This window comes from Kitasatospora sp. NPDC088861, from assembly GCF_044750105.1.
In the GTDB taxonomy this organism is placed as follows: Bacteria; Actinomycetota; Actinomycetes; order Streptomycetales; family Streptomycetaceae; genus Kitasatospora.
Window position 1 is genome coordinate 1 of sequence record NZ_JBIVJF010000008.1, and the last position, 115,343, is coordinate 115,343.

83 protein-coding genes, 3 pseudogenes and 1 riboswitch are annotated in these 115,343 nt (G+C 72.3%); of the genes and pseudogenes, 31 read left to right on the forward strand and 55 right to left on the reverse strand.

Going from position 1 to position 115,343, the window contains the following annotated elements:
- Positions 1–143: 143 nt before the first annotated feature.
- From cimA to ACIP37_RS16420, 3 genes are all read right to left on the reverse strand, one after another.
- Positions 144–1,748 (reverse strand): citramalate synthase, encoded by a 1,605-nt coding sequence (gene cimA, locus ACIP37_RS16410; RefSeq protein ID WP_363633581.1) that lies wholly within the window; start codon positions 1,746–1,748, stop codon positions 144–146.
- Positions 1,749–2,126: 378 nt separating this feature from the next.
- Positions 2,127–3,239 (reverse strand): branched-chain amino acid aminotransferase, encoded by a 1,113-nt coding sequence (locus ACIP37_RS16415; RefSeq protein ID WP_400844019.1) that lies wholly within the window; start codon positions 3,237–3,239, stop codon positions 2,127–2,129.
- Positions 3,240–3,485: 246 nt separating this feature from the next.
- Complete coding sequence (locus ACIP37_RS16420) at positions 3,486–4,550, reverse strand: 3-isopropylmalate dehydrogenase (protein ID WP_363589462.1); 1,065 nt, start codon at positions 4,548–4,550, stop codon at positions 3,486–3,488.
- A 360-nt stretch (positions 4,551–4,910) separates the two neighbouring features.
- On the opposite strand from ACIP37_RS16420, the gene ACIP37_RS16425 reads away from it, so the two are divergent.
- Positions 4,911–7,403: a YfhO family protein gene (locus ACIP37_RS16425; RefSeq protein WP_400844022.1), complete on the forward strand. Its 2,493-nt coding sequence runs from the start codon at positions 4,911–4,913 to the stop codon at positions 7,401–7,403.
- 144 nt (positions 7,404–7,547) lie between these two features.
- Here ACIP37_RS16425 and ACIP37_RS16430 read toward each other — a convergent pair whose 3' ends face one another.
- From ACIP37_RS16430 to ACIP37_RS16535, 22 genes and pseudogenes are all read right to left on the reverse strand, one after another.
- The gene (locus ACIP37_RS16430) at positions 7,548–10,883 is read right to left on the reverse strand and encodes a S8 family serine peptidase (protein ID WP_400844025.1); all 3,336 of its coding nucleotides are present in this window, start codon (positions 10,881–10,883) and stop codon (positions 7,548–7,550) included.
- A gap of 295 nt (positions 10,884–11,178) precedes the next feature.
- Positions 11,179–11,340 carry a hypothetical protein gene (locus tag ACIP37_RS16435; protein WP_350887612.1) on the reverse strand — a complete coding sequence of 54 codons (162 nt, stop codon included), beginning with the start codon at positions 11,338–11,340 and terminating at the stop codon, positions 11,179–11,181.
- A gap of 282 nt (positions 11,341–11,622) precedes the next feature.
- Positions 11,623–13,212, reverse strand: a complete 1,590-nt coding sequence (gene serA / locus ACIP37_RS16440; protein WP_363378782.1) for a phosphoglycerate dehydrogenase — start codon at positions 13,210–13,212, stop codon at positions 11,623–11,625.
- Positions 13,213–13,449: 237 nt separating this feature from the next.
- A complete protein-coding gene (gene ilvC / locus ACIP37_RS16445; RefSeq protein WP_063347727.1) occupies positions 13,450–14,448 on the reverse strand; it encodes a ketol-acid reductoisomerase in 999 nt (332 codons plus the stop codon).
- Between the two features lie 115 nt (positions 14,449–14,563).
- Complete coding sequence (gene ilvN, locus ACIP37_RS16450; protein ID WP_030302941.1) at positions 14,564–15,088, reverse strand: acetolactate synthase small subunit; 525 nt, start codon at positions 15,086–15,088, stop codon at positions 14,564–14,566.
- A 36-nt stretch (positions 15,089–15,124) separates the two neighbouring features.
- The gene (locus ACIP37_RS16455) at positions 15,125–16,978 is read right to left on the reverse strand and encodes an acetolactate synthase large subunit (protein ID WP_400806264.1); all 1,854 of its coding nucleotides are present in this window, start codon (positions 16,976–16,978) and stop codon (positions 15,125–15,127) included.
- 333 nt (positions 16,979–17,311) lie between these two features.
- Positions 17,312–20,245 carry an EAL domain-containing protein gene (locus ACIP37_RS16460; protein WP_363582164.1) on the reverse strand — a complete coding sequence of 978 codons (2,934 nt, stop codon included), beginning with the start codon at positions 20,243–20,245 and terminating at the stop codon, positions 17,312–17,314.
- 549 nt (positions 20,246–20,794) lie between these two features.
- Complete coding sequence (locus tag ACIP37_RS16465) at positions 20,795–23,836, reverse strand: helix-turn-helix transcriptional regulator (RefSeq protein ID WP_400806267.1); 3,042 nt, start codon at positions 23,834–23,836, stop codon at positions 20,795–20,797.
- Positions 23,837–23,970: 134 nt separating this feature from the next.
- Positions 23,971–24,129: a hypothetical protein gene (locus ACIP37_RS16470; protein WP_159398431.1), complete on the reverse strand. Its 159-nt coding sequence runs from the start codon at positions 24,127–24,129 to the stop codon at positions 23,971–23,973.
- Positions 24,130–24,385: 256 nt separating this feature from the next.
- Positions 24,386–25,897 carry an Asp-tRNA(Asn)/Glu-tRNA(Gln) amidotransferase subunit GatB gene (gene gatB / locus ACIP37_RS16475; protein ID WP_363582140.1) on the reverse strand — a complete coding sequence of 504 codons (1,512 nt, stop codon included), beginning with the start codon at positions 25,895–25,897 and terminating at the stop codon, positions 24,386–24,388.
- 77 nt (positions 25,898–25,974) lie between these two features.
- Positions 25,975–26,250, reverse strand: coding sequence for a hypothetical protein (locus tag ACIP37_RS16480; protein ID WP_363582138.1), 276 nt, complete (start codon positions 26,248–26,250; stop codon positions 25,975–25,977).
- Positions 26,247–27,740, reverse strand: a complete 1,494-nt coding sequence (gatA, locus tag ACIP37_RS16485) for an Asp-tRNA(Asn)/Glu-tRNA(Gln) amidotransferase subunit GatA (RefSeq protein WP_363633231.1) — start codon at positions 27,738–27,740, stop codon at positions 26,247–26,249. The genes ACIP37_RS16480 and gatA overlap by 4 nt, the downstream gene beginning before the upstream one ends.
- Before the next feature lie 5 nt (positions 27,741–27,745).
- A complete protein-coding gene (gene gatC / locus ACIP37_RS16490; protein WP_030057414.1) occupies positions 27,746–28,042 on the reverse strand; it encodes an Asp-tRNA(Asn)/Glu-tRNA(Gln) amidotransferase subunit GatC in 297 nt (98 codons plus the stop codon).
- 505 nt (positions 28,043–28,547) lie between these two features.
- Positions 28,548–30,035 (reverse strand): annotated as a pseudogene (locus ACIP37_RS16495) (putative bifunctional diguanylate cyclase/phosphodiesterase); the annotation flags it as partial.
- Between the two features lie 358 nt (positions 30,036–30,393).
- Positions 30,394–32,688, reverse strand: a complete 2,295-nt coding sequence (gene ligA / locus ACIP37_RS16500; RefSeq protein WP_400806484.1) for an NAD-dependent DNA ligase LigA — start codon at positions 32,686–32,688, stop codon at positions 30,394–30,396.
- 22 nt (positions 32,689–32,710) lie between these two features.
- Complete coding sequence (locus tag ACIP37_RS16505) at positions 32,711–33,718, reverse strand: methionine synthase (RefSeq protein WP_400806272.1); 1,008 nt, start codon at positions 33,716–33,718, stop codon at positions 32,711–32,713.
- Positions 33,719–33,752: 34 nt separating this feature from the next.
- Entirely contained in the window at positions 33,753–34,442 is a 690-nt protein-coding gene (locus ACIP37_RS16510; protein WP_363582130.1) for an SDR family oxidoreductase, read from the reverse strand.
- A gap of 13 nt (positions 34,443–34,455) precedes the next feature.
- Positions 34,456–34,980, reverse strand: coding sequence for a TIGR00730 family Rossman fold protein (locus ACIP37_RS16515; protein ID WP_400806275.1), 525 nt, complete (start codon positions 34,978–34,980; stop codon positions 34,456–34,458).
- Between the two features lie 288 nt (positions 34,981–35,268).
- Positions 35,269–36,246: a hypothetical protein gene (locus ACIP37_RS16520; RefSeq protein ID WP_400806278.1), complete on the reverse strand. Its 978-nt coding sequence runs from the start codon at positions 36,244–36,246 to the stop codon at positions 35,269–35,271.
- 337 nt (positions 36,247–36,583) lie between these two features.
- Positions 36,584–36,658, reverse strand: a pseudogene (locus ACIP37_RS16525) (HAD family hydrolase); the annotation flags it as partial.
- Between the two features lie 79 nt (positions 36,659–36,737).
- A complete protein-coding gene (locus ACIP37_RS16530; RefSeq protein ID WP_363633237.1) occupies positions 36,738–37,250 on the reverse strand; it encodes an NUDIX hydrolase in 513 nt (170 codons plus the stop codon).
- Entirely contained in the window at positions 37,247–38,509 is a 1,263-nt protein-coding gene (locus ACIP37_RS16535; protein WP_400806282.1) for a helix-turn-helix domain-containing protein, read from the reverse strand. Before ACIP37_RS16535 ends, ACIP37_RS16530 begins: the two co-directional genes overlap by 4 nt.
- A 153-nt stretch (positions 38,510–38,662) precedes the next feature.
- On the opposite strand from ACIP37_RS16535, the gene ACIP37_RS16540 reads away from it, so the two are divergent.
- The 3 genes from ACIP37_RS16540 to ACIP37_RS16550 all read left to right on the forward strand — a co-directional run bounded on the left by ACIP37_RS16540 (position 38,663) and on the right by ACIP37_RS16550 (position 40,861).
- Positions 38,663–39,151, forward strand: coding sequence for an ATP-binding protein (locus ACIP37_RS16540; protein WP_400806285.1), 489 nt, complete (start codon positions 38,663–38,665; stop codon positions 39,149–39,151).
- 400 nt (positions 39,152–39,551) lie between these two features.
- Entirely contained in the window at positions 39,552–39,689 is a 138-nt protein-coding gene (locus tag ACIP37_RS16545; RefSeq protein WP_400471434.1) for a hypothetical protein, read from the forward strand.
- A complete protein-coding gene (locus tag ACIP37_RS16550) occupies positions 39,686–40,861 on the forward strand; it encodes a methyltransferase domain-containing protein (RefSeq protein ID WP_400806288.1) in 1,176 nt (391 codons plus the stop codon). Before ACIP37_RS16545 ends, ACIP37_RS16550 begins: the two co-directional genes overlap by 4 nt.
- Before the next feature lie 46 nt (positions 40,862–40,907).
- On the opposite strand, the gene mnmA is transcribed toward ACIP37_RS16550, so the two are convergent.
- Together mnmA and ACIP37_RS16560 are read right to left on the reverse strand one after the other, a co-directional pair.
- Complete coding sequence (mnmA, locus tag ACIP37_RS16555) at positions 40,908–42,044, reverse strand: tRNA 2-thiouridine(34) synthase MnmA (protein WP_400844029.1); 1,137 nt, start codon at positions 42,042–42,044, stop codon at positions 40,908–40,910.
- Positions 42,045–42,095: 51 nt separating this feature from the next.
- Complete coding sequence (locus tag ACIP37_RS16560) at positions 42,096–43,277, reverse strand: cysteine desulfurase family protein (RefSeq protein ID WP_363582110.1); 1,182 nt, start codon at positions 43,275–43,277, stop codon at positions 42,096–42,098.
- A gap of 280 nt (positions 43,278–43,557) precedes the next feature.
- On the opposite strand from ACIP37_RS16560, the gene ACIP37_RS16565 reads away from it, so the two are divergent.
- Positions 43,558–44,346 carry an IclR family transcriptional regulator gene (locus ACIP37_RS16565; RefSeq protein WP_400844034.1) on the forward strand — a complete coding sequence of 263 codons (789 nt, stop codon included), beginning with the start codon at positions 43,558–43,560 and terminating at the stop codon, positions 44,344–44,346.
- Here ACIP37_RS16565 and ACIP37_RS16570 read toward each other — a convergent pair.
- Positions 44,252–44,911: a trimeric intracellular cation channel family protein gene (locus ACIP37_RS16570; protein ID WP_363582106.1), complete on the reverse strand. Its 660-nt coding sequence runs from the start codon at positions 44,909–44,911 to the stop codon at positions 44,252–44,254. The two genes, ACIP37_RS16565 and ACIP37_RS16570, sit on opposite strands and share 95 nt — an antisense overlap.
- A 627-nt stretch (positions 44,912–45,538) precedes the next feature.
- Here ACIP37_RS16570 and ACIP37_RS16575 point away from each other — a divergent pair.
- A complete protein-coding gene (locus ACIP37_RS16575) occupies positions 45,539–46,744 on the forward strand; it encodes a cytochrome P450 (RefSeq protein WP_400806296.1) in 1,206 nt (401 codons plus the stop codon).
- Entirely contained in the window at positions 46,741–48,012 is a 1,272-nt protein-coding gene (locus ACIP37_RS16580) for an MFS transporter (RefSeq protein WP_363633245.1), read from the forward strand. The genes ACIP37_RS16575 and ACIP37_RS16580 overlap by 4 nt, the downstream gene beginning before the upstream one ends.
- Before the next feature lie 121 nt (positions 48,013–48,133).
- On the opposite strand, the gene ACIP37_RS16585 is transcribed toward ACIP37_RS16580, so the two are convergent.
- The 7 genes from ACIP37_RS16585 to ACIP37_RS16615 form a co-directional block, all read right to left on the reverse strand.
- The gene (locus ACIP37_RS16585; protein WP_400806300.1) at positions 48,134–49,189 is read right to left on the reverse strand and encodes an ABC transporter ATP-binding protein; all 1,056 of its coding nucleotides are present in this window, start codon (positions 49,187–49,189) and stop codon (positions 48,134–48,136) included.
- 34 nt (positions 49,190–49,223) lie between these two features.
- The gene (locus ACIP37_RS16590) at positions 49,224–50,294 is read right to left on the reverse strand and encodes an ABC transporter ATP-binding protein (protein WP_363582098.1); all 1,071 of its coding nucleotides are present in this window, start codon (positions 50,292–50,294) and stop codon (positions 49,224–49,226) included.
- Complete coding sequence (locus tag ACIP37_RS16595; protein ID WP_350884652.1) at positions 50,291–51,301, reverse strand: ABC transporter permease; 1,011 nt, start codon at positions 51,299–51,301, stop codon at positions 50,291–50,293. The genes ACIP37_RS16590 and ACIP37_RS16595 overlap by 4 nt, the downstream gene beginning before the upstream one ends.
- Before the next feature lie 100 nt (positions 51,302–51,401).
- Entirely contained in the window at positions 51,402–53,177 is a 1,776-nt protein-coding gene (locus ACIP37_RS16600; RefSeq protein ID WP_363582094.1) for an ABC transporter substrate-binding protein, read from the reverse strand.
- A gap of 51 nt (positions 53,178–53,228) precedes the next feature.
- Complete coding sequence (locus ACIP37_RS16605) at positions 53,229–54,218, reverse strand: ABC transporter permease (RefSeq protein ID WP_363582092.1); 990 nt, start codon at positions 54,216–54,218, stop codon at positions 53,229–53,231.
- A 442-nt stretch (positions 54,219–54,660) separates the two neighbouring features.
- Complete coding sequence (locus tag ACIP37_RS16610) at positions 54,661–55,584, reverse strand: enhanced serine sensitivity protein SseB C-terminal domain-containing protein (RefSeq protein WP_363582090.1); 924 nt, start codon at positions 55,582–55,584, stop codon at positions 54,661–54,663.
- A gap of 117 nt (positions 55,585–55,701) precedes the next feature.
- Positions 55,702–56,544, reverse strand: a complete 843-nt coding sequence (locus tag ACIP37_RS16615) for an enhanced serine sensitivity protein SseB C-terminal domain-containing protein (RefSeq protein WP_400806306.1) — start codon at positions 56,542–56,544, stop codon at positions 55,702–55,704.
- Positions 56,545–56,746: 202 nt separating this feature from the next.
- Positions 56,747–56,852, forward strand: a riboswitch (glycine riboswitch).
- Between the two features lie 201 nt (positions 56,853–57,053).
- On the opposite strand from ACIP37_RS16615, the gene gcvT reads away from it, so the two are divergent.
- From gcvT to ACIP37_RS16635, 4 genes are all read left to right on the forward strand, one after another.
- The gene (gene gcvT / locus ACIP37_RS16620; protein ID WP_400806309.1) at positions 57,054–58,205 is read left to right on the forward strand and encodes a glycine cleavage system aminomethyltransferase GcvT; all 1,152 of its coding nucleotides are present in this window, start codon (positions 57,054–57,056) and stop codon (positions 58,203–58,205) included.
- Between the two features lie 206 nt (positions 58,206–58,411).
- Entirely contained in the window at positions 58,412–58,786 is a 375-nt protein-coding gene (gcvH, locus tag ACIP37_RS16625) for a glycine cleavage system protein GcvH (RefSeq protein ID WP_350884663.1), read from the forward strand.
- Between the two features lie 95 nt (positions 58,787–58,881).
- Positions 58,882–60,150, forward strand: coding sequence for a serine hydroxymethyltransferase (gene glyA, locus ACIP37_RS16630; protein WP_363582085.1), 1,269 nt, complete (start codon positions 58,882–58,884; stop codon positions 60,148–60,150).
- A 157-nt stretch (positions 60,151–60,307) separates the two neighbouring features.
- Positions 60,308–61,675 carry an L-serine ammonia-lyase gene (locus ACIP37_RS16635; protein WP_363582083.1) on the forward strand — a complete coding sequence of 456 codons (1,368 nt, stop codon included), beginning with the start codon at positions 60,308–60,310 and terminating at the stop codon, positions 61,673–61,675.
- A 75-nt stretch (positions 61,676–61,750) separates the two neighbouring features.
- Here the strand turns inward: ACIP37_RS16635 and ACIP37_RS16640 are convergent, their stop codons facing one another.
- On the reverse strand, positions 61,751–62,353 hold the full coding sequence (locus ACIP37_RS16640) for an NAD(P)H-dependent oxidoreductase (protein ID WP_363582081.1): 603 nt from the start codon (positions 62,351–62,353) through the stop codon (positions 61,751–61,753).
- Positions 62,354–62,491: 138 nt separating this feature from the next.
- Here ACIP37_RS16640 and ACIP37_RS16645 point away from each other — a divergent pair, with 138 nt between their 5' ends.
- Positions 62,492–63,235, forward strand: coding sequence for a TetR/AcrR family transcriptional regulator C-terminal domain-containing protein (locus ACIP37_RS16645; protein ID WP_363582079.1), 744 nt, complete (start codon positions 62,492–62,494; stop codon positions 63,233–63,235).
- 268 nt (positions 63,236–63,503) lie between these two features.
- Here ACIP37_RS16645 and ACIP37_RS16650 read toward each other — a convergent pair.
- From ACIP37_RS16650 to ACIP37_RS16675, 6 genes and pseudogenes are all read right to left on the reverse strand, one after another.
- Positions 63,504–64,207: pseudogene (locus ACIP37_RS16650) on the reverse strand (class I SAM-dependent methyltransferase).
- 325 nt (positions 64,208–64,532) lie between these two features.
- On the reverse strand, positions 64,533–65,486 hold the full coding sequence (locus ACIP37_RS16655) for an EamA family transporter (protein WP_363628727.1): 954 nt from the start codon (positions 65,484–65,486) through the stop codon (positions 64,533–64,535).
- Between the two features lie 648 nt (positions 65,487–66,134).
- Positions 66,135–66,632 carry an ATP-binding protein gene (locus ACIP37_RS16660; protein ID WP_244293363.1) on the reverse strand — a complete coding sequence of 166 codons (498 nt, stop codon included), beginning with the start codon at positions 66,630–66,632 and terminating at the stop codon, positions 66,135–66,137.
- 300 nt (positions 66,633–66,932) lie between these two features.
- Positions 66,933–68,171: an Ig-like domain-containing protein gene (locus ACIP37_RS16665; RefSeq protein ID WP_363582075.1), complete on the reverse strand. Its 1,239-nt coding sequence runs from the start codon at positions 68,169–68,171 to the stop codon at positions 66,933–66,935.
- 285 nt (positions 68,172–68,456) lie between these two features.
- Positions 68,457–69,731: an Ig-like domain-containing protein gene (locus ACIP37_RS16670; protein ID WP_400844039.1), complete on the reverse strand. Its 1,275-nt coding sequence runs from the start codon at positions 69,729–69,731 to the stop codon at positions 68,457–68,459.
- A gap of 176 nt (positions 69,732–69,907) precedes the next feature.
- Positions 69,908–71,194 (reverse strand): Ig-like domain-containing protein, encoded by a 1,287-nt coding sequence (locus tag ACIP37_RS16675; protein WP_400806318.1) that lies wholly within the window; start codon positions 71,192–71,194, stop codon positions 69,908–69,910.
- 281 nt (positions 71,195–71,475) lie between these two features.
- On the opposite strand from ACIP37_RS16675, the gene glgX reads away from it, so the two are divergent.
- The 3 genes from glgX (at position 71,476) to ACIP37_RS16690 (ending at position 77,525) form a co-directional block, all read left to right on the forward strand.
- The gene (glgX, locus tag ACIP37_RS16680) at positions 71,476–73,683 is read left to right on the forward strand and encodes a glycogen debranching protein GlgX (RefSeq protein ID WP_400806321.1); all 2,208 of its coding nucleotides are present in this window, start codon (positions 71,476–71,478) and stop codon (positions 73,681–73,683) included.
- A 168-nt stretch (positions 73,684–73,851) separates the two neighbouring features.
- Entirely contained in the window at positions 73,852–75,672 is a 1,821-nt protein-coding gene (locus ACIP37_RS16685; RefSeq protein ID WP_363582067.1) for an ABC transporter ATP-binding protein, read from the forward strand.
- Positions 75,669–77,525, forward strand: coding sequence for an ABC transporter ATP-binding protein (locus ACIP37_RS16690; protein WP_363582065.1), 1,857 nt, complete (start codon positions 75,669–75,671; stop codon positions 77,523–77,525). Before ACIP37_RS16685 ends, ACIP37_RS16690 begins: the two co-directional genes overlap by 4 nt.
- Positions 77,526–77,550: 25 nt before the next feature.
- Here the strand turns inward: ACIP37_RS16690 and glgP are convergent, their stop codons facing one another.
- Positions 77,551–80,232 (reverse strand): alpha-glucan family phosphorylase, encoded by a 2,682-nt coding sequence (gene glgP / locus ACIP37_RS16695; RefSeq protein WP_363582063.1) that lies wholly within the window; start codon positions 80,230–80,232, stop codon positions 77,551–77,553.
- 1,008 nt (positions 80,233–81,240) lie between these two features.
- Between glgP and ACIP37_RS16700 the strand changes: the two genes are divergently transcribed.
- The 4 genes from ACIP37_RS16700 to glgB all read left to right on the forward strand — a co-directional run bounded on the left by ACIP37_RS16700 (position 81,241) and on the right by glgB (position 89,161).
- Positions 81,241–83,196: an alpha-1,4-glucan--maltose-1-phosphate maltosyltransferase gene (locus ACIP37_RS16700; protein WP_363582158.1), complete on the forward strand. Its 1,956-nt coding sequence runs from the start codon at positions 81,241–81,243 to the stop codon at positions 83,194–83,196.
- The gene (treS, locus tag ACIP37_RS16705; RefSeq protein WP_063347760.1) at positions 83,193–84,917 is read left to right on the forward strand and encodes a maltose alpha-D-glucosyltransferase; all 1,725 of its coding nucleotides are present in this window, start codon (positions 83,193–83,195) and stop codon (positions 84,915–84,917) included. The genes ACIP37_RS16700 and treS overlap by 4 nt, the downstream gene beginning before the upstream one ends.
- Positions 84,918–85,158: 241 nt before the next feature.
- A complete protein-coding gene (locus ACIP37_RS16710) occupies positions 85,159–86,649 on the forward strand; it encodes a maltokinase N-terminal cap-like domain-containing protein (RefSeq protein ID WP_363582060.1) in 1,491 nt (496 codons plus the stop codon).
- A 109-nt stretch (positions 86,650–86,758) separates the two neighbouring features.
- Positions 86,759–89,161, forward strand: coding sequence for a 1,4-alpha-glucan branching enzyme (gene glgB / locus ACIP37_RS16715; RefSeq protein WP_363582058.1), 2,403 nt, complete (start codon positions 86,759–86,761; stop codon positions 89,159–89,161).
- Between the two features lie 48 nt (positions 89,162–89,209).
- On the opposite strand, the gene ACIP37_RS16720 is transcribed toward glgB, so the two are convergent.
- Both ACIP37_RS16720 and ACIP37_RS16725 read right to left on the reverse strand, forming a co-directional pair.
- The gene (locus tag ACIP37_RS16720; protein ID WP_363628719.1) at positions 89,210–89,614 is read right to left on the reverse strand and encodes a type II toxin-antitoxin system VapC family toxin; all 405 of its coding nucleotides are present in this window, start codon (positions 89,612–89,614) and stop codon (positions 89,210–89,212) included.
- A complete protein-coding gene (locus ACIP37_RS16725) occupies positions 89,611–89,892 on the reverse strand; it encodes a type II toxin-antitoxin system prevent-host-death family antitoxin (protein ID WP_363582054.1) in 282 nt (93 codons plus the stop codon). Before ACIP37_RS16725 ends, ACIP37_RS16720 begins: the two co-directional genes overlap by 4 nt.
- Positions 89,893–90,070: 178 nt before the next feature.
- Between ACIP37_RS16725 and pta the strand changes: the two genes are divergently transcribed.
- From pta to pyk, 3 genes are all read left to right on the forward strand, one after another.
- Positions 90,071–92,224 carry a phosphate acetyltransferase gene (pta, locus tag ACIP37_RS16730; protein ID WP_400806328.1) on the forward strand — a complete coding sequence of 718 codons (2,154 nt, stop codon included), beginning with the start codon at positions 90,071–90,073 and terminating at the stop codon, positions 92,222–92,224.
- Positions 92,221–93,435 (forward strand): acetate kinase, encoded by a 1,215-nt coding sequence (locus ACIP37_RS16735; RefSeq protein WP_363582050.1) that lies wholly within the window; start codon positions 92,221–92,223, stop codon positions 93,433–93,435. Before pta ends, ACIP37_RS16735 begins: the two co-directional genes overlap by 4 nt.
- 94 nt (positions 93,436–93,529) lie before the next feature.
- The gene (pyk, locus tag ACIP37_RS16740) at positions 93,530–94,957 is read left to right on the forward strand and encodes a pyruvate kinase (protein WP_063347766.1); all 1,428 of its coding nucleotides are present in this window, start codon (positions 93,530–93,532) and stop codon (positions 94,955–94,957) included.
- 101 nt (positions 94,958–95,058) lie between these two features.
- On the opposite strand, the gene ACIP37_RS16745 is transcribed toward pyk, so the two are convergent.
- The 4 genes from ACIP37_RS16745 to ACIP37_RS16760 form a co-directional block, all read right to left on the reverse strand.
- Positions 95,059–96,507 (reverse strand): hypothetical protein, encoded by a 1,449-nt coding sequence (locus ACIP37_RS16745; RefSeq protein WP_400806332.1) that lies wholly within the window; start codon positions 96,505–96,507, stop codon positions 95,059–95,061.
- Positions 96,504–97,145: a DUF6114 domain-containing protein gene (locus ACIP37_RS16750; RefSeq protein ID WP_363582046.1), complete on the reverse strand. Its 642-nt coding sequence runs from the start codon at positions 97,143–97,145 to the stop codon at positions 96,504–96,506. The genes ACIP37_RS16745 and ACIP37_RS16750 overlap by 4 nt, the downstream gene beginning before the upstream one ends.
- A gap of 132 nt (positions 97,146–97,277) precedes the next feature.
- Positions 97,278–97,940, reverse strand: coding sequence for a DUF6230 family protein (locus ACIP37_RS16755; protein WP_063347768.1), 663 nt, complete (start codon positions 97,938–97,940; stop codon positions 97,278–97,280).
- Between the two features lie 719 nt (positions 97,941–98,659).
- Positions 98,660–99,652, reverse strand: a complete 993-nt coding sequence (locus ACIP37_RS16760; RefSeq protein WP_363582044.1) for a tetratricopeptide repeat protein — start codon at positions 99,650–99,652, stop codon at positions 98,660–98,662.
- 494 nt (positions 99,653–100,146) lie between these two features.
- Between ACIP37_RS16760 and ACIP37_RS16765 the strand changes: the two genes are divergently transcribed.
- Positions 100,147–100,707, forward strand: coding sequence for a TetR/AcrR family transcriptional regulator (locus tag ACIP37_RS16765; RefSeq protein ID WP_400806488.1), 561 nt, complete (start codon positions 100,147–100,149; stop codon positions 100,705–100,707).
- A 75-nt stretch (positions 100,708–100,782) separates the two neighbouring features.
- On the opposite strand, the gene ACIP37_RS16770 is transcribed toward ACIP37_RS16765, so the two are convergent.
- The 3 genes from ACIP37_RS16770 to ACIP37_RS16780 all read right to left on the reverse strand — a co-directional run bounded on the left by ACIP37_RS16770 (position 100,783) and on the right by ACIP37_RS16780 (position 103,640).
- Positions 100,783–102,483: a methylmalonyl-CoA mutase family protein gene (locus tag ACIP37_RS16770; protein WP_363582040.1), complete on the reverse strand. Its 1,701-nt coding sequence runs from the start codon at positions 102,481–102,483 to the stop codon at positions 100,783–100,785.
- A 198-nt stretch (positions 102,484–102,681) separates the two neighbouring features.
- Positions 102,682–103,023, reverse strand: coding sequence for a DUF3817 domain-containing protein (locus tag ACIP37_RS16775; protein ID WP_400806337.1), 342 nt, complete (start codon positions 103,021–103,023; stop codon positions 102,682–102,684).
- Between the two features lie 77 nt (positions 103,024–103,100).
- Positions 103,101–103,640 carry a MarR family transcriptional regulator gene (locus ACIP37_RS16780; RefSeq protein WP_363619291.1) on the reverse strand — a complete coding sequence of 180 codons (540 nt, stop codon included), beginning with the start codon at positions 103,638–103,640 and terminating at the stop codon, positions 103,101–103,103.
- Positions 103,641–104,133: 493 nt separating this feature from the next.
- Between ACIP37_RS16780 and ACIP37_RS16785 the strand changes: the two genes are divergently transcribed.
- Together ACIP37_RS16785 and ACIP37_RS16790 are read left to right on the forward strand one after the other, a co-directional pair.
- The gene (locus tag ACIP37_RS16785) at positions 104,134–105,771 is read left to right on the forward strand and encodes a M4 family metallopeptidase (RefSeq protein ID WP_363582034.1); all 1,638 of its coding nucleotides are present in this window, start codon (positions 104,134–104,136) and stop codon (positions 105,769–105,771) included.
- A 435-nt stretch (positions 105,772–106,206) separates the two neighbouring features.
- Positions 106,207–107,835 (forward strand): M4 family metallopeptidase, encoded by a 1,629-nt coding sequence (locus tag ACIP37_RS16790; RefSeq protein ID WP_363619292.1) that lies wholly within the window; start codon positions 106,207–106,209, stop codon positions 107,833–107,835.
- A gap of 116 nt (positions 107,836–107,951) precedes the next feature.
- Here the strand turns inward: ACIP37_RS16790 and ACIP37_RS16795 are convergent, their stop codons facing one another.
- The gene (locus ACIP37_RS16795) at positions 107,952–108,263 is read right to left on the reverse strand and encodes a DUF3817 domain-containing protein (protein WP_371517107.1); all 312 of its coding nucleotides are present in this window, start codon (positions 108,261–108,263) and stop codon (positions 107,952–107,954) included.
- 290 nt (positions 108,264–108,553) lie between these two features.
- Between ACIP37_RS16795 and ACIP37_RS16800 the strand changes: the two genes are divergently transcribed.
- From ACIP37_RS16800 to ACIP37_RS16820, 5 genes are all read left to right on the forward strand, one after another.
- On the forward strand, positions 108,554–109,351 hold the full coding sequence (locus ACIP37_RS16800) for a DUF2127 domain-containing protein (RefSeq protein ID WP_400806342.1): 798 nt from the start codon (positions 108,554–108,556) through the stop codon (positions 109,349–109,351).
- A gap of 80 nt (positions 109,352–109,431) precedes the next feature.
- Positions 109,432–110,070, forward strand: a complete 639-nt coding sequence (locus ACIP37_RS16805; protein WP_079135621.1) for an AIM24 family protein — start codon at positions 109,432–109,434, stop codon at positions 110,068–110,070.
- Positions 110,070–110,720, forward strand: a complete 651-nt coding sequence (locus tag ACIP37_RS16810) for an AIM24 family protein (protein WP_363582028.1) — start codon at positions 110,070–110,072, stop codon at positions 110,718–110,720. Before ACIP37_RS16805 ends, ACIP37_RS16810 begins: the two co-directional genes overlap by 1 nt.
- Before the next feature lie 203 nt (positions 110,721–110,923).
- Positions 110,924–111,733 carry an AIM24 family protein gene (locus ACIP37_RS16815; protein ID WP_363582156.1) on the forward strand — a complete coding sequence of 270 codons (810 nt, stop codon included), beginning with the start codon at positions 110,924–110,926 and terminating at the stop codon, positions 111,731–111,733.
- A gap of 39 nt (positions 111,734–111,772) precedes the next feature.
- The gene (locus tag ACIP37_RS16820; RefSeq protein ID WP_350879579.1) at positions 111,773–112,288 is read left to right on the forward strand and encodes a MarR family transcriptional regulator; all 516 of its coding nucleotides are present in this window, start codon (positions 111,773–111,775) and stop codon (positions 112,286–112,288) included.
- A 61-nt stretch (positions 112,289–112,349) separates the two neighbouring features.
- Here the strand turns inward: ACIP37_RS16820 and meaB are convergent, their stop codons facing one another.
- Both meaB and ACIP37_RS16830 read right to left on the reverse strand, forming a co-directional pair.
- Entirely contained in the window at positions 112,350–113,306 is a 957-nt protein-coding gene (gene meaB / locus ACIP37_RS16825; RefSeq protein ID WP_363371930.1) for a methylmalonyl Co-A mutase-associated GTPase MeaB, read from the reverse strand.
- Positions 113,307–113,385: 79 nt separating this feature from the next.
- Positions 113,386–114,594 carry an acetyl-CoA C-acetyltransferase gene (locus ACIP37_RS16830; protein ID WP_363582026.1) on the reverse strand — a complete coding sequence of 403 codons (1,209 nt, stop codon included), beginning with the start codon at positions 114,592–114,594 and terminating at the stop codon, positions 113,386–113,388.
- 301 nt (positions 114,595–114,895) lie between these two features.
- Between ACIP37_RS16830 and mce the strand changes: the two genes are divergently transcribed.
- Complete coding sequence (gene mce / locus ACIP37_RS16835; protein WP_363582154.1) at positions 114,896–115,339, forward strand: methylmalonyl-CoA epimerase; 444 nt, start codon at positions 114,896–114,898, stop codon at positions 115,337–115,339.
- Positions 115,340–115,343: the final 4 nt, after the last annotated feature.

The following is a 115,343-nucleotide window of genomic DNA, read 5'->3' on the forward strand; positions in this document are numbered from 1 at the left end:
CCCCCCCCCCCCCCCCCCCCCCCCCCCCCCCCCCCCCCCCCCCCCCCCCCCCCCAGCCCCCCCCCCGCCCCCCCCCCCCCCCCGGGGGGGGGGGCCCGGCCCCCCGCGGCCACGGCGAGTCGCCCGGCGGGCTGCCCGGTGAGCTACTCGGTGGGCTCCAGGCCGGCCCGGATCAGCCCGTAGGTGTAGGCGTCCTCCAGCGCCAGCCAGGAGGCGGCCACCACGTTGTCGGCCACCCCGACGGTCGACCAGGTGGACGTGCCGTCGGTGGACTCGATCAGCACCCGGGTCTTGGAGCCGGTGCCGTGCTGGCCCTCCAGGATGCGGACCTTGTAGTCCACCAGCTCGAACCGGGCCAGCGGCGGGTAGATCCCCTCCAGCGCGGTGCGCAGCGCCTGGTCCAGCGCGTTCACCGGGCCGTTGCCCTCGCCGGTGGCGATCCGGCGCTCCCCCTTCGCCCACAGCTTCACCGTCGCCTCGTTGCCGGTGAACCCGTTCGGGCCCTGCTCGCTGATGGTCCGCCAGGACTCCAGGGTGTAGAAGCGGTCCCGGCCGCCGCGCACCTCGTCGCGCAGCAGCAGCTCGAAGGAGGCGTCGGCGGACTCGTAGGTGTAGCCGAGGTTCTCCTGCTCCTTCACCTTGGCCACCACCCGGCCGGCCAGGTCCCGGTCGGTGGACAGGTCGTAGCCGAGCTCCTTGCCCTTGAGCTCGACCGAGGCGCGGCCCGCCATGTCGGAGACCAGCATCCGCATGGTGTTGCCGACCCGCTCCGGGTCGATGTGCTGGTACAGGTCCGGGTCGACCTTGATCGCGGAGGCGTGCAGGCCCGCCTTGTGCGCGAAGGCCGAGTAGCCGACGTACGGCTGGTGGGTGGAGGGGGTCAGGTTGACCACCTCGGCGATCGCGTGCGACAGCCTGGTCATCTCGGCGAGCCGGCCCTCGGGGAGCACCCGCCGGTCGTACTTGATCTCCAGCGCGCCGACCACCGGGAACAGGTTGGCGTTGCCGACCCGCTCGCCGTAGCCGTTGGCGGTGCACTGGACGTGGGTGGCGCCGGCGTCCACCGCGGCCAGCGTGTTGGCCACCGCGCAGCCGGTGTCGTCCTGGGCGTGGATGCCCAACCGGGCGCCGGTGACGGCGAGGACGTCGGCGACGGTCTCCCGCACGCCGGCCGGCAGCATCCCGCCGTTGGTGTCGCACAGCACCACCACGTCCGCCCCTGCCTGGTGCGCGGTGCGGACCACGGCCAGCGCGTACTCGCGGTTCGCCTGGTAGCCGTCGAAGAAGTGCTCGCAGTCGATGAACACCCGCCGCCCCTGCGCGCGCAGGAACTCGACGCTGTCCCGGACCATCTCCAGGTTCTCGTCCAGGGTGGTGCGCAGCGCCAGCTCCACGTGCCGGTCGTGCGCCTTGGCGACGAGGGTGACGACCGGGGCGCCCGAGGCGACCAGCGCGGCCAGCTGCGGGTCCTCCGCGGCCTTGCCGCCGGCCCGGCGGGTGGCGCCGAAGGCGACCAGCCGGGCGTGCCGGAGGTCCAGTTCGGCGGCGGCCCGGGCGAAGAACTCGGTGTCGCGCGGGTTGGCCCCCGGCCAGCCGCCCTCGATGAAGCCCACTCCGAACTCGTCCAGGTACCGCGCGATGGCCAGCTTGTCCGCCACCGTCAGGTTGATGCCCTCCCGCTGCGCGCCGTCGCGCAGGGTGGTGTCGAACACGTGGAAACTGTCGTCGGTACGGCTGACCTCGGTCATGACCCCTGGTTCTCCGTTCGGGGAGGTTCGTACTGCTCTGCCGGATTGCGAGTCCCGGCTCCACTGTCCAGCATCCCGCGCGCGGCTCCGGTGTCCCCGAGCCCCTTGTGGGGGCTCCCGGCCGGTCCGGAGGCTGTGTTGATCGGGGCGATGCCCGAAAAACGAAAAAACCCCTCGCGGGTGCGAGAGGTCTGCGCGCGGGTCTGGACGCTGGTGGTCGCTCCGCATCGGGTCCTGCGGGAGCGGTCACTGCGGACCGGCGCGCCTGCTGTTAATAATCAGCGACAGCGAGGACACGTTCGCAGTCTGGCACACGTCCCGGCATCCGGCCCGCCCGTCTCGCGATGCGAAACGGGCCAGGCCGGAGCGGGTGCCGCCTCAGACGATCTTGTGCAGCCAGCCGTGGGTGTCGGGGGTCTGGCCGCCCTGGATGGCCAGCAGGGCCCGGCGCAGCTTCATCGTGGTCGGGCCGGGCTCGCCGGTGCCGACCGTCCAGTCGGCGGCGGCCGACTTGACCGAGCCGACCGGGGTGATGACGGCGGCGGTGCCGCAGGCGAACACCTCGGTGAGGGTGCCGTCCGCGTTGGCCTGCTGCCACTCGTCGGTGGAGATCCTCCGCTCCTCGACGGCGTAGCCGAGGTCGGTGGCGAGCTGGAGCAGCGAGTCGCGGGTGATGCCGGGCAGCAGGGCGCCGGACAGCTCGGGGGTGACGATCTTCGCGTCCTTGCCCTCGCCGAAGACGAAGTACAGGTTCATGCCGCCCATCTCCTCGATCCACCGGTGCTCGGCGGCGTCGAGCCAGACGACCTGGTCGCAGCCCTTCTCGGCGGCCTGGGCCTGGGCGATCAGCGAAGCGGCGTAGTTGCCGGCGCACTTGGCGGCGCCGGTGCCGCCGGGCGCGGCCCGGACGTACTCCTTGGACAGCCACACCGAGACCGGCTTGACGCCGCCCGGGAAGTAGGCGCCGGCCGGCGAGGCGATGATCATGAACAGGTAGGAGTTCGCCGGGCGGACACCCAGACCGACCTCGGTGGCGAACATGAACGGACGCAGGTACAGGCTCTGCTCGGGCTCGTTCGGCACCCACGCCTGGTCCTGCTGGACCAGCAGCTCGACGGCCTCGACGAAGGTCTCCACCGGCAGCTCCGGCATCGCCAGCCGGCGGGCCGAGGCCTGGAAGCGGGCCGCGTTGGCCTCCGGGCGGAAGCTCGCGATGGAGCCGTCGGCCTGGCGGTAGGCCTTGAGGCCCTCGAAGATCGACTGGCCGTAGTGCAGGGTCATGTTCGCCGGGTCGACCTCCAGCGGCGCGTACGGCGCCAGCTGGGCGTCGTGCCAGCCCACGCCCTCGGTCCAGCGGATGGTGACCATGTGGTCGGTGAAGACCCGGCCGAAGCCGGGGTTGGTCAGCCGGGCCTCGCGCTCCGCGGTGGGCAGCGGGTGGGCGGAAGGCTTGAGGTCGAACGTGATGGGCGCCTGGGTGGGCGTGCTCATGGCTGTTTCCTTCACCGTGGGGTAGGTCCGGGCCGCCACCGCCGGGTGCCCGCCGCGGCCAACCAGCACCGGAACGAACGCACAACGGCACGACCCACTGTCGATACTCGCATCCAGAGGGCCGTGCCGAACAGCTGCCCGCTCCTTGGGGAGCTGCAAGCTGCGGTTATGTGGTGCGGCCCGCCGGGCCGCGACCGTTGTCGGCCCCGGCCCGTGGGCCGGAGTCCGTCAAGCGGATCCGGCCCGTCAGCCGGCTACTCGGGTGACCAGCGCGTCGCCGACCTCGGAGGTGCTGCGGGTGCCGGTGCGCTCGGCCAGGTCCGCCGCGACGGCGGCCTCCACCCGGGCGGCCTCGGCGGCGAAGCCCAGGTGCTCCAGCAGCATGGCGACCGACAGCACGGTGGCCGTCGGGTCGGCCTTGCCCTGGCCCGCGATGTCCGGCGCCGAACCGTGCACCGGCTCGAACATCGACGGGAACTCGCCGCCCGGGTTGATGTTGCCGCTCGCGGCCAGGCCGATCCCGCCGGTGACGGCGGCGGCCAGGTCGGTCAGGATGTCGCCGAACAGGTTGTCGGTGACGATGACGTCGAAACGCTCCGGCTGGGTGACGAAGAAGATCGTCGCCGCGTCGACGTGCAGGTAGTCGGTGGTGACCTCCGGGAACTCCCGGCCGACCTCCGCGAAGATCCGCGACCACAGGTGCCCGGCGTGCACCAGCACGTTGTTCTTGTGCACCAGCGTCAGCTTCTTGCGCGGACGCGCCTGGGCCCGGCGGTAGGCGTCGCGCACCACGCGCTCGATGCCGAACGCGGTGTTCAGGCTGACCTCGGTGGCCACCTCCTGCGGCGTCCCGGTGCGCAGCGAGCCGCCGTTGCCGACGTACGGGCCCTCGGTGCCCTCGCGGACCACCACGAAGTCGATGGCTCGTCGTGTCGGAGACGCGCCGTCGGACTCAGTGCCGGCCAGCGGGGACTTCACCCCGGGGAACAGGCGGCCCGGACGCAGGTTGATGTGGTGGTCGAAGGCGAACCGCAGCTTCAGCAGCAGCCCCCGCTCCAGCACGCCCGACGGCACGCTCGGGTCGCCGATGGCGCCCAGCAGGATCGCGTCGTGCGACTTCAGCTCGGCCAGCACGCTGTCCGGCAGGGTCTCCCCGGTCCGGTGGTAGCGCCGGGCGCCGAGGTCGTACTCGGTGGTCTCCAGCTTCACCTCGGCGGGAAGCACGGCACCCAGGACCTTGAGACCTTCGGCCACCACTTCCTGGCCGATGCCGTCACCCGGGACAACTGCGAGACGAATCGTGCGAGACATGCTCGGACCCTACTCCGGTGTCCCAGGGGCTGACACCCGGCGTCCACCATCCGGACGTCCGGGCATGGAACGTCGTCTGACGGGCGGAGAAGACCAGGCCACCGAGGAGCAGCTCGGTGTGGGGCGGGAGATCCCGTAGCCGATCCAGGTCGTCCGCGGTGTAGCCGGTAGCCGGAGGGCGCAGCCACCCCGGCATCGCAAGGTCGGGTTCCCTTCCCACGGGGGCACCATCGCAGGCCGATCCGCCGGGCTGCCACCTCATCACCCCTACGAGGGAGCGCGGGGGGCCTGATCCGCGCGGGGAGCGCGCTTAGGGTGACGGGGTCCGGCAATCCCTCGCGGAAACGGGGTCGAGCAGCAATGGGCGTGCGGCGGCGGGAGGTGCTGGTCTGCGGGAGCGCGGCCGGGCTGGCGGCGGGCGGGTACGCGCTCGCGGTAGGGCTGCGCGGGGCGTGGCCGACGGGGGCGGGCGAGGCCGCCCTGCCGTACCACGCCCACCTGTGGGACCTGATGCACGGGCGGGCCGCCGGGGACCTCCTGTTCAACTGGAACAGCGGCTACGGCGTCCCGTTCCTCGCCGACTTCTTCGCCTACCTGATGAACCCGTTCTCCTGGGCGACCGCCCTCCTCCCCCGCGACCAGGGCCGGTTCGCGCTCCTCCTGGTCACCCTCGCCACCATCGGCCTCGGCACCGCCCTGATGGCCCACCTGCTCGGCCGGCTGCACGCCGGCCCGCACTGGCTGCGGGCGCTCGCCGCCGTCGGGTACGGGCTCTGCGCCTGGGTGCTCGACGTCGGCGGGGCGGCGCCGATGTGGCTCTGGGGCCTGGTCTCGCTGCCGCTGCTCGGCCTGGCCGCCGACTGGTGCCTGCGCGAGCGGCGCTGGGTGGCCGGCTCGCTGTGCGTCACCCTCGCCTGGGCCGGCAACCTGTACACCGCCGCGCTGGCCACCCTGATGGCCGGGCTGCTGCTGGCCGTCCGCCTGTTCGCCACCCCGCGGCCGTTGCGCCACCGGGTCCGGGTCGCCGGGCGGGCCTTCACCATGGCCACCACCGGCGTCCTGCTCGCCTCGCCCGTGCTGTTCGTCGCCGTCCGGGCCGCGCACGGCGCCCAGCCGGAGTCCCCGGTGCAGCCGCTCGGCCCGTCCGGGCTCGGCGGGCACCTCGCGCAGTTGCTGCCCGCCACCCACGGCGGGCGGCCGCTGCCGGACGTCGCGATCGGCCTGCTGGGGCTGCTGCTGGTGTGCGGGCTGCCGTTCAACCGGCGGGTGCGGGTGCGGGAGCGGGCGGTCTGGTGCGGGGCGCTGGTGCTGGTGGTGCTCAGCTTCGTCTGGACCCCGACCGTGGTGGTCTGGCACGGTCTGGCGATCCCGGCCGGCGGGCCGTACCGGGTCGCGTTCGCGCTCAGCGGCCTGCTGGTGCTGGCCGGTTGGGTGTCGCTGGCGCACCGGCCGGACCGGCTCACCCTGCTGGGCGGCGCCGCCGTGGTCGCGGTGATCGCCGCGCTGGCGGCGGGCCGGCACTCGGTCCGCGCCTCCACCTGGACACTGCTGGCCGTCGGCGGGGTCGTCCTGCTCGCCGCGCTCTGGACCCTCGACCGCCGGCACACCGACCGCCGGACCACCGCCCTGGCGACCTGGGTGCTGGCCGGCGCGGTGCTCGGCAACTCCGTCTGGTCCGGGTACGCGGCGCTCGCCGCCGCCCCGGCCGACACCGCCTCCGCCAGCGCCGTCCGGGCCGGGTACGCGGCGGTGCGCGACGGCGCCGCGTGGCCCCGGGGCCGCAGCGACCCCGGCCCGCACGCCTTCACCACCAACGATCCGCTGCTGCTCGACGGCCAGGGCGGCGGCTACTTCAGCGGCTACCTGCCGACCGTCGCCGCCCTGCTGCTGCACGACCTCGGCGCGGGCTGGACGGCGGGCGGGCGGCAGACCGCCAGCGTCACCGATCCGGTCGGGCAGGCCCTGTTCGCCGTCCGCTCCCACCTCGACGACGGGCCGCCCCCGGCCGGCTTCACCCCCGGGCGGGCCGCCGCACCGCCGCTGGTCACCGTGCTGCCGCCCGGCGCCCGGCCGGACACCTCCTCGGTCTGGTCCCGGCAGGAGTCACTGCTCGGCAGCCGGGTGTACGAGGCCCCGCTGCCCGTCCCGGCCGGCGGCCCGGCGCCCACCCTGCACGGCACCAGCGGCTGGTCGCTGCCCGGCGGCGCCGAGGGCACCGTCCTCACCGCGGCCTGCACCCCCGGCGGCACGGCCTACTTCCACGGCGTCTGGTACCGGGGCACGGTCAGCGGTCTCGGCACCACCTACCGCAGCGACGGCGAACAGCCCACCACCGCCGTCGCGATCCACCGGCTAGGGCCGGTCCCCGCCGACGGGACGGTCCGGGTGACCCTGCGCTCCGACACGGTCGGCCAGATCCCGGCCCGCCCGATCGGCTGCCTGCGGCCCGGCGCCCTGGACGACGCCGTCGCCCGTCTCACCGCCACCGGCGCGACCGGCGTGGCGGCCGGCGGGCACAGCCTCGCCGCGACCCTCCCGGCCGGCTCCACCGGCACCGCGCTGCTGTCCGTCCCGGCCGCCGAGGGCTGGACCTGCGCGGCAGGCGGCGGCCGGTACGTCCCGCCGACGCCCGTCCTGGGCATGATCGGCGTCCCGCTCGGCGCCGGCGCCGACCGCATCGCCTGCTCCTTCCGCCCGCCCGGTCTCACCGAGGGCCTCACCGTCAGCTCCGCCACCGCCGCCGCCCTCGCCCTGGTCGCCGTCTTCACCCGTTTCTCCCGCCGCCCGGCCCGCGCACCCCGCCGCACCCGTCGGCTCGCCGCCCGGGCCGCCCAGGCCACTGACCAGGGCTGAGGCGACCAGGCCTGAAGCAACCGGGACGAACCCTGCCGGGCACGGCAGACGGCCGTCGGCACCACGGAGCCCCGTCACCGAGGCGCGGCACAACGCACGGGGGCGGCCCGCCAGGTCGGCGGGCCGCCCCTCGGGCAGGTGCGGTCAGGGGAGGGTGATCACCTGGCTCCGGTGGGCGGCGGGGTTGAGGTGGTGGAGCAGGAGCAGGCGGGAGGTGTCGCCGGGGGTGCGGTGGATGTCGAGGACGGTGCCGGGCCGGACCGGGGTGGCGAGGGCCGCGGGGCCGCCGAGGCCGGCACGGATGTCGACGGCGGGGTGCAGGACGTCGAGGGCCAGGACGGGGCGGGTGCCGCGCAGGCCGATGGCGGAGTAGGACTCGGCCGGGTCGGGTGTGCCGGGGGCGACGGTGCTGGTCCAGACGCCGTAGTGGACGGTGCTGTGGCCTTCCCGGACGCCCGGGAGCGCGCTCAGCCGGACGGGGAGGACGAGGGCGTCACCGTCCAGCAGGGCGGTGTCGGTATCGCCCCAGTGGCCGTTCAGCGGCTGGACGTCGAGTTCGGCGCCGGTTCGGGCGTCGAGGGCGCGGGAGACCAGGACGTCGCTGCCGCGCAGCCGGTCGGCTTCGAGGATGACGTCGGTGGCGCCGTCGCCGTCGGTGTCCAGGGAGACCCGGACGCCGTAGAGCCCGACCGGGGTGGCGGCCGGGGCCCAGAGCTGGGCGCCCACGTAGAGCAGGTCGGAGCTGGTGGCGGCACCGACGACCCGCAGGTTGGCGGCCCGGTCGCCGGGCTGCTGGACGCAGACGTCCTGCGGGGGGTCGGCCGGCTCGGCTCCGTCGTCGGGCCGGATGCCGGCCCCGGGCCCGACGGCGGCTTCGCTGTCGGGCGGGCAGTCGGCCCAGCGGATGCCTTCGCCGCCGAGGGTGAGGGCGGTGACGAGTCCGGGCCGGTTGCCGGGGGCGGCGCTGCCGCCGAGCATCAGGACGGTGCCGTCCCGGGTGGTGCGGGCGGCGGCGGTGGCGGTGAGGTCGGTGGCCGGGCGCGGGGCGGCGAGGACGGGGACGCGCAGTTGGGGCAGGGCCGGGTCGGTGACGGGGGTGAGCAGGACGCGGCCGGAGAGTTCGGCGCGGTAGCTGCGGGCCTTGCCGTCCTGCACGGTGTCGATGGTGGGGTCGGGGGCCCGGCCCAGTTCCCCGGGGACGGCGAGGGTGACGTGCACCCGCGCGGTGCCGCCGGCCGGGACGTCGACCTGGTCCGGCGTCACCTCGAAGGTGGCGCCGGGCAGTTCGGTGGCCGCCGCGTAGCCGGTGCGGTAGCTCAGCGGCCGGTCCGCGTGGTTGCGCACCTCGATGTCGCGGCCGAGGGCGGTCGGCCCGGCGATCTCGACCGGCCCGTAGGAGACGCCGACGCTGCCTTCGGCAGCTCCGTCGCCGGCCGCGTAGGCGACGACGGGGGTGTGGACGGCCCGGTCGACCTGGGCGCGGCCGGCGCCGGTGCGCTCGGGGCCGTAGACCGGTCCGCCGTGGTCGTCGCCGAGCCAGGTGTCGACGGCGGTGTTCATGAGCGCGGCCTTGAGCTGTTCGACCGGCCAGTCGCGGTGGGCGGCGCGGACGAGGGCGGCGAGGCCGGTGATGTGCGGGGTGGCCATCGAGGTGCCGTCCTCGCGCTGGCCGCCGCTGCCGCTGCCGACGAGGGCGGACCAGATGGTCTCGCCGGGGGCGGCGAGGTCGGGTTTGACGATGCCGGGGACGCCGATGCCGCGGGAGGAGAAGTCGGTGAGGGTGTCGGTGCGGGCGGGCTGGTTCTGGGAGACGGAACCGTGCAGCGGGTTGCCGGGGGCGGCGAGGCGGACCTCGACCGGCCCGGCCGCGGCGGCCTGCCGGAGCCGTTCGCCGTCGGCGTGGGCGAGCAGGGCGGCCGGGATGCGGTCGTTGCCGGAGATCTCGGCGAGGTGGTCGGTGTCGGCGGCGTAGAGGGCGCCGATCGCACCGGCGTCGGCGGCGTGGTCGGCGCGGGGGCCGGAGTTGCAGGCCCGTTCGGAGTCGCGGGTGCGCCAGGTGAGGACGGCGATCTTCCCGGCGAGCCGCTGCCGGTCGGCTTCGCTGTAGGCGGCGCAGCCGTCGGACTGATCGGCGGGCAGGGCGAGTTGGCCGCTGACGTCGGCGCTGGACCAGCCCTGGTAGCGCTCGCTCCAGTGGGCCGGGACGACACCGGCCAGGTCGGCGGGGGCGAGCACGGTGAGGCCGTCGGTGTCGCTGTGCTGGTCGACGGAGGCGGCGACGGTGACGGCCCGGGCGGCGGTGCCGGGGCTGCCGCCGATGCCGTAGACGTCGCCGTCGTTGCCGGCGGCGGCGACCACGACGGTGCCGAGGGCGGCGAGCCGGTCGACGGCGAGGGCGTCGGTGTCGTCGGGGCTGCCGAAGCGGCTGCCGAGGGAGAGGTTGACGACGTCGAGGCGGTCCCCGAGGTCGCCGTCGCCGTTGGGGTCGGCGGCGAGGTCGAGGGCCTGGGCGAGCCGGTCGGTGGAGCCGTCGCAGCCGAAGACCCGGATCGCGTACAACTGGGCGCCGGGGGCGGCGCCGGGGCCGACCTTGAACCCGGCGGGGTCGAGTCCGGGCCGGTAGGGGCCGGTGTACGGGTGGCCGTCGGCGGTGACGCCGTAGCCGGCGGCGGTGCCGGCGACGTGGGTGCCGTGCCCGTTGCGGTCGCAGTCGATCGGATTGTCGCTGGGGTGCGGGACGGGCTGGTGGTGCGGGGAGGACGGGTCGGGGTCGTAGTCGTCGCCGACCAGGTCCTTGCCGCCGATCACCTTGGCGTTGGGGAACAGGTCGGGCGGGGCGGGCTTGCCGCGTTCGACGGAGCGGAAGGCGGCCTCGGTGCCGGGGCCACCGAAGTCGGCGTGGGTGTAGTCGATGCCGCTGTCGATGATCCCGATCCGCACCCCCTGGCCGGTGTTGCCGTCGCCGGTGGCACCGGCCCAGACCTGCGGGGCGCCGATCAGCGGGACGGAGTAGGCGTTGTCCCGCTGCTTGCGGACGATCGGGTGGACGGCCCGGACGCCGGGCAGCGCGCGCAGGGCGGGCAGCCGGTCGGCGGGCGCGTTGACGGCGAGGCCGGTGATCAGGGTGCGGGTGCGGTAGAGCTCGCCGGCGGTGGGCACCGCCCGGTGGACGGCCGCGGCGAGCCGGTCGAGGGCTTCGCCGGCCCTGGCCCGCTGGGCGGCGCCGGCGTCCGAGGCCTCCCGGCGGGCGGCCTCCGGGGAGCGCTGGGCCCGCCGGGCCCCGTCGGCGGCGCGCCGCCAGGCGGGCCCGGCCGGCTCGGTGCCGAGTTCGAGCAGGACGGAGGCCGTTCGGCCGGCCCTCGACGGCTCCGTCGGGGGCCCGCCGGAGGCCGGGGTGGCGGCGAGCGCCGCGCTCCCGGCCAGCAGGGCCAGGGTGAGTCCGATCCGGGTGATGGGTCGGCGGACGGATGGCAGACGCACTGGGCCCTCTTCCCCCGGCAGGGGGACTGATCCGCACACCGTGTCGCTGACGCCCGCCCGCGCGAACGTCGATCACCCTTCCGGGGGCCCCAAATTAGGATGATCGCGCCGACGAGCGCGAGCAACTTCCCTCGGACGGACGCCGGTTGCACTCGACCGGGTGACCTGACGGCAGCCCGAGCGGCCTATTCGGCGGATGAACGGCCGGGCCGGCGGCGGGCCGGCGAAGCCGCGGGGGCGCCGCCCGACAACACCTGACGGACAGACCGCCGACGACGCCCGCCAGCGGTTCCCGTCAGAGGTGCCCGGTCGAGCCGCCGTTGTCGCGGCGGTCCAGCGCCCGCTGCAGGGCGGCGGCGGCGAAGGGGTTCCGTTCGGCGGCCCGGCGACGGCGCGGGGCGCGGACGGGGGTGGCGGCGGGGGTGGGGGTGGCGTGGCGGTCGGCAGTGAGGGGCATACCGGGCTCCTTGGAAGCGGCGCCCCGAAAAGGGCGCGGGAGGGGGAGGGGTACGCGCGGGGGCAGGGATCGCCTGCCCGTGAAGGCGCACGCGGACACGGGCCGAACGCCCTGTCTACAGGGTCGGCACGCCGTATCGCCCTTCCACGGTACGACCGGGCCCGGGCCGTGTCTGCACGAATACTTGGATTTCCTAGTATCTGAGACGGGAGCCACCCGGGGGAACGCAGCGGGGCCCGGACCGCCGGCGAACGGCGGTCCGGGCCCCGGGGGGCGTCGGGCTCAGGCGCCCAGGTCGACCGAGCGGGCGAAGCGGGCGCCGATCTCGGCGGCGATCGCCGACAGCACGTCCTGCGGGATCTGGCTGTCCACGGTGATGGAGGCGAGCGCGCCGCCGCCGTCGCGGGCGACCTGCATGCCGGCGATGTTGATGCCGGCGTCGCCGAGGTGGCGGCCGAGCACGCCGACCACGCCGGGGCGGTCCTCGTACTTGAAGAAGGCCATGTGGTCGGTGAGCGCGACGTCCACGTCGAAGGCGTCCACGCCGACGATCTTCTGGGTCTGCTTCGGGCCGGCCAGGGTGCCGGAGATGGCGATCTCCTCGCCGTTCGCGAGCGTGCCGCGGACGGTGATCACGTTGCGGTGCTCGGCGCTCTCGCTGGAGGTGGTCAGGCGGACCTCGACGCCGCGCTCCTGGGCGAACAGCGGGGCGTTGACGTAGGACACCGTCTCCGCCACCACGTCCTCGAACACGCCCTTCAGCGCGGACAGTTCGAGCACCTTCACGTCGTGCTGGGTGATCTCGCCGCGGACCTCGACGTCGAGCCGGACGGCGACCTCGCCGGCCAGCGCGGTGAAGATCCGGCCGAGCTTCTCGGCCAGCGGCAGGCCCGGGCGCACGTCCTCGGCGATCACGCCGCCCTGGACGTTGACGGCGTCCGGCACCAGTTCGCCGGCCAGCGCCAGGCGCACCGACTTGGCGACGGCGATGCCGGCCTTCTCCTGCGCCTCGTCGGTGGAGGCGCCCAGGTGCGGGGTGGCGACCACGTTGTCGAAGCCGAACAGCGGGGAGTCGGTGCACGGCTCCTTGGCGTACACGTCCAGGCCGGCGCCGGCCACCCGGCCGTCGCGCAGGGCGTTGGCGAGCGCCTCCTCGTCCACGATGCCGCCGCGGGCGGCGTTGACGATGCGCACGGTCGGCTTGACCTTGTGCAGCGCCTCGTCGCCGATCAGGCCGATGGTCTCGGGGGTCTTGGGGAGGTGGACGGTGATGAAGTCCGAGACCTCCAGCAGCTCCTCCAGGGTGACCAGCTTGACGCCCATCTGGGCGGCGCGGGCGGCCTGGATGTAGGGGTCGTACGCGACGATCTTCATGCCGAACGCGGACATCCGCTGGGCGACCAGGACGCCGATCCGGCCGAGGCCGACGACGCCGAGGGTCTTCTCGCTCAGCTCGACGCCGGTGTACTTGTTGCGCTTCCACTCGCCCTGCTTGAGCGCGGCGTTGGCCGGCGCGATGTTGCGGGCGACGGAGATCAGCAGGCCGCAGGCGAGTTCGGCGGCGGTGACGATGTTGGAGGTCGGCGCGTTCACGACCATCACGCCGGCCTTGGTGGCGGCGGCGACGTCCACGTTGTCCAGGCCGACCCCGGCCCGGGCGACCACCTTGAGCTTGCGGGCGACGGCCAGCGCCTCCGCGTCGACCTTGGTGGCGGAGCGGATCAGGATCGCGTCGACGTCGGCGATCGCGCCGAGCAGCTCGGTGCGGTCGGCGCCGTTGCAGTGGCGGATCTCGAAGTCGGGGCCGAGGGCGTCGACGGTGGCGGGCGACAGCTCTTCGGCGATCAGGACGACGGCGGTTTTGGATGTCACAGTGCTCACGACAGTGTGTCCTTAACTCTGCGGTTCTCCCCGGCACGTGGGTGGCGTGGACGGCGGGGGGAAGGTGGCATGCCGCGTAGGTAGACGCACGACGCTGTGGGCCTGACGCGCACTCGGAGTGTATCGACGGGCTGGGTACCAGGCTGCTCCCGTCCGGCGAAATCACCCGGACGAGAGCAGCCTACTTGTACAAGGAAGTTACAAAATCGGGCAGAGCCCGAGGCCGGTTCAGGCCTTGTCGTCGACCCAGCTCATCAGCGAGCGCAGCTTCTTGCCGGTGGTCTCCAGCAGGTGGTCCTCGTCGGCCTTCTTGTACTCGTTGTACTTGGGCAGACCGGCCTTGTACTCGGCGATCCAGGTGTTGGCGAAGGTGCCGTCCTGGATCTCGGCGAGGACCTTCCGCATCTCGGCCTTGGTGGCGTCGGTGATGATCCGCGGGCCGGTGACGTAGTCGCCCCACTCGGCGGTCTCGGAGACCGACCAGCGCATCTTCTCCAGGCCGCCCTCGTACATCAGGTCGACGATGAGCTTCAGCTCGTGCAGGCACTCGAAGTAGGCGATCTCCGGCTGGTAACCGGCCTCGACCAGGGTCTCGAAACCGGCCTTCACCAGGGCGGCGGTGCCACCGCAGAGGACGGCCTGCTCACCGAACAGGTCGGTCTCGGTCTCCTCGGTGAAGGTGGTCTTGATGACGCCGGCCTTGGTGGCGCCCAGGCCCTTGGCGTAGGACAGCGCCAGGTCGAAGGCCTTGCCGGAGGCGTCCTGCTCGACGGCGACGATCGCGGGGACGCCGCGGCCCTCCTCGTACTGGCGGCGGACCAGGTGGCCCGGGCCCTTCGGGGCGACCATGCAGACGTCGACGTCCGCCGGGGGCTTGATGAAGCCGAAGCGGATGTTCAGGCCGTGGCCGAAGAACAGGGCGTCGCCGGCCTTCAGGTGCGGGGCGATGTCGGCCTCGTAGACGTCGGCCTGGATCGGGTCCGGCACCAGGATCATGATGACGTCGGCCTCGGCCGCGGCCTCGGCCGGGGTGACGACGCGCAGGCCGGCCTCCTCCGCCTTGGCACGGGACTTGGACTCCGGCTTCAGGCCGACCCGGACGTCGGCGCCGGAGTCGCGCAGGGACAGCGCGTGGGCGTGGCCCTGGCTGCCGTAGCCGATGACCGCGACCTTGCGGCCCTGGATGATGGACAGGTCGGCGTCGTCTTCGTAGAACAGCTCGGCCACGGGGGCACATCTCCTTGCGTGATGGTTGCCGGGTACGCGCTCTCTACGGTAGGCGTACCGGCGGGGGTGTGGGGCGGTGCTTCAGGGTGTGAGACGGTCGGCGTCTCGGGGGTGCTCAGGCGCTGCGGTCGAGGGCGCGCAACGAGCGGTCCGTGATCGAACGGGCGCCGCGCCCGATGGCGACCAGGCCGGACTGGACCAACTCCTTGATGCCGTAAGGCTCCAGCATCCGGAGCATGGCCTCCAGCTTGTCCGAGCTTCCGGTGGCCTCGATGGTCACCGCGTCCGGGGACACGTCGACGGTCTTGGCACGGAACAGCTGGACGATCTCGACGATCTGCGACCGGGTCTCGTTGTCGGCGCGGACCTTCACCAGGACCAGTTCCCGCTGGATCGCAGCGGATTGGTCGAGTTCGACGATCTTTATCACGTTCACGAGCTTGTTGAGCTGCTTGGTGACCTGTTCCAGCGGGAGGTCCTCGACGTTGACCACGATGGTCATCCGGGACACGTCCGGATGCTCGGTCGGGCCGACGGCGAGGGAGTCGATGTTGAAGCCCCGACGGGAGAACAGGGCGGCGATGCGGGCGAGCACGCCGGGCTTGTTCTCGACCAGGACGGAGAGGGTGTGCTTGGACATGGGGTTCCTCAGGCGCTCTGGAGTTGAAGGGGGGCGTTAGTCGAGGTCGTCGCCGAAGTCGGGGCGGATGCCCTTGGCGAACTGGATCTCGTCGTTGCTGGTACCGGCCGCGACCATCGGCCAGACCATGGCGTCCTGGTGGACGATGAAGTCGATGACGACCGGGCGGTCGTTGATCTCCATGGCCTGCTTGATGACGGCGTCCAGGTCCTCGGGGCGCTCGCAGCGCAGGCCGACGCAGCCCATCGCCTCGGCCAGGAGCACGAAGTCGGGGATCCGGGTGCCCTGGGCCGGCGGCGCGATGCCGTCGTGGTCGGGGCCGGCGTGCAGCACGGTGTTGGAGTAGCGCTGGTTGTAGAACAGCGTCTGCCACTGGCGGACCATGCCGAGCGAGCCGTTGTTGATGACCGCGACCTTGATCGGGATGTCGTTCAGGGCGCAGGTGGCCAGTTCCTGGTTGGTCATCTGGAAGCAGCCGTCGCCGTCGATCGCCCAGACCGGGGTGTCCGGTCGGCCGGCCTTGGCGCCCATCGCGGCCGGGACGGCGTAGCCCATGGTGCCCGCGCCGCCCGAGTTGAGCCAGGTGCCCGGCTTCTCGAACCGGATGAACTGCGAACTCCACATCTGGTGCTGGCCGACGCCGGCGGCGTAGATCGCCTCCGGGCCGACCAGTCGGCCGATCCGTTCGATGACCTGCTGCGGGGAGAGCCGGCCGGCCGGGGCCGGTTCGTAGCCCAGCGGGTAGGTCTTCTTCCACTCGTCGAGCTTCTCCCACCACTGCGAGTAGTCGCCCTTGTGCCCGGCGTCGAACTCGGCCTGGACGGCCACGATCAGATCGGCCAGCACCTCGCGGGCGTCGCCGACGATCGGCACGTCGGCGGGGCGGTTCTTGCCGATCTCGGCCGGGTCGATGTCCGCGTGGACGACCTTGGCGTGCGGGGCGAAGCTGTCCAGCTTGCCGGTGACGCGGTCGTCGAAGCGGGCGCCGAGGGTGAAGAGCAGGTCGGTCTTCTGGAGTGCGGTGACGGCCGGGACGGAACCGTGCATGCCGGGCATGCCCAGGTGCTGCGGGTGGCTGTCGGGGAAGGCACCGAGCGCCATCAGGGTGGTGACCACGGGGGCGCCGGTCAGCTCGGCGAGGATCCGCAGCTCGGCGGTGGCCTGCGCCTTGATCACGCCGCCGCCGACGTACAGCACCGGGCGCTTGGCGCCCACCAGCATCTTCGCGGCCTCGCGGATCTGCTTGGCGTGCGGCTTGGTGACCGGCCGGTAGCCGGGCAGCGAGAGCTCGACCGGCCAGCGGAACGTGGTGGTGGCCTGGAGCGCGTCCTTGGCGATGTCGACGAGGACGGGGCCGGGGCGGCCGGTGGCGGCGATGTGGAACGCCTCGGCGATCACCCGGGGGATCTCGGAGGGGTCGGTGACCAGGTAGTTGTGCTTGGTGATCGGCATCGTGATGCCGCAGATGTCCGCCTCCTGGAAGGCGTCGGTGCCGATCGCCTTGGAGGAGACCTGGCCGGTGATCGCGACCATCGGCACGGAGTCCATGTAGGCGTCGGCGATCGGGGTCACCAGGTTGGTCGCGCCCGGGCCGGAGGTGGCCATGCAGACCCCGACCCGGCCGGTGGCCTGGGCGTAGCCGGTGGCGGCGTGGCCGGCGCCCTGCTCGTGCCGGACCAGGATGTGGCGCACCTTGGCCGAGTCCATCAGCGGGTCGTACGCGGGAAGGATGGCCCCGCCCGGGATGCCGAAGACGGTGTCCGCGCCCACGGCCTCCAGCGAGCGGATGAGCGACTGGGCGCCGGTCATGGTTTCGACGACGTGCTGGGGAGCGGGAGCGTGGGCGGCCGTGGTGTCCCCGCGGCGGGGGGATGCGGCGTGCTCAGTCATCTGCCTGTCTCTTCTCGGAATGTGCCGGCCCGGTGGTTGCGGGCCCCGGTGGTGCGAGGGTGGGGTCCCGGTTGCGGGCCGATCGCCGGCTCTGCCCCAATCGTCCCGCTTCCTCCCCGGGAATCGGGGCGGATCGGGCGGTCGGAGCCAGGGGTCTTGCGGTGGTGGAACAGCGTCAGTGCAACAAAAAACCCCTCGTGCCAAGGGCATGCGAGGGGTGGCGCGTCGGTCTGTCACAAGCGGGGCGTGTGAGCCCGCTCAGCCGACGCGCCCGCCAAGTACGAGAATTCGGGTGCGCATGGCAACGACCCTCCTCCTGTCCGGGGGCGCGTGTCAAGCAGGTGGGATGACCGTCTCGCCATGCGGACCCGGCCCTGGACCGGTCACCGCGCGGCGTTCGGGCAGGTCGGGGGCACCGTGGTGATGCACGACACGCCCCCCGCCGCCCTCCCCGCGGCCACCCGTCCGGGCCTCCGCGGCCAGGTACGCGCGCCGGGCCGAGACCGAGCCGAGCGGCCTGGGCAGCGGGTAGCCCCGGCGCACCAGCGCCCGGCGCAGCCGGGTCTCGTCCAGCGGCGGCGCGAAGGCCGAACCCTGGCCCTGCCGGCAGCCCAGCTCCTGGAGCGCGGCGACCTGGCGGGGCAGGTCCACCCCCTCGGCGCCGGTGACCAGACCGAGGTCGTGGCCGAGCCGCAGGGCGTGCCCGGCGAGCGTGCGGCTGAGCGCGGACTCCCCGAGGTCCTGCACCAGTGTGCGGTCCAGCTTGAGGCCGTCCAGGGGCAGCCGGGCCAGCTCGCCGAGCGAGCCGCTGCCGGCGCCGTAGCCGGCCAGCACGGTGGTCACCCCGAGCCGGCGCAACGCGGCCAGCCGGCGGCCGAGTTCGTCGGCGAGCGAGTCCGGGCCCATCCGGGCCACCTCGATCACCAGCTCGCCGGCCGGCAGTCGGCTGTCGCGCAGCGCCGCGGCCACCGTCTCGTACAGACCGGGCGAGCACAGCCGCTCGGTGGAGAGCCGGACCGCGACCGGGACGGGCGCGGGGCCGCTGCGGCCGCGGCCGGACTGGCCGCGCCGGTTGGCCGCGGCCGTCACCGCCTCCTGGACCAGCCAGCGGGAGAACCGGGTGGCCGCGTCGCCGTGGTCGGCCGAGCGCAGGAACTCGGCCGGGGTGAGCAGCAGGCCGCCCGCCGAGCGCCAGCGGGCCTGCGCCTCGACGCCGGTCACCGCGCCGCTGGCGAGGTCCACCACGGGCTGGTGAAGCAGGGTGAAGCCGCCCTCGCGGACGGCGGCCCGCAGCCGCTCCTCCAGTTCGGTGCGGCGCTCCAGATCGGCCCGCATCGCGGGGTTGTAGAGCACCACCCGGCCCTTGCCCTCGGACTTGGCCCGGTACATCGCGAGGTCGGCGTTGCGCATCAGCTCGTCGGTGGCCGCCCTCGGGTCGGCGGCCGGGCCGCGTTCGGGGGTGCCGAAGGCGATGCCGATGCTGGCGGCGACACCGAGTTCGGCGCCGCCGATCCAGTACGGCTCGGAGAGCGCGACCCGCAGCCGCTCGGCGAGCTCCTGGACCTGGAGCCGGCCGAGCGGGCCGCAGACCAGCGCGGCGAACTCGTCGCCGCCGAACCGGGCGACGGTGTCCCCGCAGCGGACGGCCCCCTGGAGCCGGCGGGCCGCCTGCACCAGCAGTTCGTCGCCCACCTGGTGGCCGGCCGTGTCGTTGACCGCCTTGAAGCCGTCCAGGTCGAGGAAGAGCACCGCGACCCCGGCGCCGCCCTCGCCCTGCTGGCCGCGGGCGCCGAGGGCGGCCCGCAGCCGCTGGGCGAACAGCGCCCGGTTGGGCAGGTCGGTGAGCGGGTCGTGGAAGGCGTTGTGCTGCAACTGGGCCTGGAGTATCACGCGTTCGGTCACGTCCCGGCTGTTGAGGATGAGGCCGTCGCGGTGCCGGCTGACCGTCGACTCGACGTGCAGCCACTCGCCGCCGCCGGAGCTGATCCGGCACTCCACCCGGGCGGACGGCTCGGCGGTGCCCGGGGAGCGGTGGGCGGTGAGCCGGACCCTCGCCAGGTAGCGGCGGACCTCGGCGAGCACCCGGTCCACGTCCTCCGGGTGGACCAGGTCCAGCAGGTTGCCGCCGACCAGTTCCTCCGGGTCCCGCCCGTAGACGCCGAGCGCGGCCGGGGAGACGTAGGAGAGCACGCCGTTGGCACCGGCGATCATGATGACGTCGCTGGAGCCCTGCACCAGGGAGCGGAAGTGCGCCTCCTTGTGGGCGAGTTCCTGGGCGAGCGAGAGGTTGTCGAGCAGCATCACGCCCTGGCGCAGGATGAGCGCCAGGCCGACGGTGCAGGCCGCCGCGGCCACCACCCGGTCCAACTCCCGCCCGCCGAGGGCGTTGTAGAGGATCCCGGCGGTGCACACCGCGGCGGCCGCGTACGGGGTGAGCGCGCTGAAGGTGGTGGCCACCCGGCGGCGCGGCAGGCCTCCGGCCGAGGGGTGCTCGCGCAGCGGGCGGCGCCAGCGCGGCGACCACGGCGCCCAGGCCAGCAGCAGGCTGCCGGAGAACCAGCCGGCGTCCAGCAGTTCGCCCGAGCGGTAGCTGCTGCGCAGCTCCGGGGAGGTGAACAGGGCGTCGCACAGGACGGTGACGGCCAGCGCCACCATCGCGGTGTGCACGGCCGCCCGGTTGCCGTCCCGGCCGCCGAAGCGCAGCCCGACGACCAGGCTGACCAGCAGGATGTCCAGGACCGGGTAGGCCAGGTTGAGGGCCAGCCGCAGCGGCGAGCCGGCCTCGCCGGCGGCGATCCGGCCGAGCGCCAGGCTCCAGCTGAGGGTGAACAGCGAGCCGGCGATCAGCCAGCCGTCGAGCAGCAGGCAGAGCCAGCCGGCGGCCGAGCGCGGGCGCTGGGCGAGCACCAGCACACCGGTGATGGCGAGCGGGGAGAACAGCAGGAAGGCGTACTCGGCGAGCGAGTCCTGCGGCAGCGGGCTGCGGGCGACCAGTTCGTACCAGCCCCAGGTGCCGTTGCCGCAGGCCACCATGAGCGAGGAGAGGCCGAACAGCAGCCAGGCCGGGCGGGCGCGCCCGCCGGCCGTGCAGCCGTACACCAGGCAGGACAGCGCGGCCGCGAGCGCCGCCGCGGCCAGGCCGAAGTCGCCCATGAAGATGGAGAGTTGGAAAGAGCCCCAGCCGGTGGCGGCACCCAGGGCGTAGGCCAGGCAGAGCGCGCCGAGGACGAGGCCGGGCAGCGTCCGGCTCTCCCGGAGCCGGCACAGCGGGCCGCGCCGGCCGGGGGCGGACGCGCCGGCTGCGGCTGCGCCGGGCGTGGACGCGTCGGGCTCGGACGCGTCGGCGGGTGGCACGCCCGGCCGTCCGGCCCCGGGCAGCACCGTATCGGTGGAGCTCACTCGGCCTCTCCCCCTCCGGCCCGGGGCCTGGCGCCCCGGCCACGGGCCACCGGCCGCGCGCCTCTTGGCCGTACGCGGTGGCCTGGCGCCCCGTCAGGACGGAGGCCCAGGGGGTGGGCGGCCTTCCGGTCACCACACCGCACCGATGTTCCCGATCGGGACCCTACACCAAATCCGTCACTCAATGACACATGCACTCAACTTAGAGTAATGGCGACGGGGTGGGGAAATGCACCCGATTCCGGCGGATCGGCCCGGTTGGCGGCGGCGCGCGGCCGGGGGCTCACGCGGCGCGCACGGGAGCACGCGACGGCGCCCGGCCCCGGGCCACCCGGACCGGAGACGGTCGGGGGCCCGGCGCCGGGCGCACGGGTCATCGGGAGGCCCGGGCCGGACACGGCCCAGGTCCTGTCCGGCCTAAGCCGGATCGTCCGGGAACAGCCGCAACCGGTGCGCCAGCGCCGCCGCCTCACCCCGACCGGTGACCGCGAGCTTGCCCAGGATGTTGGAAACGTGCACGCTCGCGGTCTTCGGAGAGATGTACAGCTCCTCCGCGATCTGCCGGTTGCTCCAGCCGCGCGCCAGCAACCGGAGCACGTCCCGCTCACGGGGGGTGAGGCCGAAGGACTCCCCGACGGGCGGGGTCGCGGCCGGCCCGGCGGCCGGGCGCGCGGCCGCCACCGGGGTCAGCGTCAGCCCGGCCCGGTCGGCCAGGCCCGCGACCTCCGCCAGCAGCGGACGGTCGCCCCGGACGGTGGCCAGTTCCCGAGCCTCGCGCAGCAGTTCGGCCCCGGCCTCGCGCCGCCCGGCCAGCACCTCGGCCTCGCCGGCCCGCAGCAGGGCGACCGCCAGCGGGTACGGCAGCCCGGTCGGGCGCAGCGCGGCGACCGCGGCGGCCCACTGCTCCGGGGTGTCGGCGGCCTCGGCGCGGGCCAGTTCGCCCTCCAGCAGCCGGGCCCAGCCGTGGTGCACCGGCGCCCGCGGCCGCAGCCGGGCCGCCCGCGCGGCGATCGCGGCCAGCGCCTCGGTCCGGCCCGCCGCGGCCTCCGGCAGGCCCCGGCTGTCCGCCTCCACCGTGGCGGCCTCGACCAGCAGCGGGTACACGTCGGACTCGTGGCCGAGCCGCCCCTCCTCCGCCAGCGCGGCGAGCAGTTCCTCCCGGGCCTCCATCGGCCGGCCGGCGAGCGCGGCGATCCGCACCGCCAGCCGACTGATCGGCACGCTGTGCTGGAGCTGGCCGACCCGGTTGGCCGACCGGGCCTGCGCCAGCATGGTCGCCGCGCCGGCCAGGTCCCCGCGCAGCAGCGCGAGGTCGCCGCGCATCCGGTCCAGGAACTCGGCGTGGGTGCCGGTCAGGCTGGTCAGCTCGCAGGCGTCGAGCACCTCGGCGGCCTCCCGGATCCGCCCCAGGTCGGTCAGCGCCTCGGCCAGGTTGCCGGTCAGGATGGTGCCGATGTTGCGCAGCAGGCCGTTGCCGTCCGCGTAGACCAGGCCCTCGCGGGCCAGCACCACCGCCTCCTCGGCCCGGCCCACCCCGCGCTGCATGCTGGCCAGGTTGTTGACGCCGCGCAGCAGCAGGTCGGGCACGCCCAGCCGGCGGGCTGCCTCGACCGCCCCGGCCAGTTCGGCCAGCCCGCCGTCGGCGTCGCCGTGCACGTCGTAGCGCAGGCCGCCGAGCGTCATCCGGGCGTGCACCTCGACGGAGTGCGCGCCGACCTCCTGGGCGATCCGGATCGCCCGCTCGGCCAGCTCGATGTGCTCGGGGCCGGGCTTCTTGAGCATCGCCACCCCGGCGCCGAGCGCGAACACCTCGGCCTGGACGGCGGACGGCGGCAGGTGGTCGACCAGCCGGTGCGCGTGGAGGATCTCCTCGTCGTCACCGGAGCGGCGCAGATTGCCCAGCATCCGGGCCCGGTTGATCCGGAACCAGGCCGCGCGCACCGGGTGCACGGCCTCGTCGACCAGCCGCAGCCCCCGCCTGGCGAGGCTCAGGCCGCGCTCGCGGTCGCCGCAGCGCCGGGCCGCGACCACCGCCTCGGCCAGCACGTCGACCAGCTGGATCCGGTCGCAGTCCCCGTCGGCGGTGCTGTGGTCGCAGGAGCCGGGCGGATAGGTCTCGGCCCAGTCGTACGGGCGCAGGGTGTGCGCCAGCACCTCCTCGGAGACCATGTCCCACAGCTCCAGGGCCCGTTCCAGCATGCCCAGTTGCTCGGCGAAGGCGTTGCGGCGGCGGGCCGCCCGGGCGGCGTCCAGGGCGGTCGGCAGGGCGCGGGCCGGGTCGTGCGCGTGGTACCAGTAGTTGGCCAGCCGGGCGGGCAGGGCGTCGCAGGAGACCAGCTGCGGCTTCGCCTCCACGGCGAGCGCGAACTTGCGGTTGATCCGGTGCCGTTCACCGGGCAGCAGGTCGTCCGAGACCGCCTCGCGGACCAGCGCGTGCCGGAAGCGGTAGCCCTCGCCCTCGCCGTCCGGGCGCAGGATGTTGGCGCCGACGGCCGCCCGCAGCGCCTCGATCAGCGCCTCCTCGTCGTCGTGCAGGACGGCCGCCAGCAGGGCGTGCTCGACGTGCGAGCCCCCCTCGGCGGCGATCCGCACCACTCGCTGGGCCTCCTCGTCCAGGCTCTCCACCCGGACCAGCAGGATGTCGCGCAGCGAGTCGGTGAGCCCGGCGCCGCAGCCGTCCTCGAAGGCGGTGGCCAGCTCCTCGACGAAGAACGGATTCCCCTCGGAGCGGCGGTGGATGCGGTCCACCAGCTTCCGGTCGGGGTCGGCGGTGCCGAGGATGCCGGCCAGCTGGGCGGCGACCTCGCCGCGGCCGAACCGCTCCAGCTCCAGCCGCTGGACGGTGCGCAGTCGTTCGAGCTCGGCCAGGAAGGGGCGCAGCGGGTGGCGGCGGTGCAGGTCGTCGGAGCGGTAGGTGGCGACCAGCAGCACCCGGGACCGGTGCAGGGTGCGGACCAGGAAGGCGAGCAGTTCGCGGGTGGAGCGGTCGGACCAGTGCAGGTCCTCGACGGCGAACACGAGGGTACGCTCCGCGCCGAGCCGCTCGAACAGCCTCGCGGTGTGCTCGAACAGCCGGGCCCGGCCGTACTCGTCGTTGGGTTCGCCGTCGGCCTCGCCGAACTCGGGCAGCAGCCGGGCCAGGTGCCCCTCGCTGCCGGCCGCCGCGGCCTCCAGCTCGGCGCCCAGCGAGCGGTGCAGCCGGCGCAGCGCCGCGGCCAGCGGGGCGTACGGCAGGCCCTCGGCGCCGATCTCCAGGCAGCCGCCGAGCGTGGTGACCGCTCCCCCGGCGGCGGCCCGCTGCAGGAACTCCTCCAGCAGCCGGGTCTTGCCGACGCCCGCCTCGCCGCCGATCAGCACGGCCTGCGGGCTGCCGGAGCCCGCCCGGCGCAGCGCGTCGGTCAGTTCGGTGATCTCGCTGCCGCGGCCGACGAAGACGGGACTCACCGATATCTGCTGCATGGAGGCGAGCATGCCATAGCCGGAGGTGGCGGGCCGAGGGGTTATCTCCCCTGGCGAACGCCCGGAGGGGGAGGCGCTCCCCTGCTGCGCCTCCCCCTCCGAAACTCCCTCGGCACCGTCGTGGTGCCGGTCCGTCAGCATTCGCGCTGGCGCGCGGGGCGCCGCTGGAAGCGGGCGGCCACCGGACGCTGCCGCAGGCGGCGTCCCTCCTTGGCCTCCCGGACCAGGCGCTCGTGCTCGGCGCGGACGGCCAGCTCGTGGGCGTGCTGCTGGATGAGCTCGTACTCGATCACTTTCGGTTCCCCCTGTGGGTTTCACTGCGTTTCGCTGTCGAGTAAGAGCTTCCTCTCCCAGCGGGGGGTGCCGCATCGGAAGCCCTACCGATCTTCCGGGCCCCGGATGCCTTAGATCGGGGCCCGGGAACGACCAAGGCCCGGTCTTACCTCGTTTTAGAGGTGAGACCGGGCCTTAGGCCTTACTTAGAGTGCCTTAGACGCCTTAGACGCCTTAGGACCTCAGGCAAAGACGCCCAGATTCTCTGGGTTGTGCTTACTGCCCCTCGACGGCGAGCCGCTCCAGGATCAGGTCCTTGACGCGGGCCGCGTCGGCCTGGCCGCGGGTGGCCTTCATGACCGCACCGACCAGCGCGCCGACCGCGGCGACCTTGCCGTCACGGATCTTGGCGGCGATCGCCTCGTTCTCGGCGATGGCCTGATCGACGGCCGCACCGAGCGCGGAGTCGTCCGAGACGACGGCCAGGCCGCGCTTCTCGACGACCTCGTCCGGCTCGCCCTCGCCGGCCAGCACGGCCTCGATGACCTGGCGGGCCAGCTTGTCGTTCAGCTTGCCCTCGGCGACCAGCGCGGTGACCCGGGCGACCTGCGCCGGGGTGATCGGCTGCTCGCTCAGCTCGGTGCCGGTCTCGTTGGCCCGGCGGGCCAGCTCGCCCATCCACCACTTGCGGGCCTGGTCGGCCGGGGCGCCGGCGGCGATGGTCTCCTGGATCGGCTCGACGGCGCCGGCGTTCAGCACCGACTGCATGTCCTTGTCGGACAGGCCCCATTCGGCCTGCAGCCGGGCCCGGCGCACCCGCGGCAGCTCGGGCAGGCCTGCGCGCAGCTCCTCGACCCAGGCGCGGGCGGGGGCGATCGGCACCAGGTCCGGCTCGGGGAAGTAGCGGTAGTCCTCGGCGTTGTCCTTGATCCGGCCCGAGGTGGTGCTGCCGTCCTCCTCGTGGAAGTGCCGGGTCTCCTGGATGATCGTGCCGCCGTCGGTCAGCACCGTGGCGTGCCGCTGGATCTCGAACCGGGCGGCCCGCTCCACGCTGCGCAGCGAGTTGACGTTCTTGGTCTCCGAACGGGTGCCGAAGGTCTCGGTGCCGTTGGGGCGCAGCGACAGGTTGACATCGCAGCGCATCTGGCCCTTGTCCATCCGCGCCTCGGAGACGCCCAGCGCCTTGATCAGCTCGCGCAGCTCGGCGACGTACGCCTTGGCGACCTCGGGGGCGCGCTCGCCGGCCCCGACGATCGGCTTGGTGACGATCTCGATCAGCGGGATGCCGGCCCGGTTGTAGTCGAGCAGCGAGTGGGTGGCCCCGTGGATGCGGCCGGTGGCGCCACCGACGTGGCTGGACTTGCCGGTGTCCTCCTCCATGTGGGCGCGCTCGATCTCCACGCGGAAGGTCGAGCCGTCCTCCAGCTGCACGTCGAGGTAGCCGTTGAAGGCGATCGGCTCGTCGTACTGCGAGGTCTGGAAGTTCTTGGGCATGTCCGGGTAGAAGTAGTTCTTCCGCGCGAACCGGCACCACTCGGCGATCTCGCAGTTCAGCGCCAGGCCGATCTTGACGGCCGACTCCACGCCGATCTCGTTGACCACCGGCAGCGAGCCGGGCAGGCCCAGGCAGGTCGGGCAGGTCTGGCTGTTCGGCTCGGCACCCAGTTCGGTCGAGCAACCGCAGAACATCTTGGTCTTGGTGCCCAGCTCGACGTGGACCTCAAGGCCCATCACCGGGTCGTACGACGCGAGAGCGTCCTCGTAGGAGACCAGGTTCATGACGCTCACAGCGTCCCCTTCACTAAAAGACTTGGGAGGTACGGGCCCGGCCGCCGCTCGCGCGGGGCCGGGCCGGGGCGCTCAGCTCAGCCCAGCAGGACGTCGTCGGAGCCGAGCTGGCGCAGCTCGCGCACCAGCAGGGCGGTCCCGGTGATCAGCGCGGCGGCGCCGACCAGGGCGTTGACCAGCTTGAGGGTGTCGCTCTCCTCGCGGGCCTTCCGGACGTCCTTGACGACCGAGACCGCGCCGAAGGCGCTGGTGCCGATGGACAGCCACAGGCCCGGCTTGCTGTGCTTGAAGCCCTTCAGGGACGACGGTGCCTTGAGGGACGACGGGGCCTTGGCCTTCTCGATCCTGCTCACAGTGCCGGTGCCTCCTCCAGCAGGGTGTGCCCCCACTTGTCGTTGAGTGCGGCCTCGACGGCGCCGCCCACCCGGTACAGGCGGTCGTCCGCCATCGCGGGTGCGATGATCTGCAGGCCGACCGGGAGATTGTCCTCCGGGGCCAGACCGCAGGGCAGCGACATGGCCGCGTTGCCCGCGAGGTTCGACGGAATCGTGCAGAGGTCGGCCAGGTACATCGCCATCGGGTCGTCGGCGCGCTCGCCGATCGGGAAGGCGGTGGTCGGCGTGGTCGGCGAGACCAGCACGTCCACGCCCGCGAAGGCGGCGTCGAAGTCGCGCGAGATGAGCGTGCGGACCTTCTGGGCCGAGCCGTAGTAGGCGTCGTAGTAGCCCGAGGAGAGGGCGTAGGTGCCGAGGATGATGCGGCGCTTGACCTCGGGGCCGAAGCCGGCCTCGCGGGTCAGGGCGGTGACGTCCTCGGCCGAGCGGGAGCCGTCGTCGCCGACCCGCAGGCCGTAGCGCATCGCGTCGAAGCGGGCCAGGTTGGACGAGGCCTCGCTGGGCGCGATCAGGTAGTACGCGGGCAGCGCCAGGGTGAAGGACGGGCAGGAGACCTCGACGACCTCGGCGCCCAGCTCGCGCAGCAGCTCCACCGACTCGTTGAAGCGCTCCATCACGCCGGCCTGGTAGCCCTCGCCGGCGAACTCCTTGACCACGCCGATCCGCATGCCGCGCACGTCGCGCAGCTTGGCGGCCTCGACCACGGCCGGGACGGGCGCGTCGATCGAGGTGGAGTCCAGCGGGTCGTGCCCGGCGATGGCCTCGTGCAGCAGCGCCGCGTCCAGCACGGTGCGGGCGCACGGGCCGCCCTGGTCCAGCGAGGACGAGAAGGCGACCAGGCCGTAGCGGGAGACCGAGCCGTAGGTCGGCTTGACGCCGACGGTGCCGGTGACGGCGCCGGGCTGGCGGATCGAGCCGCCGGTGTCGGTGCCGATCGCCAGCGGGGCCTCGAAGGCGGCCAGCGCGGCGGCCGAACCGCCGCCGGAGCCGCCGGGGATGCGGGAGAGGTCCCACGGGTTGCCGGTCGTGCCGTAGGCGGAGTTCTCGGTGGAGGAGCCCATCGCGAACTCGTCCATGTTGGTCTTGCCGAGGATGACCACGCCGGCGTCCTTGAGACGGGTGGTCAGCGTGGCGTCGTACGGCGGGATCCAGCCTTCGAGGATCTTGGAGCCGCAGGTGGTCGGCACGCCCTTGGTGGTGAAGACGTCCTTCAGCGCGAGCGGGACGCCGGCCAGCGGGCCCAGCTCCTCGCCCTTGGCGCGCTTCTCGTCGACGGCCCTGGCGGCGTTCAGCGCGCCCTCGGTGTCGACGTGCAGGAAGGCGTTGACCTTCTTGTCGACGGCGCCGATGCGGTCCAGGTGCGCCTGCGCCACCTCGACGGCGGACACCTCGCCCCTGGCGATGGCGGAGGCCGTCTCAGCGGCGGTGTACTTGATCAACTCGGTCATCTCGGTCAGTCCTCCCCGAGGATCTGCGGCACACGGAAACGCTGCTCCTCGGCGGCGGGGGCGCCGGACAGCGCCTGCTCCGGGGTGAGCGACGGCCGCACCTCGTCCGCGCGCATCACGTTGGTCAGCGGGAGCGGGTGGGAGGTCGGCGGGACGTCCTGTCCGGCGACCTCGGAAACGCGGGCGACCGCGCCGATGATCACGTCGAGCTGCTCGGCGAAGTGGTCCAGCTCTTCGGGCTTCAGCTCAAGACGCGACAGCCGGGCGAGGTGGGCGACCTCCTCGCGCGTGATGCCAGGCATGCAGCGATCCTCAGGGTGAGTTCTGGTGAGGCCCGGCGCCGCGCGCAGGCGGTGCCGGGCCCGGGCAGGAGCAACCGGTCCGGTGCTCCGTCCTCGTGGTCTTTGGACCCCATCCTATGGGGCCCGGCCCGGCCACCGGCCAACGAGTGAGCGAGCGCGCCCGTCACTGCGGCCTGGTGCGGGCCCAACTCTGCGCGCCCGGCGCCTTGATCTCGATCTGCGCGGCCGACACGGGCTGGGGCGCGGGCACGGCCTGGACCGTCTGAACGGCCTGCACGGCCTGCACGGCCTGCGGGAGGGTCGGGGGCAGCACGGGGGGCAGCACCGACGGGAGGGTCGGGGGCAGCACCGGCGCGATGGCCTGCTGGACCACCGGCTGGACGGCCTGCGGCAGCACCGGCTGGACCGGCAGGCCCTGGCCCCCCTGCACCGCGTGGAGGGCCGACGGCAGCCGGCCCGGCGGGGGGACCAGCCGCTCCACCGGCGGGGCGCCGGTGCGGTGCACCCGCAGCCAGGCGGTGGCCTGCTCGGCCGGCAGCGCCGCCGACACCAGCCAGCCCTGGACGGCGTCCACCCCCATGCAGTGCAGCCGCTCCCAGGTCTCGTCGTCCTCGACGCCCTCGGCGACCACGGTCAGGCCCAGCGAGTGGGCGAGCTCCACCGAGCAGCGCACCACCGCCGCGTCGTGGTCGTCGGCGACCATCCGGGAGACGAAGGAACGGTCGATCTTCAGCTCGCCGACCGGCAGGCTGCGCAGCCGCACCAGCGAGGAGTGGCCGGTGCCGAAGTCGTCCAGGGACATCCCGACGCCGTAGCCGCGCAGTTCGGCGAGGGTGTCGGCGGCCCGGCGGGAGTCGTCCAGCAGCAGCCGTTCGGTGATCTCCAGCTGGAGCGCGTGGGCCGGCACCTGGTGGCGGACGAGGTGGCCGGCGACGCGCTGGGCGAAGCCGGGGTTGAGCACGTCGCGCGGGGAGACGTTGACCGCGACCTGCACCTGGAGGCCCTGTTCCCGCCAGTAGGCGAGCTGCCCGACGGCGGCCTCCAGCACGTAGTCGGTGAGCCGGGGCATCAGGCCGCTGGACTCGGCGAGCCCGACGAACTCGTCCGGCGAGACCCGGCCCTGGCCGGGGCGCTCCCAGCGCAGCAGCGCCTCCAGGCCGACCACCCGGCCGTCGAAGGCCACCTTGGGCTGGTAGTGGAGTTGCACCTCGCCGGTCTCCAGCGCCCGCCGCAGGTCGCCGAGCAGCCCTATCCGGTACGGCGTGTCGGCGTCCTGGGTCTCGTCGTACTGCGCGACGCCGCTGCAACCGCGCTGGGCGTGGCCCATCGCCACGTCGGCGCGGCGCAGCAGCGCCTCGGCGTCCTGGGCGTGCTGCGGGTAGACGCAGACGCCGGCGCTGGCCTCCAGCACGAGCAGCAGCCCGTCCAGCCGGATCGGCGCGGCGAGTTCGGCGATCAGCGCCTTGGCGACCCGCTCCAGGCTGTCCGGGCAGTTGATGCCGGGCAGCAGCACGGCGAACTCGTCGCCGCCCATCCGGGCCACCATCGGGCGGCCGCGCCGGTAGTTCCGGGGCAGGCCCGCGAAGACGTCGTCGATGGACTCCCGGGTGGCGCTGCCGGCCGGGCCTCCGGAACGCAGCGCGCGGTGCAGCCGGCGGGCGATGTGCACCAGCAGCCGGTCGCCGGCGGTGTGACCGAGGGTGTCGTTGAGCGATCGGAAGCGATCGAGATCGAGCAGGATGAGACCGACGCTGTAACCTTCCGCGCGCTCCGCGATCGCCTCCTGGGCGGCCATCAACAGGGCCTGACGGTTGGGCAGATCCGTCAGCGGGTCGGTCAGCTGGTCACGGGCGCGGTCGCGGGCGATCCGCCAGGCGGCGACCAGCACCGCCAGCGGCACCGCGAACAGCGGCAGCAGTTCGGGCTCGTACCGGTAGACCAGGACGGCCAGCGGGATGAGCGGCGCGGCGCCGGCCAGCAGCACGCCGAGCAGCAGGACCGCACCTGCCACCCCCTGCGGCGGGCGTGTGGGCGCACCGCCGGTCGTACGATCCATAAGCCCTGTCCTCCGTCGGGCCCGCCCCGTCAGGCCGCCTTACGGTGAGGCACCGTGCCGGTACCGACAGCTGCCGGGCATGGAGCGACCCCGCGGAGCACCGGCTCAGCCGGTGCCCCCACCCCTGCTGACACTCTGTTGCGCTCCAGGGTATGCCGGGGTCCACCCGGTGGGCAGACTTTCGGACAACCGGAAACGCGCCACCGCGCCCGGGTGTCGCACAGTGACACAATGCCCGCTTCCACGGCGCGACACCCGGTGACGTTGCATCAGGACGATAACAAGACGGGCTCGGTCACGCTCCGCTCGGGTCGGCCTCCGGAGCGGCCTCGGCGGGGGCCTCCCCGACCTCGGGCAGGCCGAGGTGGGCACGGGCCGCGGCCGCTCCGTCGGCGAGCAGCACGGCGAAGCCGGCGTCGTCCAGGACCGGCAGTCCGAGCTGAACGGCCTTGTCGTACTTGGACCCGGGGTTGTCACCGGCCACAACAAAATCTGTCTTCTTCGATACCGAACCGGTCACCTTCGCGCCGCGCGAGGTCAGCGCCTCCTTGGCCCCGTCCCGGGTGTGCCCGGCCAGGGTGCCGGTGACCACGACGGTCAGGCCCTCCAGCGGGCGCTCCGCCTCCTCCTCGTCGGCGGGCTCCTCGGTGAAGCGGACGCCGGCCGCGCGCCACTTCTCCAGGATCCCCCGGTGCCACTCCTCCTGGTACCACTCGACGACGGAGCGGGCGATGATCGGCCCGACCCCCTCGACGGCGGCCAGCTCCTCCTCGGTGGCCGAGAAGATCCGGTCGAGGTCCCGGAACTCCCGTGCCAGCTCCTGCGCCGCGACCGGCCCGACGTGCCGGATCGAGAGGCCGTTGAGGAAGCGCCACAGCGGACGTTCCTTCACCCTCTCCAGATTCTCCAGCAGCACGCCCGCCGTCTTCTTGGGCTCGCCCTTCTGGTTCGCGAAGAAGGTGGCCTTCTTCTCCTCGCCGGTGCGGTCGTCCAGCTTGGGCATGCCCGTCTTCTGGTCGCGGACCAGCACCTCGATCGGCAGCAACTGCTCCATCGTCAGGCCGAAGATGTCGCCCTCGTCCCGCACCGGCGCCTCTGCCGGCTCCAGCGGCTGGGTCAGCGCGGTCGCCGCGACATAGCCCAGGCCCTCGATGTCCAGCGAAGAACGGCCGCCCAGGAAGGCGATCCGCTCGCGGATCTGCGCCGGGCAGAACTGCGCGTTGGGGCAGCGCAGATCGATGTCCCCCTCGGACATCGGGCGCAGCTCGGCCCCGCACTCGTGGCAGTGCGAGGGCATCACGAACTCCTGCTCGGTGCCGTCCCGCAGGCTCTCCACCGGGCCGAGGATCTCCGGGATGACGTCACCGGCCTTGCGCAGCACGATGGTGTCGCCGAGCAGCACGCCCTTGGCCTTGACGACCTGCTGGTTGTGCAGCGTCGCGTACTGCACCATCGAGCCGGCCACCTTCACCGGCTCGGCCAGCACCGCGTACGGGGTGGCCCGGCCGGTGCGGCCGATGCCGACCTTGATCGCGGCCAGCTTGCCGGTGACCTCCTCCGGCGGGTACTTCCAGGCGATCGCCCAGCGCGGGGACTTGGAGGTGGAACCGAGCCGCCCCTGCAGGGCGATCTCGTCCACCTTGACCACGACGCCGTCGATCTCGTGCTCGACCGAGTGCCGCTGCTCGCCGAAGTGCTCGATGAACGCCCGCACCTCGTCGAGCGTCCCGACCACCTTGTTGTGCCGGGCCGTCGGCAGGCCCCACGCGCGCAGCAGGTCGTAGGCGTGCGACTGGCAGTCGATGTCGAAGCCGACCCGGGCGCCGATGCCGTGCACCACCATGTGCAGCGGACGGGACGCGGTGACCAGCGGGTCCTTCTGGCGCAGCGAACCGGCGGCGGCGTTGCGGGGGTTGGCGAACAGGTGGACCAGCGCCTGCGGACGCCTGCCCTCCTTCGCGCGCTCCTCGTTCTCCGCCCGGCGGCGCTCGTTCTCCGCCGCCAGCGAGGCGTTCAGCTCCTCGAAGGCCTCCGTCGGCAGGTAGACCTCGCCGCGGATCTCGACCAGCTCGGGCAGGTCGTCGCCGGTGAGCTGCTGCGGGATCTCCTTGATGGTGCGGACGTTGGCGGTGATGTCCTCGCCGACCCGGCCGGTGCCCCGGGTCGCGGCGAGGACCAACTGGCCGCGCTCGTAGGTGAGGTTGACGGCCAGGCCGTCCACCTTGAGCTCGCACAGGTAGTGGTAGTCGATGCCGTCCAGCTCGCGGGCGACCCGGTCCGCCCAGGCCGCCAGCTCCTCGTCGTCCATGGCGTTGTCGAGGCTGAGCAGCCGCTCGCGGTGCTCGACCTTGGTGAAGCCCTCCGCGACGTCGCCGCCGACCTCCTGCGTCGGCGAGTCCGGCGTCACCAGGGCCGGGTGCGCGGCCTCGATCGCCTCCAGCTCGCGCATCAGGACGTCGAACTCGGCGTCGCTGACGACCGGGGCGTCCTGCACGTAGTACCGGGCGCGGTGCTCGGTGATCTCCACGACCAGCTCGGCGTGCCGCCTGCGCACCTCCGCAGGGACGTCCTCCCAGCCCTCGACAGCCACCACCGCAAGCCCTCCTACGTTCTCATTCCGGGTTGTCCACCAGGCTCTGCGCCGCCCGCGCCGCAAGCGACAGCGCCTTGCGCGCGTACGCCGGGGACGCCCCGGCCAGCCCGCAGGTCGGCGTCACCAGCACGCGGCGGCCCAGCAGCTCCGGGGCGAACCCGAGCCTGCGCCACAAGGTCCTGACACCCTGGACACTACCGGCCGGGTCGGACACCGCCTGGTCAGTGGAGGGCACGACACCAGCGAGGATCGCCGTGCCCGCCTCGACCGCCTCGCCCAGGTCGTCGTCCCGCTCGGTCAGCAGTGAGAAGTCCAGCGAGACCCCGGCCACACCGGCCCGGCGCAGCAGCGGGATCGGCACGTCCGGCGCGCAGCAGTGCACGACGACGGGCACGTCCAGGCCACGGATGACCTCGCGCAGCACCTCCTCGGCGACCTGCCGGTCCACCGAGCGCAGCCGCTGGAAGCCGCTGGCGGTCTTCACCGAACCGGCCAGCACGGCGGGCAGCGAGGGCTCGTCGAGCTGGAGGACCAGTTGGGCGCCCGGGACCCGACTGCGGACGTCGGCGAGGTGGCGGCGCAGGCCCTCGGTGAGCGAACCGGCGATGTCCCGGCAGGCGCCGGGGTCGGAGAGCGCCTTCTCGCCGTACTTGAGCTCGATCGAGGCGGCCAGCGTCCACGGCCCGACGGCCTGCAGCTTGAGCGCGCCCTGGTAGCCCTGGGTGAACTCCTCCAGCGCGTCCAGGTCCTCGCGCAGCCAGGAGTGGGCGCGCCGGGTGTCCCGGCCGGGGCGGTCGGCGAAGCGCCAGCCGCTCGGCTCGGTCTGCGCGAACAGCTCGACCAGCAGGCCGGCGCCACGGCCGATCATGTCGGCACCCGGCCCGCGGGCGGGCAGTTCGGGCAGGAACGGCAGCTGCTCCAACGCCCCGGTGGAGGTCTTGGCGGCCTCCCGGGCGTCGGTGCCGGGCAGCGAACCGACGCCGGTGGCGGCGCCGCGCAGGTCGGGGAAGGGCTGTGGGGTGCTCACCCGCCCGAGCCTAGTGCGCGGCGCCGCGCGCGTTTCAGCGCCCCGGGCGGACGGTGATGTCGGTGAGCTCCGCGTCACGGGAGGCGTCGAGGGCGGCGAGGATCGCCTTGGCCACCGACTCGGGGGCGATCCAGCGGTCCTCGTCGTAGGCCTTGCCCTCCTGCTGGTGCACCTTGGCCTGCATCGCGGTGGCGGTGCGGCCCGGGTAGACCGAGGTGACCCGGACGCCGTTCGGGTGCTCCTCCTGGCGCAGCGCGTCGGCCAGCGCCTTGAGGCCGTGCTTGCTCGCCGCGTAGGCCGACCACTCGGCATGGGCGGAGAGCCCGGCCCCGGAGTTGACGAACACCACGTGCCCCTTGACCAGGCGCAGCGAGGGCAGCAGGAGCCGGGTCAGCTCGGCGGGGGCGACCAGGTTGACGTTCAGCGTCTCCTGCCAGGCCTTGACCGACAGGTCGCCGACCGTGCCCAGCTCGACCATGCCCGCGACGTGCAGCACGGAGTCCAGCTCGACGGGCAGCGCCTGGTGGCCGAAGGCCCAGGAGAGCTTGGCCGGGTCGCCGAGGTCCCCGACCAGGGTCTTCGCCCCGGGGAAGCGCTCGCGCAGCTCGGCGGCGCGGCGGGCGTCGCGGGCCAGCAGCCAGAGGTCGTCCCCGCGCTCGGCGAGGCGTTCGGCGAGGACGGCGCCGATGCCGGAGCCGGCGCCGGTGATCAGATGAGTGGCCATGGTGGTGATCCTCTCAGGCCTTGAGCTGCGCGAAGACCTCGGCCGGGGTGTCGGCGAACCGGATCAGCTCGGCGAGCGGGCGGGGCAGGAAGCCCTCGACGTCCATCCGCTCCATCTGCGTGCGCAGGCCCGCGTAGAAGCCCTCGGTGTCCAGGACGATCACCGGCTTGTCGAACATGCCGTGCTTCTTGAGCTCCAGCACCTCGGTCACCTCGTCGAGGGTGCCCAGCCCGCCCACGAGCACGACGATCGCGTCCGCCCGGGCCGCCAGCTCCGCCTTCCGCTCGGCCAGGTCACGGGTCATGACGAGCTCGTCGGCGCCGACGTACCCCTTGTGCTTGAGCATCTCGACCAGCACCCCGACCAGCTTCCCGCCGGCCGCCTTCACCTCGTCGGCCAGCAGCCCCATCAGCCCGGCGTTGGACCCGCCCCACACCAGGGTGTGGCCACCTTCGCCGAGGAGCCGCGCGAACTCGGCGGCGGGGGCGGTGTAGCGGTCGTCGAGCGAGTACGCGGAGCAGAAGACTGTGATGTTCATAGTGCCATCTGGTCTATCACGCCCCGGCGCACTCACTCACCGGCTTTAGGCCTCGGCCAGCCTCCTCCGAGCATCATGCCGTCCTCTCCGGAGGGTGTGCCGGCGGCCGCGGCGAGTTGCCGATTCGGCCTTCGGGCTGCTGAGAGCTGGTAGCAGTCCACCTCCCGGGCCCGGGCAGTCACGTTGTCCCGTGCGAGGAAGCCGCGCAGCCGGCACTGCGAGTATGCCAGGAGCGTTCGATCCGGCCGGGTCGACAGGGTGATCGTCCCCCTTGGCCGGCACTGCTGCTCACGCGCAGGAGGGCAGGAGCCCCCGGCCCGGGTGGGCGTGTCGGTCCGAGAGGACACCCAGGACGGCGACCAGAGCGGCGGCGAGACGGTCCGCGGGGTCGGCGCCGGGCGTGTTCTCGGGCCGGTGGGACGCCAGGCGGGCGGCCAGCCAACCCGGGGACGCCCAGCCCGCCCGGACGGCCATGGTGGTGAACCGGCGCAGCAGGTCGTCCTCCGGGACGGCGCGGGCGGGCTCCTGGAGGTCGGGCGGCAGGTGCTCGGTCATCCGCTCCCAGCCCGTGGGGTCGGGCGGCGGCGGCAGCGGTGCCGGTGCGGGCTGTTCGCTCGCGCGCGGAGTGGTACCCGTCACTACAACAGCAACCATCTTCTTGTCCTGGTAAGGGACTTCCTGGTTGCGTCCGCACGTGCGGAGCGACGAGCCCGCACGTGCGGATTTGTCCGGCTCCGCACGTGCGGACTTCCGTTCGCCGCAGCGCGGCCTCGGCAGCGCCGCAGGTGCGGACTTCACCGACTCCGCACGTGCGGACTTACCGGCGGCGCAGCGGAGTTGCTCCTGCTTGACGCGCCGGGCGTCGGCGCGCAGGACGGCGAGGGCGGCGTCCCAGTCGGGGACGCCGCCCAGGGGCACGGTGACGGCGTAGCCGCGAACCCGGGTGCCGGAGGGGCCGTGGACGAGGGCCATGACCCCGGCCGCCTCGGCGGCCCGGTAGAAGCCGGGGACGGAGTCCTTGGAGACCCGGCAGGCCCGGGAGAACCAGAGGTTGGACGGCGGGCAGTGGAGGTTGGTCCCGTCCGCGTCGGCCTTCTGCGCGGCGTGCATGAGGAAGAGGACGAAGGACGGCCCGAGGGACTTCCAGGGCCCACCGGTCGGGACGCTCTGCATCCACTGCCCGATGCGGACCCGGAACTCGTTGGCGGGCGGGGTGCCGGTGGGGCGGGAGAGGGCGAGGGCTTCGGTGGTGACGGCGACGGGCACGTTCGGCCTTTCGTGGCCGATATGCGAGCCGGAGCGCGTCCGGGCTGGCATACTGGCCGAGGTGTTATGCGCGTGCGCCGGAACCGCCAAGTTTACGGGCGTACGCGGGAATGGCCACCGCCCAACTGGGCGGTGGCCATTGCAGTTTACGCCGACAGATCAGCGGATTTGACGGACAGTCATGAATTCACTGCGGCGAGTGCTCGCGCATGAGTTCGGGATGCACGCTACGCGAGGTAGGCCTGCTGCCACTCCAGCGAGGTCATCGACAGTGCCGCCTCGGCGAGTTGGCGGGCGGACTCGGTCTTGAGGCTGCCGAGACTGCTGTCGATCCACAGGAGTGCTCCGCGATGGTCTCGGGATCCTTCACCCCGGCGATCCACCAGCCCGACCGCTTCGCCCGCTTGAGCATCCCCGCCTCGAAGAGGTACCCGCCGCGCCCTTTGCCTGCCGTTCTCAACCATGGCCGTCCTTCTCCTGTCCCGGATCCATCACCACGTCTCCACCCCGTCCCGCAGATACCGTGAGCCGCCATCCGCGATCGCTCTCACAGCCGCGTTCAGCCGGTTCCGCTGGCGGGTTCGCAGCCGGTCGGCGGCCTCCGGCGCGGACAGGAAGACGGCCTCGGACAGTTCGTCGTCGTGCGGCCGCACCCGCGCGGCCAGGTCGGACGAGAGGGTGCCCGCGTCGAAGATGAACGCGATCTGGTCGTCCCACGGGCCGTGCGGGGCAACCCAGTCCACGACCAGCAGGCGGTGGACCGTGATCTCCAGGCCCAGTTCCTCGCGCAGTTCCCGCACTGCGGCCTCGTCCGGCGACTCATTGGCCTCAGCCATCCCTCCGGGCAGGTCCCAACCCTCCTTGTAGGTCGGGTTGACGGTCAGGATGCGACCAGCCTGGTCGCGCAGGATCACGTCCGCAGAGACGCGCTTGCGAGCCTGCCGGGCATTGCCCTCGGCGAGGTAGGCGTGCCAGGCATCGGTGTCGGTGGGTGCGGGTCTCACGTTGAACCTCCCCGAGGCGACGGGATGATGTCGGCGAGCAGGAGCAGCCGGGCTCTGCGCGCCTCATCGAATCGTGCCAGGTATTCACGCACCGGGCCGTACTCGCGGTACCGCCCGAAGAGTTCACCGAGGCCATCCATCTGATGGACGACTCGGACGGACCCGAGGGTCGGGCTGGTGGTCAGAAGTTCTGTTCCGACGCCGATTGCGGCGTCCAAGTCTCCGCAATCGGCGTGGATGCGTGCGAGGGTGATGCGGCTGAATGTGAGCGAACGCGCGCGGCCTTCTTCCCGTAGGACCACAGCCTGCTCACCGCATCGAAGGGCAAGCTTGGAGCGGCCCAGGTCGCTGAACGCCAACGCGGACTCGCTGGCGAGGGTAGCGTCGTCGAAAGGGCTCAACCACGGATGCTCATCATCAGCTCCAACCGCAAGTGCGGTGTGAGCGTGGTCGAGTGCCCGCGCCGCCGGACCGTGCTGCCGAGAGGCTGCCAACGCTCGGGCCATCATGGCGTTCAGCCGAGCCATGAGGCCTGGCAGATGCGGGCCCTGGCAGGCCATTTCGATGCCGACGGTAGCCCAGTGCACGGCCTCCGCCGAATCGCCGGCCTGGAGGGAAAGGTGGCTGGTGCTGGCTGCTACGTGTGCCATCAACGGCAGATCGCCGGAGGCGCGGGCGAGAGGGAGCGCGCGAGCGAAGTGCCGGGCAGCCAGGTCGTCACGGCCGGAGTCGTGGGCCATCCAGCCGGCCATCTCAGTGAGCGCAGCGGCGGCAGCGAACACCTGCGGGCCGCTCGCAACATCGACCAGACGCGGCGCAACCTTGCCGGAGAGATGGTGAACCACAGCCGAGTACAGGCGTCCACCTCCCGCCTGCCGATCCGCACGGCGAAAGGCATCCACGGTGGCCAGGTCGTCGCCGTCGGCTTCCGGTAAAGCCTGCGCAAGGGGCGAGGGTCCAGGAGTGGCGTCCGGCTCCCATGACCTGCGGGCAAGACCGAGCAGTTGCCCCGGAATGTGGAAGGCGTCGGCGATCTGCTCGAACAACGCCAACTTCTCGACCCTGGCCTTGCCGTTCATGTAGTCGTAAAGCCGTCCCTGGCTGATCTCCACAGCGGCTGCAATCCGCCGGGTACTGATGCCGCGCGCGTTGAGGAGCCGGAATACGGCGCCCATGTCGCGGGTCGCACACGCTCGCAGCAGACGCTCGTCCTGGAGTAGCCCGGCGGCCACTTCACGCACACTTGGCTGAACACCCATGGTCTCGCTCCCCTTACAGCGTGTACTGATCGTAGGTCCACGGTGCCAGCCCTGACTCCGATTTGGAGTCACCGGATCGGAGTCTCCTGCGACCGCAACGTGACCGTTGAATGAGCATCAGCCGCCCTGATCCATCCACGGGAGCGAATCTTGATGTCTCCACTCACCGCTTTGCCGACCAACGTGATCGGCTGCACTGGGGAAACGCTGCTGACTGCCGTCGCTACACCGGATACCGCTCGCTTCACCACACCGGCGACCATCCGCCTGCCGTACCAGGCCGAGTCGGTGGGCGCCGCGCGTCGGTTCGTCGTGGCGAAGCTTCGGGAGTGGGGGTTGGACGATCTGGTGGACGATGCCTCCCTGATCGCCAGCGAGTTGGCCACCAACGCCGTCAGGACCGGCTGTCAGACACGCATGATTGTCGCCGTGCGCCGCCCGAGCGACCGAATCATCCGCATCCTCGTCGGTGACGGCTCTTGCTCGATGCCCGTGATGATCCAGGCCGGGCCCGACGCCACGTCGGGTCGAGGCTTGGCGATGGTCCACCGGCTCACCCAGGGCCGTTGGGGCGCCAGCCCCCGCCCGTTCGGGAAGGTCGTGCACGCCGACCTCCCGACGCCCAAGCCGACCTCTCCGTGAGCCGGCAGCCGCCGGACGACGGTTTCGATCCCGAAGACGCGCCGCCGTCCGTTTCCGACCCCGATCCCGATCCCGATCCCGATCCCGACCGACCGAGTCTGGGCTGCCCTGGGGGTGTCCGCCGCTGCCGGGCTGCACATCGTCGTTGCGGCCCTGATTCTGATCAACCGCGCCCACTGAAACCCCCGCCCGTGCCGCCGGGCCAGCGGCACGGGCGGCAGGCAGTAACCCCACCGGCTCCCGCCGTCCGGCGAAGTGGCAATCCACGGTCGACAGCGGAGGCATCCCCGAGGGCGGTCGCGCGCCCTCGGGGAGCTGCCGCCCGGTATACCCGAGGCGGCTGAGCATCACCCGGCAGGCATCCGCCTGTCGCAACCAACCAGCACACGGAGGTACAGAGATGGGTAAGCGCAGCGGCGGCTCCGGCGACGGCCAGGGCGGCAAGCAGCAGGATGACTCCAACAAGGGCGCCGGACACGGCGGCGGGGGCTCCGACGAAGGCGGCAACAGCAGCGACGGCAAGGCCCCGGCGGAGTGACCGGCGAAACGCACCAGGAGGCGGGCCCCCAGGGGCTCGCCTCCGCGCTGGTGGCCGGCGGCGCACTCTCCTCAGACTGGCTCCCCTCCTTCAACGCGGTACCCCGCGAGCTGTTCGTCCCGGACCGCATCTGGCCGGGCATCGCGGACGGCACCCGCCAGAACCCCGTGCTGTACCGGTCACAGGACCCCGAGGCGTGGCGCAGGGCCGTCTACTCGGACATCCCGCTGACCACCCAGTGGGACGACGGCAACCACCAGGGCGACGGGCTCGGCACCACCCCGAGTTCCTCCAACTCCATGCCGACCATGGTGTTCTCGATGCTCCAGGACCTCGACGTCCGCCCGGGCCACAAGGTGTTGGAGGTCGGAGCCGGCACCGGCTGGAACGCGGGCCTCCTCGCCCACCGCCTGGGCAACCACAACGTGGTGACCGTCGAGTACGACCCTCACGTCGCACGCGGCGCCCGCGAGAACCTGCACCGGGCCGGACTCGCACCGACCGTGATCGAGGGCGACGGACGCCACGGCTGGCCGGACGACACCCCCTACAGCCGGATCATCGCCACCTGCTCCCTGCTGGAGATCCCTCCCGCATGGCTGGAACAGACGGCCCCCGGCGGAATCATCGTCGCCCCGTTCGGCACCGAGTACGGCGGCGAGCAGATCATCCGTCTGACCGTGAACGACGACGGGACCAGCGCGAGCGGCAAGTTCACCCGAGGCTCCGCGTTCATGCGACTCCGCCACCAGCGCACGGACCGGCCGTCGTTCGACGCCTACCTGCACGGGAAGGAGTGGCCAGCACACGGGGTGCGGAGCACCACCAGTCTGTCCCCTCGGGCCACGGGCGGGTGGTTCGAGCAGTTCGTCATCGGATCCGGCGTACCCGGTACGTTCTGGCGGACAGAGCGCTACGACAACGACGCCTACACACTGTGGCTCTACAGCCGCGACACCCTCTCCTGGGCCTCCGCCGACTACGAGCGCGACCGCACGAGGTATGAGGTGTACCAGTCCGGCCCCCGGAACCTCTGGGATGAGCTGGAAGCGGCCTACCAGTGGTGGGCGGACCAGGGCCGCCCCGGGTGCGGGCGGTTCGGCCTGACGGTCACCTTGGAGGGCCAGCACGTCTGGCTGGACTCCCCGGGCAACCCCGTCCCGCAGCACTGAGCGAGCCCGGCCGGCCGCACCGGACGGCCGGGCACTCAGAGCCGGACTACGCCCGGACTGCCGGGCGCTCGGTGCTGGCGATGGTGGCCGAGCCGACCACCCGGGTGCCGTCGTACAGCACCACGGCCTGGCCGGGGGCGATGCCGCGCACCGGGCTGTCCAACTGCACCCGCAGCTCGCCGTCCACGACGGAGGCGGAGACCGGCACCTCCTCGCCGTGGGCGCGCAGTTGGGCGGTGTACCGGCCGTCGGCGAGCGGCTCGGTGCCGCACCAGCGCGGCCGGATCGCGGTGAGCCCGGTGACGTCCAGACCCTCCAGCGGGCCGACCGTGACGGTGTTGTTCACCGGCGAGATGTCGAGGACGTAGCGGGGCTTGCCGTCCGCCGCCGGGCGGCCGATCCGCAGGCCCTTGCGCTGGCCGATGGTGAAGCCGTACGCGCCGTCGTGCTCGCCGAGCTTGGTGCCGTCGGCGTCGAGGATGTCGCCGGTGGCGGTGCCGAGGTGCTTGGCCAGGAAGCCCTGGGTGTCGCCGTCGGCGATGAAGCAGATGTCGTGGCTGTCCGGCTTCTTGGCGACGGCCAGGCCGCGGCGCTCGGCCTCCTCGCGGATGACGTCCTTGGTGGTGTCGCCGAGCGGGAACAGCGAGTGGGCGAGCTGGTCGGCGTCGAGCACGCCGAGGACGTACGACTGGTCCTTCGCCGCGTCGACGGCGCGGTGCAGCTGGCGCTCCCCGGACGGCAGGTCGACGATCCGGGCGTAGTGGCCGGTGCAGACCGCGTCGAAGCCGAGCGCGATCGCCTTGTCGAGCAGCGCGGCGAACTTGATCTTCTCGTTGCAGCGCAGGCAGGGATTGGGAGTGCGGCCGGCCGCGTACTCGGCGACGAAGTCGTCGATGACGTCCTCGCGGAAGCGCTCGGCGAGGTCCCAGACGTAGAACGGGATGCCGATCACGTCGGCCGCCCGCCACGCGTCCCGGGAGTCCTCGATGGTGCAGCAGCCGCGGGCCCCGGTGCGGAAGGACTGCGGATTGGCGGACAGCGCCAGGTGGACGCCCGTCACCTCGTGCCCCGCTTCGACGGCGCGGGCGGCGGCGACGGCGGAGTCGACGCCGCCGGACATCGCCGCGAGCACGCGCAGACGGCCGGTGGACGGAGCGGTCGGGGCACCCGGGAAGTCAGTCATGGTGACTACAAGAGTACGGGGCCGCCGTCCATGCCCGGCCGCCCGGAGGAACTACCGCCGCACCGAGGCCAGCCCCGCGTTGTGGGCCCGCTGGACGGCCGGGGCGAGCGCCTCGACCAGCGCCGTCACGTCCTCGCGCACCGAGGTGTGCCCGAGCGAGAACCGCAGCGAGGCCCGGGCCAGCGCCGGGTCGACGCCCATCGCGAGCAGTACGTGGCTGGGCTGCGGCACCCCGGCCGAGCAGGCCGAGCCGGTGGAGCACTCGATGCCCTGGGCGTCGAGCAGCATCAGCAGCGCGTCGCCCTCGCAGCCGGGGAAGGAGAAGTGCGCGTTGGCGGGCAGCCGCCCCTCGGCGGCCGGGTCGCCGTTGAGCACCGCGGCGGGGACGGTGGCCAGCACGGCGGCGATCAGCTCGTCGCGCAGCGCGCCGAGCACGACCGCGTGCTCCGGCTGGCGCTCGACCGCGAGGGCCGCGGCGGCGGCGAAGCCGGCGGCGGCGGGCGCGTCCAGGGTGCCGGAGCGGACGTCGCGTTCCTGGCCGCCGCCGTGCAGCAGCGGGACGGGCGCGGCGCCGCGCGAGAGCAGCAGCGCGCCGATGCCGAACGGTCCGCCGATCTTGTGTCCGGTGACGGTGAGCGCGGTGAGCCCCGACTCGGCGAAGGAGACCGGGACCTGCCCGAGCGCCTGCACCGCGTCGGCGTGCATCGGGATGCCGTACTCGGCCGCGACGGCGGCGAGTTCGCGCACCGGCTGGACGGTGCCGACCTCGTTGTTGGCCCACATCACGGTGACCAGCGCGACCGAGTACGGGTCCCGCTCGATCGCCTCGCGCAGCGCCTGCGGGTGCACCCGGCCGAGCAGGTCGACCGGCAGGTACTCGACGTCGGCGCCCTCGTGCTCGGAGAGCCAGTGCACCGCGTCCAGCACCGCGTGGTGCTCGACCGGGCTGCACAGCACCCGGGTGCGGGCCGGGTCGGCGTCCCGGCGGGCCCAGTACAGGCCCTTGACGGCGAGGTTGTCGGACTCGGTGCCCCCGCCGGTGAGCACGATCTCGCTCGGGCGGGCGCCCAGCGAGTCGGCCAGCGACTCGCGGGCCTCCTCGACCACCCGGCGGGCCCGGCGGCCGGCCGCGTGCAGGGACGAGGCGTTGCCGACCACCCCCAGGTGCGCCGACATCGCGGCGATCGCCTCGGGCAGCATCGGCGTGGTCGCCGCATGGTCCAGGTATGGCATAACCATCCGATTGTAGAGGGCACTCCCCGGGCCCCGTCCCGGTGTGCGCACCGATCCGGCCACCGGACGTCCACCGGACGACTCCCGGGTGTCGCCCGGGCGGTTCCCGGACCGCGCGCCCACCGGACACCGGTGTCCGGCACCCGTTTGACCCACCGCGCGGGCGAGCGGTTAGCCTGACGAACGCTTCCCGCGGACGGGCCCCGGCCCGGCCCGCGGGCACGGCCCGGGATCACGTCCCACTCTCACTTCCCATCGGCGCGGACAGGAGCGGTGCGCCATGTCGCAGTCGGTCGACCGCGCCCTGACCCTGCTCGGGTCGCTCGGCGACGGGCCGGTCTCCCTGGAGCAGGCCGCGACCAGCATCGGGGTGCACAAGTCCACCGCGCTGCGGCTGCTGCGCACCCTGGAGGAGCACGGCTTCGCGCAGCGCCAGCCCGATCTGCGCTACCGCCTCGGCGGCCGGGTGCTCTCACTGGCCCACCGGGCGCTGGAGGAGATCGACGTCCGGCAGGTCGCCGCGCCGTACCTGGCGGCGCTCAACGCGCGCTGCGGCTACACCGTCCAGCTGGCCGTGCTCCAGGACGGCGAGGTGCTGTACCTGGACGAGGTGGCCGGGAGCTGGGCCGGGCCGGGCACCGCCCGGGCGTCCCGGATCGGGCGGCGGGCGCCGGCCGGCGGGACGGCGATCGGCCGGGTGCTGCTGGCCGGGCTGCCCGAAGACGGCACCCCCGACGAGGAGTTGCCGGCCGAACTGGCGGCGGTGCGGCTGCGGGGCTGGGCGGCGGAGTCGGCCGAGCACCGGGAGCCGGTGACGTGCGTGGCCGCGCCGGTGGCGGGCAGCGGCGGCCGGACGGTCGCGGCCTGCGCGCTGAGCGCCCCGGCGAGCCAGGTGCCGCCGACCGAACTCGCCCGGATGGTGCCGGAACTGCTCTGCACGGCGGAGGCGATCTCGCTCGCGTACGGCGGCTCGCCTACTCCTCGCTGGTGCGAGAACCGTTGCGGTGCCAGGCCCTCGGGGCGCGCCAGCCGTACTTCAGCGCGAGCATCCGCAGCCCGAAGGCGGTGAGCGCGGCGGCGGTGCCGGTGGCGCCGGTCAGCCGGTCGACGCCGATCAGCACCGCCACCAGGGCGGCGCCGACCAGGGCCGGGACGGCGTAGATCTCCCGGTCCCAGCGCAGCAGCGAGGGGATCTCGCCGGCCAGCACGTCGCGGATCACCCCGCCGCCGGCCGCGGTGACCATGCCGAGTGCGACGGCCGACACCGCGCCGAGCCCGTAGTCGTGCGCCTTGGCGGTGCCGGTGACGCAGAACAGGCCGAGGCCGAGGGCGTCCAGGGTCTGCACCGCCCGGTTGATCCGCTCGACCTCGGGGTGCAGGAAGAACACCACCAGCGCGGCGACCAGCGGGGTGATGAAGTACCCGAGGTTGCTGAACGCCGCGACGGGCGTCGCCCCGATCACCAGGTCCCGGATCACGCCGCCCCCGAGCGCGGTGACCTCGGCCAGCACCGCGATGCCGAAGATGTCCATGTTCTTGCGGACGGCGAGCAGCCCCCCGGAGAGGGCGAAGACGAAGATGCCGACGAGGTCCAGCGACTGCTGCACGTCGGAGGGGAAGATCTGCGAGGTCACCGAACAACTATGCCCCGTACGAAACCCTTCCCCCCTCCGCGTACGGCCGCGGTCCGTGGCCCCGCCTCGGACGCGCGGGCCCGGGCGACGACCGCCGCCGGTCCGGACACTCTGCGCAGAGTTGACGTGAACACCAAATTTCGACATATTCGCGAAATACTGCGGGTCGTACGGTATGGAGAATACAATTCGCATTTCCCTCCCGAATTCGATGCACCCTTTGCCCGGGTTGGCTGGTTTGGGAAATTGATCCCGGAAATAACTCATGGACGGGGCCGAATGCCGGTGGTAGTTTCATTTCCATCGAGAGAAGCACTGGGGCTTCGAACATGAACAACCGGAGAGGAGACTTCCGTGCGCTACAACGACTGAAATCCCTGATGCCAATTGCACCGGCATCCCCGATGTCCGAACGTCGACAGTCCGCGCCAATGGCCGGGACATTTAGCTCGGGTAGGTGAATTTCCATGCGTTACAACGACTAATTATATTGCCCGAACCGCGGCAGAGCCCGGTATCGTCGGCGAGAATTGGCGCCGGACCCGGATGCGTCCGGGTCCGGCGCACGCTCTTGGCCCAGCGGGAACATGGGCCTCATAGGCCGTTCAAGAATCCTAGGAATTGTCCATGAAACTCCCGGTCCGCTATGACCCCCTCGACAGCTCCACTCTCGCCGATCCCTATTCGGTCTACGCGGAGCTGCGCGCGTCGGAGCCTGTGCACTGGCACGAGAAGATGCAGAGCTGGGTGCTGACCCGGTACCGCGACTGCCAGATGGTGCTGCAGGACCCCGCGGTGTTCGCGACGGACTGGCGGCGTGCCGGCGAGTCGGTCTCCGAGCCGTGGCTGAGCCTCCAGACCCTCGACCCGCCGGACCACGGCCCGCTCCGCAGCCTCTTCATGAACGCCCTGCGCGCCCAGGACCTGGAGGCCGTCGGCGAGCAGGGCGAGGCCCTCGTCGGGTCGCTGCTCGACGGCCTGGAGGGCAGGGCGGAGTTCGATCTCATGTCGGAGGTCGTCGAGCCGCTCGCCCTGGCGACCATCTCGGAGCTCATGGGCATCGAGCAGCCGGACGTCAGGACCTTCGCCGCGATATCGGATGCCATCGTGCGGAGCATGGACGCCGGATTGGCGCCCGAAACCGCCGGGGACGGAATCGAGACCGGTACGGAACTCAGGAAACTCGGCATCGAGGCGCGCGGCCGACTGAGCGAAATGGTCGAGTCCTGGTTCACGGCCAATCCGCGCCCCGGACTGCTGGCCCATGTCGCCGGCAACCGTGCCGAGGTGGATGTCGCCGATTCCTTCGTCCGGAACACGGTGCGGGTCGTCTTCCAGTCCGGCTACAGCTCGATCGTCGCCGGTGCCGGAAATGCCATGCTGGCGCTGCTGGAGAACCCCGACAAATTCGAGGCGATGCGCGACCCGGCGCTGCTGTCGAGTGGTTTCGACGAACTCATGCGCTACGACGCGTCGGTTCAGGGGACCAGCCGCATCGTCACCGAGCCCGTCGTCGTCGGATCCGTCCAGCTCAAGCGCGGAGACGTCGTCGTGGTGCTTTTCGGCGCGGCAAACCGCGATCCCGAAAAATTCACCCGTCCCGACGAAATCATTCTGGACCGGACACCGAATCAGCACATGGCATTCGGCCGGGGCCCGCACACCTGCGTCGGAAACCTGTTCACCCAGGTGACGCTGCAGGCGCTGATCAAGGCCATTCTGCGGCGCCCCACACGCCTGCGGATGGCCGGGGAGCCACTGCGCCAGCGCACCGCGACCATGCGCTACCTGGCGACGTTGCCGGTCACCTTCCAGGCGGCTGCCGCCACGTGACGAAAACGGATACGACGGCTCCCCCGACCCGGACGAGCGCTGCCCGGCTGGCCCTCGCCAGGGCGGTCCCGCCGGCCGGGCCGGTGCGCGGACTGACGCTGTCCACGTTCCTGACCACCCTCGGGGACGGGCTGTTCGCCACCGTCAGCGTTCTGTTCTTCACCCGGGTGGTGGGTCTGCGGATGGTGGACGTGGGCATCGGGCTCACGGTTGCCAGCCTGGCCGGCCTGCTGGCGGCCCTGCCGATCGGACACCTCTCCGACCGCATCGGGCCGCGGCGGGTCCTGCTCGTCCTCACCGTCGCCGCGGGGCCGGCGGTGCTGTGCTACCTGGCCGTCGGCTCCTTCTGGCCGTTCGCCGTCACGGCGTGCGCGGTGGGCGTCGTGCAGCGGGGCTGCCGCACGGTCCTGCCCGCCCTGGTGTCCCTGATCGCCTCGGCCGAGGAGCGGGTGACCGCGCGCGCACACCAGCAGGTCGTGAGCAACATCGGGATCTCACTCGGCGCGGGAGCCGCCGGCCTGGCCCTGTACCTGGACACCCGGGCCGCGTACGAGGCGATGGTGGTCGTCGCGGCGCTGGCCTACGCGGGGTCGGCCCTCGTACTGAACCGGATGCCCGTACGGCATCCGCCTCCCGCGCACATCGAGAAGCAGCCGCTGGGAGCAGCGCTCAAGGACCTCCGGTACCTGCGGTTCACCGGGCTGAACGCCGTGCTGTCGCTGAACGGCGCCCTCATGGAGATCGCCGTTCCGCTGTGGCTGGTCACCCACACCAAGGCACCCGCCTGGCTGTTCAGCGCCCTGATCGTCCTGAACACGGTCCTGGTGGTGATCTTCCAGGTCCAGGTGAGCTCCAAGGGCAACGACACCACCCCGGGCCTGTGGGGGCGGATCTCCCGCCTCGGCGGGTTCTTCCTCGGCTGCGCCTGCCTGCTGTACGGCGTCGCAGGCTGGGGGAACGCCCTGGTCGCGACCGGCATCCTCGGCCTGGGGATGATCGCCCACACGTGGGGGGAGATGTACCAGGTCTCCGGCGAATGGGGGCTCAGCTTCCAGCTCGCTCCCGAGCACGCCACCGGCCAGTACCAGGGCGTCCTGGCCATCGGCCGCGGAGCCGCCAATGTGGCCGCGCCGGTCGCCCTGGTCGCGGTCGTCGGGGCCGGTCAGTACGGGTGGGTGGCGCTGGCGGCCGTCTTCCTCGCGGCCGGGCTCGCGATGCCTGCGGCGACCCGGCTGCCCACCGGCAAGGGCCCCGACCCTGACGCGTGATCAACACCGCACCGCCCCGACCGGGATGAGGGCCCCGGACGCCACGATGCGCCGCACCGGAACGACCGGCTGATCAAAGCCGGTGTTCCGGTGCGGCGCATCGTTCGCGTGGGCCCACGCCCTACTTCCCCTCGCCCAGCTCGGGGAAGTGGCACGCCACCTCGTGCCCGGTCTTCAGCGCCGTCAGCGGCGGCTCCTGGCCGGCGCAGACGTCCTGGGCCTTCCAGCAGCGGGTGCGGAAGCGGCAGCCGCTGGGCGGGTTGATCGGCGAGGGGACGTCGCCCGTGAGCAGGATCCGCTCGCGGCCGGCCCGCTGGCGCCGGCGCGGGTCGGGCACCGGCACCGCGGACATCAGCGCGTTGGTGTACGGGTGCAGCGGGCTCGCGTAGAGGGAGTCGCGGTCGGCGATCTCGACGATCTTGCCGAGGTACATCACCGCGACCCGGTCCGAGACGTGCCGGACCACCGAGAGGTCGTGCGCGATGATCAGGTAGGTCAGGCCGAGTTCGCGCTGGAGGTCGTCCAGCAGGTTGACCACCTGGGCCTGGATGGAGACGTCCAGGGCGGAGACCGGCTCGTCCGCGATGATCATCTTCGGCCGGAGGGCGAGTGCCCGGGCGATGCCGATGCGCTGGCGCTGGCCGCCGGAGAACTCGTGCGGGTAGCGGTTGTAGTGCTCGGGGCTGAGCCCGCACAGTTCCAGCAGTTCCTGGACGGCCTTCTTGGTGCCACCCTCGGGCTCCACCTTCTGCAACCGGAACGGCGCGCCGACGATGGTGCCGACGGTGTGCCGCGGGTTGAGCGAGGAGTACGGGTCCTGGAAGATCATCTGGATGTCGCGGCGCAGCGGCCGCATCGCGCCGACGCCCAGGTGGGTGATGTCGGTGCCCTCGAACTCGACCTTCCCGCCGGTCGGTTCGTCGAGCCGGGTGACCAGTCGGCCCATCGTCGACTTGCCGCAGCCGGACTCGCCGACGACCCCGAGCGTCTCACCGGCGTTGACGGTGAAGTCGATGCCGTCGACGGCCCGCACCGCACCGGTCTGGCGGCGCAGCAGTCCGCCTCGGATCGGGAAGTGCCGGGTCAGGCCGGTCACCCGGAGCAGCGGCTCGCGGTCGGGGGCGGGCGCGGGCGCGGTGGCCGTGGCCGTGGCCGTGGCTGCCTGAGTGTCCGTCATCGGTTCTCTCCAGAAAGGTGGTACGAGGCCGGGCTCACAGCCGGGGCGCGATCTCTTCGGCGAAGATGCGGTGCCGTTCGGCGGCCGGGAGGTGGCAGGCCGCGTAGTGGCCGGGCGAGGCTTCGGCCAGCACCGGGAGCTCGCTCGCGGAGCGCCCGCCGGTCCGGTCGGCGTACGGGCAGCGCGGGTGGAAGGCGCAGCCGGACGGCACGTTGATCAGGCTGGGCGGGGTGCCCTTGACCGGGACGAGGCGGTCCTGGAGTTCGCGGTCCAGGCGCGGCATGGAGCCCAGCAGGCCCCAGGTGTAGGGGTGTTCGGGCGCGTCGAAGAGGGTCTCGGCGGGGCCGCGCTCGATGCACTTGCCGCCGTACATGACCAGGATGTCGTCGGCCAGTTCGGCGACCACCCCGAGGTCATGGGTGATGATGATGACGGCCGAGCCGAACTCGTCCTGGAGGTCGCGGATGAGGTCCAGGATCTGCGCCTGGACGGTGACGTCGAGGGCGGTGGTGGGCTCGTCGGCGATCAGCAGCGAGGGGTCGTTGACCAGCGCCATGGCGATCATGGCGCGCTGGCGCATGCCGCCGGAGAACTGGTGCGGGTAGTCGTCCACCCGGCGGTCGGGCTGCGGGATGCCGACCCGGTCGAGCATCTCGACCGCGCGGGCCCGGGCCTGCTTCTTGGACGCCTGGGGGTGGTGCACCCGGTACGCCTCGACGATCTGCGCGCCGACGGTGTAGTAGGGGTGCATCGCGGTCAGCGGGTCCTGGAAGATCATCGCCATCTCGCGGCCGCGCAGTTGGCGCACCCGTTCGGGGCCGGCCGCGATCAGGTCCTCGCCGTCCAGCCGGATCTCGCCGGTGATCCGGGCCCGCTTGGTGCGGTGCAGGCCCATGATGCCGAGCGAGGTGACGGACTTGCCGGAGCCGGACTCGCCGACGATGCCGAGGGTGCGGCCCTTGTGCAGGTCGAAGCTGACCCCGTCCACCGAGCGGACCAGGCCGTCGTCGGTGTCGAAGTGGATCCGCAGGTCGCGGACGGAGAGGAAGGGGTCGCCGGACGGTGCCTGGGCGGCGACCGCCTCGGTCTTCTGGAGCTCGGTCACGAGAGCCTCACCCGGGGGTCGACGAGTGCGTACAGGAGGTCGACCACGAGGTTGCAGGCGACGATGAAGAAGGCGGCGAGCAGGGTGACGCCGAGGATCTTGGGCAGGTCGTTGTCGGCGATCGCCTGGACGGCGAAGGCGCCGACGCCCTGGAGCGAGAAGACCTGCTCGGTGATGAGGGCGCCGCCGAGGAGCAGTCCGAGGTCCATGCCGAAGATGGTGATGACGGGTGTCAGCGCGGCGCGCAGTCCGTGCCGGGCGACGACCTTGCGCTCGACCAGGCCCTTGGCCCGGGCGGTGCGGATGTAGTCCTCGCTCATGGTCTCCAGCATTCCGGCGCGGGTGAGCCGGGCGTAGAGCGCGGAGTAGAGGAAGGCCAGCGAGATCCACGGGAGGATCAGGTTGCGGGCCCACATCAGCGGGTCGTCGGCGAAGTCGACGTACTGGAGGTTGTCCAGGATCGGCCACTCGTAGCTGAACAGGGTGAGCAGCACCGCGCCGGTGAAGAAGACCGGCAGCGAGACGCCGGCGAGGGAGATGCCCATGGCGATCCGGTCGAAGACCGAGCGCGGCTTGAGCGCGGAGACGACGCCGGTGGCGACGCCGGAGACCAGCCAGAGCACGGCCGCGCCGACGGCGAGCGAGAGGGTGATCGGGACGCGCTTGATCAGCTCGGGCCAGACCTCCAGGTGGTTCTTGAAGGAGTAGCCGAAGCACGGTACGTGGCAGGTGACCGGGTCCGGGCCGAACTTGTACTCGGCGCCGCTGACCAGGCCCTTGAGGAAGTTCCAGTACTGGGTGTACAGCGGCTGGTCGAACCCGAGGTTCTTCTTGACCGCGGCGATCGCCTCGGGGGAGGGGTTCTTCCCGACGTACTGCGTGGCCAGTTGGTCGGTGGTCTCGCCGGCGATGCGCGGGAGCAGGAAGAAGATCGCGAAGGTGACAGCGCTGACCACCAGCAGCAGCACGACGGCCGCGAAGATCCTGCGGATGATGTAGGCAAACACAGTTGGGCGGCTCCGGCGGCCCGCCGCCGTCCGGGGTCTTCCGGACGGCGGCGGGCGGCCGCTGCCTTCACCTGCCTTCAGGGATGTGGAGCCAGGCTCTTTACTTGGTGGTGCCGATGTTCAGGTAGTCGTACTCACCCGAGAAGCCCGAGGTGGACACCAGGTTGGTGGCGCTGTCCGGGCGGTACAGGAAGACCTTGAAGTAGGTCAGCGGGACGTAGACCGCCTGGTCCATGATCTTCTTGTCGATCTGGCCGTAGATCTTCTCGCGCGCCGACTGGTCGGTGTTGGTGATGGCGTCGTCGAGCAGCTTGTTGACCTCGGGGTCGTTGAGCTGGGCCAGGTTGCTGTTGCCGGAGGCCTTGATGGCGCGGCCGTCGGAGATCTGCTGCAGGAAGCCGTAGCCGGTCGGCCAGTCGGCGCTCCACTGCATCATCATCAGACCGATGTTGTGGTCCTGGGTGAACTGCGGGACACCGGCGGCGTCCGAGAAGTACTTGCCCTGCGCGTACTTCTGGATCTCGACGTTGATGTTGATCTTCTTCAGCGCGGCCTGGATCGCAGTCGCGGCCTGGACCTCCGGGTCGCGCTCGGTGCGGGCGGTGATCACCGTGCTGAACCCGTCGGACTTGCCGCAGGCCTTGAGGGCGTCCTTGGCCTTGGCCTCGTCACCCTTGTTGCCGTTGGTCGCCCAGGTGTTGAAGTCCTGGTGGCCCGGGACGTCCGGCGGGATCACCGTGTTGGCGATCTGGCCGCGGATCGGGCCGCCGAGCGTGGTCTGCACGGAGACCTTGTCGATCGCGTACTGGACGGCCTTGCGGCACTCCAGGTTGTCGAACGGCGCGACCTTGGTGTTGATCGCGACGTACGCCAGGCGACCGCCGTAGGCGTTGTCGGTGTTCGCCTTGAGCTTCTGGTTCTGCAGGATCTGCGCCTGGGTCTGCGGGTCGACGCCGCTGCCGACCAGGTCCACCTGGGCGTTGCCCGCGATCAGGTCCTTGTCGATGGTGGACTGCTCCATGCCCATCCGGACCACGATCTTGTCCGCGAGCTGCTTGCGGATCGGGTCGGTGCTCGGGTCCCAGTTGGTGTTCGGCACCAGGGTGAGCTGCTTGCCGTCCTCGTAGGACTCGAACTTGTAGGCACCCGAGGCGACCACGTGCTTCACGTAGCCGGCGCCGTCGTCCTTGGCCTGCGGGACCGGGACGGTCTGCGGGGAGCCGACCAGGTAGTCGAAGTCCGCGAACGGCTGCTTCAGGTGGAAGACGATGGTCTGGTCGTCCGGCGTCTCGATCGAGTTCAGGCCGCCGGTCTTGTCCTTGTACGGGCCCTGGTACGGGGTCTCGTTGTCGACCAGCAGGTCGTGGAAGTAGGTGGGGCCGTTGGAGTTCACGTCCGGCGCGAAGTTGGAGCGCTCGACGGCGTACTTGACGTCCTTCGAGCTGATCGGGGTGCCGTCGTCGAACTTCAGGCCCGCGCGCAGCTTGTACGTCCAGGTCAGGCCGTCCGCGCTGACCTTGCCCAGGCTCTCGGCGAGGTCCGGGACCAGCTTGTTGCCGTTCGAGCCGGCGCCCGGGGCGAAGGTGGTCAGCGGACGCCCGTACAGGCGCGAGAAGTTGTAGATGTAGGCGTAGTACGTGTTGCCCGGGTCGAAGGAGTCCGGGGCGCCCTTCATCTCGTAGGTGACCGTCCCGCCCTTCTTGTCCGAGGCGTTGACGATGCCCTTGGTGGCGGCGTCGGCACCGCCGCCACCGGCGCTGCTGCCGCTGGCGGAGGAGGACGAGCCGGAGCCCTTGCTGCCGGAGGTGCAGCCGGTCACGATCAGGACCGCGGCGGCTGCCGCCGCGGTCAGGGCGACGGTACGGGACCTGCGCATGGGTGAGATCAACCCCTTGAGGATGGGAAGGAGGGAGGGCCTGACGTTGCGTCAGTTGCTCTTGGGATCGAGGGCGTCACGCAGCCCGTCGCCGAGCAGGTTGAAGGCGAGCACGGTGAGGAAGATCGCCAGACCGGGGACCACCATGTACTGGGGGTCCACCTGGTAGTACTTGATCGCGTCCTGGAGGATCCCGCCCCAGGAGGCCTGCGGCGGCTGGATGCCGACGCCGAGGAAGCTGAGGCCCGCCTCGAAGAGGATGTTGGTCGGGATCAGCAGGGTCGAGTAGACCAGGATCGGACCGACCAGGTTCGGCAGCAGTTCCTTGAACAGGATGAACGGGCCGCGGGCGCCCAGGCTGCGGGCCGCGTGGACGAACTCCCGCTCGCGCAGCGACAGCGTCTGTCCGCGCACGATCCGGCCCATGTAGGGCCAGTTGAAGAAGCCGATCACGAAGATCAGCACCATGATGTGCAGCGGGAGGCCGTGCAGGCCGAACGCGCCGCCCTGCAGCGAGGTCGAGATCGCGATGGCGAAGAGCAGCAGCGGGAAGGCGAGGAAGACGTCCATGACGCGGCTGATCACGGTGTCCACCCAGCCGCCGTAGTAGCCGGCCATGACACCGAGCACGGTGCCGATCGTGTTCGACAACAGGGTCGCGCCGAAGGCGACCAGCAGGGAGACCCAGGAGCCCTCGATCACGCGGGAGAGCAGGTCGCGGCCCTGGAGCGGGTCGACGCCGAGCGGGTGGTCCCAGCTCATCCCGCCCCAGTCACCGAGCGGGATGCCGCCCAGGTTGGCGTCGAGCAGGTCCTGGTTCAGGGCGTCGGGGTCGAGGCCGAACAGGGCCTCGATGGGCTTGGCCAGTACGGCCAGCAGGATCAGCAGGATCACCACGACGCCGCCGGCGACGGCGAGTTTGTCGCGCTTGAAGCGGGTCCAGGCGATCTGGCCGAGGGAGCGGCCCTCGATCTTCTTGGCCGGGCTCGCGGGGGCGGGTGCCTCCGGTTCGTTCCCGGTGGTTGCGATGGGTGCGGTCATGGTCAGTTGGTCCCCTCGCCGACGGTGGCCGGCCCACGGGCGCCGGTCACCGGTTCGGCGGTACGGCTGCGGACGTGCGGAGGTGCTTGGAACGGGTGTTCGCGGCAGTACGTCGTGCACGGGTACTGCCCCAACGCGGGATGGGCTTCGCGTGGTTCTGGCGGTCGGCGTGCGCGTTCACCTTCGTGGGGTTCCCAGTACGCGCGGTGCGTTGCGCAGAACTCTCTGCCATCCGAACTGGCTTGCGCCAGCCCTGACAACCGACAGATGCCCAACTGTGATCTGTGCGCATGCACCTCCTCCGTCTTCGGCATATCCCTCTTCACACGGCTGTAACTGGCATGTCAAGATGATCGACGGTAACGGCCGGAAGTTCGTCCGGAAAGCACCGAAGCCGACCTGATGCAAGATCAAGTCGGCTTCTGGAAAAAGGTTTTGGTTGTCAGCGCCCCGGGTATCCGGGCCACGGCTGCTGCGGCTGCCCGGTCCAGCCCTGCGCGGGCTGCTGCGTGCCGTAGCCGTAGCCCGGCCCCTGCTGCGCGGGGTACGGCGGAGGCGGCACCGGCGGGTACGGGCCGGTCGGCGGCCGCCCCGCCTCCCGATCGAAGAACGGGCGCGCATGGGCCCGCATCCACAGCGCCACCGGGTCGTACTCGTCCGCCATCGCCACCGTGGACACCGCCAGCCCCTCCGGGGCCACCGCGATCGCCCGCTGCATCAGCGCCCGCACGGCCTCCACCGCCGGCGGTGAACTCTCGTACAGCTCCAGGCCGATCGCCAGGTACGGCTCCCCCACGGCCGGCTGCACCCAGGCCCGGCGCAGCGCCCGCACCGCGCGCACCTCACCGGCCTGCCGCTCCAGCAGCGCGAAGAACGGCTGGGCGTTCAGCTGCGGCTCGCTCAGCTTCAACGGCCCGGCCGGCAGCCGCTCCAGGCCCGCGGCGATCCGCCGCAGGTCCGCCCAGGGCACCCCGACCCCGCCGCCGGGCGCGTGCGGGTTGAGCCACAGGCCCCAGCGGGTCCGGTACAGCGAAGCGGCGATCTCCCGCCCGGAGATGACCTCGTGGGCCCGCGCCCAGCCGGACGACGCCAACTGCTCGGACGAGGTGACGGCCGGCGCGTAGCCGTGGCCGCTGATCTCCATGTTCCCGTACTGGGCGTCAGCGCTGCCCGGCGCACCGTGCCACAGCAGCATCCAGACCTGGCCGTCCGCCAGTGCGTGCAGCAGTTGCTCGTACGCCTCGTAGCGCTCCGGCGCGACCTCGCGCAGGGCGCGCTCCAGCGCGCCCGGATCCGCTCCGGGGCGCCCGGCGGGTGCCTGGCCCCAGGGCCCCGGTGCACCGCCCGCTACCGCTCCCGCACTCATGCGCCCACCTCGCCGCGCCTCTTTCCTCAAGCCTGCCGACCCGTCGGCCGTCTGCACGCACCCTATGGCGCGGCACCGGCCACCGCCACGGCGACGTGCCTCCGATACGAACCCCGCTCAACCCCGCGCGTAGAAAGGGAGTACCCGGGTGAGCAGCCACTCGACCACCGGGTCATCGGCGAGATCGAGCAGTACGAGGTGGACGCCCCCCGGCAGCGGCGCGGTTCCCAGCGCGCGGCCGAGCGCCTCGTTCACCGCGCCGGGGTCGGCCGGGGCCGTCTGGTCCAGCTGGACGCCCACGAACATCACGGTCGGCTCGCCCTCGATGCTGGCGAGTGCCCGGCGCGCGGTCAACACTCCGGGCAGAGCGGACAGTTCGGCCCGGCAGGCGGCCAGGAAGTGCTCCGGGTCCTCCCCCGGCACCGGCTCGCGCAGCGCCACCCGGCCACCGGTCGGCGCCTCCGGGCCCTCTCCCTGGTTCTGGTTCTGGTTCTGGTTCCGGCCCTGCTCCTGGTCGGCCAGGCGCTCCTCACGCGGGCCGCGCCGCAGCTCCGCCACACCCTGCGGCGGCACCGGGATGCCCACCGCCGCCTCCGGGTTGACCGCGATGCCCACGCCCAGCGGCAGCCCGCGGGCGAACTCCCAGACCGGCGCCACCGCGAAGGCCATCCCCGGCGCCTGCCGCAGGAACACCTCCTGCGAGGAGAACACCGGCACGTACGGCTCGCCGGCCAGCTCGATGGTCGGCAGGTCCAGCGCGGGCCCCCGCGGGTCGCCGCCGGCCGGCAGCGGGATCCACACCTGGCTGCGGGCCAGCACCTCGATCACCCGCGGCGTCGCACCCGGATCGCCCAGCGCGGCGGTCAGCACCTGCTCCAGCTCGTTGGCCGGCCACCCGCCGCCCGGCGGCGCCGACTCCGGCCCGCCCCACCCCTGCTGCTGCTCCACCGGGTACCCCATGCGCGCCTGATCCGCCCTCTGCCGGTCGGCCGCCCTCTGCTGCGCCGACGCGCAGCAGTCTAGGGCGCACGCCCCGGGGGCGCCGGTTCGCGGTGGCGCGGTGTGACCGGGTCCCCTCTCCCGTCGTCGGCGCGGACGTGCCATGATGTGCGCGTTCGACGGCGCGGCGCGCCGGCGGACCGACAACTCCATACCGGCCGCTCGAACCCGCGCGGGAGAGCCCGGAGTGCCCCGTCAGGCGGCACAGCCGGCGCCGAAGGAGCAACTCCTCCCCGGAATCTCTCAGGCCCCCTTACCGCACGGGTTAGGCACATCTGGAAAGTGGCGCACGGCCCTGTCGCGCGCCCACCCACGGTGCAAGCCACCATGCTGTCCTGGATGCTGGAAACAGCTGCGGGCAGGTGGGCGGTGAAGCTCTCAGGTTCGACGACAGATGGGGAGACCCACGCCGCCGCATGCCCGCGCGCAGGGTCGGCCCCCGAGCGGGTCCGGTTCCGGCGCGTGCACCCATGAGTGCCCAGACCGAGGAGTTCCAGGCCATGTCGTCCCTCCGCCTCACCGCGCTCGACGCGCTGCACCGCGCTCTCGGCGCGACCATGACCGACTTCGCCGGCTGGGACATGCCGCTGCGCTACGGCAGCGAGCGCGAGGAACACCTCGCCGTCCGCACCCGGGCCGGACTGTTCGACCTCTCCCACATGGGCGAGATCACCGTCACCGGCCAGCAGGCCGGCGAGATGCTGGACCACGCGCTGGTCGGCTTCGTCTCCGCGCTGGGCGTGCTGCGCGCCCGCTACACCATGATCTGCGCCGAGGACGGCGGCATCCTGGACGACCTGATCGTCTACCGCCTGCGCGAGGACGCCTTCCTGGTCGTCGCCAACGCCTCCAACGCCCAGCTGGTGCTGGACGAGCTGATCGCCCGCGCCAAGGGCTTCGACGCCGTCGTCACGGACGACCGCGACACCTACGCGCTGATCGCCGTCCAGGGCCCGGAGGCCACCGCGATCCTGGCCGGGACCACCGACGCCGACCTGCCCGGCCTGAAGTACTACGCGATCCTCCCGGCCCAGGTCGCCGGCCGCGACGTGCTGCTCGCCCGGACCGGCTACACCGGCGAGGACGGCTTCGAGATCTTCTGCAACCCGGGCGACGCCGAGGGGGTCTGGCAGGCGCTGACCGCCGCCGGCGAGGGCCGCGGCCTGGTCCCGTGCGGCCTGTCGTGCCGCGACACGCTGCGCCTGGAGGCCGGCATGCCGCTGTACGGGCACGAGCTCTCCACCGACCTGACCCCGTTCGACGCGGGCCTGGGCCGGGTCGTGCGCTTCGACAAGACCACCAACGAGGGCACCTTCGTCGGCCGCAAGGCGCTGGAGAAGGCCGCCGCCGAGGCCGAGGCCAACCCGCCGCGGGTGCTGGTCGGCCTGGTCTCCGAGGGCAAGCGCGTCCCGCGCGCCGAGTACACCGTGGTCTCCGCCGACGGCGCCCCGATCGGCCGGATCACCTCGGGCGCCCCGTCCCCGACCCTGGGCCGGCCGATCGCGATCGCCTACGTGGACGCGGCCCACGCCGCCCCCGGCACCGCCGTCGCGGTGGACGTGCGCGGCAAGCACGAGCCGGTCGAGGTCGTGGCGCTGCCGTTCTACAAGCGCGGCCGCTGAGGCCCCGCCCTCCCCGTAGACCCCGTAGACCCCGTGGACCCGGGCCTGCACCATGCCCGACCCGGGCTTGAGCCACGCCTGATCCACGCCTGATCCAGGTCTGACCCAGGCCTGGCCCAGGCCCGAACCACGCCTGATCCGCGTCGAAGCCGTCCGTGCGGCGGCCCGCTTCGTCGTACCCGCTTCCCATCCTGGAGAATGACGCCATGAGCAACCCCCAGCACCTGCAGTACACCAAGGAGCACGAGTGGCTGACCGCCGTCGAGGGCGGTGTCTCCACGGTCGGCATCACCGCCCACGCGGCCGACGCGCTCGGTGACATCGTCTACGTGCAGCTGCCCGAGGTCGGCGCCGACGTGACCGCGGGCGAGTCCTGTGGCGAGCTGGAGTCCACCAAGTCGGTCAGCGACCTGTTCTCCCCGGTGACCGGGAAGATCGTCGAGATCAACCAGGACGTCCTGGACGACAACAGCCTGGTCAACAGCGCCCCGTTCGAGGGTGGCTGGCTGTTCAAGGTCCAGGTGGAGTCCACCGACGAGCTGCTCAGCGCGGACGAGTACACCGCCTTCATCGGCGGCTGACCCGCTCGTGACGGGGCGGTCGCAGCGCGGCGGCCGCCCCGCCAGGCTCCCCCCCTTCTCCGCTCCCGTCTCTCTCCTCCCGGGAAGACCACACCATGACGGTTCTGAACCAGTCCCTGCACTCCCTCGACCCGGAGATCGCCGCCGCGGTCGACGCCGAGCTGCACCGCCAGCAGACCACCCTGGAGATGATCGCCTCCGAGAACTTCGCCCCGGTGGCGGTCATGGAGGCCCAGGGCTCGGTGCTCACCAACAAGTACGCCGAGGGCTACCCCGGCCGCCGCTACTACGGCGGCTGCGAGCACGTCGACGTGGTCGAGCAGATCGCGATCGACCGCATCAAGGCCCTGTTCGGCGCCGAGCACGCCAACGTCCAGCCGCACTCGGGCGCGCAGGCCAACGCCGCCGCGATGTTCGCGCTGATCAAGCCGGGCGACACCATCCTGGGCCTGGACCTGGCCCACGGCGGTCACCTGACCCACGGCATGAAGATCAACTTCTCCGGCAAGCTCTACAACGTGGCCGCGTACCACGTGGACGAGAAGACCGGCCAGGTCGACATGGCCGAGGTCGAGCGCCTGGCCAAGGAGCACCAGCCGAAGCTGATCATCGCCGGCTGGTCCGCCTACCCGCGCCAGCTGGACTTCGCCGCGTTCCGCCGGGTCGCCGACGAGGTCGGCGCGCTGCTGATGGTGGACATGGCGCACTTCGCCGGCCTGGTCGCCGCCGGCCTGCACCCCAACCCGGTGCCGTACGCGGACGTGGTCACCACCACCACCCACAAGACCCTGGGCGGCCCGCGCGGCGGTGTCATCCTGTCCAAGGCCGAGTACGCCAAGAAGATCAACTCCGCGGTGTTCCCCGGCCAGCAGGGCGGCCCGCTGGAGCACGTGATCGCCGGCAAGGCCGTCGCCTTCAAGGTCGCCGCGTCCGAGGAGTTCAAGGAGCGCCAGCAGCGCACCCTGGAGGGCGCCAAGATCCTCGCCGAGCGCCTGCTCCAGGCCGACGTCGCCGAGGCCGGCGCCTCGGTGCTGTCCGGCGGCACCGACGTGCACCTGGTCCTGGTCGACCTGCGCAACAGCCAGCTCGACGGCCAACAGGCCGAGGACCGCCTGCACGAGGTCGGCATCACGGTCAACCGCAACGCCGTCCCGAACGACCCGCGGCCGCCGATGGTCACCTCCGGCCTGCGCATCGGCACCCCCGCGCTCGCCACCCGCGGCTTCCAGGCCGAGGACTTCCGCGAGGTCGCCGACATCATCGCCGAGGCGCTCAAGCCCGCCTTCGACGAGGACGCCGCCACCGCGCTCAAGGCCCGCGTCACCGCGCTGGCCGAGAAGTACCCGCTCTACCCGAACCTCTGATCACCGCGGTGATCGTTCGGGCGGGGTGACCGGCCTCACCCCGCCACGGCACCTGGGATCCCGGGGCACCGCGCACACTGGACAGTGCGCGCGGTGCCCCGACCCGTGTCGTCCCCCGCCCGCCAGTCCTTCCACGAGACAGACAAGGACGTCCCCCGTGGCCCTCAGCGTCTTCGACCTCTTCTCCATCGGCATCGGCCCGTCGAGCTCCCACACCGTCGGCCCGATGCGTGCCGCCCGGATGTTCGCCCGGCGCCTGCGGTCCGAGGACCTGCTCGCCGAGGTGGCGAGCGTGCGCGCCGAGCTGTACGGCTCGCTGGGCGCCACCGGCCACGGCCACGGCACCCCGAAGGCCGTCCTGCTCGGCCTGGAGAACAACTCCCCCCGCACGGTCGACGTCGACCAGGCGGACAAGGACGTCGAGCGGATCACCACCGAGAAGCGGCTCAACCTCCTCGGCACCCACCCCATCGACTTCGACCCGGGCACCCAGGTGGTCCTGCACCGCCGCCGCTCGCTGCCGTACCACGCCAACGGCATGACCATCTGGGCGTACGCGGCGGACGGCTCCACGCTGCTGGAGAAGACCTACTACTCGGTCGGCGGCGGCTTCGTCGTCGACGAGGACGCCATCGGCGCGGACCGGGTCAAGCCCGACGACACCGCGCTGCGCTACCCCTTCCGCACCGGCGAGGAGCTGCTGCGGCTCACCCGGGAGACCGGGCTGTCGATCTCCGGCCTGATGCTGGAGAACGAGAAGGCCTGGCGCTCCGAGGAGGAGATCCGGACCGGGCTGCTGGAGATCTGGCAGGTCATGCAGGAGTGCGTGCGGGCCGGCATGTCCCGCGAGGGCATCCTGCCCGGTGGCCTCAAGGTCCGCCGCCGCGCCGCCGCCGCCGCCCGCGCGATGCGCGCCGAGGGCATCGGCCCGGCCAACGCGATGGAGTGGGTGACCCTCTACGCGATGGCGGTCAACGAGGAGAACGCCTCCGGCCGCCGGGTGGTCACCGCTCCGACCAACGGCGCGGCCGGGATCATCCCCGCCGTCCTGCACTACTACCTGAACTTCATCCCGGGCGCCGACGAGGACGGCATCGTCCGCTTCCTCCTCGCGGCCGGCGCCATCGGCATGCTCTTCAAGGAGAACGCCTCCATCTCCGGCGCCGAGGTCGGCTGCCAGGGCGAGGTCGGCTCCGCCTGCTCGATGGCCGCCGGCGGCCTCGCCGAGGTCCTCGGCGGCACCCCCGAACAGGTCGAGAACGCCGCCGAGATCGGCATCGAGCACAACCTCGGCCTCACCTGCGACCCGGTCGGCGGGCTCGTCCAGATCCCCTGCATCGAGCGCAACGGCATGGCCTCCGTCAAGGCCGTCACCGCCGCCCGGATGGCCCTGCGCGGCGACGGCCGGCACCACGTCTCGCTCGACAAGGCGATCAAGACGATGAAGGAGACCGGCGCCGACATGAAGATCAAGTACAAGGAGACCTCGCGCGGCGGCCTCGCCGTCAACGTCATCGAGTGCTGATCACACCCGCTGTCGCCTGAGCCCCCGGACCCGTCCGGGGGCTCTCGGCGTCCCGAGGCGTCCCGAGGCGCGTGCTCAGGCCGCGAACGGGCGGACGCGCCGGGCGTCCCGCAACGCCTCCGCCCACCAGGCGAGTTGGTCGAGCATGGCCTTGGCGGCGGCGTCGGCGGCCGGGTCGAGCGGCTTGCCGTCGACGCCGAAGCACTGGGCGGCGCCGTGGAAGCTGACCGTGTTGCGAATCGTCATGGCGTTCAACTCGGCGAGCACCACTCGCAGTTGCTCGACGGCGCGCAGACCGCCGGAGAGGCCGCCGTAGGAGACGAAGCCGACCGGCTTGCCGTGCCACTGGCTGTTGTGCCAGTCGATGGCGTTCTTCAGCGGGGCCGGGAAGCTGTGGTTGTACTCGGGCGTGACGACCACGAAGGCGTCGGCAGCCTCCAGCCGGGGCGTGACGGCAGCGAGCAACTCGGCTGCGCCCGGCTCCAGTTCACCACCGAAGGACGGGAAGGTGGTCGGCAGCGGGGTCTCGACCAGATCGATCAGGTCGGCGGTCATGTCGCCGCGCGCGCCGAGGTGGCCGAGCAGCCAGTCGGCGACGACGGGCGCGAACCGGCCGCTCCGAGTGCTGCCGACGACGACCGCGACCTTCAGGCTCTTCTCCGAAACGTCCTTGGCCATGAACATCCCCCTCCGGGACGATGTGTACAACGTATCTTCCGGATGCAACGTACACATCGGCGCGTACGCCGTCTACTCCCGATACGCCGTACACGCCGGTGGTACGGTGGGAACCCCAGCCGGAAGGAGCCCGCCGTCATGCCCGCCCAGCAGGCCCCCACCGGGGACGACGACCAGACCAAGCCCCAGGCCTCGCTCTGGGAGCGCCTCGCCCGCCCGGCCCCCGCGCCGCGCACCACCCTCACCCCGCAGCGGATCGCCGAGGCCGCGATCGCGATCGCCGACGCCGAAGGCCTCGACGCCGTCACCATGCGCCGACTCGCCACCACCCTCGGCGTCGCCCCGATGGCCGCCTACCGGTACGTCTCCGGCAAGGACGAACTCATCGACCTGATGGTCGACTTCGTCTACGGCGAACTCTCCCTGGACACTCCCTCCAGCGGCTGGCGCGACACCATGCGCACCCTGGCGCTCCACCTGCGCGCCATGAACCTGGCCCACCCGTGGGTCGTCCGCGCCGGCGCCGTCCCCCTCACCCCCAACCAGCTCGCCATCCCCGAACGCGCCTTCGCCGCCCTCGCCGACCACGGCCTGGACGCCGACACCACCATGGCGGTCTTCCGCACCGTCACCGGCTACGTCCACGGCTCCGTCGCCGCCGAGCTCGCCCTGCGCATCCTCCAGCGCGAGCACGGCTGGTCCGACGGTGACGAGACCCGCGCCGGCCTCGCCCCCCGGATGTCCTTCCTGATGGACACCGGCCGCTACCCCACCTACCAGCGCTACCTCCACGAGGCCACCCGCAAGGACGACCCCACCTGGCAGTTCGAGACCGGCCTCGACTGCGTCCTCACCGGCATCGCCACCCACCTCGACATCTGAGCGCGCCTGGACATCCGAGCGCGACCCGGCCCCCAGGTGGAGGAAATTATGTAGACCGGTCTACATTCCAGGTGTGGAATATGTAGACCGGTCTACCTCTTCAGTGCACCCCCACGCACCTCCTGCGCAGGAAGTCGGCCCCGCCGACTTCCTGCGCACCCCAACCCTCCACGAACGCACCCTATGTAGACCGGTCGATATATTTTCTCCGGCCCCGCGCGAACGCGCTATCCAGCCTCGCGCGCAGAAAGTCGGCCCGTCCGACTTCCTACTCCGAGGAGAGCACCCCCGCGATGAGCAGCCGGTACCCGTAGTCCATGTGCTCCTGGTCGAGGAGTTCGGCATGGCGGCGGTGCCAGGCGCCGGATTCGAGGTCGGCGCGCAAGCGGGCGATCGCCGGCCGCACCACTGCGAGCGGCAACTGGGCGAAGGTCGAGCCGGCCGGACGACCGGGTCGAGGTAGAACTCGGGCCGCCGCCAGTAGGCGATCTGGTAACCGTCCGTGAAATCGTGCGGGACGGGGAAGGGCAGCACCGTGTGCGCGTCCAGCGCGTCGACGACCTGGGCCAGCGGCGTGAAGCGGCTCTCCTCCAGCTCCCGGATCTCGGGCAGGTACTCCTCCAGCAGCCATAGTTGCGGACGGTGGGCCGGGTCCCAGGTGAAGACGACCTGCCGCCGGGCGACCCGCCGCAGCTCCGCGAGGCCCCGTTCGGGATCCGGCCAGTGGTGGACGGTCATGACGGCCATCGCCGCATCGAAGGAGCCGTCCGGGAAGGGCAGTCGCTCGGCTCCGGCCTTGACCTTCCGGTGCCCCGGGTGCTGGTCGAGCATGACCTGGGAGGGGTCGACGGCGGTGACGGCGGCGCCCTCGGGCTCGTAGGATCCGGCGCCCGCACCGACGTTCACCACCGACCGGGCCCTCTGGAGGGCGGCACCGATCGGGGCGTGCAGTCGGGGATCGGGCCGGCGGATGGCGCGGTAGCCGACCCCGATGCGGTCGTACGTCGCCTGCGGTCGTACGTCGCCTGCGGTCGGCCGTCCGTGGTCTCCTCCACGCGGTCAAGCCCACCAAGCGGGGCGCCCGGCGGCAAGCGGTTCGGCGCAAGAGCGGGTGAAGCACGGCGTGTCGGCCCGCCGACCGCCGACCGCCGAACGGCATCGGCGATCGGCGATCGGAGGACGGCGCCGGAGGGCGGCATCGGAGGACCGGGCGGCCGGTCGCGAGGCACCGCCGACCAGCGGCACCCGCGCAGGAAGTCGGCCCGTCCGACTTCCTGCGCGTGGGGCCACCCGCAGGTCAGCGACGGCGGGCACCCATGGGCACGGTGAGGACGGCGAGGCCCGCGGCGAGGATGGCGAGGCCGCACCAGGAGGCGGCGGGGAGGCGTTCGCCGAGGACGGCGACGCCGAGGAGGGCGGCGACGGCGGGTTCGGCGAGGGTGAGGGTGGTGGCGGTCTGGGCGGAGGTGCGGCGCAGCCCGTGGCCGAAGAGGCGGTAGGCGAGGAAGGTGGTGATCACCGCGAGGTGGAGCACCACCGCCGCGCCGCGCGGCGAGGCGAGCCACCGCAGGTCGCCGAGGAACAGCACCGGCAGGACGAGCAGCGCGGCCGCGCCGAACATCGCCCCCATCACCCCGGCGGACGGGTGCCCGCGCGAGATGAGCCTCCCGCCGACGAGCGAGTACACGGCGTACGAGAGGCCGGAGAGCGCGGCCAGCGCCACCCCCACGGCGTCCACCGCCGCGCCGTCGCCGGTGAGTTCGGGGCCCAGCACCAGGACGGCGCAGCCGACGACCGCCGTCACCGTGGCACCGGCCCACCGGCCGCTCGGCCGCCCCTGCCGGGTGAGCCAGCCGAGCAGGCCGGCGAAGACGGGGGCACTGCCCAGTGCGATCACGGTGGCCACCGCCACCCCGGCGCGGGTCACCGCCGGGTAGAAGGTGACCGGGTAGCCGACCACCGCGACGGCGCCGACGGCGAGTTGCCACCGCTCCCGGCGGCCACAGGCCCGGGGCAGCGCGCGGGCGCTGCGGGTGGAGAGGAAGAGGAGGAGTCCGCCGAGGACCAGCGCGGCGGCGCCGATGCCCGCCGAAGGGGCGCCGTCGGGTGCGAGGGAGCTGGCCGTCCCGGTGGTGCCCCACAGCAGTGCGGCGACCAGGATCGGGACCGGCCCGCCGAGCGGACTGGTGCGGCGGGCGGTGGGGGTGGTGGTGGGCCGGGTGGGCGCGGGCGTGGAGGTGCGGTTCGGCACAGTCGTGAACTTCCGTCGTCGAAGACCGTCAGGGGAGTTGGTTTCGCACCGGGCGCACACGGCGGCCCCCTGGCGACCGAAGGGGGCCGCAGCAGGGAGCGCGGGGCTCGAGCCACCGGCGTGTGCGCCCGATCAGGCGCTGAGCGGTGGCAGTACGACGTGCCAGTACAGGTCCACGGGCCTGATGCTACCCGGCAGTTCCGGCGTGGTGGGGTGCACGGAGGAATTGGCGGCCGGGCGACGAAGCACCGGAGGCCCGACGGCAAGGATGGTGAATATTCACAGGCAACAGCGTGAACCTATGCAAAATCCAAAGGTGAACTAGGTTACAAACCTTTCAATCCAAGTCACCTGGTTTGCCCACATGCTGAGATCCGTGCGATAGTCGAAGCAGCCCAACGGCGGGCGGCACAGCACGCCGGCCTGGGCGTGGAGACTTCGGCTGGCCCGACCTGGCACGGCCGACGCCCATCGCGCGGCACGCACCCCCTTGGCCGGCGCGATGACTTGCAGGGGCCCCCATCCGCCGGACCACGGCGACTTCGGGGGCCCTGCGCGTTTTCCCGGGAAGACCCGGAAGACCCGGACAGCCGGAAAAGACCCGGACGGCCCGGAAGGCCGAGAAAGACCCGGGAAAGCCCGAAACGGTCAGTGCCGCTCGCGGACCTTCAGCTCGAACCAGACGCCCTTGCCGCGCGGCAGCAGGTCGGCGCCCCAGCGGTCGGCCAGGTCGTCGATGACCCGCAGGCCCCGCCCCCGCTCGGTCACCGGCTTCGGCTCGGCGAGGATCATGCAGGGCAGCGCCCGGGAGGAGTCGCGGACCTCGACGCGGAGCCAGCCCGGCTTGCGGATCACCTGGAGTCCGATGGTGCGTCCGGCGGCGTGCCGGACGGCGTTGGAGACCAGCTCGCTGGTGAGTAACTCACCGGCCTCCAGGTGCTGGTGGAGGTCCCAGGACTCCAGGACCGACAGCACCAGTCGGCGGGCCACCGGGCCGGTCTCCGGCCGGGACGGCAGTCGCACCTCGTTCGGCACGGACTGATCGCTCAGCCTGCCGCAATACATCTCCTCCAGTTCCTCCGAGCTGAGCCGCTCCAGCGCCGCCAGCGCGCCCTGGACATCGATCCACGACGCCTCGGCGACCAATCCGGCCCCGGGAACTGATGACTGATCTGTTTCGCCCCAACCCGCCATGCGGTCCATCATTGCGGAACGCAAGCGGCCGCGTACGGACAATGAGCAAACGATCTCCTCCGAGTCGGCATATGCCGCGTGCAAGGAGACCCCGCGGAGAGTGCCAGGCGGGGGCCTGGAGGGGCCCGGAAGGGGTCGGGAGAGGGTGGGGAGAGGGTGGGGAGAGGGTGGGGAGCAGGCAACCCGGGGCGCGTCCGCCGTCAATCCCGGGTTGCCACGGAACCGCCCCGACCAGGGCGGCTACCGGTCGGCCTACCAGGCGCTCCAGGGCACGTTCCAGCCACTCAGGCCGTTCGCCGGGTCGAGGGTCTCCTTCTTGGTGGAGTTCTTCACGACCACCACGTCGCCGACGAGCGAGCCGGCGTAGAACTTGCCCATCGAGGTGGATTCGCCGCCGCCCTCGACGTCCTTGAGGGCGACGCAGCCGTGGCTGACGTTGTCCTCACCGATGAGCTTGCTCCAGTAATTGCCGTGCAGGTAGGTGCCGCTGTCGGTGAGCCGCATCGAGTGCGGCACCTGGAGGTCGTACGGGGAGCCGCTCATGCCGGGGAGGGTGCTGGACTGCATCCGCACCACGCCCTCCTTGGACATGACGACCATCGTGCCGTTCCAGGTCGGGTGTTCGGGCGAGCCGGAGGTGATGTCGATGTCCGACGGTTTGCCGTCGAGTTCGACGGTCATCCTGTGCGCGGCGGCGTCAACCGTCGAAATCTGAGATCGCCCGATCGTGAAGGGCTCGTCCCGGTCGGTGCCGTACACCCCAGGGGCGATCTCGACGCTCTTGAGGCGGTAGTGCACGGTCACCTTGGTGCCGGACTTCCAGTACTGCTCGGGGCGGAAGTCCAGCCGGCGGTTGCCGAACCAGTGGCCCTTGACCACGGTGCCGTTGTCGGTCTCGAAGGTGATGCCCTTCGCGACGACGTCCTTGTTCTTGACGTCCTTGCTGAAGTTCACCGAGACGATCATGCCGACGCCGTACGTCGCGTTGTTGTCCACGTTGTCGGCGGCCTTGGCGAGGGCCGTCGGCGTCAGCGTGGAGAAGTTGCTGTCCGCGCTGGCGACCACGCCGTTGGCGTCCGCGGCCATCGCGCTGACCTGGTAGGTGCTGCCCACGGCGAGGCCGGCCGACGGGGTCCAGCTGGAGCCGTCGGCGGCGATGGTGCCGGGCACCTCCGCGCCGGTCTTGTCACTGACCTTGACGGTGGTGAGCTTGCCGCCGGTCGCGCCGACCTTGAGCGCGTCGGGCGCGACGTCCACCGTGCCGGGCTTGGGCTCGATGTTCACCACGGCCTGCGACACCTTCGGCGCCGCGCTGCTCGCCGCCGCGGCGCCCGGGGAGGCCGTTCCGGCGGCCGCTCCGGCCCCCAGGTCCGCCTTGGCCGCACTCCCGCCCCCGCTACCGCTCCCGCCACTCCCGCCGCCGCACGCGGCCGTCAGCGCCATCGCGCCGCCCACCAGACCGACGGCCACCACTCTGCGTATCGACCTCAACGTCGATCCCTCTCCCTCAGAAACCCCACGAACCGAACCCCACGAACCGAAACCCGCAGACCGAAACCCCACGACCCGGAACCCCACGACCCGGAACCCCGCACAGAACCCCGCGCACACGACGGGCTCGACCACTACACGCGCCGGCCTCCGGAAAGGTTGCGCCATTCGGGGCCCGGTGCGCTCCGAGAACGCGAACGGCCCGACCCCAACGGGTGAGGATCGGGCCGCTCGTCCGCACCGCGCCGACGAACCGGGACTATCCGGTCAGTCGGCGGGCAGGATCTACCAGTTCGCCCAGGCGATGTTCCAGCCGCCCAGCCCGTTGGAGGGCGCGACGGTCTTCTCCTTGCTGTTCACGACCTTGACCACGTCGCCGATCATCGAGTCGTTGAAGAACTTGCCCGCGACGGAGGTGTCGCTGCCGCCCTTCTCGTCCACCATCGCGACGCAGCCGTGGCTGGCGTTGGTCCTGCCGAACGGATTGGTCGCGTTGGACCAGTAGTTGCCGTGCACGAAGGTGCCGGAGGTGGTCAGCCGCATCGCGTGCGGCACGTCCTGGATGTCGTACTCGCCGCCGAGGCCGACGGTCTGCGAGTTCATCCGGGTGACCTTCTCCTTGGACATGATCACCATCGTCCCGCTCCAGGACGGCGTCGCCTCCGCGCCCATGGTGACCGGCACGGTGGTGCTCTTGCCGCCCCGCTCGATCGTCATCTGGTGCGCCTTGGCGTCGGCGGTGGCGATCTGGGAGCGGCCGATGGTGAACGGCTCGTCCTTGTCCACGTCGCCGTAGACGCCCGGGGCGACCTCGACGCTCTTCAGCCGGTACTTGATGGTGACCTTGGTGTCCGGCTTCCAGTACTCGGCCGGGCGGAAGTCCAGCCGGTTGTCGCCGAACCAGTGGCCCTTCACCTCGGTGCCGTTGTTCGTCTCGAAGGTGATGCCCTTGAGGACGGCGTCCTTGTTCTTGACGGTCTTGCTGAAGTTCACCGAGACGATCATGCCGACGCCGTAGGTGGCGCCGTCGCTGATGTTGTCGTTGGTGGAGACCTTCTTGTCCGGCGTCAGCGTGGTGAACGTCGTGGTGGACGCGGTCACCAGGCCGTCGGCGTCCTTGGCCTGCGCGTTCACCTTGTACGCCATGCCAACGGTGAGCGCGGCGGCGGGCTTCCAGCCGATGCCGTCCGGAGTGATCGCCCCGTCGACCGGCTTGCCGTTCTTGTCGGTCACCTCGACCGTGGTGAGCTTGCCGTTCGAGACGGACACCTGCAACGCGTTGCTCGGTGCGACGTCCTGGGCGCCGTCCTTCGGCTCGACGGCCAGCACCGCGGCGGAGGCCTTCGGCTCTCCCGGCGCGCCCGCCGGGGCCGCCGTCCCGCCCGCACCCGCCGTCGCCGCGGGCGCCGCGTTGTCGCCCCCGCCGCCCGTTCCGCCCTTGTCGTCGCCGCAGGCCGCGGTGAGCAGCAGCACCCCGCCCATGACCAACGCCATCGCACCCCTGCGCCCGTAACGGCTGGTGGTACGTATCGCGGCGTCGGCCGTCTTCCCCGTCTTCACGGTTTCTCCCCTCCCGGTATTCACTCTCTCGACGCGTTGAGTGCCCCCATGAGTTGCACCGGACGCCGATCTTTCGCGCCGGACCAGGGCGCACGCCGGAGCAGGATAGCCGGGCCGTCTGAGCGGGTCCCGGGGGGAGGTGGGTGGATCGGGGGTGAATCGGCGGTGAAGATCGACTACTGCGCGACGGGGCTGGAGGCGGGCCCGGCCGTGGGCCCGGCAACCGGCCCGGCAACCGGCCCGAGGGCGCTGCCCGCCACCCACTGCTCCCACGGCATGTTCCAGCCGTTGAGGCCGTTCTGTGGCGGCACGAAGTCCCCCGCGGAGGCCTTCGCCTCCAGCACGTCGCCCGGGATGGTGTGCTCGAACAGCCAGCCCGCCGGGGAGTCCTTGCTCGCTCCGCCCTTGGCGTCGGCCAGGCCGATGCAGCCGTGGCTGGTGTTGGCGGCGCCGAACACCCCGGGGTCCGCCCAGTAGTTGCCGTGCACGAAGGTGCCGGAGTTGGTCAGCCGCATCGCGTGCGGCACGTCCTTGATGTCGTACTCGTCGCCCATCCCGACGGTCTGCGAGTTCATCCGGGTCACCTTGTACTTCTCCGACACCACCATGACGCCCCGGTAGGTGGAGTGGTCACGGCTGCCGCCGGACACCTTGAGCACCCGCACCACCTTGCCGCCCTGCCCGGCCCGGACGGTCAGGGTGTGCGCGTCCAGGTCGACGGTGGAGACCTGGGCCCGGCCGACGGTGAAGTGCAGGTCCTTGGTCTGGGTCCCGAACTCGCCCGGCGCGCCCTGCACGTCCTTCAGCCGCAGCGCCACCGTCACCTTGGTGCCCGCCGCCCAGTACTGCTGCGGGCGGACGTCCAGCCGCTGGTTGCCGAACCAGTGCGCGGCCACCGGGACGGGCGGGTCGGCGCTCACCTGGACGGCCTTCTCCACCGCCGCCCGGTCCGTGATCGGCCGGCTGAAGCGCAACGACACCGGCATGCCGACACCGACGGTGGAGCCGTCCTCCGGGGTGAAGAAGGCGACGAAGGTGTGCGCCCGGGCCATCGTGGAGAACGCCGAGTGCTGGGCCGCCCGTTGGCCCTGGTCGTCCTCGGCGACGGCGTCCAGGGTGTACGCGGTGCCCAGCGGCAGCGGGCCGTCGGGCGTCCAGGCGGCGCCGTCCGGGGCGATCGTGCCGGGGACCTCGGTGCCCTTGGTGTCGGCCAGCCGGACGGTGACCAGCCGGCCCTGCGCCGCCGTCACCCGGACCGGGCCCTCCGGCGGCACGTCCTGGGCGCCGTCGGCGGGCAGCGCCGTGACGACCGCCCGGGACGGCGGCGGGGGCGGGGTGTGCGCCCCGGGCCCGGCGGCGTCCTGCGCGGGGGCCGCCGGGGAGCCGCCGCACCCCGTCAGGACGGCGAGGCCCCAGGCCACCGCCGCCGCCCGCCGCGCCCACACCCGTCCTCGGCGCCGCATTCCGGGGCCTCCCACTGTCCACGTCCGGTACCGGGAAGGTCCGGTACCGGGAGCCTCCGCCACCGGGGACGCCCGATGCCAGGAACGTCCGGTGGCGGGAACGCCCGATACCGGGAACAACGAGGGCAATCGCGGCGGGGACACGCGCAGCCGCGCGAAATCCCCCCATCCATCGGCCGCCATCCGCCGGTAAGCCCCCGTTCAGCCGCTTCCGATCTGCGCAATCCGGGAAAGAGGAAGTGAACGGGGTCCGGGACACCCCGTCCAGGGAGGGTGCGGCCATGGCGTCAGGGCAGGAGCTGGAAGCCGGAGTGCGGCCGCCCGGCGGGGACACCGCCGAGCCACCGTGGCCCGGCAGCTGGCAGCCGCTCGGCGCCCGCTTCCGGACCGACCAACAGGGCCGCCAGGGAACCAACTTCGCGCTCTGGGCGGCCGGCGCCGAGGCGGTCGACCTCTGCCTGTTCGACGAGGACGGCCGGGAGGCCCGGCACCGCCTCACCGAGCAGGACTTCCAGACCTGGCACGGCTTCCTGCCCGGCGTCCGCCCCGGCAGCCGGTACGGCTTCCGCGTGCACGGCCGGTGGGACCCGTGGACCGGCGCCCGCTGGAACCCGGCGAAGCTGCTGCTCGACCCGTACGCCCGTGCCGTGGACGGCTGTTACACCAGCCACGACGCGGCCTGCGCCGCCGTCCGCAACTGGCCGGAGGCGGACGTCGCCGACACCGTCCGGGACAACCGCGACTCCGCCCGCTACGTGCCCAGATCCGTGGTCGTCCACGATGACGACGACTGGTACGACGACCACCGCCCGAAGACCCCGTGGGCCGAGACGGTGCTCTACGAACTGCACGTGCGCGGCTTCACCATGCGCCACCCCGACATCCCGCCGGAGCTCCGCGGCACCTACGCGGGCCTGGCCCACCCGGCCGCCGTCGCCCACCTGACCCGCCTCGGCGTGACCGCCGTCGAGCTGCTGCCGGTGCACCAGTACGCCAGCGAGGACCACCTCCAGTCGCGCGGCCTGGTCAACTACTGGGGCTACAACACGATCGGCTACTTCGCCCCGCACGCCGGCTACTCGGCGGCCGGCTCGCGCGGTGGCCAGGTCGGCGAGTTCAAGCGGATGGTCCGCGCCCTGCACGCCGCCGGGATCGAGGTGATCCTCGACGTGGTGTTCAACCACACCGCGGAGGGCGCCGAACTCGGCCCGATGCTCTCGCTGCGCGGCATCGACAACACCGCCTACTACCGCCCGGCCCCGCACCGCCCGCGCGGCTACGCCGACTTCACCGGCTGCGGCAACACCCTGGACACCCGCCGCCCGCAGGTGGTCCGGCTGGTCACCGACTCGCTGCGGTACTGGGTCACCGAGATGGGCGTGGACGGCTTCCGCTTCGACCTCGCCGCCGCCCTCGCCCGCGGCACCGACGGGGTCGACATGGACCACCCCTTCCTCGCCGCCGTCTCCCAGGACCCGCTGCTCAGCCGGGTGAAGCTGATCGCCGAGCCCTGGGACGTCGGCCCGGGCGGCTACCAGGTCGGCGGCTTCCCCCCGCTGTGGGCCGAGTGGAACGACAAGTACCGGGACACCGTGCGGGACTTCTGGCGCGGTGCCCGCCCGGACGTGCGCGAGCTGGGCTACCGGCTGTCCGGCTCCTCCGACCTCTACCAGCGCGGCGGCCGCCGCCCGTACGCCTCCGTCAACTACGTGACCGCGCACGACGGTTTCACGCTGCGCGACCTGGTCAGCTACGACCGCAAGCACAACGAGGCCAACGGCGAGGCCAACCGGGACGGCACCGACGACAACCGGTCCTGGAACCACGGCGTCGAGGGCGAGACCACCGACCCGGAGGTGAACGCCCTGCGGCTGCGCCAACTGCGCAACCTGCTGGCCACGCTGCTGCTCTCCACCGGCGTCCCCATGCTCACCGCCGGGGACGAGCTGGGCCGCACCCAGGGCGGCAACAACAACGCCTACTGCCAGGACAACGAGCTCGGCTGGCTGGACTGGTCGCTCCTGGCGGATCCCCGCTGGCGCGGGCTGTGCGAGCTGACCGCCCGGCTGATCCGGCTGCGCCGGGCCCACCCGGTGCTGCGGCAGCGGGCGTTCTTCTCCGGCCGGGCCGCCGCTCCGGGCGGCCAGCCGGACCTCGCCTGGTTCACGCCGCTGGGCAAGGAGATGACCGAGGCCGACTGGTTCGCCCCGACCGCCTGCCTGGGCATGCTGCTGTCCGGCACCGCGATGTCCGAACGGGACGAGGCCGGGCGGCCGACGCTGGACGACAGCTTCCTGCTGCTGCTCAACGCCGGTCACGAACCGGTGCTGTTCACCCTCCCCGGCGAGCCCTGGGCCGCGCCGGAGGAGGCGTACGAGACGGTGGTCGACACCGCCGTCGAGGGCGGCGGCGAGCCCTGTCCGCAGGGCGCGACGCTGCTGGCCGGGCGCTCGCTGCGGCTGCTGCGCGCGCCCGCCGCCACGGCCTGAGCGGCATCGGCCGCGCGTGCGGCGCACTCCGGCCCGTGCGGCCGGCCCCACGCGCCCCGCCGTTCACCCGCGCCCCACCCGTACGGGTGGCCGGTTCTCGCCGAAGGGTTCTGTCAGGGGTGAAAAACCTGATGAGAAATGACGCGACCTCGTCCTACCCTCACGACGATGGCCGAGAACCGACAACACGACGACACCGCGACCGGGCACCGCTCCACGGTCCGCTCCCTCCTGCGCCTGTGGCCCTACGCCCGAGCCGTCCGCCGCCGGTTGGCCACCTCGGTGGCCGCCGCCCTGGTCGCCATGCTGAGCGTCCTCGGCGTCCCGCTGGTCCTCGGCCGGATCGTCGACGGTCCGCTCGCCGAACACGACCTGAGCGGACTCTGGCCGCTGATCGGCCTGCTGCTGGTCCTCGGGCTGGTCGAGGCCGCGCTGTTCTACACCCGCCGGGTGGTCCTGGCCCGCCCGCTGGCCGGGCTGGAGACGGCCATGCGCGGCGACCTCTTCGCCAAGCTCCAGCGGCTGCCGATCTCCTTCCACGAGCGCTGGGGATCCGGCCAGCTGCTCTCCCGGGCCACCGCCGACATGTACACCATGCGGCTGTTTCTGGCCTTCCCGCTGGTCTTCCTGGTCGTCAACTCGGTGATGTTCCTCGCCGGCACGGCGGTGATGTTCACCCAGGACTGGCGGCTCGCCCTGATCATCCTGCTGCCCGCCGTCCCGCTGTTCGTGCTCACCCGGCGGTTCGAGGCCGGCTACTCCGGCGCCTCCCGCCGCGCCCAGGACCAGAACGGCGACCTCGCCACCGTCATCGAGGAGTCCGTCCTCGGCATCCGCATCCTCAAGGCCTTCGGCCGCCACCGCTCGATGGCCGAGCGCTTCCGCGCCCAGGCCCACGACCTGCGCCGCACCGAACTGCGCAAGGCCGGGCTGCTCGCCAACCTCTGGGCGGTCATCGTCGGCCTGCCCGAGATCGCCCTCGGCTGCGCCCTCGCCGCCGGCGCCTACCTGGTCGCCCACGACGAGCTGAGCGCCGGCACCCTGGTCGCCTTCCTCTCCACCGCGCTGGCGCTGCGCTGGCCGGTCGAGTCCCTGGGCTGGCTGCTCGCCTACGCCAACGAGGCCGCCACCGCCACCGACCGCTTCTTCGAGGTGCTGGACGAGCCCGAGACCGCCGACCCGGGCACCGCCGACGGCCTCGGCGGTGCCCCCGACGGCATCCGCTTCACCGGCGTCCGCTTCCGCTACCCCGACGCCCCCGACGACACCCCCGACCTGCTGGCCGGCATCGACCTGCACATCCGCAGCGGCGAGACGATGGCCCTGGTCGGCGCCACCGGCAGCGGCAAGACCACGCTCACCGCGCTGCTCCCCCGCCTGTACGAGGCCACCGCCGGCACCATCACCCTGGACGGCCGGGACATCCGCGACCTCCCCCGGGAGCGGCTGCGCGAGCTGGTCGCGGTCGCCTTCGAGGAGCCCACCCTGTTCTCCGCCACCGTCCGGGAGAACGTCCTGATGGGCGCACCGGGCGCGAACGACCAGCAGCTGCGCGCCGCCCTGGCCACCGCCCAGGCCTCCTTCGTGGACAAGCTCCCGGACGGCGTGGACACCGAGGTCGGCGAGCAGGGCCTGAGCCTGTCCGGCGGCCAGCGCCAGCGCCTCGCCCTGGCCCGTGCGGTGGTCGGCGACCCGGCCTTCCTGGTGCTGGACGACCCGCTCTCCGCCCTCGACGTGCACACCGAGGCCCTGGTCGAACGGGCGCTGCGCCAGGTCCTCGGCGCCACCACCGCCCTGGTGGTCGCCCACCGCCCGAGCACCGTGCTGCTCGCCGACCGGGTCGCGGTGCTCTCCGACGGCCGGATCGAGGCCGTCGGCACCCACCAGGACCTGCTGCGCGACTGCGCGCACTACCGCGAACTGATGTCGGGCGAGTCCGCCCCGATGCCCGAGGCCGTCCTGGTCTCCGAGGGGGGCACCACCCGATGACCACCACCATCTCGCCCGTCGGCCCCGCCGAACGGGAGACCGCCGAACCGGTCGAGGAACAGCTGCCGCCGCCCCCGGCCGACGAGGAGGACATCCCCGTCCCGCCCGGCGCGCCCCGGGCTCTGCTGCGCTCGCTGCTCGGCCCGCACCGGGCCCGGATCGCCGTCGCGATGCTGGTGATCCTCATCCAGCAGGCGGCCCTGCAGTCCGGCCCGCTGCTGGTCGCCATCGCGATGGACCGCGGCATCCCGGCACTGCGCGAGAGCGACAGCGGCCCGCTGATCGCGGTGGTCTGCGCCTACCTGGGCTGCGCGCTGCTCAGCCTGCTGCTGCAGTGGGCGTTCATCAAGATCAGCGCCCGGGTCAACCAGGACATCCTGCTGGAGCTGCGCGGCCGGATCTTCCGGCACGCCCAGCGGCTGAGCCTGGACTTCCACGAGCGCTACACCTCGGGCCGGATCATCTCCCGCGCCACCAGCGACGTGGACGCGCTGCGCGAGCTGCTCTCCGAGGGCCTCCAGGAGCTGCTGACCGTCCTCCTGTCGGTCTGCTACATCTCGGTGCTGCTGCTGGTGCTGGACTGGCGGCTCGGCCTGGTCTCGCTGGCGTCGATCCTGCCGCTGGCGCTGATCGCCCGGTCCTTCCGCAGCCGCTCGCGCCGGGTCTACCGCCGCTCCCGCACCTCGGCCGCCTCACTGATCGTCCGTTTCACCGAGACCATGAACGGCATCCGCCCGGTGCAGGCCTTCCGCCGCGAGAAGGCCAACGACGAGGCCTTCGCCGTGGTCAACCGGCAGTCCGCCACCGCGACGGCGGACGGCCTGCTGGAGATCGCCCGCTACGTCGGCCTCTCCCGCGTCACCGCCAACCTGTGGACCACCGGCGTGGTGCTGCTCGGCGCCTACCTGGTCGCCGACGGCACGGTCGAGCTGGGCGTGCTCACCGCCTTCGTGCTCTACCTGCGCCGGCTCTACGACCCGATCGACCAGCTGGCGATGTTCCTGAACAGCTACCAGTCGGCCGCCGCCGCGCTGGAGAAGATCGCCGGCCTGCTCGCCCACGAGCCGACCGTCGCCGAACCGGCCGCGCCCGCCGAACTGCCGCAGGCCGCCGGCAAGGGGCGCGAGGTCCGCTTCGAGGAGACCCGTTTCGCCTACCGCACCGGCAAGCAGGTGCTGCCGCCGTTCGACCTGGTGATCCCGGCCGGGCAGACGGTGGCGGTGGTCGGCGCGACCGGCGCCGGCAAGTCGACGGTCGCCAAGCTGCTGGCCCGCTTCTACGACCCGACCGACGGCCGGATCCGGCTGGACGGCGTGGACCTGCGCGACCTCGCCACCCCCGAGCTGCGGCGCGGCGTGGTGATGGTGACCCAGGAGTCCTTCCTGTTCTCCGGCACCGTCGCCGAGAACATCGCGATCGGCCGCCCCGGCGCCGGCCGCGAGGAGGTCGAGCAGGCCGCCCGGGACATCGGCGCGTACGAGTTCATCGCGGCGCTCCCGGACGGCTTCGACACCGACGTGCGCAAGCGCGGCGGCCGGATCTCCGCCGGGCAGCGCCAGTTGGTCGCCTTCGCCCGCGCCCTGCTCGCCGACCCGGCGGTGCTGATCCTCGACGAGGCGACCAGCTCGCTGGACGTCCCCGGCGAGCAGGCCGTCCAGCGGGCCATGCGCACGGTGCTGGCCGGCCGGACGGCGGTGATCATCGCGCACCGGCTCTCCACCGTGGAGATCGCCGACCGCGTCCTGGTGATGGACCAGGGCCGGATCGTCGAGGACGGCTCCCCGCAGGAGCTGATCGACGGATCCGGCCGCTTCGCCGCCCTCCACCAGGCCTGGCGGGACAGCCTGGTCTAGGGCCGGTGCTCCCCCCGGCAGGGCCTCAGCGCAGCACCCCCGCGTCCATCCCCGACGACTCGGCGGGCAGGGCCACCAGCCCCAGCTCCGCCGGGGAGGCCAGCCGGGGGTGGGCCGGCAGCACCCGGACGGTGTAGCCGAACGGGCCGGTCCGGCACAGCTCCAGCGAGCCCTCGTAGCGGGTCCGGCCGTCCAGGTCGGACCCGCCGACCGGCTTGAGGGCGAGCACGCAGCCGTCCGAGATGCCGTCCGTCTCGTCCACCCGGCCGGACACCGCCTGCACCTCGACGTCGCCCGGCTCCAGCGCCCCGAGCGTGACCTGCACCCGCAGCGCCAGCGAGCTGCCCAGCTCCTGCGCCTCGTCCGGACAGTCCGCCTCGACGTGCTCGACCCGGACGGCCGGCCAGGCCTCCCGGACCTTCGCCTTCCAGGCCGCCAGCTCCAGGGCGCCGTGGTGCTCCGCCGCCGCCAGCTCCCGCTGGGCCAGCGCCGCCGGGGTGTACAGCCGTTCGACGTACTCGCGGACCATCCGCCCGGCCAGCACCTTGGGGCCGAGGGTGACCAGGGTGTGCCGGACCATGGCGATCCAGCGGTGCGGCAGCCCGTCCGTGCCCCGGTCGTAGAACCGGCCGGCGACCTGGTCCTCGATCAGGTCGTACAGCGCGGCGGCCTCGATGTCGTCGCGGCGCTCGGCCTCGCTGCTCTCCGGGTCGAGCACGCCGTCGGTCTCGTCGGCGGTGGGGATCGCCCAGCCGTTCTGGCCGTCGTACCACTCGTCCCACCAGCCGTCCAGGACGGACAGGTTGAGGCAGCCGTTGAGCGCGGCCTTCATCCCGGAGGTACCGCAGGCCTCCAGCGGGCGCAGCGGGTTGTTCAGCCAGACGTCGCAGCCCGGGTAGAGGTGCCGGGCCATCGCCATGTCGTAGTCCGGCAGGAAGACGATCCGGTGCCGGACGGCCGGGTCGTCGGCGAAGGCGACCATCTGCTGGATCAGCCGCTTGCCGCCGTCGTCGGCCGGGTGGGCCTTGCCGGCGACCACGATCTGCACCGGCCGGACGGGGTGCAGCAGCAGGGCGCGCAGCCGGTCCGGGTCGCGCAGCATCAGGGTGAGCCGCTTGTACGAGGGCACCCGGCGGGCGAAGCCGATGGTGAGCACGTCGGGGTCGAGCACCGAGGAGACCCAGCCGAGTTCGGCCTCGCCGGCGCCGCGCTGGCGCCAGGAGTCGCGCAGTCGGCGGCGGGCCTCGTCGACCAGTTGGGCGCGCAGGCTGCGGCGCAGGTCCCAGATCTCGGTGTTGCCGATCCGCTCCAGGCCGGTCCAGCGCTTGGCGTCGCCGGTGGTCATGGCGTCCTCGGCGCGGTCGGCGCCGATCTCGGCGGCGCCGAGCCGCACGACCGCCGGGTCGATCCAGGTGGCGGCGTGGACGCCGTTGGTGACGGAGGTGATCGGCACCTCGGTGGCGTCGAAGCCGGGCCAGAGGCCGTTGAACATGGAGCGGCTGACCTCGCCGTGCAGGGTGGAGACCCCGTTGGCGCGCTGGGCGAGCCGCAGGCCCATGGCGGCCATGTTGAAGAGCTTCGGGTCCCCGCCGGGCCAGGTCTCGGCGCCGAGCGCGAGCACCGGCTCGACCGGGACGCCCGGCAGCGCGGCGTCGCCGCTGAAGTGGCGGGCGACCAGCTCGCGGTCGAAGCGGTCGATGCCGGCCGGGACGGGTGTGTGGGTGGTGAACAGGGTGCCGGCCCGGACGGACTCCAGGGCGGCGGCGAAGTCCAGGCCGACGCTGTCGGGGCCGGGTGAGCCGGTGGAGACCAGCTCGCGGATCCGTTCGACGCCGAGGAAGCCCGCGTGGCCCTCGTTGGTGTGGAACACCTCGGGGGCGGGGTGCCCGGTGAGCCGGCAGTAGGCGCGGACGGCGCGGACGCCGCCGATGCCGAGCAGCATCTCCTGGAGCAGCCGGTGCTCGCTGCCGCCGCCGTAGAGCCGGTCGGTGACGTCGCGCTCGGCGGGCGAGTTGGCCTCGATGTCGGAGTCGAGGAGCAGCAGCGGGACCCGTCCGACCTGGGCCTTCCAGATGTGCGCGGCCAGGGTGCGGCCGCCGGGCAGGGCGAGGTCGACCCGGCCGGGGGTGCCGTCGTCCTCCCGGAGCAGGCTGACCGCGAGTTCGTCCGGGTCGAGCAGCGGGTAGCGCTCCTGCTGCCAGCCGTCCCGGTTGAGGGACTGCCGGAAGTAGCCGTGCCGGTAGAACAGGCCGACGCCGATGATCGGGACGCCGAGGTCGCTGGCGGCCTTGAGGTGGTCGCCGGCCAGGATGCCGAGCCCGCCGGAGTACTGGGGCAGCGCGGCGGCGATGCCGTACTCGGGCGAGAAGTAGGCGATGGCGGCGGGCAGCGGGGTGGCGCCGGCCTCCTGCTGGGCCTGGTACCAGCGCGGGCCGCTGAGGTACTCGCGCAGGTCGTCGGCGAGGTCGCCGAGTCTGCGCAGGAACCGCCGGTCGGCGGCGAGGGCGGCGAGCCGGGCGGCCGGGACCTCCCCGAGCAGCCGCACCGGGTCCTCGCCGGTCGCGGCCCAGACCTCCGGGTCCACGGACCGGAAGAGGTCCCTGGTCTCGGGGTGCCAGGACCAGCGCAGGTTGAGGGCCAGCTCGTGCAGCGGCTGGAGTTGTTCGGGCAGGACGGTGCGGACGGTGAATCTGCGGATTGCCTTCACGGCGTGAAGCGTAGCCGCGATGTCCGTCATGACAGTGCGTCAAGTGGGCTATTGGGCATCCGTTCGGCCTATTGATGAGATCGCATTCGGCGCATTGGTCTGCACGGGGGGCGCGCGCGGCGCACATTTCCGGGGTCCTGCGCTACCAATGCATGAACACTGCGGAACAGGTCCATTTCCGATGGCTCATCCGCTCAGGACAAAGCCCGAAACTACTGTCGTACCGCTGCAAAAGTCTTGTCCCCGGTGCGAGGATGACTCAAGGTCGTTGATGCTGCGGGGAGTGCGGCGGCGGGTGGCGTCCGCCTTGAAGCAGCACGTCCGAATCCTTTTCGCGTTGATCGTTCCCCTTCTTCTTAGCCCATTCGGCGCTCACCTCGCACCGACGCGTGTCCTCGTACTCGGCCTGCTCGTTCACGGGTCGACCGGGTCGCCCAGGGGCGTGCCCCTGGAGGCGCGCGCCGGGACGCGCGCGGCTCCAGGGCCTCCCGTCGAGGACTCGGCGGGCGCCGGGCAGGTTGCCGGGGACGGCGGCGCGGGCAGGCTTCCGGTCGCACGTCCTCCCCACCCAGCAGTCCTCCCGGTACTCCCCTGGCCCATCCCCGGCCCGCGGGAGCTGCCGCCGATCTCGGGCAGGAGTTTGACATGCACGGCGACACGCGGGACCAGTCCACACCGGTGGCCGACAGCCACGACGCAGCGGTCGCGGAATCCGCCGGACGGATGGATTCTGACACTCGGACGGATCCGGCGATGCCGGCACCGCGGGCCGCCGGGGCGGTCCGCACCGAGCCGGCCGAAGCGGCCCGACAACCCGGGGCCGAGGAGGGCCGGACCGCGGCACCGCGCAGGCGCACCACCACCACGCGCCGCGCCGCCGCCACCGCGAAGGCCCCCGCCGACGCCGCCGGGACCGCCGGGACCACCGCCGAGGGCGCCTCCGGCGCCGCGCCGCGCAAGGCCTCCGCCCGCAAGCCCGCCGCCCGCAAGACGACAGAGAGCGACACCGTGATCGGCCGCATCCCCGTCCTGGACGTCAGCCCCCTCGTCGACTCCGGCCGCCGCCCGGCCAAGGCCGTCGTCGGCGAGACCTTCCTGGTCACCGCGACCGTGTTCCGCGAGGGCCACGACGCCGTCAACGCCAACGTGGTGCTGCGCGACCCGCGCGGCCGCGGCGGCCCGTGGACGCCGATGCGCGAGCTGGCCGAGGGCACCGACCGCTGGGGCGCGCACGTCACCCCGACCGCGCCCGGCCGCTGGTCGTACCTGGTCGAGGCGTGGAGCGACCCGGTCGCCACCTGGCGCCGGACCGCCGCCGTGAAGCTGCCCGCCGGGATCGACACCGCGCTGGTCCTGGAGGACGGCGCCCGGCTGCTGGAGCAGGCCGCGGTCGGCGTGCCGAAGAAGGAGGGCCGCGCGCACGTGCTGGCGGCCGCCGACGCGCTGCGCGACCCCGGCCTGCCGCCGCTGTCCCGGCTGGCCGCCGCGCTCGCCCCCGAGGTGCTGGACCTGCTGGCCCGGTACCCGCTGCGCGAACTGCTCAGCGCCTCCCGCCCGCTGCCGCTCCAGGTGGACCGCGAGCGCGCGCTGTACGGCTCCTGGTACGAGTTCTTCCCCCGCTCGGAGGGCGCGGTGGTGGATCCGAGCGGCGTCGAGCCGCCGCGTTCGGGCACCCTGCGCACCGCCGCCGAGCGGCTGCCGGCCGTCGCCGCGATGGGCTTCGACGTGGTCTACCTGCCGCCGGTGCACCCGATCGGGCGAGCCTTCCGCAAGGGGCCGGACAACGCCCTGACGGCCGGTCCGCACGACGTCGGCTCGCCCTGGGCGATCGGCTCCCCCGAGGGCGGCCACGACGCCGTCCACCCCGACCTCGGCACGATCGAGGACTTCGACCACTTCGTCGCCGAGGCCGAGGCCCTGCGCCTGGAGGTGGCGCTGGACTTCGCCCTCCAGTGCTCCCCCGACCACCCGTGGGTGAACAAGCACCCGGAATGGTTCAGCCACCGCGCGGACGGCACCATCGCGTACGCCGAGAACCCTCCGAAGAAGTACCAGGACATCTATCCGATCAACTTCGACCAGGACATGGACGGAATCGTCAAGGAAACCATCCGGATCCTCCGGTTCTGGATGTCCCACGGCGTTCGGATCTTCCGGGTCGACAACCCGCACACCAAACCGGTGGCGTTCTGGGAGAAGGTGCTCGCCGACATCGCCCGCACCGACCCGGACGTCGTGTTCCTGGCGGAGGCCTTCACCCGGCCCGCGATGATGCACACCCTGGGGAAGATCGGTTTCCACCAGTCGTACACGTACTTCACCTGGCGCACCACCAAGCCGGAACTCACCGAGTACCTCACCGAACTCACCGGTGACGCCGCCGCCTACATGCGGCCCAACTTCTTCGCCAACACCCCGGACATCCTGCACGGCTACCTCCAGCACGGCGGCCGCGCCGCGTTCGCGATCCGCGCCGTGCTCGCCGCCACCCTCGCCCCCAGCTACGGCGTCTACGCCGGCTTCGAGCTGTACGAGGACGAGCCGGCCCACCCCGGCTCCGAGGAGTACCTGCACTCGGAGAAGTACGAGCTGCGCCCGCGCGACTGGACCCGCACCGACTCCCTCGCCCCGCTGCTCACCGTGCTGAACCGGCTGCGCCGGCGCCACCCCGCCCTCCAGCAGCTGCGCAACCTGCGCTTCCACCCCACCGACAACGACCAGGTGCTCGCCTACTCCAAGACCGCGACCACCCCCGAGGGCCTCACCGACCAGGTCGTCACCGTGGTCAACCTCGACCCGCACCACGTCCAGGAGGCCACCGTCACCCTCGACGGCGACGGCCCGTACGCGGTGCACGACGAGCTCACCGGCGCCGTCTACACCTGGGGCCGGCACAACTACGTCCGGCTCGATCCCTCAGCCGAGCCGGCTCACCTCCTCACGGTTCGGAGGAACCCAGCGTGACTGTGAACGAGCCCGTCCCCGACACCTTCCCGGAGACCTCGAAGAAGAACCTGGACCCGGAGTGGTTCAAGCGTGCGGTCTTCTACGAGGTGCTGGTGCGGTCCTTCCAGGACAGCAACGGCGACGGGGTCGGGGACCTGAAGGGGCTCACCACCAAACTCGACTACCTGCAGTGGCTCGGGGTCGACTGCCTCTGGCTCCCGCCGTTCTTCGCCTCGCCGCTGCGCGACGGCGGGTACGACGTGGCCGACTACAAGTCGGTGCTGCCGGAGTTCGGCGACCTCGCCGACTTCATGGAGTTCGTCGACGCCGCGCACGCCCGCGGCATGCGCGTGATCATCGACTTCGTCATGAACCACACCAGCGACCAGCACCCGTGGTTCCAGGCCTCCCGGACGGACCCGGACGGCCCGTACGGCGACTTCTACATGTGGGCCGACGACGACAAGCAGTACCCGGACGCCCGGATCATCTTCGTCGACACCGAGACCTCCAACTGGACCTACGACCCGGTCCGCAAGCAGTACTTCTGGCACCGGTTCTTCTCCCACCAGCCGGACCTCAACTACGACAACCCCCGCGTCCAGCAGGAGATGATCGCCGGACTGCGGTTCTGGCTCGACCTCGGCATCGACGGCTTCCGGCTGGACGCGGTGCCGTACCTGTTCGCCCGCGAGGGCACCAACTGCGAGAACCTGCCGGAGACCCACGAGTTCCTCCAGCGGGTCCGCAAGGAGATCGACGCCGACTACCCCGACACCGTCCTGCTGGCCGAGGCCAACCAGTGGCCCGAGGACGTCGTCGACTACTTCGGCGACTTCACCGCGGGCGGCGACGAGTGCCACATGGCGTTCCACTTCCCGGTGATGCCCCGGATCTTCATGGCCGTGCGGCGGGAGTCCCGCTACCCGGTGTCGGAGATCCTCAGCAAGACCCCGCAGATCCCCGGCGGCTGCCAGTGGGGCATCTTCCTGCGCAACCACGACGAGCTGACCCTGGAGATGGTCACCGACGAGGAGCGCGACTACATGTACGCGGAGTACGCCAAGGACCCCCGGATGCGCGCCAACGTGGGCATCCGCCGCCGGCTCGCCCCGCTGCTGGAGAACGACCGCAACCAGATCGAGCTGTTCACCGCCCTGCTGTTCTCGCTGCCCGGCTCGCCGGTCCTCTACTACGGGGACGAGATCGGCATGGGCGACAACATCTGGCTGGGCGACCGGGACGGCGTGCGCACACCGATGCAGTGGACCCCGGACCGCAACGCGGGTTTCTCCTCCGCCGACCCGGGCAGGCTCAGTCTGCCGCCCATCATGGACCCGGTGTACGGCTACCAGGTGACCAACGTCGAGGCACAGCAGAGCAGTTCGAGTTCGCTGCTGCACTGGACGCGTCGCATGATCGAGATCCGCAAGCTCAATCCGGCGTTCGGCCTCGGTACGTACACCGAACTGCCCTCCAGCAACCCCGCCGTGCTGGCCTTCGTGCGCGAACACGAGGGGGACCTGGTCATGTGCGTGAACAACTTCTCGCGGTTCGCGCAGCCGACCGAGCTGGATCTGCGGCAGTACGGCGGACGGTACCCGGTCGAGCTGATCGGCGGGGTGCGCTTCCCCTCCATCGGCGAGTGGCCCTACCTGCTCACGCTGGCCGGCCACGGCTTCTACTGGTTCCAGCTCCGGCAGCCGCCGCGGCTGAGCGGGACCAGGCGCTCGAAGTAACGATCCGCCACACCCTGCCCCACAGCACCACCAGACCCTCCGGGGGCGCGAGTTGAACCCCTGCGCCCCCGGAGTTCTCTGCACCGCCGCGTACGGAGAACAGCCCAACGGCCACCCACACGAAGGCGTGACACCTGAGCCCCGCTCGCGTGCCGCCGCCGCCGCGCCGCCGAAATCCGGAAGACTGACGGACCCGGCCAGACCCGTCGGGCAGTCCGCCCGCTTCCGGGGAAAGGGAGTCATGTCCGAAACCTCCCGTTCTCAAGCCCATGTGCAGCAGGACGCCCCCGCCGACACCGCCGCGCCGGCGGGCGCGCGGAGCACCGGGGCCCGGAGAACCGCCCTGGGGGTCAGCGAACTCGTCCAGGCCGCGCTGCCGCTGATCGCCGAGTGGCTCCCCACCCAGCGGTGGTACGCCGGAAAGGGACGGCCCATCACCGGCCTCACCCCGATGGTCGGAACCCCGCTCCAGGTCGGCGACCCCGCCCTGCTGCACCTGCTGCTGCGGGTCGAGCACGCCACCACGGCCGGCGCCCCGCACGGCGACATCTACCAACTCCTGCTCGGCATCCGCTCGGAGGGGCCCGCGGACATCGAGCCCAGCGCCGTGCTCGGCCGGCTCAACCAGGGCCCGTACGACGGCGCGGCGCTCTACGACGCCGTCCACGACCCCGAACTCACCGGGCGGCTGCTGGAACACCTCGCCACCGGCGACCGGTTCGGCTCGCTGTCCTTCCGCCGGACCCCCGGCTCCGGGCTCCCCGCCAACCTCCCAGGCCGCGCCTCCACCGCCGAGCAGTCCAACAGCTCGGTCATCTACGGCACCTCGTACATCCTCAAGCTGTTCCGCCGCATCCACCCCGGCACCAACCCCGACCTCGAACTCTCCCTCGCCCTCTCCCGGGCCGGCTCCACCCGGATCCCCCGGGTCGCCGCCTGGTTCGAGAGCCGGCTGGAACGCGCCGAACCCGCCACCCTCGGGCTGCTCCAGCGCTACCTGCCGGACGCCGAGGACGGCTGGGAGCTCGCCCTCGACCAGGTCGGCCGGCTCAAGGGCGACCCCTCCCCCGGCAACTTCGCCATCGAGGCCCACCGGCTCGGCCGGGCCACCGCCGAAGTCCACCGGGTCCTGGCCCGCTCGATGCCGGTCGCCCGGCTCGACCGCGCCCAGACCAGCCGGCTCGCCACCACCATGGCCGACCGGCTGGACAGCGCCGTCGCCGCCGTCCCCGGCCTGCTGCGCTACCGGGCCGCACTGCGCACCGCCTTCCAGCAACTCGCCGACGCCCACCCCGACGGCCTGCCCGTCCAGCGCATCCACGGCGACCTGCACCTCGGACAGGCCATGCGCACCCCGCACGGCTGGGTGCTGCTGGACTTCGAGGGCGAACCCGCCAAGTCCGTCAACGAACGCCGCGAACCCCAGCCCGCGCTGCGCGACGTCGCCGCCATGCTCCGCTCCTTCGACTACGCGGCCGCCCACCTGCTCGCCGGCGGCCCGGTCGATCCGGAACTCGCCCACCTCGCCGCCGCCTGGGCCCAGCGCAACCGCACCGCCTTCTGCGCCGGCTACACCGCCGGCGGCGGCGCCGACCCGGCGGCCTCACCGGAGCTGATGCGGGCCCTGGAGATCGACAAGGCGGTGTACGAGGTCGTGTACGAGGCCCGGCACCGGCCGAGCTGGCTGCCGATCCCGCTCGCCGCGATCAACCGGCTCGCCCTCACCGTCTGACCGCTCCGGCCCGCCCGCACCCCCTGCCCTACCCGCCCCCTGCCCCACCCGCACCCCCGGTTCCGCCGCCCTGGAGTTAGCCCACCCCCCGTCGCAGGAGGACCCAGCCGTGACGCCGCTCGACCCGCCCGGCCGCACCACCCGCCCCGTCCCGGCCACCTTCCTGGCCGGCCCGGACTCGCCCCGGCCCGAGCCCGTCCCGGCCGAGGAGTCCGGGCCGGCCGGCGAACCCGCCCCGACGGAGGAGTCCGTACCAGTCGCGGCGTCCGCACCAGTCGCGGCGTCCGCACCGGTCACGGCCCCGCCCACGGCCTCGCTGCGCCTGCCCGAGGCGCCGCTGCCGCCGTCCGAGGTGGACCGGCTGGTCGGCGGGCAGCACCACGACCCGCACGCCCTGCTCAGCGCGCACCCGGTGCACGGCGGCACCGCGATCCGGGTGCTGCGCCCGTTCGCCGAGCGGGTGGTCGTCGAGACCACCCAGGGCCCGGCCGAACTCACCCATCAGCAGGGCGGGTTGTTCACGGGGCTGGTGGCCGGCGCCGACGCCGTGGACTACCGGCTGCTGGTGACCTACCCCGGCGGCGAGCCGCTGGCCCAGCACGACGGCTACCGCACCCCGCCCACCCTCGGCGAACTCGACCTGCACCTGATCTCCGAAGGCCGGCACGAGCAGCTATGGCAGGCCCTCGGCTCGCACGTGCGCACCGTCGACGGCGTCGCCGGCACCGCCTTCGCGGTCTGGGCGCCGAACGCCGTCGGCGTCCGGCTGATCGGCGACTTCAACCACTGGGACGGCACCGGGCACCCGATGCGCTCGCTCGGCTCGTCCGGCATCTGGGAGCTCTTCGTCCCGGGCCTCGCCGAGGGCGCCGCGTACAAGTACGAGATCCACACCCGGCAGGGCTGGGTGCTCGACAAGGCCGACCCGCTCGCCCGGGCCGCCCAGTGCCCGCCCGCCACCGCCTCGGTGGTCACCTCCTCCGACTACCGCTGGCAGGACGGCGACTGGATGGCCCGCCGGGCCCGCGCCGCACACCACCGGGCGCCGATGTCCGTCTACGAGCTGCACCTGGCCTCCTGGCGGCCCGACCTCACCAGCTACCGCGCCATCGCCGAGGAACTGCCGCGCTACCTCAAGGAGTTGAACTTCACCCACGTGGAGTTCATGCCGGTCATGGAGCACCCCTTCGGCGGCTCCTGGGGCTACCAGGTGTCCGGCTACTACGCCCCCACCGCCCGGCTCGGCAGCCCCGACGACTTCCGCCACCTGGTCGACACCCTGCACCGGCACGGCATCGGCGTGATCGTCGACTGGGTGCCCGCCCACTTCCCCAAGGACGCCTTCGCGCTCGCCCGCTTCGACGGCGAGCCGCTGTACGAGCCGGCCGACCCGCTGCGCGCCGAGCACCCCGACTGGGGAACCCTGGAGTTCGACTACGGCCGCACGGAGGTGCGCAACTTCCTCGTCGCCAACGCGGTCTACTGGTGCGAGGAGTTCCACATCGACGGCCTGCGGGTGGACGCCGTCGCCTCGATGCTCTACCTCGACTACTCCCGCGAGGGCGGCGCCTGGACGCCCAACCAGCACGGCGGCCGGGAGAACCCGGACGCGGCCGCGTTCCTCCAGGAGATGAACGCCACCGTCTACCGGCGCTGCCCCGGCGTGGTCACCATCGCCGAGGAGTCCACCGCCTGGGACGGCGTCACCCGCCCGACCGACGCCGGCGGCCTCGGCTTCGGGCTCAAGTGGAACATGGGCTGGATGCACGACTCGCTGGTCTACATGTCCAAGGAGCCGGTGCACCGCAAGTTCCACCACAACGAGATCACCTTCTCGATGGTGTACGCCTACTCGGAGAACTACGTCCTGCCGATCTCGCACGACGAGGTGGTGCACGGCAAGCAGGCGCTGGTCTCCAAGATGCCCGGCGACTGGTGGCAGCAGCGCGCCAACCACCGCGCCTACCTGGGCTTCATGTGGTCCCACCCGGGCAAGCAACTGCTCTTCATGGGACAGGAGTTCGCCCAGGGAGCTGAATGGGACCACGAGCAGGGCCCGCAGTGGTGGGTGCTCGACGAGCAGTGGCCCGCCCACCAGGACCACCGCGGCGTCCGCCGGCTGGTCCGCGACCTCAACCGGCACTACCTGGACACCCCCGCCCTCTGGGAGCGGGACACCACCCCGGACGGCTTCCGCTGGCTCGACGGCGGCGCCGCCGAGGACAACCTGCTCTCCTTCGTCCGGTACGGGGCCGACGGCTCGCCGCTGGTCGCGGTCTGCAACTTCTCCCCCGTCGTCCGGCACGGCCACCGGGTCGGTCTGCCCGACCTGGACGGCCGCGACCAGCTGTGGGAGGAACTGCTCAACACCGACGCCGAGGCCTACGGCGGCGGCGGCATCGGCAACTCCCACCCGGTCAAGGCCGAACCGACCCCCTGGCACGACCAGCCCCGCTCCGCCGAACTGGTCCTCCCCCCGCTCGCCACCCTCTGGCTCCGCCCGGCCCGCTGAGGGCCTGAGCACCAGAGTGTCTGAGCGCCTGCCCGGCCGGGCAGGCGCTCAGCTCGGCGCCGACACCGGGAAGCCGAGGTCCTCCGCGGCCCTGCCCAGCTCGCGGTCGTAGGTGATGAACTCGGTCAGCTCCGTGCGGAACGGGTCCGCGCTGGCCAGGTGCAACGCGTCCAGCGAGCCGAGGCGCGGAGTGCGGTAGGAGAGCGCCCGGGCGAGCACCGCGCTGCTGAGGTCGACCTGGTGGCTGCCCCGGAGCGCCTGGTCCACGTAGTAGGGGACCTGCTGGTGGGCCAGGCCCGCGCGGAGCAGGGTGCGGGTGATCTCCAGCCGGGCCAGCGCGCTGGTGATCAGCTCGGTCCCGGCGGGCAGCGCCTGCCGCCACGCCCGCACTGCGGCCGTCTCCGGCTCCGGCTTGATGAACTTCAGCAGCGCGCAGGAGTCGAGGTAGATCAACGGTTCCGCTCCCGTTCGCGGTCCTCCACCAGGAGGTCCGAGAGGCTGCCGATCTCCGGCAACAGGTCGAGGGCCAGCTCGGGCATGCCCTCCTCGGCGGGCGGGGTGACCTCGCCGGCCGCGACCATGCGTTCGAGGACCGTCGCCGGGGGTTCCTCCGGCACGAGTCTCAGCACGGGCCGCCCGCGGTCGGTGACGACGATCGTCGCGCCGGCCCGGACCCGCGCGACCGCCTTGGACGGGTTCTGGTTCAGCTCACGCAGTCCCATGGTCTCCATGCCCTCCAATGTAACTACGTCATGTAGGTACATCAAGGGCGGGCGGCGGCGCAAACCCCACGCCCAGGACGTTCAGCCCTTGCCCCGACTCGGCCGCTCTGCTCGCGGACGCCCGTTCGTGGTGCGAAGGTATGGTCGATATGGCCATATTCCGAGACGACGGGACGGAGACACCCACGTGGCGCGCAGCGTGTACGTGACCGGTATCGACCGGGGGGACGGCCGGCAGGCGGTCGAACTCGGGGTCATGGAACTGCTCACCCGCCAGGTGGACCGGGTCGGGGTGTTCCGGCCGCTGGTGCACGCGCACGCGGGGGCGTCTGCCGGCCACCGGGCCGGGTCCGAGCCGGGCTCGGACCACGTGGTGGAGCTGCTGCGCGGCCGGTACCGGATCGACCTGCCGAGTTCCGAGCTGTACGGGCTCAGCTACGAGGAGGCCGCCGCGCTGCAGGCCGCCCGGGGGCAGGACGAGCTGGTCTCCGCCCTGGTCGACCGCTTCCGCGCGCTGGAGCGGCGCTGCCAGGCGGTGCTGGTGCTCGGCACCGACTTCGCCGACACCAACATCCCGGACGAGCTGGCCTTCAACGCCCGGCTGGCCAACGAGTTCGGCGCCGCCGTGCTGCCGGTGGTCGGCGGGCACGCCGAGGACCCGGAGGCCGTCATCGCCGAGGTCCGCAACGCCCACCGGGCGTTCACCGACCTGGGCTGCGAGACCCTGGCGATGATCGCCAACCGGGTCGCCCCGGGCGCCAAGCAGCGGATCCAGCGCAAGCTCACCGAGAAGCTGCCGATCCCCGCCTACGTCATCCCGGAGGAGCCGGCGCTGGCCGCGCCGACCGTCGCCCAGCTGGTCGAGACGACCGGCGCCGAGGTCCTGCTCGGGGACGCCGCCGGCCTGGCCCGGGACGTCCGCGGCTTCGTCTTCGGCGGCGCCATGCTGCCCACCTTCCTGGACGCCCTGACCGAGGGCGCCCTGGTCGTCACCCCCGGGGACCGCGCCGACCTGGTGATCGGCTCGCTGGCCGCGCACGCCGCCGGCGCCCCGCCGATCGCCGGCGTGCTGCTGACGCTCGGCCAGCACCCCGGCCCGAACGTGATGGCGCTGGCCGCCCGACTCGCCCCCGGCACCCCGGTCGCGGTCGTCCCGGAGGGCAGCTGGCCGACCGCCGCGACCCTCACCCACCTGGAGGGCAAGCTCACCGCGGCCAGTCCGCGGAAGGCCGAGATCGCCCTCGGGCTGTTCGAACTGCACGTCGACACGGCCGAGTTGACCAACCTGATCGAGGTCGGCCGGTCCGAGCGCGTCACCCCGATGATGTTCGAGCACGAGCTGCTGGAGCGGGCCCGGGCGAGCCGGCGGCACGTCGTCCTGCCGGAGGGCACCGAGGAACGGGTGCTGCGCGCGGCCGAGATCCTGCTGCGCCGCAACATCTGCGACCTCACCCTGCTCGGCGAGGCCGACGCGGTGCGCCGCAAGGCCGCGAGCCTCGGCATCGACCTCCCGCAGGAGCAGTCGGGCACCGACCGCGCCCAGGTCCGGATCGTCGACCCGACCACCAGCCCGCTGCGCCGCCAGTTCGCCGAGCTGTACGCCCGGCTGCGCGCCCACAAGGGGATGACCGTCGAGCTGGCGCTGGACGTGGTCACCGACGTCTCGTACTTCGGCACCCTGATGGTCCAGGAGGGCATCGCCGACGGCATGGTCTCCGGCGCGGTGCACTCCACCGCCGCGACCATCCGGCCCGCCTTCGAGGTGATCAAGACCTCGCCGGGCGCGGCCATCGTGTCGAGCGTCTTCTTCATGTGCCTGGCCGACAAGGTGCTGGTGTACGGCGACTGCGCGGTCAACCCCGACCCGGACGCCCAGCAGCTGGCCGACATCGCGATCCAGTCCGCCGCCACCGCCGCCCAGTTCGGGGTGGAGCCGCGGGTCGCGATGCTCTCGTACTCGACCGGCACCTCCGGGTCCGGCGCGGACGTCGACAAGGTCCGCAAGGCCACCGAGCTGGTCCGCGAGCTGCGGCCGGACATCCTGGTCGAGGGCCCGATCCAGTACGACGCGGCGGTGGACGCCCACGTCGCGGCCACCAAGCTGCCGGGCTCCGCGGTGGCGGGCCGGGCGACCGTGCTGATCTTCCCGGACCTCAACACCGGCAACAACACCTACAAGGCGGTCCAGCGCTCGGCGGGCGCGGTGGCGGTCGGCCCCGTCCTCCAGGGCCTGCGCAAGCCCGTCAACGACCTCTCGCGCGGCGCGCTGGTCCAGGACATCGTCAACACCGTCGCGATCACCGCCATCCAGGCCCAGGACGAGAAGGAGCCGAAGGCATGAGCGAAGGAACGCGCGTTCTCGTCCTGAACGCCGGCTCCTCGTCGGTGAAGTACCAGCTGATCGACATGCTGGACGGTGCCCGGCTGGCCTCCGGCCTGGTGGAGCGGATCGGCGAGCCCGGCGGGCGGCTGGTGCACACCCCGCACTCGGGCGGGCCGCGCGAGCTGCCGCAGCTCTTCCCGGACCACTCCGCCGCCCTGAAGGCCGTCGCCGAGGAGCTGGCCGCCGACGGCCTCGGGCTGGACTCCCCCGAGCTGGCCGCGATCGGCCACCGGGTGGTGCACGGCGGCAAGCGGTTCACCGAGCCGACCGTGGTCACCGACGACGTGCTCAAGGAGATCCGCCGGCTGATCCCGGTCGCGCCGCTGCACAACCCGGCCAACATCACCGGCATCGAGGTGGCCCGCGCGCTGCGCCCGGACCTCCCCCAGGTGGCCGTCTTCGACACCGCCTTCCACGCCTCGATGCCCGAGTTCTCGGCCCGGTACGCGATCGACAAGGCCGTGGCCGACGAGCACCGGGTGCGCCGCTACGGCTTCCACGGCACCTCGCACCAGTACGTCTCGCGGGCCACCGCCCGGCTGCTCGGCAAGGACCCGGCCGAGGTGAACGTGATCGTGCTGCACCTGGGCAACGGCGCCTCCGCCTCGGCGGTCGCCGGTGGTCGCTGCCTGGACACCTCGATGGGCCTGACCCCGCTGGAGGGCCTGGTCATGGGCACCCGCTCGGGCGACATCGACGCCGGTGTGGTGTTCCACCTGCACCGGGTGGGCGGGCTGTCGATCGACGAGATCGACGACCTGCTCAACCGCCGCAGCGGTCTGCGCGGCCTGTGCGGCGACAACGACATGCGCGAGATCATGCGCCGGGCCGGGGCCGGGGACGCCGACGCGAAGCTCGCCTTCGACGCGTACATCCACCGGCTGCGCAAGTACATCGGCGGCTACTACGCCGTGCTCGGCCGGGTGGACGCGATCGCGTTCACCGCGGGCGTCGGGGAGAACGCGGCGCCGGTGCGCGCGGCGGCCACCGCCGGGCTGGACGAACTGGGCATCGCGGTCGACCCCGAGCTGAACTCGGTGCGCTCCGGCGAGGCCCGGATCATCTCGCCCGCGTACGCCCGGGTGGCGGTCGCCGTGGTGCCCACCGACGAGGAACTGGAGATCGCCCGACAGGCCTTCGCCCTGGTCCACCGGCGGTCCGGGGACTGACCGGACGCCGTCTCGCCCCTCGGGATCCTTCGTTGGCGATTCCTCACGATTCGTGCCGAATGCACCTATAACACGAACGGATAGACTGATCCATATGCGCCGAGCGAAAATTGTCTGCACCCTGGGTCCGGCGACGGACTCCTACGAACAGCTGAAGGCCATCGTCGAGGCGGGCATGAACGTCGCCCGACTGAACATGAGCCACGGCAACCACGCGGACCACGAGGAGCGGTACCGCAAGGTCCGCCAGGTCTCGGAGGACACCGGCAAGGCCATCGGCGTCCTGGCCGACCTCCAGGGTCCCAAGATCCGTCTGGCGACCTTCGCCAACGGCCCGGTGACCGTCGACAACGGCGACGAGTTCACCATCACCACCGAGGACGTCCCCGGTGACCAGCACATCTGCGGCACCACCTACAAGGGCCTGCCCGGCGACGTCAAGCCCGGCGACCCGATCCTGATCAACGACGGCGTCATCGCCCTGGAGGTCGTCAGCGTCGACGGCCCGCGGGTGAAGACCGTGGTGATCGAGGGCGGCGTGCTCTCGAACAACAAGGGCATCAACCTGCCCGGCGCGGCCGTGAACGTGCCCGCCCTGTCCGAGAAGGACAAGGACGACCTGCGCTTCTCGCTGCGCCTGGGCGTCGACATGGTCGCCCTGTCCTTCGTCCGCAACGCGGACGACGTCAAGGACGTCCACGAGGTCATGGACGAGGTCGGCATCCGCGTGCCGGTCATCGCCAAGATCGAGAAGCCGCAGGCCGTCGAGGCCATGGAGGAGATCGTCCTCGCCTTCGACGCCATCATGGTCGCCCGCGGCGACCTGGCCGTCGAGTACCCGCTGGAGCGGGTGCCGCTGGTCCAGAAGCAGCTGATCACGCTGGCCCGCCGCAACGCCAAGCCCGTCATCGTCGCCACCCAGATGATGGAGTCGATGATCCACGCCTCGCGCCCCACCCGCGCCGAGGTCTCCGACGTCGCCAACGCCATCCTGGACGGCACCGACGCGGTCATGCTGTCCGCCGAGTCGAGCGTCGGCAAGTACCCGATCGAGACCGTCCGCACCATGAGCCGGATCGCCGAGAGGGCCGAGGAGGAGCTGCTTTCCCAGGGCCTCCAGCCGCTCAACCCGGGTCGCAAGCCGCGCACCCAGGGCGGCTCGATCGCCCGCGCCGCGTGCGAGCTGGGCGACTTCCTGAACGGCCAGGCGCTGGTCGCGTTCACCAAGTCCGGTGACACCGCCCGCCGCCTGTCCCGCTACCGTTCGCCGATCCCGGTGATCGCGTTCACCCCGGACGTCGCCACCCGCAACCAGCTCTCGCTGAGCTGGGGCGTCGAGGCGCACGTCACCGAGCAGGTCGGGTCCACCGACGCGATGGTCGCCCAGGTCGACCGCGAACTGCTCAGCATGGGCCAGCTCGCCGAGGGCGCGACCGTCATCGTCACCGCCGGCTCGCCCCCCGGCATCCCCGGCAACACCAACATGGTCCAGGTGCACCACCTGGGCACCCGGGGCGAGTAACACCCCGTGGTTCCGACGCCCGTGGGGCGGTCCTCCGGTGGAGGGCCGCCCCACGGGCGTTCTCGCGACGTCGCCGCCGCCGTGGCGCGGCTACCGGTCGCCTACTTGTCGCTGTAGGGCGCGTCGTCGTTGAACAGGCGCATGCCGGGAATGGTCAGCGTGCCGCCGAACTGGCCGGCCTGCTTGGCGGTGACCCCGGTCAGCTCCAGGTCCAGCGGGATCGGGATCGAGCCGATCAGGTCGTACAGCCAGCGCGGCAGGGTGTCCGGGGTGAGGGTGATCTCGCCCAGGTCGATCGGGATCGGCAGGCCGAGCACCTTGGAGAGGTGGCCGGACAGTCGCTCCACGTACATCGTGACCGGGCCCTTGCGCATGGTCGAGGTCGAGCCGGGGGCGCCCTTCACGTGGAAGGTCTTGCCGTTGCCCTGCAACGTCGACATGTCGAGGTTGTCGATGTCGACGCTGTCCACCACGAACTTCAGCACCCGCTTGGTGCCGGTCGGGGTCCGCACGTCGTAGACGCCGTGGAAGGCCGCGCCGTGCAGCGCCAGCCGGCTGGTCGCCAGCGTCCAGTTCTGCTGCGGGACGACGTCCCCGGTGGCGGGCGCGCCGGCGGTCAGGCCGCTGGTGTCCACCGCGCAGTTGGGGTTCGCGCTCGGCGAGGACGCCGGGGTGTCGCCGGCGGCCCCGGACGGGGTGGCGGGGGCCGTACTCGGGCTCGCCTTGCCGCTCGGCTTCCCCGTCGTGCCGCCGGCCGGGCCACCGGCGGCGGAGGCCGTCGCGGCGGGCGAGGCCTGGTCGCCCGCCGGGGTCTGCTCGCCGCTGTCGGCGGCGGGCGGCGGGGTGCCGGGCCGCGCGTCGGCCGGGGCCCCGGCCGTCGGGGCCTGCGGCTGGGCCGGCGTCCCGGTGCGCGGGGCCGGGACGGCCGGCGCGGGGGCCTGGGTGGTGGCCGGCGCGGGGGTGCCGGTCGACTTGGCGCTCGGCGTCGGGCTCGGTGAACCACCCGGGTCCAGCAGGTGGTTGACGCCGCCCAGGACGTCGTCGATCAGCCCGGCCCGGTGGACCGTGTCCGAACCGCCGGGAGCGGCGGAGCGGGCGGCCGGCGGCGTGGTCGCCGGGGTGGTGGCCACGCCGGTCGGGGCGCCGGTCGGCGTCGCGCCGGCGCTCGGCGTACCGGCCGGCGCGGAGGGCTGCTGGGTGGGCGCGGTGGTCGGCGTCTGGGTGGGGATCGCGCTCGGCCCCGTCGAGGGCGCCGTCGAGGGCACGGTGGGGGGCGCCGTGGACGGACCGGGCGGCGGCTCGGGCAGCTCGCTCTTGGGGACGGGCGTCTCCAGCGGTGCGACGTCCGGCACGGTGGCGGGCGCGGTCCCACAGGGCTTGCCCGCCGTCGACTCGGCGACGGCCGGGTTGGGGGTGTACGCGGCGGCCATCAGCAGCGCCGTCGGCACCGCGGCCATCGCCAGCGCGCGGCCTCTCAGCCGGACCCGGACGGGCGTGCGCGGCGCCGCGTGTCGACCGGCGCGCTGCGGTTGGTCCTCCGACGCGCTCACCGCGCCTCCTTCGGGTCCACGGCGGCGGCCTGCTCGTTCGACGCGGCCTGTGCGGGCAGCTTCGCGGTGGGCGCTCCGGCCGCCGCGGGCTCGGTGGCGACGCTCTCGACGACGGCCGCGCTCTCGCCGACGGCGGCCTCGGAGGCCGGTGTCCCAAGTGCGGCGGCCTCAGGAGCAGGGGCCTCGGCGGCGACGCTCGCGGCGACGGCGGTCTTGGCCGCCTTCGGCTCCGGCAGTGGCGCCCAGGACGCCATCAGGCCGCCGCCGATCAGCCCCGGCAGCAGCGCCAGGCCGAACCCGGCCAGGTTGGAGACCGGGATCGAGACCAGCGTCAGCAGCGTGGTGGCGACTCCCGCGAAGACCCGCACGGTCGGCTGGAACCACGCGGTCAGCCCGAGCACGATCAGCAGCACGCCGATGATCAGCGATCCGGCGCCCGCCGTGGTGGCCATGGCCACCGTCATGCCGCCCAACGAGAGCTTGGCGTACGGGAAGTACATGATCGGGACGCCGGCGATCATGGCCAGCAGGCCGCCGTAGTACGGCCGCGTCCGACGGAAGGTACGGAACACCCGGCGCAGCCACTGGACGGGGTTCTCGTGCTCGGCGGGCCGGAATGAGGCAAGGGCGCTGGACACGGTGCAGCTCCTCGATGGTGTGAACGAGGGATGGACGAGACACGGGATCCGGCGACGGCGCACGCGCCACCACCGGTCCCACAGGTGCCGTCGGGGCGGCGGACCGGGCCCGGTCCGCCGCCCGTCAACGGCCTAGTAGCACTCGCCGGTGCCGTCGGTGTGCAGCGCGAGCTTCAGGCCGGGGAGCTTGAAGGTGCCGGCCGAGGTGGCCCAGGCGGTCTGCTGCACGTTGTACAGGTCGGCCTTGTCGGCGGCCTGGGCGAAGCCGGTCGCGCCGGACGGCAGGCCGCCGAGCTTGGACTTCCAGCCCTGGGTGGCCTCGCCCTTGAGGGTCGAGGCGTCCTGGCCGATGTTGATGTTGGTGAACTCGGCGTCCGCGTTCAGCTGGTCGAGGTCGATCAGCAGGTTCTTGGCGTAGACCTGCTTCTTGACGTCGTCGCTGTTGCCCGCCTCCAGGCGAAGGACGATCTTGGGCAGCTTCCACGGCAGGCCGGGGATGACGTTGGGGTCGGTCACCACCGACTGGCAGAGGCCCTTGATGGTCGCCTCGTCGAAGGCCGAGACCGCGACCGGGTGCGGAGTGCCGTTCACCTCGGCGTCGATCGAGCCGAACTGGGCGAAGTTCTTGCCGTGCAGCTCCGGCGTGGTGACCTTGAAGCTCTGGCCGGAGACGCTGAACGAAGCCGCCAGCGCGTTGTTGGCCATGGCGGCGCCGACCATCGCGGTGGCCGCGATGCTCGGCACCATCACCAGTGCGAAGCGCTTCCAGCGGGTCTTGCCGTAGGTCTGGGACATGCGAGTCCTCCTTCTAGGACGTACATCTCCGGCTCCCCGGCGGCGCGCCCGCGCCGGTGGGGGACTGGGATGGGAGAGAGCTACGTCCTCGGTAGCGGAGAGCGCCTTGGGCGTCGTCGGACGCGGGAGCGGCCGGCACACAGCGGCACTCCCGTCCCTCCACCGGCCGCCCTTGCGGGGCGGCGGGCAGGACCGACGACATCGGCGATCACCCCCGAGCGACAACCAGCGACCGCGCAGGGCCGCGCGGCCGGTCGAAGGACAGGAACCGCCGTGGGACCGCGGATACCCCCCTGCCCTCCCTACCGCCGACCGGGGCCGACGGATCACCCGGTGGGGATCCCGTGCTCCACGTGGCCGACCGGATCGGAGGGTGTGGAGTCAGGGACCGGGCGTCGCCGATCGTGCTCGAATCCCGGGCGAAGCACAAGAGGTTCCTTACTGACGGGTAATGCAACACCCGACAGCGTTGATCATGAAATCGACGCGACATGCACCGTGTGTGACGTCTTGAAGGAAACGTGACGAAGAAATCCGCCGGAAACACGAACGAAACACCCGTGGACAGTCACCAGGTGTGACTGTCCACGGGTGTTGTCAAGATTTGGTAAACCTCTGTCCGGTTGACCGGATTGTCGCCAAATCACCCGGCGACACCGCAGGTCATCCGCCGTGCCAGGACCCGCCCGGGACCGACCGGGCCCGAACCGGAGGCGGCGTCAGAACAGCACGCGCGCCAGCGCGGTGCGGGCCGCGGTGACCCGCGGGTCGTCCGGGCCGATCACCTCGAACAGCTCCAGCAGGCGCAGCCGGGCGGCGTCCCGGTCCTCACCGGCGGTCCGGCCGACGGTGTCCACCAGCCGGCCGAAGGCGTCCTCGACGTGACCGCCCACCAGGTCCAGGTCGGCCGCCCGCAGCTGGGCCTCGACGTCCTTCGGGTCGGCCGCGGCCGCGGCGCGGACGGCCTGCGGGTCCACGCTCTCGATCCGCTGCAGCAGTTCGGCCTGGGCGAGGCCCAGCCTGGCCTCGGTGTTGCCCGGCTGGTCGGCCAGCACGTTCCGGTAGGCCTGGACGGCGCCGCCCAGGTCGCCGCTGTCCAGCGCGTCGTGCGCGGCGGCCAGGGCCGGGTCCTCCGGCCGCTGCGGGGCGGCGTCCGACGCCTCGCCCGGGGCCCCGGCGCCGCCGACCACGCCGAAGCGCTGCTCGGCGACCAGGATCAGCTGGTCCAGCACCTTGCGGACGTTGGCCGCGCTCTCGGCGCCCTGGAACAGCGGTACCAACTGGCCGGCCACCACGGCCATCACGGCCGGGATGCCCTGGATGCCGAACTGCTGGGAGATCAGCGGGTTGGCGTCCACGTCGATCTTGGCGAGCACGAACCGGCCGGCGTACTCCTCGGCCAGGCCCTCCAGGATCGGGCTGAGCTGCTTGCAGGGGCCGCACCACTCGGCCCAGAAGTCGATGACGACTGGCACTTCGGTGGAGCGCTGGACGACCTCGGCCTCGAAGGTGTCCTCGGTGACGTCGATGACGAGCGCGTAGGCGGACTGCGCGGGGGCGACCCCGGCCGCTTCGTCGGCGGCCGCCTGGCGGGCCCGCTCGACCCGGGCCTGCTCGGCCTTCTGGGCAGCCTCGCCGGCTGCCTTCACTGCGGCGAGGTCGACCGCACCGCGCAGGGCGGAGCTGTTGAGACGCGAATTCCGTGGCTGCATGGCACCATCCTCCCCCGTCCGCGCCGCCTGCGGGCAACCAACCTCGGGAAAGTCGCCCCGCACGGGCCGCGCGGCGCGGATTCCCGGGCGCGGTGGCCCTCCCCCGGTAGCCTGAACCGTTCGGCGCGGATCCCCACCCGCGCCCGCGCCGCCCCGTCCCACGGGTGCGGTGCCTGGTTGTCACTGCTTTCGCTACGAGTCGTAGCGTAACTGGAGCCGGGGTCCCGGCCGCAAGCCCCATCGGCGGTTCCGCGACGTGACCTGCCCCACTTTCCGGGGCGGCCCGGCTGCCCGAACGGGCGAACAGCCGCTACCGTTACCAGCCCCACCCATGTTACTCACCAGTAGAGCGCAAGGAGGCCCGGTTGCCGGCCCCCCAGCCCCCCGCGAACCCGGACGTCACGGGCCCGGAGACCGCGGACGGCCCCGCCCCCTCGGCGGGTGCCACGACCAGGGCCAAGGGGCGCCCGCGCAGTGCCGCCGCCGACCGCGCCATCCTCGACGCCACCCGCGAGGCCCTCGCCGAACTCGGCTGGGGCGGGCTGACCATGGGCCACGTCGCGACCCGCGCCAAGGTCGCCAAGACCACCCTCTACCGCCGCTGGCCGTCCAAGAACGAACTCGTGGTGGACGCCGTCGCCAGCCTCTTCGACGACCTGGTGATGCCCGACCTCGGCAGCCTGCGGGCCGACATCGAGGCGGTGGTCGCCCAGTTCGCCGACCTGCTGGCCCGCCCCGAGACCCAGGCCGCGCTGCTCGCGCTGTTCGCCGAGGGCACCCGTGACCCGCACCTGCACCGCCGCATCCGGGAGGCCATCGTCGACCCGCAGAAGCGCCTGGTCCGGCAGGGCCGGGCGGCCGCCCAGGCGCGCGGCGAACTCGCCCCGGACGCCGACCCGCGGACGGCCGACGAGGAGATCGACATCATCTTCGACACCATCGCCGGGACGGTAGAGCACCGCGTCCTGGTCAGCGGCGAGCCGATCACCGCCGACTGGACCCGCCGCTTCACCAACCTGCTGCTCGGCCCCTTCCCCAGCCTGCTGGCCGACTAGGCCCTGTCCGGCCGAACGCACGGCGAAGCCGCCCCGCACGGAGAAGCTCCGTAGGGGGCGGCCCACCGGCACGTCCTAGAAGGACGCGTTCTCCCGGTACGTCCCCCACTCCTCGCGCAGCGCGTTGCAGATCTCGCCCAGGGTCGCCTCGGCGCGCACCGCGTCCAGCATCGGCGGGATCATCGACTCGCCCGAGCGCGCGGCCGCCAGCATGGCGTCCAGCCCGGCCCGCACCGCCGCCTCGTCCCGGGCCTCCTTGCGCTCGCGCAGCACCCGCACCTGCTCGCGTTCGACCTCGTGGCTGACCCGCAGGATCTCCAGTTCGGGGGTGACGCTGCGCGGGTGGCAGTTGACGCCGACCACGCGCTTGTCCCCCTTCTCCACCGACTGCTGGTACTGGAAGGCCGCCTCGGCGATCTCGCCGGTGAACCAGCCCTCCTCGATCCCGCGCAGGATGCCGGAGGTGATCGGGCCGATCCCGTGGTCCTCGCGGCCCTTGTCGAGACGGCTCTTGTTCAAGATCTGCTGGAAGATCGCCTCGGCCTGCTGCTCGATCCGGTCGGTGAGCGCCTCGACGTACCAGGAACCGCCCAGCGGGTCGGCCACGTTGGCGACGCCGGTCTCCTCCATCAGCACCTGCTGGGTGCGCAGGGCGATCTCGGCGGCCTGCTCGGACGGCAGTGCCAGGGTCTCGTCCAGGGCGTTGGTGTGCAGCGAGTTGGTGCCGCCGAGCACCGCGGACAGCGCCTCCACGGCGGTGCGGACCACGTTGTTGTAGGGCTGCTGCGCGGTCAGCGAGACGCCGGCGGTCTGGGTGTGGAAGCGCAGCCACTGCGCCTTGTCGGTCTTGGCGCCGAAGCGGTCGCGCATCCAGCGGGCCCAGATCCGGCGCGCGGCGCGGAACTTGGCGATCTCCTCGAAGAAGTCCAGGTGCGCGTCGAAGAAGAAGGACAGGCCGGGCGCGAAGACGTCCACGTCCAGGCCCCGGGACAGGCCCAGCTCGACGTAGGCGAAGCCGTCGGCGAGGGTGTACGCGAGCTCCTGCGCGGCCGTCGCCCCGGCCTCGCGGATGTGGTAGCCGGAGACGGACAGCGGCTTGTACGCGGGAATGCCCTGGGCGCAGTACGCCATCAGGTCGCCGATCAGCCGCAGGTGCGGCTCGGGGGCGAAGAGCCACTCCTTCTGGGCGATGTACTCCTTGAAGATGTCCGTCTGCAGGGTGCCGTTGAGCACCGCCGGGTCGACGCCCTGGCGCTCGGCGGCGACCAGGTACATGCAGAAGATCGGGACGGCCGGGCCGCTGATCGTCATCGAGGTGGTGACCTCGCCGAGCGGGATGCCGTTGAACAGCACCTCCATGTCGGCGGCCGAGTCGATGGCGACGCCGCAGTGGCCCACCTCACCGAGCGACTTGGCGTCGTCGGAGTCGTAGCCCATCAGGGTGGGCATGTCGAAGGCGACCGAGAGGCCCCCGCCGCCCGCCTCCAGGATCATCCGGTAGCGCTCGTTGGTCTGCTGCGCGTTGCCGAAGCCGGCGAACTGGCGGATGGTCCAGGTGCGGCCCCGGTAGCCGGTGGGGTGCAGCCCGCGGGTGAAGGGGTACTCGCCCGGCCAGCCGATCCGCTCGAAGCCCTCGACGGCCTGCCCGGGGGCGGGACCGTACGCCGGCTCGACCTCGTCGCCGGACAGGGTGGTGAAGTCCGCGTCCCGCTTGCGGGCGCTGTCGTACCGCTGCTGCCAGCGCTGCCGTCCGCGCTCGATCTCCTCGGCGTCCATGACCCCGAACTCCGCTCCGTACGGCCGCCACGGCACCGGGGCGGCACAGCTATTAGGACGTCCTACTAATTTACTCGGACGTCCTAGCAGCTGTCGATGGATGCCCGGGTCGAAACGCCGCGGGCCGCCCTCCCGGGGCCCGGAAACGCGCGGTGCCCCTTCCCCCGCGGGGGAAGGGGCACTCGCCGGGGCGTCGGATCAGACGCCGGCGGGCTGGCGGGCGTCCGTGCCGGTCGGGAGCCGCTCGGCGGCCTCGCGGACCACCTTGCGCTCGAAGACGAAGGACGCGAACGGGATGCAGCCGGCGGCCAGGGTCAGGATCATCCGGCCGAGCGGCCACTTCAGCTTCTGCCCGAGCAGGAAGGTCACCACGAAGTACCCGATGTACAGGTAGCCGTGCAGCATCGCGACGTACGTGGTCAGGTCCTCGGCCGCGTCGAAGCCGTACTTCGCGACCATGAAGCCGCAGAACACCAGCAGGGCCACACCGGTCGCAATGGCCAGGGCCCGGTACCAGCCCAGCAGGGGGGTCGCCTTCATACTCTTCATCGCCTCGTTCGGCAGGGATCGACCGGTACGCCCGGATCCGCGCACCGCTCCCACGAGGGTAACCGTCCTCACGGCCGCTCCCGCGCAGCCCCCTCGCCGCGGTCGTCGGTGAAGTCGCCGGCGGCGATCCGCAGCGGCCTGAGCAGTTCGAACACCTGCCGACACTGCTCGGTGTCGTACTCCTCCAGCCCGAACTCCATCGCCATGAGTTCCCGGGTGGCCTCCTCGACCGTCTCGCGGCCGCGGCCGGTGATCGCGGCGAGCACGCCGCGGCCGTCCAGCGGGTTGGGGCGGCGGGCGACCAGGCCCGCCCGCTCCAGCCGGTCGACGGTGTTGGTGACGCTGGTCGGGTGGACCATGAGCCGCTCGCCGATCTTGGACAGCGAGAGCTCGCCGGTCCGGCTGAAGGTCAGCAGCACCAGCGCCTCGTACCGGGCGAAGGTCAGCCCGTACGGCTTGAGCACCGCGTCTACCCGGGAGAGCAGGATCTGGTGGGCTCGCATGATCGAGGTGATCGCCGCCATCGAGGGGACCCCGCCCCAGCGGCGGGTCCAGAGCTCGTCGGCGCGGGCGATCGGGTCGAAGTCGAGGGCTAGGGGCTTGGGCACCTCCTTACCGTACCGGCGGAGGGGGCGGGCGCTACCAGCCGTCCTGATGGTGGACAAGCGCGACGCGTGGCGGGAACCCGCCAAAAGGGCGGCCAGGTCCATACCAGGACATTGCGCCGGTGTGAATGCGGGGCAACGGGACCGGGGCGCGGCGGAGTTGACGGCCGATCGGTCCGCAGCCGCACTATCAGGCCTCGGTTCGGATGGTAACCCGCTGAAAGGCCGGGTGATTCACACCTTTTGTCCGCCCGTTCACAATCCCTCCGGCTGGCGGGACTTGGCCAATTCATGAGCAAGACCTGTCATTTGATTTGCTCGATTGTCATGCTTTCCGCCAACCCCGTCCGGTAGCCACCACCCCCACCCACCGGTGGCGCGCCGCTCGACCGCACGGGGTCCGCACGTCAGCGCCCGTCCCGCCCCTCAGGTGCCGACCCCGGCCCCCGGGACGCGGCGCGACCGCCCACACGCGGTTACCCGGAAGGACTCGTCCGTGAAGCGAAAGCTCGCAGCAGTCGCCGTACTCTCCGCCACCGCCCTGCTCACCGGCGTCGTCCAGGTGAGCACCGCCGCCCAGGCCAGCCCGATCCCCGCGGCGCAGGCGCAGGCCGCCGAGCAGCACGCGGCGGCGCTCGCCCTGGCGGGCGGCCAGTCCGGCCCGCTGGCGAAGGCCCTCGCCCTCGGCGGCCAGGAGCAACTGGTGGCGAAGGACGCCGTGGTGGACCAGGACGGCACCCGGCACCTGCGCTTCGAGCGCACCTACGCCGGCCTGCCGGTGCTCGGCGGCGACCTGGTCGTCCACCAGAGCGCCCGCGGCGCGGTGGAGTCGGTCGACAAGGCGGTCTCCGCGCAGCTGAGCCTGCCGAGCCTGGCCCCGCAGATCCCGGCCGACAAGGCCGCCGCGCAGGCCACCGGCGCCGTCCAGGCCACCGTCGGCGTCGCCGCGGACAAGGACGAGTCCCCGCTGGCGGCCGTGCACCAGACCGGCAAGGCCGAGCTGGTGGTCTGGGCGAGCGACGGCAACCCGCGCCTGGCGTACCGGACCACCGTCGAGGGCGTGCGCGCCGACGGCACCCCCAGCAGCCAGCTGCTGGTCACCGACGCCGCCACCGGCCAGGTGCTGTCCACCCACGAGCAGGTGCAGACCGCCTCCGGCACCGGCAAGGGCGTCTTCGTCGGCAACGTCCCGCTGACCACCACCCAGAGCGGCACCTCGTACCAGCTGAAGGACGCCACGCGCGGCGGCCAGTCGACCGTCAACCTGAAGAACAAGACCTCCGGCACCGGCACGCTGGTCGCCAACTCGACCAACGCCTTCGGCAACGGCCTGGCCTCCAACAGCGAGTCCGCCGCCGTGGACGCCCAGTACGGCGCCGCGGCCACCTGGGACTTCTACAAGAACACCTTCGGCCGCAACGGCATCAAGAACAACGGTGTCGGCGCGACCAGCCGGGTGCACTACGGCTCCAACTACGTGAACGCGTTCTGGAGCGACGCCTGCTTCTGCATGTCCTACGGCGACGGCAGCGGCAACACCCACCCGCTCACCGAGATCGACGTGGCCGGCCACGAGATGAGCCACGGCGTCACCTCCGCCACGGCGAACCTCAACTACTCCGGCGAGTCCGGCGGCCTCAACGAGGCCACCTCCGACATCTTCGGCACGATGGTCGAGTTCTACGCCAACCTGCCCTCCAACCCGCCGAACTACTGGATCGGCGAGTTGATCAACCTGAACGGCGACGGCACCCCGCTGCGCTACATGGACAAGCCCAGCAAGGACGGCGCCTCGGCGGACTCCTGGTACTCGGGCGTCGGCAACCTCGACGTCCACTACTCCTCGGGCATCGCCAACCACTTCTTCTACCTGCTGTCCGAGGGCAGCGGCGCGAAGAGCATCAACGGCTTCAGCTACAACAGCCCGACCTCCAACGGCTCGGCCGTCACCGGCATCGGCCGGGACAAGGCCGCGCAGATCTGGTACCGCGCGCTGACCGTCTACTTCACCTCCACCACCAACTACGCGAGTGCCCGCACCGGCACCCTGAAGGCCGCCTCCGACCTGTACGGCGCCACCAGCGCCGAGTACAAGGCGGTCGCGGCCGCGTGGAGCGGCGTCAACGTCAACTGACGCACGGCGCACGGTGACAGGACGTCCGGGGCCCCCGTGGAGGGCGGCCCCGGGCGTCCGCGCACCCCCTCGCACGCCCGCCCCTGCACGCCCGCCCTCCCCCGCGCGTGCCCGACCGCTCCGCTCCCGGGGTGGCGAAGTCCCGCCAGCCGGACGAACCGCCCGTAGCGGGCACTGGGCGGCAGCCGAACCATCCGCACCGACACTGGCGGATCCCGGCCAATCCCTGTCCGTGGTCTGTCATTTCCTGCCATCGATTGTCATGCTTCTGCCCAAGCCCCGTCCGACGCCCGTCACCCCCACCCGTCGACGGATCGTCAGGTACCGCACGGGAGCAGCACGTCCGCGCCCTACCGCCCCACGGCGCCAACCCCGGCGCCCCGGTACGCGGCGCAACCGCGCGCACACGCGGTTTCGTGGAAGGAACCCCCGCACGTGAAGCGAAAGCTGACAGCCGGCGCCATACTCTCCGCCACCGCCCTGCTCGCCGGCGTGATCCAGATCGCCATCGTCCCCGCCGCCCAGGCCGCCGCCCCGTCGCCGGAGCAGCAGCGCGCCGCGCTGCTCGCGGTGGCCGCCGGGCAGAGCAGCCCGGTCGCCCAGGCCCTGGCCCTCGGCGGCCAGGAGCGGCTGGTGGTCAAGGACGTCGTCGCGGACGCCAACGGCGAACGCCACCTGCGCTACGAGCGGACCTACGCCGGCCTGCCGGTGCTCGGCGGCGACCTGGTCGTCCACCAGCGCGCCGACGGCTCGGTGGACTCGGTCGACCGGGCCTTCGACGGCAGCCTGTCGCTGCCGAGCCTGGCCCCGGGCCTCGCCGCCGGGCAGGCGGCCGAGCGGGCCACCGCCGCGGTGCGGGCGACCGTCGGGACGGCCGCCGACGAGGACGAGGCGGCGCTCAGCCGGGTCGACGGCGCGGGCGCGGCCGAGCTGGTGGTGTGGGCGGCCGACGGCGCGCCGCGGCTGGCCCACCGCACGGTGGTCCGCGGCGAGCGGGCCGACGGCACCCCGAGCAGCCAGCAGGTCGTCACCGACGCCGCCACCGGCGAGGTGCTGTCCACCCGCGAGCAGGTGCAGACCGCCTCCGGCACCGGCAAGGGCGTCAACGTCGGCACCGTCACGCTGACCACCACCCAGAGCGGCTCGACCTACTCGCTGAAGGACGCCACCCGCGGCGGCCAGTCCACCACCGACCTCAAGGGCGCCACCTCGGGCAACGGCACGCTGTTCGCCAAGACCAGCAACTCCTGGGGCAACGGCCTGGCCTCCAACCGCGAGTCCGCCGCCGTGGACGCCCAGTACGGCGCCGCGGCCACCTGGGACTACTACAAGAACACCTTCGGCCGCAACGGCATCAAGAACAACGGCGTCGGCGCCGCCAGCCGCGTCCACTACGGCTCCAACTACGTCAACGCGTTCTGGGACGACTCCTGCTTCTGCATGACGTACGGGGACGGCTCCGGCAACACCAACCCGCTGACCGCGATCGACGTCTCCGGCCACGAGATGACCCACGGCGTCACCTCCGCCACGGCGAACCTCAACTACTCCGGCGAGTCCGGCGGCCTCAACGAGGCCACCTCCGACATCTTCGGCACCATGGTCGAGTGGTCGGCCAACCTGCCCGCGGACCCGCCGGACTACCTGATCGGCGAGAAGCTCAACATCTTCGGCAACGGCAAGCCGCTGCGCTACATGGACAAGCCCTCCAAGGACGGCAGCTCCGCGGACTCCTGGTACTCGGGCGTCGGCAACCTCGACGTCCACTACTCCTCGGGCATCGCCAACCACTTCTTCTACCTGCTGTCCGAGGGCAGCGGCGCCAAGGTGGTCAACGGGGTCAGCTACAACAGCCCGACCTCCAACGGCTCGACGGTCACCGGCATCGGCCGGACCAAGGCGGCCGCGATCTGGTACCGCGCGCTGACCGTCTACATGACCTCCACCACCAACTACAAGGCCGCCCGCACGGCGACCCTGAAGGCCGCGACCGACCTGTACGGCGCCACCAGCACCGAGTACAAGACCGTGGCGGCCGCGTGGAGCGGCGTCAACGTCAACTAGTGCGCGCCCCAGCACCCCCCAGCCACCCCCGGTAAGAAACGGCGACAGGCTGCCGCGGCCCTTTGGGAGAGGAGGCCGCGGCAGCCTGTCGACCGTCGCGTGGCGGGCGCGCGTCCCTACGCGGTGGCCGGCTTCAGCTCGCCGCGCTCCTCCTTGGCGAGCATCCGCTCGGCGAAGAAGCCGCCGGTGGGCAGCACCGAGAGGACGAACAGCAGCACGCCGCGCTTGGCGTCCCACTTCTGCGCCTGCCAGGCCTGGATCCAGAAGACGACGTACAGGATGAACAGGATCCCGTGGACCATGCCCATCACCGGGACGCCGTCGAAGGACGTGGTCCGCTTCAGCACGGAGCAGATCAGCAGCAGGATGAACGAGACCCCTTCGGGGCCGGAGACCAGGCGCAGGCGGTGGACGGCGCTGCTGTTCACGATGGGTACCTCAATACGGGGGTCGGAGGCGTACCTGCTTGTGAAGCGACTCACAAGCCTTCCGGCCATTATCACCGAGCACCTGTCCGAAGCCCCGGCCGGGGTGGTCACCGTGCCCGACGTCACAACCACCGTGTCCCGCCCCGGCGCCACGACCGTCGTGTCCGTGTCACAGCTGTGCGCCAGAACCCGGCTCGTCGCGCCGGCCCGTCACCCGCTGCCCCTATCCTGCTGCCCGCGCCCGACGCACCGGGCGCCGTAGACATCGGACGACCGGGGGTAGCGACCACATGTTCAAGCGGGACTGGGACCGAAGGACCTGCGCCAAGCGCGGCCACACCACCTACGCGCCGACCGAGCCCGAGCTGGCCGCCCGGCTGCACGCCGCCACCGCCCTCGGCGACGCCTGGCGCTGCCTGCGCTGCGGCGACTTCGCGCTCGGCACCCCGCACGGCTCCGGCCCGGCGCAGGACGCCCCGCTGGTGCCGCGCGGCAAGGCGCTGCGGGACCTCTTCATCCTGCGCTTCCTCGCCATCGAGCGGGTGCTGCGCGGCCTGCTGATCATCATCGTGGCCTGGGCCGTCTGGAAGTTCTCCAACAGCCAGGACGCCGTGCACCGGGTCTTCGACGAGAACCTGTCGGTCTTCCGGCCGGTCACCGACCACTTCCACTGGGACCTCGAACACTCCCCGATCGTCGACACCATCCGCAAGACCTTCGACTACAGGAAGAGCACCCTGCTGATCGTCGCGGGCGCGCTGCTGGCCTACGCGCTGATCGAGATCGTCGAGGCGGTCGGCCTCTGGCTGGGCAGGCGCTGGGCCGAGTACCTCACCGTCGTGGCCACCGCCGCCTTCCTGCCGTTGGAGGGCTACGAGCTGAGCGAGCACGTCAGCGCCGTGAAGATCGGCACGCTGGTGCTGAACATCGCCGCGGTGCTCTGGATCATGCTGTCCAAGCGGCTGTTCGGGCTGCGCGGCGGCGTGGTGGCCTTCGAGGCAGAGCGCCACTCGGCCTCGCTGCTGGAGGTCGAGGAGGCGGCCGGCGCCGTCCCGCACGCCGCTCGGGGGGCGCACGCGCGGGCGTGACCGGCGCGTTTGTCGCAGACCGGTACCAGTTCCGCCCCCGCCCCTCCCCCCGCACCGGCCGCGCCCGCTAGATTGCGGCCGTGGCACAGTTCAGACTTCAGGGATCCCGAGTACTCGCGGTCGAGTTGGCCGGCGAGGCCGTCAAGGCCAGACACGGCTCGATGGTCGCCTACACCGGCCAGATGAGCTTCAAGAAGCTGACCGGCGGCGGGGACGGCCTGCGCGGCATGGTCGCCCGCCGGCTCACCGGCGAGCAGATGACCGTCATGGAGGTGAAGGGCCAGGGCACCTGCTACTTCGCCGACAAGGCCACCGAGATCAACCTGGTCCGGCTGAACGGCGAGACGCTGTTCGTCGAGGCGGACAACCTGCTCTGCACGGAGGGCTCGCTGCGCACCGGCACCACCTTCACCGGACTCAACGGCATGTCCTCCGGCAACGGCCTCTTCACCACCAAGGTGGAGGGCCACGGCTGGGCCGCCGTCACCTCGAACGGGCCCGCGATCATCCTGCGGGTCGGCCAGGGCCAGCCGCTGCGGGTGGACCCGGGCGCCTACGTGGCGCACACCGGCAGCCTGCACCGCAGTCTGAAGTCGGGCGCGGGCTGGACAACGGTGATCGGCGAGGGCGGCGGCGAGGCCGTCCAGGTGGAGTTCACCGGAGAGGGCCTGGTGTACGTGCAGCCGTCGGAGAAGGTCACCATCGGGGGCGACGTCTGATGGGCTTCACGAAGATCAACGGCAAGATGGTCGAGGCCGTGGTGCTGCCCGGGCAGCGGCTGTTCAGCCAGCGCGGCGCGATGCTCGCGTACACCGGGGACGTCCGCTTCACGCCGAACATCACCGGCGGGCAGGGCGGCGTGATGTCGATGATCGGCCGCCGGGTGGCCAACGAGGACACCCCGCTGATGACCGTCGAGGGCCAGGGCCGGGTGATGTTCGGCCACGGCGGCCACCACGTGCACGTGATCGACCTGGCCGGCGACACCCTGTACGTCGAGGCGGACCGGCTGCTGGCCTTCGAGGGCACGCTGCGCCAGTCCACCATGTTCATGGGCTCGCAGGGCGGGGTGATGGGCATGGTCCGCGGCCAGGTCACCGGCCAGGGCCTGTTCACCACCCAACTGGACGGCAAGGGCTCGGTCGCGGTGATGGCGCACGGCGGCGTCTTCGAGCTGCCGATCGTCCCGGGCCGGCCGGTGCACGTCGACCCGCAGGCGTACGTGGCGCACCGCGGCCAGGTGCAGAACAAGCTGTCCACGGCGCTGGGCTGGCGCGACATGATCGGCCGAGGCTCCGGCGAGGCCTTCCAGCTGGAGCTGTCCGGACAGGGCGCGGTGTACGTCCAGGCGAGCGAGGAGAAGCTCTGATGTCCTACCCGCCGCAGCCGCCGCACGGGCAGTCGCCGTACGACCAGCCGACCCAGCCCGGCTTCGCCGCCCCTCCCCCGCCGGGCTACGCGCCGCCGCCCGCGCAGGGTTACCCCCAGCAGGGCGGGTACCCGCCGCCGCCTCCCCCGCAGCAGCCCCAACAGGCCTACGCCCAGGAGCAGTTCGGCGGCCCGCAGGCCCCGCTGCCGAGCGCGCACGGCGGCTCCGGCCCGGTGGTGCACGACGCGTACAGCCTGCCGGTGAACGACAACGTCAACCCGTACGCCTTCTCGGTCGACCTGAACGGCTCGTACTTCCTCCAGAAGGGCAAGATGGTCGCCTACTACGGCGACATCACCTTCAAGGGCGTCGGCGCCGGCATGCTGGACCGGGCGATCGGCCAGCACTTCAACTCGCCGATGCACGCGGCGGACTGGGTGGTCGCCCAGGGCCGCGGCAAGCTGCTGCTGGCCGACCGGGCCTTCGACCTCAACTCCTACGACCTGGACGACGGCAACCTGACCGTCCGCTCGGGCAACCTGCTGGCCTTCGACCCGTCGCTGCGGCTCAAGCAGTCGATCATCCCGGGCTTCCTGACCCTGATCGGCACCGGGAAGTTCGTCGCCGCCTCCAACGGGCCGGTGCACTTCGTCGAGCCGCCGATCCGGGTGGACCCGCAGGCGCTGGTGGGCTGGGCGGACTGCCCGGCGCCGTGCCACCACTACGACCACGACTACATGCACGGGCTGATCGGCGGCATCCGACGGCTGACCGGGCTGGGCGGGGCCTCCGGCGAGGAGCACCAGTTCGAGTTCATCGGCGCCGGCCAGGTGCTGCTGCAGTCCAGCGAGAAACTGATGGCCGAGCGGTCGGTGGGCCAGGTGGATGCCGAGGCGGGCGTGCCGGTGGGCGGGGTGCCGTCGCAGCCGGCGGCGTCGGGCCACGGCGGGGGCAACCTCAACGTGCCGGGTCTCGGCAATCTGGGCGATCTGGGGCGACGTTTCGGCCTGTAAACTTGTACAAGATTGAACTAAATAGGGTATGCTGAGCCCATGGATACGCACACGATCAACACTGCGGACACCCCTCCGTCGCAGCCCGAGGAGGAGACTCCCTGGCTGACCGCCAGGGAGCAGCGGATGTGGCGCGCCCATCTGGAGGTCGCCAAACTGCTGGAGTACCAGCTCAGCCGTGAACTCCAGCCGCACAACCTGGCGATCAACGACTACGAGATCCTGGTGGTGCTCTCCGAGGCCCCCGACCGCCGGATGCGGATGACCGACCTCGCCACCGCCACCCTCCAGTCCAAGAGCCGGCTCTCGCACCAGATCACCCGGATGGAGAACGCCGGCCTGGTGCTGCGCCAGGAGTGTCCCGGCGACCGCCGCGGCCTCTACGCCCACCTCACCGAGCACGGCTGGGAGACCATGCAGCGGGTCGCCCCCGACCACGTGCGCAGCGTCCGGGCCCACTTCATCGACCGCTTCACCCAGGAGCAGCTCGACGCCATGTACGAGGCCCTCGCCCCGGTCGCCGAACACCTCCGCGGCCTCCGCGGCCGCGCCTGACGCGCCGCCCCCCCCCGGCACACCGGGGCCGGCCCCGCCAGGGGCCGGCCCCGCGCCGTCCTCAGCCCCGGGTGAGGCCGGCCACGAGTTCGTCGGCCGCGCCGTACGGGTCCAGTTCGCCCGCCACCACCCGCTCGGCCAGGCCGGCCAGGTGGCGGTCCCCGCGCAGGTCGCCGATCCGGGTGCGCAGTTCGGCCAACGCGATCGCCTCGATCTCGTCGGAGGCCCGACGGCGGCGGCGCGCCGCCAGTTCGCCGTGCTCCTCCAGCCAGGCGCGGTGCTTCTCCAGCGCCTCGACCAGCTCGTCGACGCCCTCGCCGCGGGCGGCGACGGTCTTGACGATCGGCGGGCGCCAGTCCCCCGCCCCGCGGGCCTCGCCGAGGCCGAGCATGTGGTTGAGCTCGCGCGCGGTGGCGTCGGCGCCGTCCCGGTCGGCCTTGTTGACCACGAAAACGTCGCCGATCTCCAGGATCCCGGCCTTGGCGGCCTGGATGCCGTCGCCCATGCCGGGGGCGAGCAGCACCACGGTGGTGTCGGCCTGGGCGGCGATCTCCACCTCGGACTGGCCCACCCCGACGGTCTCGACCAGGATCACGTCGCAGCCGGCCGCGTCCAGCACCCGCAGGGCCTGCGGCGCCGTCCAGGACAGCCCGCCGAGGTGGCCGCGGGTGGCCATCGAGCGGATGAACACCTCGGGGTCGGTGGCGTGGTCCTGCATCCGGACCCGGTCGCCGAGCAGCGCCCCGCCGGAGAACGGCGAGGACGGGTCGACGGCCAGCACCCCGACCCGCTTGCCGAGCCGCCGGTAGGCGGAGACCAGCGCCGAGGTGGAGGTGGACTTGCCGACCCCGGGCGAGCCGGTCAGGCCCACCGTGTAGGCCTGACCGGTGTACGGCGCGAGCGCGGCCATCGCCTCGCGCAGTTGCGGGGCGGCGTTCTCGACCAGCGTGATCAGCCGGGCGACCGCCCGCGGCCGGCCCGCCCGGGCCTGTTCGACCAGCGTGGCGACATCGATCATCGGGAGCTCCTCGCGCGGATGCCTTCGGGGCTGCGGCGCCGCTCGTGGCGGTCCGCAGCCCCGAAGGCATGTCAGCTGATCAGGCCTTCGGGCTGGCGTCCTTGGGGACGCGCACGATCAGGGCGTCGCCCTGGCCGCCGCCGCCGCACAGCGCGGCCGCGCCGACCCCGCCGCCGCGCCGCTGGAGCTCCAGCGCCAGGTGCAGCACCACGCGGGCGCCGGACATCCCGATCGGGTGGCCGAGCGCGATCGCGCCGCCGTTGACGTTGACGATGTCCGAGGAGACGCCCAGGTCCTTGGTCGACTGGTGGGCGACGGCCGCGAACGCCTCGTTGATCTCGATCAGGTCGAGGTCGGAGACCTCCAGGCCCTCCTTGGCCAGCGCGTGCTTGATCGCGTTGGACGGCTGCGACTGCAGCGAGTTGTCCGGGCCCGCCACGTTGCCGTGCGCGCCGATCTCGGCGATCCAGCTCAGACCCAGCTCCTCGGCCTTGGCCTTGCTCATCACGACCACCGCGGCGGCGCCGTCGGAGATCTGCGAGGAGGTGCCGGCCGTGATCGTGCCGTCCTTGGCGAACGCCGGACGCAGCTTGGCCAGGCCCTCGACGGTGGTGTCCGCGCGGATGCCCTCGTCCTGGCCGAACAGCACCGGCTCGCCCTTGCGCTGCGGGATCGCGACCGGGGTGATCTCGGCGTCGAAGACACCGTCGGCCTGCGCCTTGGCGGCCCGCTGGTGGGAGGCCGCGGCGATCTCGTCCTGCACCTCGCGGGCGATGCCCAGCCGGGTGTTGTGCTTCTCGGTCGACTCGCCCATCGGGATGTTCTCGTAGGCGTCGGTGAGGCCGTCGTGGGCCATCGAGTCGAGCATCCCGATCGCGCCGTACTTGTAGCCCTCGCGGGACTTCGGCAGCAGGTGCGGGGCGTTGGTCATCGACTCCTGGCCGCCGGCCACCACGACGTCGAACTCGCCGGCCCGGATCAGCTGGTCGGCCAGCGCGATGGCGTCCAGGCCGGAGAGGCAGACCTTGTTGATGGTGAGCGCCGGGACGCTCATCGGGATGCCGGCCCGGACGGCGGCCTGGCGGGCCGGGATCTGGCCGGCGCCGGCCTGCAGCACCTGGCCCATGATCACGTACTGGACCTGCTCACCCGTGATGCCGGCCCGCTCCAGCGCGGCCTTGATCGCGAAGCCGCCGAGGTCGGCACCGGAGAAGCCCTTGAGGGAACCGAGCAGGCGACCCATCGGGGTCCGCGCACCGGCAACGATCACAGAGGTGGTGTTGGTCATGGGACGAGCCCCTTCGCACGTCGTGGCCAGGTGAGGATGCGCTCAATGTACTGACCCGTTACCCGCCCGTCACCGGAGCGACGGTGTGATCGAGCGCACTGGCACCTTCCAGTCAACACCGTGTCAACGCGGCCCGGGTGAACCCCGGCGTCCGCCCCGGGTGAGCCCCCGGTGTGCGGCCCGAGTGGACCTCCGGCGTGTGAGCAGACTCGCACGTCCGGCGCTGGCGCCGGTCAGCGGCGATGCGCTGCACTGGTGCCACCTGGTTCCCGAGGTACCCAACCCGCCCCCGGAGGTCGCCGTGCTGACCCGTATCGACCACATCGGCATCGCCTGCCGCGACCTCGACAAGACGGTCGAGTTCTACCGCGCCACCTACGGCTTCGAGGTGTTCCACACCGAGGTCAACGAGGAGCAGGGCGTCCGCGAGGCCATGCTCAAGATCAACGACACCGGCGACGGCGGCGCCTCCTACCTCCAGCTGCTGGAGCCCACCCGGCCCGACTCGACCGTCGCCAAGTGGCTGGAGAAGAACGGCGAGGGCGTGCACCACATCGCCTTCGGCACCGCCGACGTGGACGGCGACGCCGAGGCCGTCCGGGCCAAGGGCGTGCGGGTCCTCTACGACGAGCCCCGGATCGGCTCGATGGGTTCGCGGATCACCTTCCTGCACCCCAAGGACTGCGGCGGCGTCCTGACCGAGCTGGTCACCTCCGCCGAACCGGGCGTCCACGACGCCCACTGACCCC

Coding starts and splice junctions, on each gene's coding strand:
- ACIP37_RS16545 (WP_400471434.1), top strand. CDS start 39,552: ATGGGTAAGCGCAGCGGCGGCTCCGGCGACGGCCAGGGCGGCAAGCAG.
- ACIP37_RS16435 (WP_350887612.1), bottom strand. CDS start 11,340: ATGCCCCTCACTGCCGACCGCCACGCCACCCCCACCCCCGCCGCCACC.
- mnmA (WP_400844029.1), bottom strand. CDS start 42,044: ATGACTGACTTCCCGGGTGCCCCGACCGCTCCGTCCACCGGCCGTCTG.
- ACIP37_RS16675 (WP_400806318.1), bottom strand. CDS start 71,194: ATGCGGCGCCGAGGACGGGTGTGGGCGCGGCGGGCGGCGGCGGTGGCC.
- ACIP37_RS16565 (WP_400844034.1), top strand. CDS start 43,558: ATGTCGCAGTCGGTCGACCGCGCCCTGACCCTGCTCGGGTCGCTCGGC.
- ACIP37_RS16820 (WP_350879579.1), top strand. CDS start 111,773: ATGGATACGCACACGATCAACACTGCGGACACCCCTCCGTCGCAGCCC.
- gatA (WP_363633231.1), bottom strand. CDS start 27,740: ATGACCGAGTTGATCAAGTACACCGCCGCTGAGACGGCCTCCGCCATC.
- ACIP37_RS16510 (WP_363582130.1), bottom strand. CDS start 34,442: ATGGCCACTCATCTGATCACCGGCGCCGGCTCCGGCATCGGCGCCGTC.
- ACIP37_RS16615 (WP_400806306.1), bottom strand. CDS start 56,544: ATGGGGTACCCGGTGGAGCAGCAGCAGGGGTGGGGCGGGCCGGAGTCG.
- ACIP37_RS16540 (WP_400806285.1), top strand. CDS start 38,663: ATGTCTCCACTCACCGCTTTGCCGACCAACGTGATCGGCTGCACTGGG.
- ACIP37_RS16600 (WP_363582094.1), bottom strand. CDS start 53,177: ATGCGCAGGTCCCGTACCGTCGCCCTGACCGCGGCGGCAGCCGCCGCG.
- cimA (WP_363633581.1), bottom strand. CDS start 1,748: ATGACCGAGGTCAGCCGTACCGACGACAGTTTCCACGTGTTCGACACC.
- ACIP37_RS16455 (WP_400806264.1), bottom strand. CDS start 16,978: ATGACTGAGCACGCCGCATCCCCCCGCCGCGGGGACACCACGGCCGCC.
- ACIP37_RS16735 (WP_363582050.1), top strand. CDS start 92,221: ATGAGCGAAGGAACGCGCGTTCTCGTCCTGAACGCCGGCTCCTCGTCG.
- ACIP37_RS16585 (WP_400806300.1), bottom strand. CDS start 49,189: ATGACGGACACTCAGGCAGCCACGGCCACGGCCACGGCCACCGCGCCC.
- gcvH (WP_350884663.1), top strand. CDS start 58,412: ATGAGCAACCCCCAGCACCTGCAGTACACCAAGGAGCACGAGTGGCTG.
- ACIP37_RS16465 (WP_400806267.1), bottom strand. CDS start 23,836: ATGCAGCAGATATCGGTGAGTCCCGTCTTCGTCGGCCGCGGCAGCGAG.
- ACIP37_RS16685 (WP_363582067.1), top strand. CDS start 73,852: ATGGCCGAGAACCGACAACACGACGACACCGCGACCGGGCACCGCTCC.
- ACIP37_RS16605 (WP_363582092.1), bottom strand. CDS start 54,218: ATGACCGCACCCATCGCAACCACCGGGAACGAACCGGAGGCACCCGCC.
- ACIP37_RS16725 (WP_363582054.1), bottom strand. CDS start 89,892: ATGGAGACCATGGGACTGCGTGAGCTGAACCAGAACCCGTCCAAGGCG.
- ACIP37_RS16515 (WP_400806275.1), bottom strand. CDS start 34,980: ATGAACATCACAGTCTTCTGCTCCGCGTACTCGCTCGACGACCGCTAC.
- ACIP37_RS16535 (WP_400806282.1), bottom strand. CDS start 38,509: ATGGGTGTTCAGCCAAGTGTGCGTGAAGTGGCCGCCGGGCTACTCCAG.
- gcvT (WP_400806309.1), top strand. CDS start 57,054: ATGAGTGCCCAGACCGAGGAGTTCCAGGCCATGTCGTCCCTCCGCCTC.
- ACIP37_RS16690 (WP_363582065.1), top strand. CDS start 75,669: ATGACCACCACCATCTCGCCCGTCGGCCCCGCCGAACGGGAGACCGCC.
- ACIP37_RS16415 (WP_400844019.1), bottom strand. CDS start 3,239: ATGAGCACGCCCACCCAGGCGCCCATCACGTTCGACCTCAAGCCTTCC.
- ACIP37_RS16760 (WP_363582044.1), bottom strand. CDS start 99,652: ATGCAGCCACGGAATTCGCGTCTCAACAGCTCCGCCCTGCGCGGTGCG.
- ACIP37_RS16575 (WP_400806296.1), top strand. CDS start 45,539: ATGAAACTCCCGGTCCGCTATGACCCCCTCGACAGCTCCACTCTCGCC.
- pyk (WP_063347766.1), top strand. CDS start 93,530: ATGCGCCGAGCGAAAATTGTCTGCACCCTGGGTCCGGCGACGGACTCC.
- gatC (WP_030057414.1), bottom strand. CDS start 28,042: ATGCCTGGCATCACGCGCGAGGAGGTCGCCCACCTCGCCCGGCTGTCG.
- ACIP37_RS16810 (WP_363582028.1), top strand. CDS start 110,070: ATGGGCTTCACGAAGATCAACGGCAAGATGGTCGAGGCCGTGGTGCTG.
- ACIP37_RS16800 (WP_400806342.1), top strand. CDS start 108,554: ATGTTCAAGCGGGACTGGGACCGAAGGACCTGCGCCAAGCGCGGCCAC.
- ACIP37_RS16560 (WP_363582110.1), bottom strand. CDS start 43,277: ATGCCATACCTGGACCATGCGGCGACCACGCCGATGCTGCCCGAGGCG.
- ACIP37_RS16775 (WP_400806337.1), bottom strand. CDS start 103,023: ATGAAGGCGACCCCCCTGCTGGGCTGGTACCGGGCCCTGGCCATTGCG.
- meaB (WP_363371930.1), bottom strand. CDS start 113,306: ATGATCGATGTCGCCACGCTGGTCGAACAGGCCCGGGCGGGCCGGCCG.
- ACIP37_RS16830 (WP_363582026.1), bottom strand. CDS start 114,594: ATGACCAACACCACCTCTGTGATCGTTGCCGGTGCGCGGACCCCGATG.
- ACIP37_RS16755 (WP_063347768.1), bottom strand. CDS start 97,940: ATGTCCCAGACCTACGGCAAGACCCGCTGGAAGCGCTTCGCACTGGTG.
- ACIP37_RS16710 (WP_363582060.1), top strand. CDS start 85,159: ATGTCCGAAACCTCCCGTTCTCAAGCCCATGTGCAGCAGGACGCCCCC.
- ACIP37_RS16640 (WP_363582081.1), bottom strand. CDS start 62,353: ATGGCCAAGGACGTTTCGGAGAAGAGCCTGAAGGTCGCGGTCGTCGTC.
- ilvN (WP_030302941.1), bottom strand. CDS start 15,088: ATGTCCAAGCACACCCTCTCCGTCCTGGTCGAGAACAAGCCCGGCGTG.
- ACIP37_RS16425 (WP_400844022.1), top strand. CDS start 4,911: ATGGGCGTGCGGCGGCGGGAGGTGCTGGTCTGCGGGAGCGCGGCCGGG.
- ACIP37_RS16770 (WP_363582040.1), bottom strand. CDS start 102,483: ATGGACGCCGAGGAGATCGAGCGCGGACGGCAGCGCTGGCAGCAGCGG.
- ACIP37_RS16420 (WP_363589462.1), bottom strand. CDS start 4,550: ATGTCTCGCACGATTCGTCTCGCAGTTGTCCCGGGTGACGGCATCGGC.
- ACIP37_RS16610 (WP_363582090.1), bottom strand. CDS start 55,584: ATGAGTGCGGGAGCGGTAGCGGGCGGTGCACCGGGGCCCTGGGGCCAG.
- glyA (WP_363582085.1), top strand. CDS start 58,882: ATGACGGTTCTGAACCAGTCCCTGCACTCCCTCGACCCGGAGATCGCC.
- ACIP37_RS16645 (WP_363582079.1), top strand. CDS start 62,492: ATGCCCGCCCAGCAGGCCCCCACCGGGGACGACGACCAGACCAAGCCC.
- glgX (WP_400806321.1), top strand. CDS start 71,476: ATGGCGTCAGGGCAGGAGCTGGAAGCCGGAGTGCGGCCGCCCGGCGGG.